This window comes from Actinoplanes oryzae (assembly GCF_030757795.1).
Taxonomy (GTDB): Bacteria; Actinomycetota; Actinomycetes; order Mycobacteriales; family Micromonosporaceae; genus Actinoplanes.
This window is the reverse complement of record NZ_JAUQWH010000001.1, coordinates 1-113,566: the sequence shown is the minus strand read 5'-3', so window position 1 is coordinate 113,566 and position 113,566 is coordinate 1. Positions and strand designations below refer to the sequence as shown.

General features: G+C 72.8%; 99 protein-coding genes and 3 pseudogenes (1 of these 102 cut by a window edge). 48 read left to right on the top strand and 54 right to left on the bottom strand.

From position 1 onward, the window contains the following. The 6 genes from ilvD to RBH18_RS00485 form a co-directional block, all read left to right on the top strand. A protein-coding gene (ilvD, locus tag RBH18_RS00510) for a dihydroxy-acid dehydratase (protein WP_306203782.1) crosses the window boundary here: on the top strand, positions 1-112 show its 3' portion. It extends 1,736 nt beyond the left edge of the window; only the last 112 of its 1,848 coding nucleotides appear in the window; its start codon lies off the left edge, out of view; the stop codon is at positions 110-112. Positions 113-492: 380 nt separating this feature from the next. Continuing rightward, on the top strand, positions 493-1,176 hold the full coding sequence (locus RBH18_RS00505; RefSeq protein ID WP_306203781.1) for a PadR family transcriptional regulator: 684 nt from the start codon (positions 493-495) through the stop codon (positions 1,174-1,176). 136 nt (positions 1,177-1,312) lie between these two features. Beyond that, positions 1,313-2,506, top strand: a complete 1,194-nt coding sequence (locus tag RBH18_RS00500) for an FAD-dependent monooxygenase (protein WP_306203780.1) — start codon at positions 1,313-1,315, stop codon at positions 2,504-2,506. Between the two features lie 163 nt (positions 2,507-2,669). Beyond that, positions 2,670-4,013 carry a methionine--tRNA ligase gene (locus RBH18_RS00495; protein WP_306203779.1) on the top strand — a complete coding sequence of 448 codons (1,344 nt, stop codon included), beginning with the start codon at positions 2,670-2,672 and terminating at the stop codon, positions 4,011-4,013. Between the two features lie 60 nt (positions 4,014-4,073). After that, positions 4,074-5,093: a LacI family DNA-binding transcriptional regulator gene (locus tag RBH18_RS00490; protein WP_306203777.1), complete on the top strand. Its 1,020-nt coding sequence runs from the start codon at positions 4,074-4,076 to the stop codon at positions 5,091-5,093. A gap of 403 nt (positions 5,094-5,496) precedes the next feature. Further along, positions 5,497-8,088, top strand: a complete 2,592-nt coding sequence (locus RBH18_RS00485; protein WP_306203776.1) for a putative bifunctional diguanylate cyclase/phosphodiesterase — start codon at positions 5,497-5,499, stop codon at positions 8,086-8,088. Positions 8,089-8,111: 23 nt separating this feature from the next. Here RBH18_RS00485 and RBH18_RS00480 read toward each other — a convergent pair whose 3' ends face one another. The 3 genes from RBH18_RS00480 to RBH18_RS00470 form a co-directional block, all read right to left on the bottom strand. Beyond that, positions 8,112-9,296 (bottom strand): MFS transporter, encoded by a 1,185-nt coding sequence (locus tag RBH18_RS00480; protein ID WP_306203775.1) that lies wholly within the window; start codon positions 9,294-9,296, stop codon positions 8,112-8,114. Positions 9,297-9,466: 170 nt separating this feature from the next. Next, a complete protein-coding gene (locus tag RBH18_RS00475) occupies positions 9,467-9,742 on the bottom strand; it encodes a MoaD/ThiS family protein (protein ID WP_306203774.1) in 276 nt (91 codons plus the stop codon). Then, positions 9,742-10,827 carry a WD40/YVTN/BNR-like repeat-containing protein gene (locus RBH18_RS00470; protein WP_306203773.1) on the bottom strand — a complete coding sequence of 362 codons (1,086 nt, stop codon included), beginning with the start codon at positions 10,825-10,827 and terminating at the stop codon, positions 9,742-9,744. The genes RBH18_RS00475 and RBH18_RS00470 overlap by 1 nt, the downstream gene beginning before the upstream one ends. Positions 10,828-10,887: 60 nt before the next feature. Here RBH18_RS00470 and RBH18_RS00465 point away from each other — a divergent pair, with 60 nt between their 5' ends. After that, a complete protein-coding gene (locus RBH18_RS00465; protein ID WP_306203772.1) occupies positions 10,888-11,271 on the top strand; it encodes a PH domain-containing protein in 384 nt (127 codons plus the stop codon). On the opposite strand, the gene RBH18_RS00460 is transcribed toward RBH18_RS00465, so the two are convergent. Beyond that, on the bottom strand, positions 11,246-12,166 hold the full coding sequence (locus tag RBH18_RS00460; protein WP_306203771.1) for a 2-hydroxyacid dehydrogenase: 921 nt from the start codon (positions 12,164-12,166) through the stop codon (positions 11,246-11,248). The genes RBH18_RS00465 and RBH18_RS00460 overlap by 26 nt on opposite strands. Positions 12,167-12,294: 128 nt before the next feature. On the opposite strand from RBH18_RS00460, the gene RBH18_RS00455 reads away from it, so the two are divergent. The 3 genes from RBH18_RS00455 to RBH18_RS00445 all read left to right on the top strand — a co-directional run bounded on the left by RBH18_RS00455 (position 12,295) and on the right by RBH18_RS00445 (position 15,448). Beyond that, on the top strand, positions 12,295-13,404 hold the full coding sequence (locus RBH18_RS00455; protein ID WP_306203863.1) for a PQQ-dependent sugar dehydrogenase: 1,110 nt from the start codon (positions 12,295-12,297) through the stop codon (positions 13,402-13,404). A 51-nt stretch (positions 13,405-13,455) separates the two neighbouring features. After that, positions 13,456-15,090: a metallophosphoesterase family protein gene (locus RBH18_RS00450; RefSeq protein ID WP_306203770.1), complete on the top strand. Its 1,635-nt coding sequence runs from the start codon at positions 13,456-13,458 to the stop codon at positions 15,088-15,090. Positions 15,091-15,313: 223 nt separating this feature from the next. Further along, positions 15,314-15,448, top strand: coding sequence for a hypothetical protein (locus RBH18_RS00445; protein WP_306203769.1), 135 nt, complete (start codon positions 15,314-15,316; stop codon positions 15,446-15,448). Positions 15,449-15,505: 57 nt separating this feature from the next. Here RBH18_RS00445 and gatB read toward each other — a convergent pair whose 3' ends face one another. From gatB to ligA, 5 genes are all read right to left on the bottom strand, one after another. Beyond that, on the bottom strand, positions 15,506-16,999 hold the full coding sequence (gene gatB / locus RBH18_RS00440) for an Asp-tRNA(Asn)/Glu-tRNA(Gln) amidotransferase subunit GatB (RefSeq protein WP_306203768.1): 1,494 nt from the start codon (positions 16,997-16,999) through the stop codon (positions 15,506-15,508). Between the two features lie 262 nt (positions 17,000-17,261). Next, the gene (gene gatA / locus RBH18_RS00435; protein ID WP_372338819.1) at positions 17,262-18,719 is read right to left on the bottom strand and encodes an Asp-tRNA(Asn)/Glu-tRNA(Gln) amidotransferase subunit GatA; all 1,458 of its coding nucleotides are present in this window, start codon (positions 18,717-18,719) and stop codon (positions 17,262-17,264) included. A gap of 23 nt (positions 18,720-18,742) precedes the next feature. Further along, the gene (gene gatC, locus RBH18_RS00430; protein ID WP_305782978.1) at positions 18,743-19,042 is read right to left on the bottom strand and encodes an Asp-tRNA(Asn)/Glu-tRNA(Gln) amidotransferase subunit GatC; all 300 of its coding nucleotides are present in this window, start codon (positions 19,040-19,042) and stop codon (positions 18,743-18,745) included. A 141-nt stretch (positions 19,043-19,183) separates the two neighbouring features. After that, positions 19,184-21,241: a putative bifunctional diguanylate cyclase/phosphodiesterase gene (locus RBH18_RS00425; protein WP_306203765.1), complete on the bottom strand. Its 2,058-nt coding sequence runs from the start codon at positions 21,239-21,241 to the stop codon at positions 19,184-19,186. Positions 21,242-21,547: 306 nt separating this feature from the next. Continuing rightward, complete coding sequence (gene ligA / locus RBH18_RS00420; RefSeq protein ID WP_306203862.1) at positions 21,548-23,746, bottom strand: NAD-dependent DNA ligase LigA; 2,199 nt, start codon at positions 23,744-23,746, stop codon at positions 21,548-21,550. 265 nt (positions 23,747-24,011) lie between these two features. Between ligA and RBH18_RS00415 the strand changes: the two genes are divergently transcribed. After that, positions 24,012-24,461, top strand: coding sequence for a type II toxin-antitoxin system PemK/MazF family toxin (locus tag RBH18_RS00415; protein WP_306203764.1), 450 nt, complete (start codon positions 24,012-24,014; stop codon positions 24,459-24,461). Here the strand turns inward: RBH18_RS00415 and RBH18_RS00410 are convergent. From RBH18_RS00410 to RBH18_RS00385, 6 genes and pseudogenes are all read right to left on the bottom strand, one after another. After that, positions 24,437-24,790: a VOC family protein gene (locus RBH18_RS00410; RefSeq protein ID WP_306203763.1), complete on the bottom strand. Its 354-nt coding sequence runs from the start codon at positions 24,788-24,790 to the stop codon at positions 24,437-24,439. The genes RBH18_RS00415 and RBH18_RS00410 overlap by 25 nt on opposite strands. Before the next feature lie 372 nt (positions 24,791-25,162). Then, positions 25,163-26,215 (bottom strand): uroporphyrinogen decarboxylase/cobalamine-independent methonine synthase family protein, encoded by a 1,053-nt coding sequence (locus tag RBH18_RS00405; RefSeq protein WP_306203762.1) that lies wholly within the window; start codon positions 26,213-26,215, stop codon positions 25,163-25,165. 380 nt (positions 26,216-26,595) lie between these two features. Then, positions 26,596-27,657, bottom strand: a pseudogene (gene mnmA, locus RBH18_RS00400) (tRNA 2-thiouridine(34) synthase MnmA); the annotation flags it as partial. Positions 27,658-27,858: 201 nt separating this feature from the next. Continuing rightward, the gene (locus RBH18_RS00395) at positions 27,859-29,037 is read right to left on the bottom strand and encodes a cysteine desulfurase family protein (RefSeq protein ID WP_306203861.1); all 1,179 of its coding nucleotides are present in this window, start codon (positions 29,035-29,037) and stop codon (positions 27,859-27,861) included. A gap of 245 nt (positions 29,038-29,282) precedes the next feature. Beyond that, a complete protein-coding gene (locus RBH18_RS00390) occupies positions 29,283-30,215 on the bottom strand; it encodes an electron transfer flavoprotein subunit alpha/FixB family protein (protein ID WP_306203761.1) in 933 nt (310 codons plus the stop codon). 14 nt (positions 30,216-30,229) lie between these two features. Beyond that, positions 30,230-31,009 (bottom strand): electron transfer flavoprotein subunit beta/FixA family protein, encoded by a 780-nt coding sequence (locus tag RBH18_RS00385; protein ID WP_306203760.1) that lies wholly within the window; start codon positions 31,007-31,009, stop codon positions 30,230-30,232. A gap of 340 nt (positions 31,010-31,349) precedes the next feature. Between RBH18_RS00385 and RBH18_RS00380 the strand changes: the two genes are divergently transcribed. From RBH18_RS00380 to RBH18_RS00370, 3 genes are read left to right on the top strand one after another with little or no spacing between them, the layout of a single operon-like run. Next, entirely contained in the window at positions 31,350-31,691 is a 342-nt protein-coding gene (locus RBH18_RS00380) for a YidH family protein (protein ID WP_306203860.1), read from the top strand. Next, on the top strand, positions 31,688-32,014 hold the full coding sequence (locus RBH18_RS00375) for a DUF202 domain-containing protein (RefSeq protein ID WP_306203759.1): 327 nt from the start codon (positions 31,688-31,690) through the stop codon (positions 32,012-32,014). The genes RBH18_RS00380 and RBH18_RS00375 overlap by 4 nt, the downstream gene beginning before the upstream one ends. Before the next feature lie 39 nt (positions 32,015-32,053). Continuing rightward, positions 32,054-32,392, top strand: a complete 339-nt coding sequence (locus RBH18_RS00370) for a PLDc N-terminal domain-containing protein (RefSeq protein WP_306203758.1) — start codon at positions 32,054-32,056, stop codon at positions 32,390-32,392. A 407-nt stretch (positions 32,393-32,799) separates the two neighbouring features. Here the strand turns inward: RBH18_RS00370 and RBH18_RS00365 are convergent, their stop codons facing one another. After that, a complete protein-coding gene (locus RBH18_RS00365; RefSeq protein ID WP_306203757.1) occupies positions 32,800-34,902 on the bottom strand; it encodes an Hsp70 family protein in 2,103 nt (700 codons plus the stop codon). A 658-nt stretch (positions 34,903-35,560) separates the two neighbouring features. Then, entirely contained in the window at positions 35,561-36,334 is a 774-nt protein-coding gene (locus RBH18_RS00360; protein WP_306203756.1) for an enoyl-CoA hydratase/isomerase family protein, read from the bottom strand. A gap of 87 nt (positions 36,335-36,421) precedes the next feature. Here RBH18_RS00360 and RBH18_RS00355 point away from each other — a divergent pair, with 87 nt between their 5' ends. From RBH18_RS00355 to RBH18_RS00340, 4 genes are all read left to right on the top strand, one after another. Further along, on the top strand, positions 36,422-36,886 hold the full coding sequence (locus RBH18_RS00355) for a DUF6232 family protein (protein WP_306203755.1): 465 nt from the start codon (positions 36,422-36,424) through the stop codon (positions 36,884-36,886). Beyond that, positions 36,883-37,251 carry a DoxX family protein gene (locus RBH18_RS00350; protein ID WP_306203753.1) on the top strand — a complete coding sequence of 123 codons (369 nt, stop codon included), beginning with the start codon at positions 36,883-36,885 and terminating at the stop codon, positions 37,249-37,251. Before RBH18_RS00355 ends, RBH18_RS00350 begins: the two co-directional genes overlap by 4 nt. Positions 37,252-37,438: 187 nt before the next feature. Then, positions 37,439-37,981 (top strand): PAS domain-containing protein, encoded by a 543-nt coding sequence (locus tag RBH18_RS00345; protein WP_306203752.1) that lies wholly within the window; start codon positions 37,439-37,441, stop codon positions 37,979-37,981. Beyond that, the gene (locus RBH18_RS00340) at positions 37,978-38,904 is read left to right on the top strand and encodes a methyl-accepting chemotaxis protein (RefSeq protein ID WP_306203751.1); all 927 of its coding nucleotides are present in this window, start codon (positions 37,978-37,980) and stop codon (positions 38,902-38,904) included. The genes RBH18_RS00345 and RBH18_RS00340 overlap by 4 nt, the downstream gene beginning before the upstream one ends. Here the strand turns inward: RBH18_RS00340 and RBH18_RS00335 are convergent. The 3 genes from RBH18_RS00335 to RBH18_RS00325 form a co-directional block, all read right to left on the bottom strand. Then, on the bottom strand, positions 38,901-39,803 hold the full coding sequence (locus RBH18_RS00335) for a ribokinase (protein ID WP_306203750.1): 903 nt from the start codon (positions 39,801-39,803) through the stop codon (positions 38,901-38,903). The two genes, RBH18_RS00340 and RBH18_RS00335, sit on opposite strands and share 4 nt — an antisense overlap. A gap of 1 nt (position 39,804) precedes the next feature. Then, positions 39,805-40,617, bottom strand: coding sequence for an ABC transporter ATP-binding protein (locus RBH18_RS00330; protein WP_306203749.1), 813 nt, complete (start codon positions 40,615-40,617; stop codon positions 39,805-39,807). A gap of 200 nt (positions 40,618-40,817) precedes the next feature. Beyond that, the gene (locus tag RBH18_RS00325) at positions 40,818-41,999 is read right to left on the bottom strand and encodes an ROK family transcriptional regulator (protein WP_306203748.1); all 1,182 of its coding nucleotides are present in this window, start codon (positions 41,997-41,999) and stop codon (positions 40,818-40,820) included. A gap of 118 nt (positions 42,000-42,117) precedes the next feature. Here RBH18_RS00325 and RBH18_RS00320 point away from each other — a divergent pair, with 118 nt between their 5' ends. The 5 genes from RBH18_RS00320 to RBH18_RS00300 all read left to right on the top strand — a co-directional run bounded on the left by RBH18_RS00320 (position 42,118) and on the right by RBH18_RS00300 (position 50,798). Then, positions 42,118-43,491, top strand: a complete 1,374-nt coding sequence (locus RBH18_RS00320) for a glycoside hydrolase family 3 N-terminal domain-containing protein (protein WP_306203747.1) — start codon at positions 42,118-42,120, stop codon at positions 43,489-43,491. A gap of 69 nt (positions 43,492-43,560) precedes the next feature. After that, positions 43,561-45,075 carry a GGDEF domain-containing protein gene (locus tag RBH18_RS00315; protein WP_306203746.1) on the top strand — a complete coding sequence of 505 codons (1,515 nt, stop codon included), beginning with the start codon at positions 43,561-43,563 and terminating at the stop codon, positions 45,073-45,075. A gap of 69 nt (positions 45,076-45,144) precedes the next feature. Then, positions 45,145-46,260 carry a sugar ABC transporter substrate-binding protein gene (locus RBH18_RS00310; protein ID WP_306203745.1) on the top strand — a complete coding sequence of 372 codons (1,116 nt, stop codon included), beginning with the start codon at positions 45,145-45,147 and terminating at the stop codon, positions 46,258-46,260. A gap of 72 nt (positions 46,261-46,332) precedes the next feature. Then, complete coding sequence (locus RBH18_RS00305; protein WP_306203744.1) at positions 46,333-49,080, top strand: putative bifunctional diguanylate cyclase/phosphodiesterase; 2,748 nt, start codon at positions 46,333-46,335, stop codon at positions 49,078-49,080. Positions 49,081-49,124: 44 nt separating this feature from the next. Further along, the gene (locus RBH18_RS00300) at positions 49,125-50,798 is read left to right on the top strand and encodes an acyl-CoA mutase large subunit family protein (RefSeq protein WP_306203743.1); all 1,674 of its coding nucleotides are present in this window, start codon (positions 49,125-49,127) and stop codon (positions 50,796-50,798) included. A gap of 377 nt (positions 50,799-51,175) precedes the next feature. Here RBH18_RS00300 and RBH18_RS00295 read toward each other — a convergent pair whose 3' ends face one another. Beyond that, entirely contained in the window at positions 51,176-53,353 is a 2,178-nt protein-coding gene (locus RBH18_RS00295) for a heavy metal translocating P-type ATPase (protein ID WP_306203742.1), read from the bottom strand. A 50-nt stretch (positions 53,354-53,403) separates the two neighbouring features. Here RBH18_RS00295 and RBH18_RS00290 point away from each other — a divergent pair, with 50 nt between their 5' ends. Beyond that, entirely contained in the window at positions 53,404-54,549 is a 1,146-nt protein-coding gene (locus RBH18_RS00290; RefSeq protein ID WP_306203741.1) for an MFS transporter, read from the top strand. On the opposite strand, the gene RBH18_RS00285 is transcribed toward RBH18_RS00290, so the two are convergent. After that, the gene (locus tag RBH18_RS00285; protein WP_306203739.1) at positions 54,476-55,108 is read right to left on the bottom strand and encodes a TetR/AcrR family transcriptional regulator C-terminal domain-containing protein; all 633 of its coding nucleotides are present in this window, start codon (positions 55,106-55,108) and stop codon (positions 54,476-54,478) included. The genes RBH18_RS00290 and RBH18_RS00285 overlap by 74 nt on opposite strands. A 52-nt stretch (positions 55,109-55,160) precedes the next feature. On the opposite strand from RBH18_RS00285, the gene RBH18_RS00280 reads away from it, so the two are divergent. Then, positions 55,161-55,949 (top strand): alpha/beta fold hydrolase, encoded by a 789-nt coding sequence (locus RBH18_RS00280; RefSeq protein WP_306203738.1) that lies wholly within the window; start codon positions 55,161-55,163, stop codon positions 55,947-55,949. On the opposite strand, the gene RBH18_RS00275 is transcribed toward RBH18_RS00280, so the two are convergent. Beyond that, the gene (locus tag RBH18_RS00275; RefSeq protein ID WP_306203737.1) at positions 55,927-60,858 is read right to left on the bottom strand and encodes an NAD-glutamate dehydrogenase; all 4,932 of its coding nucleotides are present in this window, start codon (positions 60,856-60,858) and stop codon (positions 55,927-55,929) included. The two genes, RBH18_RS00280 and RBH18_RS00275, sit on opposite strands and share 23 nt — an antisense overlap. Positions 60,859-61,070: 212 nt before the next feature. On the opposite strand from RBH18_RS00275, the gene RBH18_RS00270 reads away from it, so the two are divergent. Next, positions 61,071-63,002, top strand: coding sequence for a penicillin-binding transpeptidase domain-containing protein (locus tag RBH18_RS00270; RefSeq protein WP_306203736.1), 1,932 nt, complete (start codon positions 61,071-61,073; stop codon positions 63,000-63,002). Positions 63,003-63,671: 669 nt separating this feature from the next. Here the strand turns inward: RBH18_RS00270 and RBH18_RS00265 are convergent. The 4 genes and pseudogenes from RBH18_RS00265 to RBH18_RS00250 form a co-directional block, all read right to left on the bottom strand. Beyond that, positions 63,672-64,569 (bottom strand): annotated as a pseudogene (locus RBH18_RS00265) (arginase family protein); the annotation flags it as partial. 138 nt (positions 64,570-64,707) lie between these two features. Beyond that, positions 64,708-65,643 carry a tetratricopeptide repeat protein gene (locus tag RBH18_RS00260; protein ID WP_306203735.1) on the bottom strand — a complete coding sequence of 312 codons (936 nt, stop codon included), beginning with the start codon at positions 65,641-65,643 and terminating at the stop codon, positions 64,708-64,710. Positions 65,644-65,812: 169 nt separating this feature from the next. Beyond that, the gene (gene meaB / locus RBH18_RS00255) at positions 65,813-66,766 is read right to left on the bottom strand and encodes a methylmalonyl Co-A mutase-associated GTPase MeaB (RefSeq protein WP_306203734.1); all 954 of its coding nucleotides are present in this window, start codon (positions 66,764-66,766) and stop codon (positions 65,813-65,815) included. An 88-nt stretch (positions 66,767-66,854) separates the two neighbouring features. Further along, positions 66,855-68,036: an acetyl-CoA C-acetyltransferase gene (locus RBH18_RS00250; protein ID WP_306203733.1), complete on the bottom strand. Its 1,182-nt coding sequence runs from the start codon at positions 68,034-68,036 to the stop codon at positions 66,855-66,857. A 68-nt stretch (positions 68,037-68,104) separates the two neighbouring features. On the opposite strand from RBH18_RS00250, the gene mce reads away from it, so the two are divergent. The 4 genes from mce (at position 68,105) to RBH18_RS00230 (ending at position 73,623) form a co-directional block, all read left to right on the top strand. After that, complete coding sequence (mce, locus tag RBH18_RS00245) at positions 68,105-68,557, top strand: methylmalonyl-CoA epimerase (protein ID WP_306203732.1); 453 nt, start codon at positions 68,105-68,107, stop codon at positions 68,555-68,557. A 219-nt stretch (positions 68,558-68,776) separates the two neighbouring features. Continuing rightward, the gene (locus tag RBH18_RS00240; RefSeq protein WP_306203731.1) at positions 68,777-70,135 is read left to right on the top strand and encodes a DivIVA domain-containing protein; all 1,359 of its coding nucleotides are present in this window, start codon (positions 68,777-68,779) and stop codon (positions 70,133-70,135) included. 217 nt (positions 70,136-70,352) lie between these two features. Continuing rightward, positions 70,353-72,023 (top strand): coiled-coil domain-containing protein, encoded by a 1,671-nt coding sequence (locus RBH18_RS00235; RefSeq protein ID WP_306203730.1) that lies wholly within the window; start codon positions 70,353-70,355, stop codon positions 72,021-72,023. 349 nt (positions 72,024-72,372) lie between these two features. Next, positions 72,373-73,623, top strand: coding sequence for an AI-2E family transporter (locus RBH18_RS00230; protein WP_372338809.1), 1,251 nt, complete (start codon positions 72,373-72,375; stop codon positions 73,621-73,623). Between the two features lie 85 nt (positions 73,624-73,708). On the opposite strand, the gene RBH18_RS00225 is transcribed toward RBH18_RS00230, so the two are convergent. Continuing rightward, entirely contained in the window at positions 73,709-75,028 is a 1,320-nt protein-coding gene (locus RBH18_RS00225) for a hypothetical protein (protein WP_306203729.1), read from the bottom strand. 8 nt (positions 75,029-75,036) lie between these two features. Further along, on the bottom strand, positions 75,037-75,663 hold the full coding sequence (locus tag RBH18_RS00220; protein ID WP_306203728.1) for a DUF4126 domain-containing protein: 627 nt from the start codon (positions 75,661-75,663) through the stop codon (positions 75,037-75,039). Positions 75,664-75,722: 59 nt separating this feature from the next. Between RBH18_RS00220 and nucS the strand changes: the two genes are divergently transcribed. From nucS to RBH18_RS00190, 6 genes are all read left to right on the top strand, one after another. After that, on the top strand, positions 75,723-76,382 hold the full coding sequence (gene nucS, locus RBH18_RS00215) for an endonuclease NucS (RefSeq protein WP_306203727.1): 660 nt from the start codon (positions 75,723-75,725) through the stop codon (positions 76,380-76,382). 20 nt (positions 76,383-76,402) lie between these two features. Continuing rightward, on the top strand, positions 76,403-76,792 hold the full coding sequence (locus RBH18_RS00210) for a YbaB/EbfC family nucleoid-associated protein (protein WP_306203725.1): 390 nt from the start codon (positions 76,403-76,405) through the stop codon (positions 76,790-76,792). Positions 76,793-76,796: 4 nt separating this feature from the next. Continuing rightward, entirely contained in the window at positions 76,797-77,096 is a 300-nt protein-coding gene (locus RBH18_RS00205; RefSeq protein WP_306203723.1) for an ESX-1 secretion-associated protein, read from the top strand. Continuing rightward, on the top strand, positions 77,093-78,493 hold the full coding sequence (locus RBH18_RS00200) for a WXG100 family type VII secretion target (protein ID WP_306203722.1): 1,401 nt from the start codon (positions 77,093-77,095) through the stop codon (positions 78,491-78,493). The genes RBH18_RS00205 and RBH18_RS00200 overlap by 4 nt, the downstream gene beginning before the upstream one ends. Continuing rightward, on the top strand, positions 78,490-79,047 hold the full coding sequence (locus RBH18_RS00195; protein WP_306203721.1) for a hypothetical protein: 558 nt from the start codon (positions 78,490-78,492) through the stop codon (positions 79,045-79,047). The genes RBH18_RS00200 and RBH18_RS00195 overlap by 4 nt, the downstream gene beginning before the upstream one ends. Positions 79,048-79,176: 129 nt before the next feature. Beyond that, positions 79,177-79,317 carry a hypothetical protein gene (locus RBH18_RS00190; protein ID WP_306203720.1) on the top strand — a complete coding sequence of 47 codons (141 nt, stop codon included), beginning with the start codon at positions 79,177-79,179 and terminating at the stop codon, positions 79,315-79,317. 261 nt (positions 79,318-79,578) lie between these two features. On the opposite strand, the gene RBH18_RS00185 is transcribed toward RBH18_RS00190, so the two are convergent. Both RBH18_RS00185 and RBH18_RS00180 read right to left on the bottom strand, forming a co-directional pair. Further along, a complete protein-coding gene (locus tag RBH18_RS00185; RefSeq protein ID WP_306203719.1) occupies positions 79,579-80,376 on the bottom strand; it encodes an alpha/beta hydrolase in 798 nt (265 codons plus the stop codon). A 10-nt stretch (positions 80,377-80,386) separates the two neighbouring features. Continuing rightward, a complete protein-coding gene (locus tag RBH18_RS00180) occupies positions 80,387-80,641 on the bottom strand; it encodes a hypothetical protein (protein WP_306203858.1) in 255 nt (84 codons plus the stop codon). Between the two features lie 142 nt (positions 80,642-80,783). On the opposite strand from RBH18_RS00180, the gene RBH18_RS00175 reads away from it, so the two are divergent. Genes RBH18_RS00175 through RBH18_RS00165 form a run of 3 tightly spaced genes read left to right on the top strand, consistent with a single transcriptional unit; the run spans position 80,784 to position 84,415 of the window. Further along, on the top strand, positions 80,784-82,277 hold the full coding sequence (locus RBH18_RS00175) for an aldehyde dehydrogenase family protein (RefSeq protein WP_306203718.1): 1,494 nt from the start codon (positions 80,784-80,786) through the stop codon (positions 82,275-82,277). 24 nt (positions 82,278-82,301) lie between these two features. Beyond that, positions 82,302-82,925 carry an ABC transporter ATP-binding protein gene (locus RBH18_RS00170; protein ID WP_306203717.1) on the top strand — a complete coding sequence of 208 codons (624 nt, stop codon included), beginning with the start codon at positions 82,302-82,304 and terminating at the stop codon, positions 82,923-82,925. After that, positions 82,922-84,415, top strand: a complete 1,494-nt coding sequence (locus RBH18_RS00165; RefSeq protein ID WP_306203716.1) for a DUF6297 family protein — start codon at positions 82,922-82,924, stop codon at positions 84,413-84,415. The genes RBH18_RS00170 and RBH18_RS00165 overlap by 4 nt, the downstream gene beginning before the upstream one ends. A 26-nt stretch (positions 84,416-84,441) precedes the next feature. On the opposite strand, the gene RBH18_RS00160 is transcribed toward RBH18_RS00165, so the two are convergent. Together RBH18_RS00160 and RBH18_RS00155 are read right to left on the bottom strand one after the other, a co-directional pair. Then, the gene (locus RBH18_RS00160; RefSeq protein WP_306203715.1) at positions 84,442-85,140 is read right to left on the bottom strand and encodes a helix-turn-helix transcriptional regulator; all 699 of its coding nucleotides are present in this window, start codon (positions 85,138-85,140) and stop codon (positions 84,442-84,444) included. Next, positions 85,137-85,544, bottom strand: coding sequence for a nuclear transport factor 2 family protein (locus tag RBH18_RS00155; RefSeq protein ID WP_306203714.1), 408 nt, complete (start codon positions 85,542-85,544; stop codon positions 85,137-85,139). Before RBH18_RS00155 ends, RBH18_RS00160 begins: the two co-directional genes overlap by 4 nt. Positions 85,545-85,705: 161 nt before the next feature. Between RBH18_RS00155 and RBH18_RS00150 the strand changes: the two genes are divergently transcribed. Beyond that, on the top strand, positions 85,706-88,339 hold the full coding sequence (locus tag RBH18_RS00150) for an FtsK/SpoIIIE domain-containing protein (protein WP_306203713.1): 2,634 nt from the start codon (positions 85,706-85,708) through the stop codon (positions 88,337-88,339). After that, the gene (locus tag RBH18_RS00145; protein WP_306203712.1) at positions 88,326-89,063 is read left to right on the top strand and encodes a hypothetical protein; all 738 of its coding nucleotides are present in this window, start codon (positions 88,326-88,328) and stop codon (positions 89,061-89,063) included. The genes RBH18_RS00150 and RBH18_RS00145 overlap by 14 nt, the downstream gene beginning before the upstream one ends. Before the next feature lie 19 nt (positions 89,064-89,082). Here RBH18_RS00145 and RBH18_RS00140 read toward each other — a convergent pair whose 3' ends face one another. Next, positions 89,083-89,469 (bottom strand): VOC family protein, encoded by a 387-nt coding sequence (locus RBH18_RS00140; RefSeq protein WP_306203710.1) that lies wholly within the window; start codon positions 89,467-89,469, stop codon positions 89,083-89,085. Continuing rightward, the gene (locus RBH18_RS00135) at positions 89,466-90,044 is read right to left on the bottom strand and encodes a cob(I)yrinic acid a,c-diamide adenosyltransferase (RefSeq protein ID WP_306203709.1); all 579 of its coding nucleotides are present in this window, start codon (positions 90,042-90,044) and stop codon (positions 89,466-89,468) included. Before RBH18_RS00135 ends, RBH18_RS00140 begins: the two co-directional genes overlap by 4 nt. A 124-nt stretch (positions 90,045-90,168) precedes the next feature. Here RBH18_RS00135 and murA point away from each other — a divergent pair, with 124 nt between their 5' ends. After that, positions 90,169-91,455, top strand: coding sequence for a UDP-N-acetylglucosamine 1-carboxyvinyltransferase (murA, locus tag RBH18_RS00130; RefSeq protein ID WP_306203708.1), 1,287 nt, complete (start codon positions 90,169-90,171; stop codon positions 91,453-91,455). Here murA and RBH18_RS00125 read toward each other — a convergent pair. Then, positions 91,445-91,774 (bottom strand): hypothetical protein, encoded by a 330-nt coding sequence (locus tag RBH18_RS00125; RefSeq protein WP_306203707.1) that lies wholly within the window; start codon positions 91,772-91,774, stop codon positions 91,445-91,447. The genes murA and RBH18_RS00125 overlap by 11 nt on opposite strands. Positions 91,775-91,891: 117 nt before the next feature. Here RBH18_RS00125 and RBH18_RS00120 point away from each other — a divergent pair, with 117 nt between their 5' ends. The 3 genes from RBH18_RS00120 (at position 91,892) to RBH18_RS00110 (ending at position 94,273) form a co-directional block, all read left to right on the top strand. Beyond that, a complete protein-coding gene (locus tag RBH18_RS00120) occupies positions 91,892-92,743 on the top strand; it encodes a 3-hydroxyacyl-CoA dehydrogenase family protein (RefSeq protein WP_306203706.1) in 852 nt (283 codons plus the stop codon). A 298-nt stretch (positions 92,744-93,041) separates the two neighbouring features. Continuing rightward, entirely contained in the window at positions 93,042-93,920 is an 879-nt protein-coding gene (locus RBH18_RS00115; RefSeq protein WP_306203705.1) for an IS110 family transposase, read from the top strand. Beyond that, on the top strand, positions 93,917-94,273 hold the full coding sequence (locus RBH18_RS00110) for a transposase (protein ID WP_306203704.1): 357 nt from the start codon (positions 93,917-93,919) through the stop codon (positions 94,271-94,273). The genes RBH18_RS00115 and RBH18_RS00110 overlap by 4 nt, the downstream gene beginning before the upstream one ends. Before the next feature lie 216 nt (positions 94,274-94,489). On the opposite strand, the gene RBH18_RS00105 is transcribed toward RBH18_RS00110, so the two are convergent. The 14 genes from RBH18_RS00105 to RBH18_RS00040 all read right to left on the bottom strand — a co-directional run bounded on the left by RBH18_RS00105 (position 94,490) and on the right by RBH18_RS00040 (position 106,743). Further along, entirely contained in the window at positions 94,490-95,218 is a 729-nt protein-coding gene (locus tag RBH18_RS00105; protein WP_306203703.1) for a VOC family protein, read from the bottom strand. Between the two features lie 397 nt (positions 95,219-95,615). Then, positions 95,616-96,083: a DUF2550 domain-containing protein gene (locus tag RBH18_RS00100; RefSeq protein ID WP_306203857.1), complete on the bottom strand. Its 468-nt coding sequence runs from the start codon at positions 96,081-96,083 to the stop codon at positions 95,616-95,618. A gap of 7 nt (positions 96,084-96,090) precedes the next feature. Next, on the bottom strand, positions 96,091-96,372 hold the full coding sequence (locus RBH18_RS00095) for a F0F1 ATP synthase subunit epsilon (RefSeq protein ID WP_305789552.1): 282 nt from the start codon (positions 96,370-96,372) through the stop codon (positions 96,091-96,093). Between the two features lie 155 nt (positions 96,373-96,527). Next, positions 96,528-97,661 carry an LCP family protein gene (locus RBH18_RS00090; RefSeq protein ID WP_372338808.1) on the bottom strand — a complete coding sequence of 378 codons (1,134 nt, stop codon included), beginning with the start codon at positions 97,659-97,661 and terminating at the stop codon, positions 96,528-96,530. Positions 97,662-97,921: 260 nt separating this feature from the next. Continuing rightward, on the bottom strand, positions 97,922-99,364 hold the full coding sequence (gene atpD, locus RBH18_RS00085) for a F0F1 ATP synthase subunit beta (protein WP_372338807.1): 1,443 nt from the start codon (positions 99,362-99,364) through the stop codon (positions 97,922-97,924). After that, a complete protein-coding gene (locus RBH18_RS00080) occupies positions 99,364-100,293 on the bottom strand; it encodes a F0F1 ATP synthase subunit gamma (protein WP_306203701.1) in 930 nt (309 codons plus the stop codon). The genes atpD and RBH18_RS00080 overlap by 1 nt, the downstream gene beginning before the upstream one ends. A gap of 3 nt (positions 100,294-100,296) precedes the next feature. Then, on the bottom strand, positions 100,297-101,943 hold the full coding sequence (atpA, locus tag RBH18_RS00075) for a F0F1 ATP synthase subunit alpha (RefSeq protein ID WP_306203700.1): 1,647 nt from the start codon (positions 101,941-101,943) through the stop codon (positions 100,297-100,299). An 82-nt stretch (positions 101,944-102,025) separates the two neighbouring features. Continuing rightward, positions 102,026-102,847, bottom strand: coding sequence for a F0F1 ATP synthase subunit delta (locus RBH18_RS00070; protein ID WP_306203854.1), 822 nt, complete (start codon positions 102,845-102,847; stop codon positions 102,026-102,028). Next, entirely contained in the window at positions 102,844-103,389 is a 546-nt protein-coding gene (locus tag RBH18_RS00065) for a F0F1 ATP synthase subunit B (RefSeq protein WP_306203853.1), read from the bottom strand. The genes RBH18_RS00070 and RBH18_RS00065 overlap by 4 nt, the downstream gene beginning before the upstream one ends. A gap of 38 nt (positions 103,390-103,427) precedes the next feature. Then, positions 103,428-103,661 carry an ATP synthase F0 subunit C gene (locus RBH18_RS00060; RefSeq protein ID WP_305789548.1) on the bottom strand — a complete coding sequence of 78 codons (234 nt, stop codon included), beginning with the start codon at positions 103,659-103,661 and terminating at the stop codon, positions 103,428-103,430. A 73-nt stretch (positions 103,662-103,734) separates the two neighbouring features. After that, positions 103,735-104,523 carry a F0F1 ATP synthase subunit A gene (gene atpB / locus RBH18_RS00055; RefSeq protein ID WP_306203699.1) on the bottom strand — a complete coding sequence of 263 codons (789 nt, stop codon included), beginning with the start codon at positions 104,521-104,523 and terminating at the stop codon, positions 103,735-103,737. A 15-nt stretch (positions 104,524-104,538) separates the two neighbouring features. Beyond that, a complete protein-coding gene (locus tag RBH18_RS00050; RefSeq protein ID WP_306203851.1) occupies positions 104,539-104,772 on the bottom strand; it encodes an AtpZ/AtpI family protein in 234 nt (77 codons plus the stop codon). A 210-nt stretch (positions 104,773-104,982) separates the two neighbouring features. Continuing rightward, positions 104,983-105,450, bottom strand: coding sequence for a hypothetical protein (locus tag RBH18_RS00045; protein WP_306203697.1), 468 nt, complete (start codon positions 105,448-105,450; stop codon positions 104,983-104,985). A gap of 12 nt (positions 105,451-105,462) precedes the next feature. Next, a complete protein-coding gene (locus tag RBH18_RS00040; protein ID WP_306203696.1) occupies positions 105,463-106,743 on the bottom strand; it encodes a serine hydroxymethyltransferase in 1,281 nt (426 codons plus the stop codon). A 71-nt stretch (positions 106,744-106,814) separates the two neighbouring features. Here RBH18_RS00040 and RBH18_RS00035 point away from each other — a divergent pair, with 71 nt between their 5' ends. Then, a complete protein-coding gene (locus RBH18_RS00035) occupies positions 106,815-108,332 on the top strand; it encodes an SDR family oxidoreductase (RefSeq protein WP_306203695.1) in 1,518 nt (505 codons plus the stop codon). Here the strand turns inward: RBH18_RS00035 and RBH18_RS00030 are convergent. From RBH18_RS00030 to prmC, 4 genes are read right to left on the bottom strand one after another with little or no spacing between them, the layout of a single operon-like run. Continuing rightward, positions 108,256-109,185 carry an L-threonylcarbamoyladenylate synthase gene (locus RBH18_RS00030; protein WP_306203694.1) on the bottom strand — a complete coding sequence of 310 codons (930 nt, stop codon included), beginning with the start codon at positions 109,183-109,185 and terminating at the stop codon, positions 108,256-108,258. The genes RBH18_RS00035 and RBH18_RS00030 overlap by 77 nt on opposite strands. A 40-nt stretch (positions 109,186-109,225) precedes the next feature. Further along, the gene (locus tag RBH18_RS00025; protein WP_306203693.1) at positions 109,226-109,849 is read right to left on the bottom strand and encodes an arsenate reductase/protein-tyrosine-phosphatase family protein; all 624 of its coding nucleotides are present in this window, start codon (positions 109,847-109,849) and stop codon (positions 109,226-109,228) included. A gap of 1 nt (position 109,850) precedes the next feature. After that, positions 109,851-110,495, bottom strand: coding sequence for an L-threonylcarbamoyladenylate synthase (locus RBH18_RS00020; RefSeq protein WP_306203850.1), 645 nt, complete (start codon positions 110,493-110,495; stop codon positions 109,851-109,853). After that, on the bottom strand, positions 110,495-111,379 hold the full coding sequence (prmC, locus tag RBH18_RS00015; RefSeq protein ID WP_372338806.1) for a peptide chain release factor N(5)-glutamine methyltransferase: 885 nt from the start codon (positions 111,377-111,379) through the stop codon (positions 110,495-110,497). Before prmC ends, RBH18_RS00020 begins: the two co-directional genes overlap by 1 nt. Before the next feature lie 112 nt (positions 111,380-111,491). Between prmC and RBH18_RS00010 the strand changes: the two genes are divergently transcribed. Further along, the gene (locus tag RBH18_RS00010) at positions 111,492-112,997 is read left to right on the top strand and encodes a GGDEF domain-containing protein (RefSeq protein ID WP_306203692.1); all 1,506 of its coding nucleotides are present in this window, start codon (positions 111,492-111,494) and stop codon (positions 112,995-112,997) included. A 24-nt stretch (positions 112,998-113,021) separates the two neighbouring features. Beyond that, positions 113,022-113,566: pseudogene (locus RBH18_RS00005) on the top strand (hypothetical protein); the annotation flags it as partial.

Sequence of the window (113,566 nt, the reverse complement as noted above, 5' to 3'; positions counted from 1 at the left end):
GAAGCCGTACACGCCGGCCGACCGCGTCCGCCCGGTCTCGGCGGCGCTGCGGGCCTACGCGTCGATGGCGACGAGCGCGAGCGACGGCGCCTACCGGCGGGTGCCGGAGTAGGACTCGCCGCCGGGCGCGGGGCCACGACCGCCTTTTTCCGAAGGTACGGGTCCCGCGGCCGGACACAAGCAGACGAGGGGCCCCGCCGCGACGCCGAGGTGCGTGCGTGGCAGGGCCCCTCGCGCATGCGCCGGGCTGTTCCGCGGGGTCGCGCGCAGCAGCGTGATCGAGCGACGCCAAGCGCACGTGGCAACCAGCCGGGCGACGCCGCCGGTCAGACCCGGTTCTCGCCCCCGCTGGCGTAGCGGGTGGCGCCGAGAACGAAGCTGCTGTCGGCGGAGGCGAGGAAGACGACCGCAGCGGCGACCACTTCGCGTCTTTGACGAGACCGTGCGGCCGGCGCATACTCGTAGGCGAGTAATCGGGGGCGAGGAGTCGGCATGGCCAAGCGACGGCGGGTGGGGAATCTGACCGCCCTTGGCGTGCTGTCCGCCGTGGCTTTCCGGGACATGCATCCGTACGAGATGGCGGGCACCCTGCGCGGCTGGGGCAAGGAGCAGGACCTCCAGATCAAGTGGGGTTCCTTCTACACGGTCGTCCGCAACCTGGCGAAACACGGGCTGCTGGCCGAGGTGGGCAGCACGCGCGAGGGTCGGCGGCCGGAGCGGACCGTCTACCGGATCACCGACGAGGGGCGGGCCGAGCTCGTCGACTGGACCCGCGAGCTGCTGTCCGTCGCCGAGCGCGAGTTCCCGCGGTTCCGGGCCGGGCTGTCCGTGATGTCGCTGCTCGGGCCCGACGAGGTGGCGGCCCTGCTCCGGCAGCGGCTGAGCGGGGTCGAGGCGGCGCTGGCCACGGCCGAGTCGACGCTCGCGGAGTTCGGGGCGAGCCTGCCGCGGCTGTTCCTGATCGAGGAGGAGTACGACCGGGCGCTGCTCAGGGCGGAGGCCGCCTGGATGCGGGGGTTCCTCGGCGAGCTCGAGGCCGGCGACGAAGCGTGGATCGGGCAGTGGCGCCGCTTCCACGAGACCGGCGAGATGCCGCCCGAGCTCGCCCAGCTGGCCTGGCCGGCACAGCAGGCAACCCCGCCGACGACCGACGGGAGCTGGGGAAACACGGACTGAGATCGGTCCTGGCGAGGTGTTGCAGCACCCCGCCAGGACCTGGACCCACGAAACCGATGCCACGAGGACCCCGGCTCGCGAGCGGCAAGCCAAGAGTATCCGGGTCTCCCCGTGGCGATCACGCACAGGAGGAGACATGAGCGCAGCACGCACCGCTGCCGTGATCGGTGGCGGCATCGCCGGGCCCGCGGTGGCCCTGGCGCTGCACAAGGCCGGCATCGAGACGACCGTCTACGAGCAGCACCCCGTCCGCGACAAGGCCGCCGGCGGCACCATCGCGCTGGCACCCAACGGGGTGGCCGCCCTGCACCTGCTCGGGGCCGGGAGCGCCGTCGAGGCGGCCGGCCAGCGGCTCGACCGGCAGATCATGACCCTGGGCGGGGACCGGCGCATCGAGCTGCCCGGACTGCCCGGCGCCGGACCCTACCAGGCGATCAGCCGGGCCGAGGTGTCCCGGATCCTGCGCGAGCTGGCGATCGGGCACGGCGTCCGCTTCGAGTACGGCAAACGGCTCACCGCCGCCCGAGAGAACGAACGGTCCGTCACGGCCGTCTTCGGCGACGGATCCGAGGCGACGGCCGATGTGCTCATCGGGGCGGACGGCGTGCATTCGGTGGTGCGGGGGCTGATCGATCCCGGGGCGCCCGGGCCCGCGTACACGGGAATGCTCGCCTTCGAGGGATGGGCGCCGGTCGGCGTGGAGAGCGACGAGCGGACGATGGTCTTCGCCTTCGGGGAACGCGCGTACTACCTCTACTGGGCCACGCCGGGCGGCGGCACCGGCTACGGCATCAACCTGCCGCAGCCCACGCCGATGTCGCTCACCGAGGCGCGGCGGGTGCCGGTCGCCGAGTGGATGACGGTGCTGCGCGAGACGTACCGGAACGACGTCCCCGGCGGCGCCCTGATCGAGGGCACCGATCCCGCGACCCTGCAGGTGAACGGCGCGCTGCACATCATGCCGCCGGTGCCGCACTGGCATCGCGGCCGGATGGTGCTGGTCGGCGATGCCGTGCACGCGCCGTCGAACAGCTCGGGGCAGGGCGCGTCCCTGGCCGTGGAGAGCGCGATCCAGCTCGCCCGGTGCCTGCGGGACGCCGGCGATGTGCCGGGGGCCTTCCGGGCGTACGAGAAATTGCGCCGCAGGCGGGTCGAAGGCATCGCCGCCCAGGCCGCGCGGGTCAATCGGACCAAGGCGCCCGGGGCGGTCGGCAAGGCGCTCATGCCGGTGCTCATGCGGCTGCTGCTGAAGACCGCCATGAAGCCGGAGCGGACGATGGCCCCGGCACTGCGCTACCGGATCGACTGGGACGAAAGGGTGGCGGCGTAAACCGCTGGACCGCCGGCGTCCGGCGCGCCATGCTGCGTCGCATGAGAAGCCGGCACGCCGTCATGATGCGCCCCCTCGCGGGGCCGTCCGGCGTGCATTAGCCACGAGTCCCCGCCCACGCGGCGGGGACTCTCCGGCTCGTGGGCGGGCGTGAGGAGCAGTCATGTCCTTCTTCGTCAGCACCGCGATTCCGTACGTCAACGCGGCCCCGCATCTCGGCCACGCCCTCGAGCTCGTCCAGGCCGACGTGCTCGCCCGGCAACGCAGGGCCCGCGGGGAGAAAGTGCGCTTCCTGACCGGCACGGACGACAACGCGCTCAAGAATGTGACCGCCGCGCGCCTGGCCGGCGTACCCGTCGGGCAATTCGTCGCCGCGAACGGTGACCGGTTCGCGGCGCTGAGGGAACCGCTGGGGTTGTCCTTCGACGACTTCGTGCGGACGTCGGAGGAACGGCATCGCGCCGGGGTCGCCGCGTTGTGGCGGCGTTCCGCGGGGGATTTCTACCGGCGCTCGTACGAGGGGCGCTACTGCCTCGGATGCGAGCAGTTCAAGGACAGCTGCGACGAGCATGACGCGCCGTTGGAGACCGTGCGGGAGGAGAACTGGTTCTTCCGGCTGAGCCGCTACGAGCAGCGCGTTCTCGCCCTGCTGGACGCCGGCACGGTCCGGGTCGAGCCGGCGGCGCGGCGCAACGAGGTGCTGGCCTTCGTGCGGGCCGGGCTGGCCGACATCAGCGTCTCCCGGCCCGCGGCCCGCGCCGGCGGCTGGGGCATCCCGGTGCCCGGCGATCCCGGCCAGGTGATCTACGTCTGGTGGGACGCGCTGGCCAACTATCTGACCGCCGGCCCCGCGGCCTGGGCGGACGCCACCGAGCGGGTGCACGTGATCGGCAAGGGGATCGTGCGCTTCCACGCCGTGCACTGGCTCGCGCTGCTGCTCGCCGCCGGGGAGCCGCTGCCGACCACGATCCTGGTGCACGACTATCTGACCGTGGGCGGCGCGAAGCTGGCGAAGAGCGCGGGCAACGCCGTCGATCCGCTGGAGCTGGTCGCGGCGTACGGGACCGATGCCGTGCGCTGGTGGCTGCTGCGCGACGTGGCCCCGCTCGGCGGCACGGATTTCACGGTCGAGCGGCTGATCCACCGGCACGACACCGACCTGGCGCACGGCGTCGGGAACCTGGTGCATCGGACGGTGACGCTGGCGCACCGGTACGGGGTGCGCTGTTCCGCCGACTCTCGCGGGGGACCGATCGGGCACGACTTCCGGGGGCAGTGCCTGGCGGTCCTCGATCTCGTCGCGCGCGGCAACCAGCTCGTCGAGACCGAGCGGCCGTGGCACCTGCCCGAACCGCGCCGCAGCGAGGTCATCGGCGAGCTGCTGGGGCTCTGCCGGGCGATCGTCGGACAGCTGACGCCGCTGCTGCCGGCCGCGGCGGACCGGCTGCGCGCGCAGGTGACCTTCCAGCAGCCGCCGCGCCCGGTCTTCCCGAAGCTGCGGCCATGATCGGGGGGCTTCCCCGGCACGGTAGCGTGGAGTCTCCCCCACGCAGCTTCCGGAGCCGTCATGGTGAAACGCCCCACGATCGCGGACATCGCCCGGCGTGCCGGGGTGTCCAAGGGCGCCGTGTCCTACGCGCTCAACGGCCAGCCGGGCGTCTCCGAGGCGACCCGGCAGCGCATCGTGGCGATCGCCCGGGAGATCGGCTTCAATCCCAACAGTGCCGCGCGGGCGCTCTCCGGGGCGAGCGCGCGGGCCGTGGGGCTGACCCTGTGCCGGCCGGCGCGGATGCTCAGCCTCGAGCCGTTCTTCATGGGCCTGATCAGCGGGTTCGAGCAGGAGCTGGCGGCCCGGTCGTACGCGCTCATGCTGCAGGTCGTGCCAAGCCCCGAGACCGAGATCGAGGTCTACCGCCGGTGGTGGGGCGAGCGCCGCGTCGACGGGGTGTTCGTCACCGACCTGCGGGAGAACGACATCCGCATCCCGGTGCTGGACGAGCTGCAGCTGCCCGCGGTCGTCATCGGCGGCCCCGGCGACACCGGGCGGCTGCCGCAGGTGCGCTCCGACAACGCCGGGCCGATCCGCGACGCCGTGGCGCATCTGATCGGTCTCGGACACCGGCGCATCGCCCGGGTCGGCGGGCCGCCCGAGATGGTGCACACGCAGGCGCGGACCCTGGCGTTCGCCGAGGCGTGCGCGGCGCTCGGGCTGCCGGCGGCCGTCACGGTGCCGTCCGACTACACCGGGGAGGAGGGCACGCGGGCCACGCGCACGCTGCTCTCCGGCCCGGACCGGCCGACGGCGATCATCTACGACAACGACGTCATGGCGGTGGCGGGGCTGTCGGTCGCCCAGGAGATGGGGCTGTCCGTGCCCGCCGACCTGTCGATCGTGGCGTGGGACGACTCGCCGCTGTGCTCGTTGGTGCATCCGCCGCTGACGGCGCTGACGCGGGACGTGACCGCTTACGGGGCACATGCGGCGCGGCAGCTCCTCGCCGCTGTCGCCGGGGAGCCGGTCGTGGACGCGGAGGAGATCCCGGCGCACCTGACGCCCCGGCTGAGCACCGCGCCGCCCCGGCCCTGACGACCGCGGCCCCGCTCGCTCCGGTCCGGATCCGATCGGCCGGCTCCGGACCGGGCGCCGCCGCCCGATCGCCCCGGTCCTGATCCGATCGGCCGGCTCCGGACCGGGCGCCACCGTCCGATCGCCCCGGTCGTGATCCGATCGGCCGGCTCGGGGCCGGTGACCCACCGGGACAGCCCGGCGGGTGCGCGCGGGGCGGGACCACCCGCCCGGCCGGGCGGCCGCCACGGTCGCCCCGGGGTTGCTTCTGCGGCGGTGGGGATGCGTACTCGGAAAAGAGCGTCCTTACCAGACCGTCCGGCCGTGCCGGGGCCGACAGGCCACACGTAACCTGTCCGGGGGACGATCGTTACGCCTCGTGGACCGTCCCTGTCAGCCCCTGCCCCACAGAGGATTCGTCACCGTGGCCGTGCCGCCCCTCGCGCGCCCTGCTTTTCTCACTGTCCCGCTGATCAGTGCCCTGGTGCTGGCCGCCGGCATCGCCGGGCTCCTGCCCGGGCTCGTCGCCGTCGCCGCCGGAGCCGGGCTCACAGCCGTCTTCGCGGCTGCCGTGCTGTGGCGCACCGCCCTGGCCATCCACCGCGACACCGGGGTCTTCGCCGCCTGCCGCGGCGCGGGCTTCGTCGGATGCGGCGCGCTCGGCCTGGCCCTGACCTGCGGCGTCCTGCTCTGGTACCCGCCGGGTGTCGCCTTCTGGACCCCGGGCGGCATCGTGGTGTCCAGCACCCTCTTCGTCCTCGGCACGATGTTGCTGCCCGGGGCGGCCACCACGATCACGACCCGGCTGCGGCGGCTCTTCGACGGGCTGGGGCTGGGGGTGAGCATCGGCTTCGCGGCGTACCTGCTGACGCCGATGCCCGAGACCCCACACTCGGCGCTGGCCTGCACCTTCATCACCGCGACGGCGATCTCCATGGTGATCGTCATCGTGCTGCGGGCGCGGGTGCACCGGGCGGCGGCGCTGCGCTGCGGCGCCGGCGTCGTCATGGCGATGATCGCCATGTGCATCATCGCCAACCTGGTGCTGTCGCACATCGGGGGCTGGCTGCCGCCGTTCTTCGCGCTCTTCATCGTGGCGGGTCTCACCCTGAGCGCCGAGGGCGGCTCGCGCCACGGCGACCCGGGCCGGCCCAGGCCCACCGGCCCCGACCAGTACCTGTCGAGCTACCCACTGCTCGCCGTCCCGGCCGCGGTCGGCGTGGGCGCCGCCGCGTTCCACCTGCTCGCGGTCGGCCAGTTCGACCGGTTCGCGATGGTCCTGGGCCTGTCCATGGTGGCCCTGCTCACCATGCGCGAGCTGCTCGTGGTCAAGGACATCCGCAACTACACGCGGCGCCTGATGACCAAGGAGGCCCACTTCCGGTCGCTGGTCGCCGGCGCCACCGACCTGACGCTCGTCCTCGACGACCGGCTCACCATCAAATGGCAGTCGCCGGCGGCCGCGCGGCTGTTCGGGCTGGCCGACAGCGAGGTCGTCGGCCGGACGTTCCTGGAGTTGATCCACCCCGACGACGCGCCGGATGCGCGGGCGGGCATCGAGGCGCTGCTCGAGGGCGAGCACCACGACGGCCCGCCGGCGCTGCTCAACGCCCGGCTGCGCGACGGGTACGGGATCTGGCGCGACACCGAGTCCACGGTGGCCGACCAGCGCGGCGTGCCCGAGGTGGCCGCGCTGGTGGTGCATGTGCGCGACGTCGGTGAGCGGCGTCATCTGGAGCGGACGCTGCACCGGCTCTCGTACACCGACCAGCTCACCGGTCTGGCCAACCGGCGCGCGCTCATGCGCGACCTGCTGGAGTTCCGGCGGCGGGCCGGGCAGCAGGGCACCCTGCTCGTCATCGACCTGCACGGGCTCGCCGAGACCAACGACAGCCGCGGCCGTGAGATCGGCGACACGGTGCTGATCGAGGTGGGCCGCCGCATCAAGGGCCTGCTCGGCGCCGACGACGTCGCGGCCCGGCTCGGCGGCGACGAGTTCGCGGTGCTCACGGCGGACGGCGCGGTCCTCGCCTACGCCCTCGCCACGCGCATTGTCACCGCGCTGGTCGAGCCCTACCAGCTGCCGGGCGCCATCGTCCAGCTGCACACCAGCATCGGCCTCGCCGAGCTGGCCGGCGGCAAGGACTCCGACGAGGTGCTGCGCCACGCCGACCTGGCCCGCCAGCGCTCGCGCCAGCTGGGCACCGACCGCGTCGAGTGGTACGACACCGACGTCGAGATCCAGCTGCACCGCCGCATGGACCTCGAACGCGAGCTCCTCGGCGCGGCCGACCGCGGCGAGCTCGACCTGGTCTTCCAGCCCGTCACGAGCCTGCGCGACCGCCGCCCCGCCGGCGTCGAGGCCCTGCTCCGCTGGCGCCACCCCCGGCTCGGCACGATCCTGCCCGTCGAGCTGCTGCCCATCGCCCGCGCGGTCGGCTGCGCGGCCGAGCTCGACGAATGGGTCCTCGACGCGGCCTGCCGCCACCTCGCCAGCTGGTCCCCCGGCGATGCCTGGCTGTCGGTCAACGTCGCCCCGCGCGAGCTGCTCACCGCCCGTTTCCCCGAGCACGTCGCGGAGATCCTCGCCCGGCACGCCATCGCCCCGGAACGCCTGATCATCGAGGTGCAGGAGACCTGGGTCGCCGAGGACGTCCCGGCGATCGTGGCCGCGCTGGCCGCCCTGCGCAAGCTCGGCGTCCGCGCGGCGCTCGACGACTTCGGCGCGGGCAGCGCGTCCCTCGCCCACCTGCGGCGCCTCCCGGTCGACATGCTCAAACTCGACCAGGCGCTGGTCAACCAGCCGCCCCAGCAGGGCACGACGCCCGCGGTGATCGACGTCGTGGTCAGCCTCGGCCGGCGCCTCGGCCTCGAGATCGTCGCGAAGGGCCTCGAGACCGAGGAGCAGATCGAGCGCGCGGCGCGGGCGGGGTGCCACTTCGGGCAGGGGTTCGCGCTGGGCCGGCCCGCGCCCGCCGAACGCACCGAGGCCTTCCTGGAGCATCACCGGGGGTAGGTCCGGCGGCGTGACCACTTCGGTCAGCGGGCCGGAGTGGTGGCCAGCAGCATCGCCGAGAGGGCCGTGCAGGCGGCCGCGCCGGCGAAGACGAGACCCGGCCCCGCATGCGTCAGCGACCACCCGAAGACCGCCCCGGCCACGATCGGCACCACCGTCTCCGCGGCCGCGCCGATGCTGGTCAGCGCGCCCTGCACCGTGCCCTGCTCGCCGGCGCCCACGTGGCGGGAGAGCCACGACTGGGCCGCGGCGCCGCCGACCGAGCCGAGCACGGCCACGGCCTGAACGACGCAGAGCAGCCACGGCTCCGACGCGACCGCTGTGGCGCCGAGCGTGCCGGCGCTGATCAGGGTGCCCGCCACGGCGGCGCGCTTGGCACCGAGCCGGCGCACGATCGGGGCGGTCGCGCGGGCTTGGAAGATCGCGCCGGCGAGGGCGGTCGCGGCCATGAGCAGCCCGATGCGGGCGGTGTTCCAGCCGAAGCTGGTGGCCAGGAAGAACGTCCAGATCGACTGGTGCGTCATCCGGGCGACGTCGGCCCACAGGCGGGCATGGGCGAGCCGGCCGAGCAGCGGCCGGCGCAGGACGCCCAGGACGGCGGCGACCGGGTTCGCCGTGCGCAGGGTCAGCGGGGTCGTGCGGTCGCCGGGGCGGGACTCGGGCAGGACGAACCAGCCGAACGCCACGTTGGCCAGCGACAGCGCCGCCGCCGCGTAGAACGGCAGGCGGACGTCGACGGCGCCGAGCAGGCCGCCGATCGTGGGACCGGCGACGAAGCCCAGGGCGAAGGCGGACCCGATCAGCGCGTACGCCCGGGCGCGGGCGTCGTCCGCCGTGACGTCCGCGACGTACGCGTTGACCACCGTGGTCGTCCCGGCGCACGCCCCGGCGAGGGCGTGCACGACCAGCAGTGTCCACGGGCCGGTCGCGGTGGCGTGGGCCAGCCAGTCGACGCCGAGGCACGCCAGCGACGCGAGCAGGACGGGCCGCCGGCCGTAGCGGTCGGCCAGCCGCCCGAGCAGCGGGGCGACGGCGAACTGCAGCAGCCCGAAGGTCGAGCCGAGCAGCCCGGACCAGAGCACGGCCGCGGCGGGATCCGCGGTGACGGCCGTCATGAGGGCCGGCACGATCGGCACGATCAGGCCGAGCCCGAGCATGTCGACGAAGACGGTGACGAGCAGGAAGGAGAGGGCGGGTGCCCGGCGCATGGGTACTCCTGAGTCGGGAGAGGGCTGGGCCCCCTCGCGACTCACGACCGGCTGTCCTACCTGACCGACCGACCGCAGGCACGGAGGATCAGACTATGTGGCCTGTCAAATGGTTTTTATCGGACGGCTGCCGACGGTCTTCGGAGCATCCCGCTGAGCCGCGCCGCCGCTCAGCCGCCCGCGACCGACGGCAAGATCTGGATCTCCGCCCCCGCGCTCACCGCCGTCTCCTGTCCCCCGGTCCGCCGTGCGTCCTCCCCGTCGACGTAGACGTTCACATAGCGCCGGACCTCGCCCCTCTCGTCGCGCACCCGCCGCTCCAACTGCGGCCACCGCGCCCCGATCTCGTCCAGCACCGCACGCAGCGACCCCTCGGCCGCCACCGCGAGGCGTGACTCCCCGCCCGCCTCGGCGCGAAGCACCCCGGGCACCAGGACCGTCGGCATCAGACGGCCACTGCCCGCACGCAGAGCACGTCGGGCAGATGCGCGGCCACCGTGCTCCACGTCTCACCCTCGTCACGGCTCGCGAAGACCTCCCCCGCCCGGCTGCCGAAGTAGACGCCCGCGGGATCGGCGTTGTCGGTGCACATGGCGTCGCGGAGGACCACCGGGTAGTACGGGTCCTGCGGGAGCCCCGACTCCTGCGCCTGCCATGTGTCGCCCGCGTCGGTCGACCGGAAGACCCGGCACCGCAGGTCGACGGGCTCGCGCCGGCTGTCCGCGACGAGCGGGAAATTCCACAGCGTGCCGCCGCGGGCCGGGTGGGCGACGATCGGGAAGCCGAAGTCGGCGGGCAGCGTGTCCGCGATCGACTGCCAGCTGTCGCCGCCGTCGGTCGAGCGGTAGACGCCATGATGATTCTGCGCGTAGAAGCGGTCCGGATCCGTGGCGTCGCGGGCGACCTTGTGGACGCACTGGCCGAACTCGGGCCACGGATCGGGCAGGAAGTAGGCCTTGATGCCCTGGTTGGCCGGCGCCCAGGTCTCGCCGCCGTCCGTGGTGCGGTAGACCCCGCCGGCGGACATGGCGACGAGCAGCCGCAGCGGGTCGGTGGGGTGCGGCAGGATGGTGTGGATGGCCTGGCCGCCGAAGCCCGCGCCCCACTCCGGGCGGTGCGGGTGGTCCCACAGGGCGCGGATCAGCTCGAAGGAGAAGCCGCCGTCCGTCGACCGCCACAGCGCGGACGGCTGCGTGCCGGCATAGACGACGCCCGGCTGGTCGGGGCCGGCCGGCGCCAGCTGCCACACGCGCTCGACGGAGGCGTCGGCGTCGGCGGGGAAGGCGAGCGGGGCCTTGCCGGGCTCCTGCCAGGTCTTGCCGAGATCGTCCGTCACGGCGATGCTCGGCCCGAAATGGGAGCTGTCGAAGCCCGCGAGCACGCGGACGGTGGGCCCTCGGGTGTCGAACGCGACCGAGTAGACGCCGAGGCCCGCGTGGTGTGCCGGGCTGACCTCCCAGCTGCGCCGGTCGTTGGTGCTGGTGGCCAGGAAGAGGCCCTTCTGAGTGCCGATGGCGAGGTGAACTGTCATGCGGGCAGTATCCGCCGGGGGTACGACAGAACCGGGCGACGCGAGTGCGAGGATGGGAATGTGAGCAGGAAACCCGTCTTCCGCGTACGCCGGTCCGGCGCACTCGTCATCGCCGCCGTCATCGCGTTCGTGGGCGCCGTGCCCTTCGCCGGCGCCAGGTGGGAGCTCGCGCCGCTGCTGCTGATCCCCCTCGCCGTCGTCGTCTGGGCGTGGCGGGCCGGCACCGACGTGACGCCCGAGGGGCTGAAGGTGCGGGCGCTCTTCGGCAGCACCGAGGTGCCGTGGAGCCGCATCATCGAGCTGGCGCCGGACGCCAACGGCCGCATCCAGGCCCTGCTCAACGACGGCAACTCGCTGGAGCTGACCGCCGTGACCAAGGACAACCTTTCCGCCGTGCTGGCCGCCGGCGGGCAGGAGCTCAATAACCCTCCGTCACCTCATTGAGCAGGGGCTCCCCGGCCGCACAGCGCCGAATCTGGTCGCCCGCCAGCGCATAGGCCCGGGGCAGCAGGCCGGTGACGGTGCCGCCGATGTGCGGCGTGATCAGGACGTTCGGCAGCTGCCAGAGCGGGTGCCCCGGCGGCAGCGGCTCGGGGTCGGTGACGTCGAGCGCCGCGGAGATCCGGCCGGTCGCCAGCTCGGTGACCAGCGCCGCAGTGTCGGCAACCGGACCGCGGGCGGCGTTGATGAGCAGGGCGCCGTCCGGGAGCGCCGCCAGGAACGCCGCGTCGACCAGCCCCCGGGTCTGCTCGGTCAGGGGCACGAGCAGCACGACCACCTCGGCGTCGGGCAGCAGCCGGGGCAGCTCACCGACCCCGTGCACGCCCTGCTCCGGCCGGGCGGTGCGCGCCACGCGGGTGATGCTCACCCCGAACGGCGCCAGGTGCTCCTCGACCGCCCGCCCGATCGAGCCCGCGCCCACGATCAGCACCCGCTTGCCGGTCAGCTCCGGCGTCGCCCGCAGGGTCTCCCACTCGCCGCGCGCCTGCGCCCGGGCCAGCGCCGGGAACTGCCGCAACGAGCTGATCGCCGCGCCGACGACCCACTCGGCGACCGGCTTGTCGTGGACGCCACGCGCGTCGCAGAGGCGTACCCCCTCGGGCACTTGATCCACCCACGCGTCCGCGCCGGCGGACAGCAGCTGGACCACCCGCAGGCCGGTGAATTTGGGCAGCTGCTCGGCGGCCCGCGCGACCGACCCGAAGGGCGGCACCCAGAACTCGACGTCGGCGGGATCGGACGGCCAGCTCGTGGCGTCGCGGCAGACCTCCACCTCGACGCCGTCGGGCAGCTCTCCCAGCAGGCCGCGGCCCCGCTCGTGCGCGATCCAGACCTTCACCCGATGAACGGTAGTCCGCTCCGGCGCCCCCGTCCCGCGGGTGTGCCGGACGTCCCAGCGGGCGCGGCTACCCTGGTCTGGTGATTAAGGGACGCGTGTTCGGGACTCTCGTCGCCGTGCTCGGGCTGATGACCGCGTGCAGCTTCGGGCCGCCCGACCCGGACGTCGCCGGCGAGCCGCCGAACCTGCCCAAGCCCTCCGTCTCGGCCGGGGCGGGCGACAGCGGCAGCGACGAGGGCAGCCAGGAGGTCGCCGTCACGGTCCTCGCCAAGGGGCTGGAGATCCCGTGGGGCATCGCCTTCCTGCCCGACGGCACGGCCCTGGTCACCGAGCGCGACAGCGCCCGCATCCTCGAGGTCGGCCCGGAGTCGGACGCCGACGGGCTCGAGGTCGCCGAGGTCCAGCAGATCACCGGCGTCGCGACCGGCGGCGACAGCGGGTTGCTGGGCATCGCCGTGTCGCCGAAGTACGACACCGACCGGACCGTGTTCGTCTACTACACCACGGACAAGGACAACCGGGTCGCGAAACTCCAGCTCAAGGGGGAGCCCGAGCCGATCCTCACGGGCATCCCCCGCTCGCGCAACGACAACGGCGGCCAGCTGGCGTTCGGGCCGGACGGCTATCTCTACGTCACGACCGGCGACGCCACGAAGGGCACCCAGGCGCAGAACGCGAAGAGCCTCGGCGGCAAGATCCTGCGCATCACCACGGACGGCAAGCCCGCCCCCGGCAACCCGGTGAAGGACTCGCCGGTCTGGTCCTCCGGGCACCGCAACGTGCAGGGCATCGCATGGGACTCGGGCAAGCGGATGTACGCGAGCGAGTCCGACCAGCCCACGTCCGGCGAGCTGAACGTCATCCAGAAGGGCAAGAACTACGGCTGGGCGGCGGCGGACGGCAAGTCGGCCGATGCCAAGTTCACCAATCCGCTGGTCACGTGGCCGATCGCGGAGTCGTACTGCGCGGGGGTCGCCGTCCTCGACCGGATGATCGCGACCGCCTGCCTCGGCGGCAAGCGGCTGTGGGTCACGCAGGTCACCGGCACCGGGACGCTCATCGGGCAACCCCAGCAGCTGCTCGACGGCGAGTTCGGCCGGCTGCGCGCTCTGGTCGCCGCGCCCGACGGCTCGCTGTGGGCGACCACCTCCAACCAGGAGCCGGGCGGCACCCCCGAGGAGGAGGACGACCGCATCATCCGGCTGGTCTTCTCCAGTGGCGGCGCGGGCCGGAGTTAACCCGCGTAACAGTTTGGGGGTCGACGCCCAGGGGCACGGAAACGGCTGACCATGACTACGCACATCGCCAGGATCACCGCCGCGGCAGGCCGCGTGTGGCGCCATCGCTGGACCCACCGTCTCCGCATCTGGGCCGCCGTGCTCCTCGTCAGCCTCACCGGCGTGGTCGTCGGCACGATGCTGCTGGCCCACTCCGAGGTCGCGGTCGGGCCGTTCCGCGCCGACATGTCGGTCACCCCGTCCGTCCAGGGCGGCACCGAGATCGACATCCCGCCGCTCGGCTCCCTGCACCTGGACAGCCACGACGGCCCGATCCACCTCAAGGTCGACCTGGGCTCGCTCGACCAGGAGCGCACCGAGGCCCTCGTCGACGACCCCACCGCCATCAGTACGGTCGGCCAGTCCGCCGTCGACGACGTGACCCAGGGTGTGCTCAAGCTCGGCCTGCGCGCCCTCGGAGCGGCGATCGTGTGCGCGCTGCTGCTGTCCGCCCTGATCTTCCGCAACATCCGCCGGGTCGCGGCCGCGGGCGTCCTCGCCCTGATCGTCACCGGCGGCAGCCTCGGCCTGGCCGCGGGCACCATCCGCCCCAAGTCGATCAGCGAGCCACGCTACGAGGGCCTCCTGGTCAACGCGCCCGCCGTCGTCGGCGACGCGCGCCGCATCGCGGACAACTACGGACGGTACGCCGACCAGCTCGCCGAGCTCGTCAGCAACGTCAGCCGCATCTACACCACGGTCTCGTCGCTGCCTGTGCAGCCGGCCGGCAACACCACGCGCATCCTGCACATCTCCGACATGCACCTCAACCCCGCCTCGTGGGGCGTGATCAAGACCGTCGTCAAGCAGTGGGACATCGACGCGGTGATCGACACCGGCGACATGGTCGACTGGGGGACGAGCGCCGAGACCACGTACGTGAACAACATCGCGCAGGTCGGGGTGCCGTACATCTACGTCCGGGGCAACCACGACTCCACCGCGATCCAGGCCGCCGTGGCCCGCCAGAAGAACGCGAAGGTCCTGGACAACACCACCGTCACCATCGGCGGGCTGACCATCGCGGGCATCGGCGACCCCGAGTTCACTCCGGACAAGAGCGAAACCCCGCCCCCGGACAGCGCCGACGAGCTGATCGGCAACCCGCTGATCGCCGCGGGCGACCGCCTGGCCGCCACGATCCGCGGATCCCAGAGCAAGGTCGGCGTCGCCCTCGTGCACGACCCGGCCATGGCGCCGCCGCTGGCCGGCACGGTGCCGCTCGTGCTGGCCGGGCACAAGCACCACCGCGAGGTGAGCGAGCTGCCGGCCTGGAATCCCGCCCCGGCCGGCTCCGCGTCCTCCGCCCCGGTCGCCCCCTCCGCCCCGGCCGCCTCGACCGGCGCGGCCGATTCCTCCGCCGCCGCGGCCGAGCAGACGCTGCTCATGGTGCAGGGCTCGACGGGGGGCGCGGGGCTGCGCGGCCTCGAGGGCGAGGAGCCGACGCCGCTGGCGATGTCGGTGCTCTACTTCGACGAGCAGCAGGCCCTCAAGGCGTACGACGACATCACCCTGGGTGGCACCGGCGAGTCGAACGTCGAGGTCCAACGCAACGTGATCGGCATCAACGACCCCGAGCCGACGACCAACCCCTCCGTCAGCACCGGCGTCACCCCCGTGCAGCCCAGCCCCCAGCTCAGCCGATAGCCGTCGGCGCCCCGGTCCCCGGCCGGAACGACAGCGGCGCCCCGACATGGTGTCGGGGCGCCGGATGGCCGTCGTGATGCCCGGGAGCGGATCGAGCGCGGTCGGCGCCGCTCGCGGGCCAGGTCACGATCAGCCCACACCGTATCCGACGAGGCGCCCGGAGCTGGCACGGCTGCGCGAGGAGGCCCCTGCCTGACCCCACGCCCTGGACGAGCCGACGATCGTGGTGCCCGAGCCGGCCGGCCGGGAGCCGATGCTGTCCGAGCGGATCCTCGCCGCCCTGCCGACCACGGTCACGACCCGGCGCGGCCAGCGCCGATCGGGCCGGGCTCAGCTCGGACGAGCCAGGACCGGCTGAGCCCATGCCGTGATCCCGGCAAGGACGTCTCCGTGCTGCGCCGCATCGGCAACCGAGTCAGCTGAGACGGGCCAGGATCAGCTCGCGCACCGTCTTGGCGTCCGCCTGTCCGCGCGTGGTCTTCATGACCGCGCCGACCAGGGCGCCCGCCGCGGCCACCTTGCCGTCGCGGATCTTGGCGGCGATGTCGGGGTTGGCGGCGATGGCCTCGTCGACGGCCGTCTGGAGCGCCCCCGTGTCGGAGACGACCTCGAGCCCGCGGGCGCTCATGACCTGGGCCGGGTCGCCCTCGCCGGCCACGACGCCCTCGAGCACCTGGCGGGCCAGCTTGTCGTTGATCTTGCCCTCGTCGACCAGCGCCTGCAGCTGGGCGACCTGCGCCGGGGTGGCCCCGACGGCGGCCAGCTCGACGCCGGTCTCGTTCGCGCGGCGGGCGAGCTCGCCCATCCACCACTTGCGGGCACCGGCCGGGCTCGCCCCCGCGGCGATGGTCTCCTCGATCAGCTCGACGGCGCCGGCGTTGGCCACCGACTGCATGTCGACCTCGCTGATGCCCCACTCCTCGCGCAGGCGGGCACGCTTGACGCTCGGCTTCTCGGGGAGGGCGGCCTTGAGCTCGGCGACCCACGCCGGGTCGGGCGCGATCGGCACGAGGTCGGGCTCGGGGAAGTAGCGGTAGTCGGTCGCCGTCTCCTTGGAGCGCCCCGGGCGGGTGTCGCCCGTGTCCTCCTGGAAGTGGCGGGTCTCCTGCAGGATCGAGCCGCCGGCGTCGAGGATGCCCGACTGGCGGATGATCTCCGACCGGACCGCCCGCTCGACCGAGCGCAGCGAGTTGACGTTCTTGGCCTCGGTGCGGGTGCCCCACTCCTCGCCGGGCTTGTTGAGCGAGGTGTTGACGTCGCAGCGCAGCGAGCCCTGCTCCATCCGCACGTCGGAGACGTCGAGCGAGCGGATGATGTCCCGCAGCTCGGTCACGTAGGCCCGGGCGACCTCGGGGGCGCGCGCGCCGAGACCGGTCACCGGCTTGGTGACGATCTCGACCAGCGGGATGCCGGCCCGGTTGTAGTCGACCAGCGACTCGGTGGCCCCGTGGATGCGGCCGGTGGCGCCACCCACGTGCAGCGACTTGCCGGTGTCCTCCTCGAGGTGCACCCGCTCGATCTCGATGCGGAACGTCTCGCCGTCCACCTCGACGTCGACATAGCCGTCCACGCACAGCGGCTCGTCGTACTGCGAGGTCTGGAAGTTCTTCGGCATGTCCGGATAGAAGTAGTTCTTCCGGGCCATCCGGCACCAGGAGGCGATGTCGCAGTTGAGCGCGAGGCCGATGCGGATCGTGGCCTCGATGCCGGCCCGGTTGGCGACCGGCAGGGCACCGGGCAGGCCCAGGCACACCGGGCAGACCTGGGTGTTGGGCTCCGCGCCGAACTCGGTCGGGCACCCGCAGAACATCTTGGTGTTCGTGCCGAGCTCGACGTGCGTCTCCAGGCCGATCACCGGCTCGTAGCGGGCGATGGCGTCGTCGTAGGTGGGCAGCACGGTCGTACTCATGCGTGGACTCCTGGTGACTGCGAGATCCGACGGAACAAGCTTAGGGAGCGGGTCCGACAAGAATCCGCTCGATTTCGGACCTCCCGGGTGTGGCCTGCGCCGCACCTGGGCGATCAGCGACTGAGAGCGACCTCCCGGGCGAGCGCCCAGGAGATCAGCGGCGGGGCGACCTGCCGGGCGAAGACTGCTCCGCACCCGGAAGATCGGCTACTGAGGGCAACCTCCCGGGCGAGAACTGCGTCGCGCCCGGGAGGCCGGCGGCTCAGAGCTCCGGAGGGGTGAACGTGCCGACCGCCGACTCCAGCGCCGCGGCGACCCGGTACATCCGGTCGTCGGCCATCGTCGGGGCCATGACCTGCAGACCGACCGGCAGACCCTCGGACAGCCCGCAGGGCACCGAGATCGCCGGCCCGCCGTACAGGTTGGTCGGGATCGTGTAGAGGTCGGCCAGATACATCTGGTAGGGATCGGAGGTGCGCGACCCGAACGGGAACGCCACGAACGGCGTGGTCGGCGAGATCAGCACGTCGACCTGCTCGAACGCCTTGGTGAAGTCCCGGGTGATCAGCGTGCGCACCTTCTGCGCCTGACCGTAGTACGCGTCGTAGTAGCCGCTGGACAGCGCGTAGGTGCCCAGGATGATCCGGCGCTTGACCTCGGGGCCGAAGCCGGCCTCGCGGGTCAGCGACATGACCTCCTCGAGCGAGCGGTTGCCGTCGTCCCCGACCCGCAGGCCGTAGCGGACGCTGTCGAAGCGCGCCAGGTTGGACGACGCCTCGCTCGGGGCGATCAGGTAGTAGGCCGGCAGCGCGTACTCGAAGTGGGGGCAGGAGATCTCGACGACCTCGGCACCCAGCTTGACCAGCGCCTCGACCGACTCGCGGAAGGCCGCCGTGACGCCGGCCTCGGCGCCCTCGCCGCTGAACTCCTTGACCAGGCCGAGCTTGACCCCGGTCAGGTCACCCGTCGCGCCCCGGCGGGCGGCCGCCACGACGTCCGGCACCGGCTGCGGGATCGAGGTCGAGTCGCGCGGGTCGTGCCCGGCGATGGCCGCATGCAGCAGGGCCGCGTCCTCGACCGTCCGGGCGCACGGGCCGGGCGTGTCGAGCGACGACGAGAAGGCGATGAGCCCGTAGCGCGAGGTGCCGCCGTACGTCGGCTTGGCGCCGACCGTGCCCGTGACGGCGCCGGGCTGGCGGATCGAGCCGCCGGTGTCCGTGCCGATGGCGAGCGGGGCCTCGTAGGCGGCCAGCGACGCGGCGCTGCCACCGCCGGAACCGCCGGGGATGCGCCCGAGGTCCCACGGGTTGTTGGTCGGGCCGTAGGCCGAGTATTCGGTCGACGAGCCCATCGCGAACTCGTCCATGTTGGTCTTGCCCAGCGAGACCGTGCCGGCGGCGCGCAGCCGCTCGACGATGGTCGCGTCGTAGGGCGGCTTCCAGCCCTCGAGGATCTTCGACGCGGCGGTGGTCGGGACGCCGCGGGTGGCGATCACGTCCTTGACCGCGACGGGCACGCCGGCCAGCGGCCCGAGCTCCTCGCCCCGGCTCCGCTTGGCGTCGACCTCGGCGGCGGCGGCGAGCGCGCCCTCCCGATCGACGTGCAGGAAGGCGTGCACGCGCTCGTCGACGGCGGCGATGCGGTCGAGGTGCGCGGTGGCGACCTCGACGGCGGAAGCCTCGCCGGAGGCGATCAGTCCGGCGATCTGCACCGCCGTCATCTTGGTGACGTCACTCACGGCGGTCACTCCTCCTCGTCGAGGATGCGGGGCACCCGGAAGCGGCCCTCGGCGGCGTCGGGGGCGCCTGCCAGCACGTCCTCCTGCTTGAGGGACGGCTGCACGACATCGTCGCGGTAGACGTTCGTCAGCGGCACGGAGTGCGAGGTGGGCGGGATGTCGTCGGCGGCCACATCACCGATCCGGGCGACCGACTGCAGAATGACGTCGAGCTGGCCGGCGAACCTGTCCAGCTCCTCGTCGGTCACGGCGAGCCGCGACAGGCGCGCGAGATGCGCGACCTCTTCGCGGGAGATGGCGGCCATCGTGCCCCCTGGGTGCTCGGTGATGCGGACCTGGAAATTCTATTCAGCCCGGCGAGCGGTTTGTCGCGCGGCTCCCCTGGTCTGTGGATAACCCCGGGCCTGTGGATAACTCCGGGCGCGGCCCCGCGCCTCTGTGAGACTTCAGGTCGCCGCCAGCGCTCCGGGGTCCCGGCCGGGTCGCAGGGGGCGATACCGGGCCAGCCAGTCGTCGAAGTCCGCCGCGGGCATCGGCCGCGCGTGAAACCAGCCCTGCGCGGCATGACACCCATCGGCGGCCAGCAATCGCCAGGTCCGTTCGTCCTCGACCCCCTCGGCCACGACGCGCAGTCCGAGCGACGCGGCCAGGTCGATGACGGACCGCACGATCGCGGCATCCCCGTGATCGACGGCCATCCCCAGCACGAACGAACGATCGATCTTTACCTCGGAGATCGGCAGCCGCCGCAGATGCTGCAGAGAGGAGTAACCGGTGCCGAAATCGTCGAGCGAGATGGCCACCCCGAGCCGGTCCAGGCGGGTGATCGTGTCCAGCACCCGATGCGGGTCCGCCATGAGCGCACTCTCGGTGATCTCCAGTTGGAGCAGGTCGGCCGGGACGGCGTACGCCTGGAGCAGGTCGTGAATCTCCCCCGCGATGCCGGGCGTGTGCAGGTCCCGGACGCTCACGTTGACCGAGGCCCGCAGCGGCCGGCCGGCCGCGCGCCAGACGGCGAGCTGCTCGACGACCTCCCGCAGCACTCGCGCGGTGAGCATGCGCATCACCGGGGTCTGCTCGACGACCCGCAGCAGCTCCTCGGGGCCGACCATGCCGCGCTCCGGATGCCGCCAGCGCAACAGCGCCTCGACGCCGACCACCTCGCCGGTCGCGATGGCGATCTGCGGCTGGTAGAAGAGCATGACGCCGGTGTCGTCGCCGCGCAGCGCCTCCCGCAGGTCGGCGAGGAGCGCCAGATCGGGCGCGGGGTGATCGGCGTCCCGGGTCCAGACGGCCATCGGGGCGCCGCGGCGCTTCGCGTCGTACATCGCGGCCTCGGCCTGGCGGAGCAGGGTCTCCCCGTCCCCGCCGCGCTCGGGCCCGAGCGCGATCCCGATCGTCGCGCTGACCCCGACCGGCAGCCCGTCCAGCGCGAAGGGCGTCCCCAGCACGTCGGCCAGATGAGCGGCGATCCGGCGGGCGGTCGCGGGTCCGTCCACCCGCGTCGCCAGCACGGCGAACTCGTCACCCCCGAGCCGCACGACAAGATCATGCGACGGTACGGACTCGGCGAGCCGCCGCCCCGCCTCGACGAGCAGCCTGTCGCCGACGGCGTGGCCGAGCGCGTCGTTCACGGTGCGGAAACGGTCGAGATCGAGCAGCAGCAGGGCCATCTGCCAGCGCGGATCCACCAGCCCGGCGGAGGCCTGCAGCGCTCGCCTGTTCGGCAGGCCGGTCAGCTCATCGGTGCGCGCAGCACGCTCGAACTCCCCGGCCGAGCGAACCATCCGGTGCACCGCGTGCAGGGCCAGCAGGACCAGCGGGACCACCGCGATCCCGACCCGCGCGGCAGCGAGCACCACGGGACCGAGCAACAGCAGCGCCGCACTGGCGAAGAGCTCGGTACCCCAGCGTTGCGGGCGACGCGGGCGACGCGGGCGACGCGGGCGACGCGGGCGACGCTGCTCCACCAGGAGCTTGGCGGCGAGCACATCGACCATCCACCGTACGGTGAGCCAGACGCCGGCCGCGGCGACGGTGAGCAGCGCGTCCCTCCAGTCCGGCCCGGCGACGCCCCGCCAGCCCGCCAGTGCGGCCATCCACGCCGTGGCCCCGAGCGCGCACGCCTGCTGGAAGGCGAGGTAGAGCGCCCGGCGCGCGGAGTGCCGCATCCGGACCCCGGCCACGGCCAGCGCGGCGAGCTGCACGGCGACGGCCGGGACGTAGCCCCAGGCGAGCACGATGCCGAAGGTGAAGCAGATGGAGGGCAGGACCACCGAGCTGACGCGCCGGTTGGCGAGCACGTAGGGCCGGGTGTCCACGGCGAGCGCGAGGACGGCCATGACCCAGAAGGCGGGCGGGAGGGCGGCGAATACCCCGGGGAAAGCCGCCCAGAGGACCCCGTCGGCGACCACGGCGCATCCGACGGCGGCCACCATGCCGCGGCGGGCGGCTTGGGCACGCCGATCGTCCAGCATGGACCTGCGCAACTGTGCGGCGCCCATGCGACCTCCACGATGGCGTCGACCGACCGATCACCCCACCATAGATCGAGATACACAAAACCAGGCGAAACCGACTTGTCGTTATCGAAACGGCATATGCGTTCCCGCTGGACATCAAACAAAGATCACCCGTTGGGGTTCGCCGCCGACCGCGCTTCCGGGCGTCGCGACAGCCCTGCCAGGACGCCGCGACGCCGCCCGGGCACGAGGGAGCCGGCCGACTGCGCGCCAGGTTCCGAGCCGCGTGAGTGCGGGGGCAGAGGGCAGGCCGTGGCGCCTGCCCCGGCCTCCCTCACCTCGGGGTGGTCACTCGTCCTGCGGCTCGGACGCTTCGGGCTCCTGCTTCGCGGGCTTCTTCTCCTTCTTCGCGGGCTTCTCCTTCTCCGGCTCGGGCGCGATCTCCGCCACCGCACGGGCGGCGTCGGGGCCGTCGGCCAGCAGGACCGCGAAGCCCTCCTCGTCGAGGACCGGCACCCTCAGCTGGAGCGCCTTGTCGTACTTGCTGCCGGGGTTGTCGCCGACCACCACGAAGCCGGTCTTCTTGGAGACCGAGCCGCTCACCTTGCCGCCGCGGGAGGTGACGGCCTCGGTCGCGGCGTCGCGGGAGTGGGAGGCGAGGGTGCCGGTGACGACGACGGTCAGGCCCTCGAGCGGGCGGGGACCCTCGTCGGTGCGCTCGTCGGCCATCCGCACGCCGGCCTCGCGCCACTTGCGGACGATGTCGCGGTGCCAGTCGACCGCGAACCACTCACGCAGGCTGTCGGCGATCGTCGGGCCCACGCCCTCCACCTCGGAGAGCTCCTCGGCCGTCTCCTTGGCCACCGCCTCCTCGATCGCCTCCATGGCGCCGAACTGGCGGGCCAGCGCCTGCGCGGCGGTCGGGCCCACGTGCCGGATCGAGAGGGCGACGAGCACGCGCCAGAGTGGGCGGCCCTTGACCTCGTCGAGGTTCTCGAGGAGCTTGGTCGCGTTGCTGCCGAGGCTGCCGTCCTTGTTGACGAAGAAGGGCGAGCGGGCCAGGTCGTCGGCAGTGATCCCGAAGAGGTCGCCCTCGTCGGTGATGATGCCGGAGTCGAGCAGCGCCTGAGCCGCCTTGTAGCCCAGCACCTCGATGTCGAAGGCGCCCCGTCCGGCCAGGTGGAAGACCCGCTCCCGCAGCTGGGCCGGGCACGAGCGGGTGTTGGGGCACCGGATGTCGATGTCGCTCTCCTTGGCGGGAGCGAGCTTGGTTCCGCACGCGGGGCAGACCGTCGGCATGACGAACTGGCGGGCGTCGCCGGGACGCAGGTCGATCACCGGGCCGAGCACCTCGGGGATCACGTCGCCCGCCTTGCGGAGCACGACCGTGTCGCCGATCCAGACGCCCTTGCGCTCCACCTCGCGGGCGTTGTGCAGCGTGGCCAGCGCGACGGTGGACCCCGCCACGCGCACGGGCTCCAGCACCGCGAAGGGCGTCACGCGTCCGGTCCGGCCGACGTTGACGTCGATGTCCAGGAGCTTGGTGGTGACTTCCTCGGGCGGGTATTTGTAGGCGATGGCCCAGCGGGGCGCGCGGCTGGTCGAGCCGAGGCGGCCCTGGATGGCCACCGAGTCGACCTTGATCACCACGCCGTCGATCTCGTGCTCGACGTCGTGCCGGTGCTCGGCGTAATAGTCGATGTATTCGCGGACGCCGGCCATGTCCTGGACCCGCTGCCACCGCTCGCTGGTGGGCAGCCCCCACGCCTTCAGCGCCTCGTAGGCATGCGACTGCGAGTCGGGCGTGAACCCCTGGCGCGCGCCGATGCCGTGCACGACCATCCGCAGGCCACGAGTCGCGGTGATGCGGGGATCCTTCTGCCGGAGGCTGCCGGCGGCGGCGTTGCGCGGGTTGGCGAAGGGCGCCTTGCCCTGCTCGACCAGCGAGGCGTTGAGATCGGCGAAGGCGGACACCGGGAAGTAGATCTCCCCACGCACCTCCAGCAGATCGGGCGGGTTGTCGCCGCTCAGCCGCTCCGGGATCTCGCGGATCGTGCGCACGTTGGGCGTGACGTCCTCGCCGGTGCGCCCGTCGCCACGCGTCGCGCCGCGGACCAGGCGACCCTTCTCGTAGGTGAGGTTGATGGCCAGCCCGTCGACCTTGAGCTCACAGATGTAGTCCACCGGGCCGCCGGCGTCACGCTCGGTGCGCTCCGCCCAGGTGGCAAGCTCCGCGGCGTCGAAGACGTTGTCGAGGGACATCATCCGCTCGGCGTGCTCCACCGCGGTGAAGAGCGTGGAGAAGGTGCCGCCCACGTTCTGCGTCGGCGAGTCGGGGGTGCGCAGGGCCGGGAACTGCTGCTCCAGCGCCTCGAGCTCGCGCAGCAGCTTGTCGAAGTCGGCGTCCGGGATGGCCGGCGAGTCCAGCACGTAGTAGCGATATTGGTGACCACGCACCTCGTCGCTCAGCTCGGCATGCCGCCCCGCCGCCTCGGGCGTGGGCTCGGCCCCGGCGGCCGCGATCTGAGCGGCGCTCGGCTGCGCCACGGCGAGCTCGTCACCCGCGGGCGTCCCGGCATCAGCGGACTGCTCCGCGGGCGCCGGGACCTCCGTCTGAGCGGCGCTCGCCTCGGCAAGCTCGTCGCCCGCGGGCGTCTCGGCATCAACGGACTGCTTCTCAGGCACCGGGACCTCCGTGTTTCGTCTTCGAGAGGCACGTTAGTCGTCCCCTACGACAAAACCGCTGACCCGGCCCGGGAGCACGCCCGCGCCGAGGGATTTGTCGGGGCCGTGGTCGCGTACGGTATGGCAAATGGCGCAATGGCTGGCAGCGGGCCTGGTGGTCCTGGTCGTGGCGGGTGCAGCCGTGGTCTGGCGCCGGCGCCGGGCTGCCGAACGGCCCACCCGCGGCGACATCTGGTGGGCCGACGTACCCTTCGCCCGTGGCCGCGGCGCGAAACTGCGGCCGTGCCTGGTGCTGCTCAACAATCGCCACGGCGTCGTCGTGCTCAAGATCACCAGCCAGGACAAGAGCCACCGGCGCGACCACATGCGGATTCCGACGCGCCACTGGGACCGGCACGCCGCCCACGACTCGTACCTCAACCTCGGCGAGCCGATCCTGGTTCGGCACACCGCCTTCCAGCGACGGGCGGGCACGGCCGCCTGGACAGTACGCCGGCAGGTGCGCACGCGACGCGACCTCGCCGGATCACGGCTCCGCGAGCTGGCGCGCCGTCACCACACGAGGCAGAACGGGTGACCGACGGGGTCGGCGTACACCCGGAAGGTCTCGCCGCCCCCGTCCAGCCGCTTGCCGCCCGCCGCGAGCACCCGCTCCTCGGCCTGCTCGACGTCGGTGACCCGGACGTCCAGATGGAACTGCTGCGGCCGGTCGTGATCGGGCCACCGCGGAGGCAGCAGATCGGGCGCCTTCTGGAACGACAGGCTCGGAGCGTCCGAATCGGTGCGGATGGTGACCCAGCCGTCCTCGTCGTGGACGACATGCATGCCGAGCAGCTCGCCGTAGAAGCCGGCCAGCGCCCGCGGATCGGGGCAGTCGATGACGACGGTGTCAAGACGTCCAATCATGACTGCATGATGCCTGCCGGGGCGCCCCGGATCAGACGATTCGCCGGACTTACCCCGCAGGCATCACCCGGCGCGGCCGCTCCCCCGAAGCTGGGAGCGGACACCGGACGCGGCCGGTGCGTCACGGGCGGACGGCTGGCGGCGCGACAGGGGTCTGGTGCTCACCGGCGGGTTCCGCCAGCTCGAGCGCGGGCCAGAGGAACCGCCCGGGTTCGCGGGGCGCAGCCCCCGACAAAATCGCTCCGACCCACCGCGGCACACCCGCACCTCGACGGGCACCTCACCGACCGAGCGCCTCATCAGCACGTCGGCCGGGGAGGGCACCGGTCACCTCGTCGATCGAGCGCCCCACCGGCACGTCCGGCCGGAGTCTCAGACCTCGGAGAGACGGCGCCCCGCGTCGCGGCACGCCTTCAGGACTGCTCGCACGTAGGCCGGCGATGCCCCGGCGAGCCCGCAGGCCGGTGTGATCACAACCTGCTCGGGCAGCTGAGTCGCCGGGAAGCTGAGCTTGGTCCACAGTGCGCGGACACGCTCGGCGATCTGGGCGGACGTCGGAGCGCGGCCGGAGGACGGGAGGCGTGTGCCCGCCGCGCCGGCGAAGAGGCCGAGGCCGGCGTCGAGGGCTTCGCCCAGCGGGTCGAGGTCCTTGAGCAGCGTCAGGTCGAGGGCGACGGCGGTTGCTCCGGCGTCGCGGATCACCTGCAGCGGCACGGCGGGAGCACAGCTGTGCACGACCACGGGCACCCCGGCGGCCTCCACGACGCTGCGCAGGGCGGTCGCCGCGTCGGGGCCGTCGACGGCACGGTAGGCGCCGAGTCCGCTCTCGGTGGGCACCCGGCCGGCCAGCACCGACGGCAGGGACGGCTCGTCGAGCTGCAGGAGCACCGTGGCACGCGGGAGTCGCTTCCGCACGTCCTCGACGTGCCGGCGCAGCCCCTCGGCCAGGGACCCGGTCAGGTCGCGCACGGCACCGGGGTCGCGGAGCATCCGGCCGCCGATGGGCAGGTCGAGACTCGCCGCGAGGGTCCACGGGCCGGCCGCCTGAATCTTGATCGAGCCGGCGAAGCCCTCGCCCTGCTCGGTGAGCTGGTCGAGGTCGCGTTCGAGCAGGTCGGCCGTGCGGCGCAGGTCCTTGCCCGGGCGGGGCGCGACCTGCCAGCGGCCGGCATAGAGCTGGACCGGCAGCTCGACCAGGAACCCGGCGCTGCGGCCGATCATGTCGGCCCCGGGACCGCGCCCGGGCAGTTCGGCAAGGTGCGGCAGCTCGGGTAGCTCGCCGAAGACCAGCCGCTGGGCCTCCTCGATGTCGGCGCCCGGCAGCGAGCCGATGCCCGTCGCGGCACCGGACGGCCACGGGAAGCGCCCCGCGGCCGGGTCGTCGAGGATCAGCTCCTCCGGCTCGGCACCCGGCACGATGCTCATCGCACCGACCCGGCGACATCCGACGAGCTCACGGCCACCGACGACGAGGCAGCACCAGGAGACGCGACGGCGTCCGGCAGCGACGCGGTGCCCGCGAGCGACGCGGTGCCAGGGAGCGACGCGCTCTCAGGAGAGGTGACGGCTTCCGACGACGAGGCGGCGCTAGAAGATGCTGCAGCGCCCGGCGACGCGGCGGCGGGGGAAGACGCGGCAGCGCGCGGGGACATGGGGGCGTGGGAGGACGCGGCAACGCGCGGGGGCGCGGCAGCGGGGGAAGACGCGGCGGCGGGGGAAGACGCGGCGGCGGGGGAAGACGCGGCGGCGGGGGAAGACGCGGCGGCGGGGGAAGGAGCTGCGGCACTCGAGGGGGCTGCGGCGCCGGCGGTGATGGTCGCGGAGCCGAGGACGATGTCGCCGGCGGGGTCTCGGCGGTAGGCGACGATGGCCTGGCCGGCGGCCACTCCGCGGGCGGGGGTGCGGAGGTGGGCGGTGAGCTCGCCGTCGGTCAGGGTGACGACGGCCTGGACGACCTCGCCGTGCGCGCGCAGCTGGACGTCGCACTCGACCGGGGTGGTGGCGCCGTGCCAGATCGGGCGGGTGGCGGTCACCGTGTCGACGGCCAGGTCCTCGCGGGGGCCGACCGTGACGGTGTTGGTCTTCGGCGTGATCGAGAGGACGTAGCGGGGGCGACCGTCCGGCGCGGGGACGCGCAGGTCGAGGCCCTTGCGCTGGCCGATCGTGTACGCATAGGCGCCCGAGTGCTGCCCGAGGACCGCCCCGGTGCGGCCGTCGACGATGTCGCCCGGGCTCTCGCCGAGGCGGTCGGCCAGGAAGCCCCGGGTGTCGCCGTCGGCGATGAAGCAGATGTCATGCGAGTCGGGCTTGTCCGCGACGGCGAGCCCGCGGGCGGCCGCCTCCTCGCGGACCTGCTCCTTCGTCGAGTCGCCGAGCGGAAACATGGCCCGGTCGAGCTGGGCGCGGGTGAGCACGGCCAGCACGTAGGACTGGTCCTTGGCCAGGTCGACGCTGCGCCGCAGCAGGCCGTCGGCGCCGAGGCGGGCGTGGTGACCGGTGACGACGGCGTCGAAGCCCAGGGCGATCGCGCGGTCGAGGACGGCGGAGAACTTGATCTTCTCGTTGCAGCGCAGGCAGGGGTTGGGGGTGCGGCCGGCCGCATACTCGGCGACGAAGTCGTCCACGACGCTCTCGTGGAACTGCTCGGCCATGTCCCACACGTAGAACGGAATACCGATGACGTCGGCCGCGCGCCGGGCGTCGCGGGAGTCCTCGAGCGTGCAGCAACCGCGCGCCCCGGTCCGGAAGGTCTGAGGATTACGCGACAGCGCCAGGTGCACGCCGGTCACGTCATGGCCGGCCTCCCGGGCGCGCGCGGCGGCGACGGCGGAGTCGACCCCGCCCGACATAGCTGCTAGCACTCGCACGCGGCAAGCCTAGCCGCCGGCACTCCCGAACCCACACCGGCAGCATGGTGCCGTAAACCACGAAACCCGGCACAGCGCCGGCACCACGCCCCGCTACAAGGAAAGCCGCGACAAGGAGCCAGCCCTGCGCGAAGAAACGCAGGAAGGAGGAATGCGGGGAGAAGGGAACGCGGCGCGGAGGGGACGCGGGGACGGGGACGGTCAGGGGCGGGTTGTCTTCCAAGCCGACGCGCGGCGGGCTCGCTCGACCGCGGCGGGGAGCGCCGCCAGGAGGGCGTCGACGTCGGCGCTCGTCGACGTGTGGCCGAGGGTGAAGCGCAGCGACGAGCGGGCCCGGTCGTCGTCGGCGCCCATGGCCAGCAGCACGTGGGACGGCTGGGCGACGCCGGCGGAGCAGGCCGAGCCCGTCGAGCAGGCGATGCCCTGGGCGTCGAGGAGCAGCAGCAGCGCGTCGCCCTCGCAGCCCGGGAAGGAGAAGTGGGCGTTGCCGGGGAGCCGGTGCTCCGGGTCGCCGTTGCAGATCGCGTCGGGGATGGCCGCGCACACCCGGGCCACGAGGGCGTCGCGGAGGGCGGAGACCCTCGCCGCATACTCCAGCTGGGTCTTGGTCGCGGCCTCGACCGCCACGGCGAAGGCGACCACGCCGGGGGTGTCGAGGGTGCCGGAACGCACGTCGCGCTCTTGGCCGCCGCCGTGCAGCAGCGGGGTGGCGGGCACGTCGCGGCCCAGCAGGAGGGCGCCGACGCCGACCGGGCCGCCGAGCTTGTGACCGGTGACGGTGAGGGCCGCCGCGCCGCTCGCCGCGAAGTCGACCGGGATCTGGCCCACGGCCTGCACCGCGTCGGTGTGGAACGGGATGCCGGCGCGGGTCGCGAGGGTCGCGAGCTCGGCGATCGGCTGCACCGTGCCGACCTCGTTGTTGGCCCACTGGACGCTGATCACGCTGATCGTGTCGCCGTGCTCGGCGATGAGGCCGGCCAGGGATGCCGGATCGACCCGGCCGGTGGCGTCCACCGGAAGCCAGGAGATGTCGGCGGACTCGTGCGCGCCGAGCCAGTCGACCGAGTCGAGCACGGCGTGGTGCTCGACAGCGGAGGCGACGACGCGGTTGCGGCGGGGGTCGGCGTCGCGGCGGGCGTAGTGAATGCCCTTGGTCGCCAGGTTGTCGCTCTCGGTGCCGCCGCTGGTGAAGATCACCTCGGACGGGCGGGCGCCGAGCACCGCGGCGATCCGCTCTCGGGACTCCTCGACCAGGCGGCGGGCGCCGCGGCCGGCAGCGTGCAGCGACGAGGGATTGCCGATCTCCCGGGCCGCCGCGACATAAGCGTCGAGCGCCTCGGGGAGCATGGGCGTGGTCGCCGCGTGATCCAGGTAAACCATCGTCATGAAGCTTATGCCTTGATGCGTCAACCGACCGTGCCCGTCCGCCAGCCGGGAAAATCACACCCGGCCGCTGCCACGGCAAATGCCCCACCGGAGGGGCCGGGCCGTGCGGCAGATCACCCGGTCGCTGGCACAGCGAAAGGCCCAGCCGGAGGCCGGCCGTGCGGCAGATCACCCGGCCGCTGCCACGGCAAACGGCCCGGCCGAAGGGCCGGGCCGTGCGCCAGATCACCCGGCCGGAGTCACTTACGCTTGCGGATCTCCTCCGCCGCCTGCGGGACGATCTTGAACAGGTCGCCCACCACGCCGTAGTCGGCGAGCTCGAAGATGGGCGCCTCGGGGTCCTTGTTGACCGCGACGATCGTCTTCGAGGTCTGCATGCCCGCGCGGTGCTGGATCGCGCCGGAGATGCCGAGGGCCACGTAGAGCTGCGGGGAGACCGTCTTGCCGGTCTGACCCACCTGGAACTGGTGCGGGTAGTAGCCCGAGTCGACGGCCGCACGGGAGGCGCCGACCGCGCCGCCGAGCAGGTCGGCGACCTCTTCGACCAGCTTGAAGTTGTCCTCGCTGCCCACGCCGCGGCCGCCGGAGACGACGATCGAGGCCTCGGTCAGCTCCGGGCGGGAGCCCTTCTGCTCGGCGACGCGCTCGACCACGCGGGTCAGCTTGTCCGTCTCCGTGGCGGCCACGGTGAGCTGCTCCACCACCGGCGACTGCGCGGCGGGCGAGGGGGTCACCGAGTTGGGGCGGATGGTCACGATCGGCAGACCCTTGGTGACCTTGGACTTGACGATCGTGGCGCCCGCGAAGACGACCTGCGTGGCGGTGCCGTCCGCGGCCACCTCGACCGCATCGGTGAGCAGCCCGTTGTCCAGCTTGATCGCGAGGCGGGCGGCGATCTCCTTGCCCTCCTGCGAGGAGGCCAGCAGCACCGCGGCCGGCTGGACCTCCCGTACGAGGGAAGCGATCGCCGTGGCCTTGGGCGCGACGAGGTAGCCGTCGACCTCCTCGCCCTGCGCGTGGTAGATCTTCTGCGCGCCGTACTCACCGAGCTTGTCGGTCTCCGCCTCGCCGAACACCACCGCCGACACCTCGCCGAGGCCGCGGGCGATGGTCAGCATCTCGAGCGTGACCTTCTTGACGCCGGCCTCGACGACAACCAGAACTTCAGCCATGACCAGGCCCCTTCTCAGACGAACTTCTCGGTGGCGAGGAACTGGACCAGCTGCGCGCCGCCCTCGCCCTCGTCGACGACCTTGGTGCCGGCGCTGCGCGGCGGGCGCTGGGCGAACTCGAGCACGGCGCTCGTGGCGCCGGCCGTCCCGACCTCGTCGGCGGCGATGCCCAGGTCGCTCAGCGCCAGGGTCTGCACCGGCTTCTTCTTGGCCGCCATGATGCCCTTGAAGGACGGGTAGCGCGGCTCGTTGATCGTGTCCCAGACGCTCACCACGGCGGGGGTGGCGGCCGTGACGACCTCGTAGCCCTCGTCGGTCTGCCGCTCGGCGGTCAGCTGCGAGCCCTCCACGGTGAGCTTGCGGGCGCCGGTGAGGGCGGCGATGCCGAGACGCTCGGCGATCATGTGCGGCATGACCTGGACGCGGCCGTCGGTCGACTCCGCGCCGCAGAGGACCAGGTCGGCGTTGAGGGTGCCCAGCGCGGTGGCGAGCACCTTGGAGGTGGCGACGGCACACGAGCCGTGCAGGGCGTCGTCGGAGATGTGGACCGCCTTGTCCGGCCCCATCGACAGCGCCTTGCGGATCGAGTCGGTGGCGCCGGCGGGACCCATGGTCAGCACGGTCACCTCGCCGCCGTGCGCTTCCTTGATCTTCAGCGCTTCCTCGATGGCGTACTCGTCCATCTCGTTGATGACGTTGCTCGCCGAGCCACGCTCGACAGTGTTGTCGCTCGCGCTCAGGGTGCGCTCGGCACCGGAGTCGGGCACCTGCTTGACCAGTACGACGATGTTCATCGCGCTTCGACGACCCTCCTGTATATGGACGCACGCCTGCAGCCGGGTTCCGCGTTTCCACCCGATGTTACCCATGGGTAGCTTACGAGTCTCCGGCCACCGAGAGTGACTCACCTCACCCGCGACGACGGCGATTCCGCCGCGCCAGGGCGAGGATATGTCGCGAATTCTCCGGCTGATCCGGTTCTCCGTCGAGCGGGGACGGCCCGCTCCAGCCCCATACTCCCCCACCGCCCCGACGACGCGAGCCGGGGCCGCGTCCCCGCGGACCCCTTCTGCACCGGGAAGGTCAATAATCGTCAGCGTGCCGCTCACCTGGTTCGACCCGCACAGGACACCGATGGCCGGAGACAAGCCCGACTATCGGTTCTCGCTGGCCAACGAGCGGACGTTCCTCGCGTGGATCCGCACCGGACTGGCCCTGATCGCCGGCGGCCTGGCCTGCGCGCAGTTCCTCCCGCCGCTGCCCGTCGCCCACCTGCGCGAGATCATCGCCGTGGCGCTGCTGCTGCTCGGCGGCGTGGTGGCGGTGCGCGCGGTGGATCACTGGGCGCGGACCGAGCGGGCCATGCGGCTCGGGACGGACCTGCCGAGGTCGCGCTTCCCCGCGATCTTGGCGCTGATCGTGGCCGCGGGCGCGGTCCTGCTGACGGTGGCGGTGCTGATCAAGGCCGGGCAGTGAGCGATCCCACCGCGGCGGCGGACGAGCGGGACGCCGGAGTCTCGGCCGAGCGGACGGGCCTCGCCTGGCGCCGGACCGGGCTGTCGGCGAGCGTGGTGGCCGTGCTGATGCTGCGACACGCCTTCGAGCCCGGGGCAGGAAGCGCAATTTTCCTCATGGTGGCAGCGGCGCTGCTCGGATGGGCCATGCTGGTGGGCATCGCCTATCGGCGCGCCCGCGGGCTGCGGGCCTGGCCACCCCGGCCGGGACAACGCACCGTACGCGCGTACGCACTCGTCACCGTCGCTCTCGCAGCGACCGGGACGATGCTTGTCATGCTCTGATCGTCGCCGTTGCCCCCGGTGGCGCGTCATTATTGCCTCATGGTCCGGGTGTTCGTCTTCTTGGCTGCCGTGCAGCTCGTTGTTCTGGTGCTCGCGCTCATCGCCTCGTTGTCCGCCGACCGGGTGCGCTCGATGCCGCGGGTGCTCTGGGTTCTCGTGATCCTGCTCGTGCCGCTGCTGGGTCCGATCGCGTACTTCCTGTGGGGCCGCCCACTGCCGGCGCCGCGCGAGGGCACCCTGCGCCGGCCGGCTCCCCGCCCCCTCTCCCCCGACGACGACCCGGAGTTCCTCCGCTCGGTCGACACGGAGCAGTCCCGCCGCGACCGCGAGCTGCTCGCCCAGTGGGAGCGCGACCTGGAGGACCGCAACGACCCCTGACGACCAGCGCACCCACCGGCACCGGCACGCGACAAGGCACCGGCAAGCGGAAGCAAGGGCGCGGGGAGTACGAGACGCCGGCGAGCGCGAGCACAGGGCCCGGCCGATGCGCGCCTGAGCAGCCACGCCTTCAGCCACGCCGAGGACGACGACAGCCGTGACGCCTCCCACAGCGCCGAGACCTGGCCCATCACAGCGCCAGGGCCGGGCAGCGTGCCGCCAAGGCCGGCATCGTGAAGCCAGGGCCGGGGACCGTGCCGCCAAGGCCGGCATCGTGAAGCCAGAGCCGGGCACCGTGCCGCCAAGGCCGGGCCTTCTGGAGACGGGCCCGGCATCGTGGGGACGAGGCCGGACATCGTGGTGGGGACGAGGCCGGACATCGTGGCGACGGCCCGCCGTCGTGTGGGTCAGAGCAGGTCGCCGAGGTCTTCCAGCAGAGAAATGATGGCCGAGGCCGGGTCGACGCCCGAGGTGTAGCTGTAGGCGACCAGCAGGGCGAGGATCGGCGCGGCGATCAGGACCAGGACACTGAGCAGAATCTGGAAGGCGCGCAGCCCCCGGCCGGTCCGACGCTTGCCCGCCTGCGCCGGCGGCGCGGGGCGGGGCGTCCCGGGGGAGGACTGCCGCACACCGGCGGGCGGCCTGACGCCACCGGCCGAGGAGCGTACGGATCCGGTGGACGACCGGCCCGCGGCTGCAGCCGGCGCGTTGGTCGCCGGGGCGCCCGACCGGAAGCGGCGCGGAACGACGGTGCCGGACGCGGGCGACGCCGGGGCGCCGGGCACGCCGGGGTAGGAGGGGTCCGGGCGCGGGGGTGACGTCCGGCCGAGCAGCGCCGGGGACATGGGCGACGGCACGGTGGCATCGGGGTCGGGGACCCAGTCGTGTTCCGCGTCCGGCCACGGGTCCACCGCCGGCGGCACGCCTCCCCCGCCGTCGCCGTTGAGCAGGCCGCTCCGGGACTGCGGCACGGTCTCCATGTTGTCCACGGAAAGCCCGGTGGAGGAGCCCGCGGAAGGACCGCCGGACGAGCCCGCGGAAAGCCCGGCGGAGGAGCCCGCGGAAGGACCGCCGGACGAGCCCGCGGAAAGCCCGGCGGACGAGCCCGCGGAAAGCCCGGCGGACGAGCTCGCGGAATGGTCGCCGGACGAGCCCGCGGCGGCGAAGCCCGGCGAAGAAGGCGACGCAGCCGATGCACGAGCCGGCGCGGAAGGTGACGCGGCAGGTGCGGAAGGCGGCCCGGCAGGCGCGGAAGGCGGCCCGGCAGGCACGGAAGGCGGCGCGGCAGGCGTAGGAAGCGACGCAGCAGGCGCGTAAGGCGGCGCAGCGGGCGAGACGGACGCAGCGGCGGACGCGGCCGGCGGGTGGGGCACCAGCGGGAAGCGCATCTCCGACGTCGGCCCCGGCGCGGCGGGCTCGCTCGCCAGCAGCGCCGCGTCGGCGAGGATGCTGCCCTCGGCGACGACCAGCTCGGGCTGCTCGATCGCTACGGGCGGCTCGGCGAGGGCCCGGTGCAGCAGCGTCGCGACCAGGGGAATCCGGCTGGCGCCGCCGACCAGGAAGACCCCGGCGAGGCGGCCCTCCGGCAGGTCGGCCCAGCGCAGGAGGTCGCTGGTGACCTGGACGGTCTGGTCGAGGATCGGCCGCGCCAGCCGTTCCAGCTCGTCGCGGGTGACGTGGAGCTCGGTGTCGAGGATCGGGATCATGACGTCGGCGCTCTGGGTGCGCGAGAGGCGCTCCTTGGCGATGCGGGCGTCGTCCCAGAGCTGGCGCTGGGCCCGGCGGTCCTCGAGGGTGGCCGGCTCGGTGAGGCGCTGCCACACCCCGGCGTCGAGCGCGGCGATGCCCTCGCCCAGATGCTCGACCAGGGCGGCGTCGATGTCGAGGCCGCCGAGGTCGTCGCGGCCGTCGACGGCGAGGACCTCGAAGCCCTCCGCCGTACGCGCGACGACGCTCGCATCGAACGTGCCCGCCCCGAAGTCGTGGACGACCACCACCGATCCGATCGGGACGTCGCGGCCGAGCACGTCGGCGAAGTAGGTCGCGGCCGCCACCGGCTCGGCGACCAGGCGGACCCGTTCGAGCCCGGCGCGCGCGGCCGCCTCGGCGAGCAGGCCCCGGCGGGTCGAGCCCCAGGTGGCGGGGCAGGTGAGCGTGACGTCGGGGCGCACCGGGCCGACCGCGCGGTGCCACTCCTCGACCACGCGCACCAGGACGGCGGCGATGAGGTCGGCGACCTCGACCTCGCGGTCGCCGAGCAGCACGGTGCCGTCGTCGATGCGGCGTTTCGGGTTGGGCTCGAAGCGGGCGGGGTCGCGGCGGGCGCTGTGCACCGCGTCGCGGCCGACCGCGAGCATGCCGCTGGACTCGGCGTAGACGGCCGAGGGCAGCAGCGGCGAACCGTCCACGAGGATCGGGCGGGCCCGGCCGTCCGGCCAGCGGGCGACCGCGACCGTGTTGGACGTGCCGAAGTCGACGCCGAGCGCGTGCCGACCCTGGTCGATGGACATGACCGCCAGTCTAGGGGGTCCGTCGCACGCGTTGATCACCGCACGAAGCCGCCACGACGCTCAGCCGGCCCGCCGGCGCAGGCGTTCGTCGGGTCCGTGGGGACACCGCGGATCGAATCGGGCGGCGTTCTCCCAGCGGCATCGCTGCCCCTCGTCGGGGACGGAGGGCGGCGCGAGACCGGGAGCACTGGACGTCGGCGGCAACAACACAGGAATCGTGGGAGCGGGCGCGGACGAGGCGGGCGGGGAGAAGGGGGACGAAGGGGCAGCGGTACGGGACGAAGACGCAGGCGACGAGGGCAGCCGAGGCGAAATGTCCGAATCGACATCCCGCGGCAACGGTCGCTCCGAGCGTCGCACGGAAGCCCCCGGCGCCTCGTCACGCGCGACGGGTGACGACGGCGCCGGACGGGAGGGCAGCGCCACGGCAGGCTCCGCCATGCGCCCCACGGCCGGCCCACGATCGGACCCGCCCCCGAACGTCACGACCGCGATGACGGCCCCGAGCGCCGCCTGCCCGGCCAGCAGCCCCGCGGCGACGATCACGGTCCGGCGTACCGACGTCGCTTTCCGCCCGGGTCCGGTCACAGAGGGAGACTTTATGGCAACGGATCGATGGATGCGAGATCCCGGCATGCCACATCGGGACCGGGCCGGATCACCTCCCGGTGAAGCCCGGCTTCCGCTTCTCCACGAACGCGGTCGTGCCCTCGATCCGGTCGTCCGTCGCGAACAGCCCCGCGAACAGATGGCTCTCCAGCGCCAGCCCCGACGCCAGGTCCATGTTCAGGCCGCCGTCGATCGCCTGCTTGGCCGCCCGCAGGGCCAGCGCCGGCCCGGTGACGTACGGGCGGACCAGCTCGGCGGCCGTCGCGTACACCTCGGCGGCCGGCACCACGCGGTCGGCGAGACCGATCGCCAGGGCCTCCGCGGCGTCGACCATGCGGCCGGAGAAGACGAGGTCCTTGGCCCGGGCGGGGCCGACGAGGCGGGCCAGGCGCTGGGTGCCGCCCGCGCCCGGGATGAGGCCGAGCTTGATCTCGGGCTGGCCGAGCTTGGCGTCGTCGGCGACCACCCGCCAGTCGCAGGCGAGGGCGAGCTCGCAGCCGCCACCCAGCGCGTACCCGGTGACGGCGGCCACCACGGGCTTGGGGATCCGCGCGACCGCGTCGAAGGCACTGGACAGCGCGGCGGCCCGCACGGTCATCTCCTGGTACGTCAACCGCGTGAACTCGGTGATGTCGGCCCCCGCCGCGAAGACCTTCTCGCCGCCGAAGACGATGACCGCCCGTACGTCCGGATCGGCCGAAGCGTCCTGCGCAGCCTGGCGGAGCTCCTCCTGCACCTGGGTGTTCAGCGCGTTCATCGGCGGCCGCTCGAGGCGGATGACGCCGATCCCGTCCTTGCTCTCCAGCCGCACGAACTCGCCCATCGGCGAAACCTCCCGGGTCGCTCGGTCAACCCCGACAGACTAGGACTCGTACGCCCGGGTAAGTAACATCCAGAAGGGAGGAGGACGATGACCACGTACTACCGCGACCGGGACGTGCAGGTCACGTCGGCCGCCCTCCGCGTGCCGGGGCAGGAGTTCCGGCTGGCGGAGCTGACCCGCGTCTGGCACACCCGGGGCCGCCGCCAGTGGGGCACGGTCGCCGGCCGGGGCTTCCTCGGGCTGGCCATGGTGGCGCCGCTGGTGCTCGGGGCGCTCGCCCTCGCCGTGGCGCTGACCCTCGACCTGTCCACCACGACCACCGTCGCCGTGGGCGGGGGCGGTGTGCTGCTCGGCCTCGCCGCGATCCCCCTCTCCGACGTGCTGCTCGAGCACGTCGACCGCTCGTACGACCGGGGCAGTCACGACCTGGAGATCTGGGCCGACGTCCGGGGCACCCCGACGCTGCTGCTGCGCACCGCCAACCGGCAGCGCTTCGGTCAGATCTACCGCGCCCTGCACCGCGCCGTCGAGCAGGACTCCGTGAGCCGATGAGCCGGGACAGGGAAGCCCTCCTCATGGCGGCCGCGCTGACCGCCACCGGGGTGCTGCACTTCGCGTCGCCGCGCCCCTTCGACCGCATCGTCCCCCGCTCGCTGCCCGGCAGGCCGCGCACGTGGACCCATGTCAGCGGGGCCGCCGAGCTCGCCGTGGCCGCCGCCCTCGCCACGCCCGCCACCCGGCGCCTCGGCGGACTGGCCGCGGCGGGACTCTTCGCGGCGGTCTTCCCCGCGAACGTCAAGATGGCCGTCGACTGGCGCCACCAGAGCGCCGGGCGCCGGGCGATCGCCTACGGCCGGCTCCCGCTGCAGGTGCCCCTCGTCGTCTGGGCACTACGCATCGCCCGATCCGCGACATAAACAAGGTCGCCCGATCCGGACAAGGTCACCCGATCCGCGGCACAGGGTGGCAGAAGCGCGATCCGCGTCACAGAGCGGCAGGAGCGCGATGCGCGCCACAGCGGAGCAGGACGAGAAAAGTCAGACGCGAGGCATTTTCCGGGACTTCGCCCGCGAAACACGGCGGTTCGGCGACCATCAGAGCATCATGAAGGCCACCAAGGTTGCCCCGACCGGCGTCGAGCGGACATTCGGCGAGGACGAGCTCATCGTCACCAAGACCGATCCGCGCGGCGTCATCACGTACGCGAACGAGGTCTTCCTCCGCATCTCGGCGCTCACCGAGGACGAGGCGATCGGTCAGCCGCACAGCCTGATCCGGCATCCCGACATGCCCCGGGCCGTGTTCAAGCTGCTGTGGGACACGCTCAAGAACAAGCAGGAGCTTTTCGCGTACGTCGTCAATCTCGCCTCCGACGGCGCCCACTACTGGGTCCTGGCGCACGTCACTCCCTCGTTCGACCAGCACGGTCAGCTGGTCGGCTACCACTCGAGCCGGCGCAAGCCCGAGCCGGCGGCCGTGCACGCCGCCGCCGAGCTCTACGGCCGGCTGCGCGCGGAGGAGCGCCGCCACGACAGCTCGCCGGCCGCCCTCGACGCCGGCTGGGCCATGCTGCAGAACGTGCTCCGGGAGCGGGGCCTGACCTACGACGAGTTCGTGTGGGAACTGACGAACGGAACCGCCGCATGATCCGCCGCCAGTCCCCGGCCGACGCCGGCCGTGCCTCCGACGACGCCGTGCTGCGGCTGATCGCGGAGGTTTGCTGCAAGGCCGCCGCCGGCGACTTCGAGTCCCGGCTGCCGTCCATCGGGGAGTCCGAGGACGCGAAGGCCGCCCGGGCCGCCCTCAACCGCCTGCTCGACGTCACCGACGCGTTCGTCCGGGAGTCCGGGGCGGCGCTCGGGGCGGCCGCCGAGGAGCGCTTCCACCGCCGCTTCCTCACCCGCGGCATGCAGGGCGCCTTCCGGGACGCGGCGACGCGCATCTCGCAGTCGAGCGAGCAGATGGCGGCCTCGGCGGCGCGGGTCAGCGAGGCCGCCCAGTCCCGGCTGCGGCTGGCCGACGAGCTGGAGTCCGCCGTGCTGACGGTCTCCGAGCAGGTCGCGACGGCGGCGACGGAGATGGGCGCCTCGGCGAACGGGCTGGCGGACTTCGCGCGGGAGGCGGTGGGCAACGCCGAGCGGGGCCTGGACACGGTGACCTCGCTGCGCAACGCGTCGGACCAGATCCGGCACGCCGTGGACCTGATCAATCAGGTGGCGTCGCAGACCCGGCTGCTCGCGCTCAACGCGACGATCGAGGCGGCGCGGGCGGGCGAGATGGGCAAGGGCTTCGCCGTCGTGGCCGGCGAGGTCAAGACGCTCGCGAACGAGACCAGCGCGTCCAGCGAGGAGATCATGGGCCAGGTCAGCACGGTGCAGTCCGCCGCCGCCGACGCCGTCAACGTGCTCGACGCCGTCACGGGCAGCATCCGCGAGATGGCGAACCTGGTCAACGGCATCGCCGCGGCGGTCGACGGCGGCCACGACTCCGGCACGGCGGGCCTGAGCAACCTCGCCGAGGTCCTCCGCGCCGAGGTCCACCGCTTCGTGTCGATGGCGCGGCAGGCCTAGGCGGCGGCGCCCCGGGCGTAGACCGCGTCGATGTCGGCGCGGGCGGGGAGGGCGTTCGAGGCGCCCATCTTCGTGACGCAGGCGGCGCCGGCGGCGTTGGCCCAGCGCACGGCCTCGACCAGGTCGCGGCCCTCGCCCCACGCCACGGCGAGGGCGCCGGTGAAGGCGTCGCCCGCCGCGGTCGTGTCGACCACGTCGACTCCGAAGGCGGGGATCCGCTCGTCGCGGCCCTCGCGGTCCGCGTACCAGGAGCCGTTGCCGCTGAGGGTGAGGACCACGCGCGGGACCAGGGTGAGCAGCGCGGCCATGTCCGGATCGGCCGACCCGGTGATCGCCTCGGCCTCGCTCTCGTTGACCACCAGCAGGTCGACCACCTCGAGCAGTTCCGGCGGCAGCTCGCGGGCGGGCGCGGCGTTGAGGATCGTCAGCGTGCCGCCGGCGCGGGCGGCCCGGGCGGCGGCGGTCACCGTCTCCAGCGGGATCTCCTGCTGGCAGAGGAGCACGTCGCTCTCGGCGATCACGGTCTCCTCGGCGGCGCTGAGACCGGCGAAGGTGCTGTTGGCGCCGGGGCTGACCAGGATCGAGTTCTCCCCGCGGCGGTCCACCATGATCACGGCGACGCCGGACGAGCCGTAGCTGGTGCGGACGTTCTCGGTGTCCACGCCCGACGCGTTGAGGCGCGCCTTGATGGTCACGCCGAACGCGTCCGAGCCGATCGCGCCGAGGAACGTGCAGTCGCCCCCGGCCCGGGCGGCCGCGATGGCCTGGTTGGCGCCCTTGCCGCCCGGGGTCATGAGGAAGTCGTCGCCCAGGACCGTCTCGCCGGGCTGCGGCAGGCGCTCGGCCAGCCCGACGAGGTCCATGTTGGCGCTGCCGGCGACCACGATGCGCGGCGCCATGTCAGGCGGCCCGCGCGGTGTAGCGGTCGCCGGAGCGCTGCACCACGAGCGGCAGGCCGAAGGTCTTGGACAGGTTGTCGGCGGTGAGCGTCTCGCCGAGCAGGCCGGAGGCGACGACCGAGCCCTCGCGCAGCAGCAGCGCGTGGGTGAAGCCGGGCGGAATCTCCTCGACGTGATGGGTGACCAGCACCATGGCCGGGGCGTCCGGGTCCTCGGCCAGCTCGGTGAGGCGGGCCAGCAGATCCTCGCGGCCGCCCAGGTCGAGCCCGGCGGTCGGCTCGTCGAGCAGCATCAGCTCGGGGTCGGTCATCAGCGCCCGGGCGATCTGGGTGCGCTTGCGCTCGCCCTCGCTCAGCGTGCCGAACTCCCGGTCGAGCAGGTGGCCCATGCCCAGCTGGCTGAGCAGCGCGCGGGCGCGGGTCTCGTCCTGCGGGTCGTAGCTCTCGCGCCAGCGGCCCACCACCGACCAGGCGGCCGTGACGACGACGTCGAGCACCTTCTCGTCCGGCGGAACGCGGTCGGCGAGCCGGCCGGTGGTGATGCCGACCCGGGTGCGGAGCTCGTTGACGTCGGTCTTGCCGAGCCGCTCGCCCAGCACCCACGCGACGCCGCGGGTCGGGTGCAGCCGCGCCGACGCCAGGTTGAGCAGGGTCGTCTTGCCGGCCCCGTTGGGACCGAGGATCACCCACCGCTCGTCCAGCTCGACCTGCCAGCTCAGGTCGCGCACCAGGTGGTTGCCGGCGCGGACGATGCTGACGCGGTCGAACGAGATGACGGTGTCGTCGTCAGGGGGCGTGACAGCTGCTTCAGGCACGGGTCCATCCAATCACGCACCAGGCCGCGAACCGCACGCACGCCGCCGCCTCACACGGAAAGCGCCCGCCACCGCCCACCCGGAAGTACACGCGAAAAGCGCACGCCACCGCCCGCGCGGAAAGCGCCCGCCACCCCCGCGCAGCGGAAGCGCACGCCACCGCCCGCGCGGAGAGCGCCGCCGCGCGGCTGGGGACAGCGTCAGCCCGTCGTCGAGCCGAACACCTCGTCGCGCACGGCGTCCAGCGCGGACAGCAGCGCACCGTTGAGCACCGGCTCGGTCGCCATCTCGCTGATCACCACCTTCGGCGTCACGAGCGTGATCGACGCCACCTCAGCCTCGATCTTCTCCGCGAGCCGCGCGCCCCCGGCCTGCGACACCTCGCCCGCCAGCACCACGAGCGGCGGGTCGAGCACGACGCACGTGGCGCCCACCCCGAGCGCGAGCCGCCGGGCCAGCTCGTCCAGGTACGCCTCGCCGGCCTCCCCCGCCTCGACCGCGGCGCGCACGACGTCGGGGGACTCGGCGCCGCTGAAGCCGTACTCCTCGCCGAGGGTCTTGGCGGCGTCCGCCGCGACCAGGGTCTGGAAGGCGCCCTTCACGCCGCGCCCGGAGGCGTTGTGTGGCACCTCGGTGCCCGCCACCGGCAGATAGCCGATCTCGCCCGCCGCCCCGGTGGCGCCCTGGTGCAGCCGCCCGCCGATCACCGTGGCAAGGCCCACGCCGCGGTCGACCCAGATGAGCACGAAGTCGTCGACGTCCTTGCCCGCGCCGGCATGCTGCTCGGCGACCGCGGCCAGGTTGACGTCGTTGCCGAACACGACCGGGGTGCTCAGGTCCTTGCGCAGCTCGGCGAGGAGCCCGCGGTGCCAGTTGGGCAGGTCGAAGGCGAAGGAGATCTCGTTGGTCTCGGGGTCGACCAGGCCCGGCGTGCCGATGACCACCCGGCGCACGGCGTCGAGCGTGGTCCCGGCCGCGGTGGCCGCCTCGACCACCGCCGCGTGCACGGCCCGCACGGGGTCGGCCGTGCCGTCGACCGTCGACTGCTCGCTGCGGCCCACGACGGCCCCGGTGATGTCGGCACAGGCGGCGATCACCCGGTCGGGCAGGACCTCGACCCCGATCACGTACGCACTGCCGGGCGTCACCGCGTAGAGCTGCGCGTTGGGCCCGCGCCCGCCGGCCTGCTCGCCGACGCGCCGGACCAGGCCGCGCTCCTCGAGCCGCTCGACCAGCTGGGAGGCGGTCACCTTGCTCAGGCCGGTCAGCTCGCCGAGCTGGGCCCTGGTGAGCGGCCCCCGGGACAGGAGCAGCTCGAGCGCGGCCCGGTCGTTGAGCGCGCGCAACAGCCTGGGAGTACCCGGCAAGCGGGTCGCGGCCATGTTTCCGTCCCCTAGTATTCAGCGGCGTCGTACGCGCAGCGTAACGGTCGGCCCGGCGGACAGCTGACCCGCGTGTGCACGAAATCATGGCACTCCGAACGCCCGATGGGGAGACCGCATGAGCACCGACTCCGGCCTGCGCCGGCTGGCCCTCGGCACGGTGCTCGCCGCGTTTCCCGGCCCGGTGCTGCCCGGGGCGATCGCCGAGCTGCTGGGCGACGGTCTCGCCGGGGTCACCCTCTTCGCCTCCAACGTCGACGATCCGGCGCGACTGACGGCGGAGCTGCGGGCGGTCCGGCCGGACGTGCTCGTGGCGGCCGACGAGGAGGGCGGCGACGTGACGCGGCTCGCGCATCGGCGCGGGAGCCCGTACCCGGGAAATGCCGCTCTGGGCGCGGTGGACGACGGCGATCTCACCCGCGGGGTGTACGCCGCCCTCGGCGCGGACCTGGCCGCCGCCGGGATCAACCTGGGGCTCGCGCCGGTCGCGGACGTCAACACCACCGACGACAACCCGGTGATCGGCACCCGGTCGTTCGGGGCGGATCCGGCGCTGGTCGCGCGGCACACGGCGGCGGCGGTGGCCGGCCTGCAGTCGACCGGGGTGGCCGCCTGCGCGAAGCACTTCCCGGGTCACGGCGCCACGGTCACCGACTCGCACCTGGCCCTGCCCACCGTCGACGCGCCGCTCGAGCTGCTGCGCCGGCGGGACCTGCCGCCCTTCGCCGCGGCGGTCTCGGCCGGCGTCCGCGCGATCATGACCGCGCACGTGCGCGTCCCCGCCCTGACGGGCGACCACCCCGCGACCTTCAGCCGGGCCGTCTACGACCTGCTGCGCCACGAGTACGCCCACCGCGGCGCCATCCTCACCGACGCCCTCGAGATGCGCGCCCTCGCCACCTCCCCGGGCGAGTCGGCGGTCCTGTCCCTGGCCGCCGGCGCCGATCTCCTCTGCCTCGGCGCCCGGGTCGACCGTCCCCTCGTGGAGTCGGTGGTGGCCGAGATCGCCGCGGCGACCGCCGACGGCCGCCTGCCCCTGTCCCGCCTGGAGGAGGCCGCCGCCCGGACGGCCGCCCTGGCCGAACGCCCCGACATCGGGCTGGCCGCCGCCCGCCGCGCCCTGCGGGTGGAGGGCGACCCGGCGGGTTTCGCGAACGCCCTGATCGTCCGGGTGCACGCCGGCCGCACGATCGTCGAGGGCCGCGTCCCGTGGGGGCTGCGGGCCGAGCTGGAGATCACCGCGGCGGACTCCGCGGACTCGGTGCTGGCCACGGCCGCCGGACGGCCCGTCGTGCTCTGCGGGCGCCGGCTGCACCGGGACCCCGGGATCCGGGAGCTGATCGGGGCGCTGGCGGCCCGGCAGCCCGTCGCGGTGGTGGAGATGGGGTGGCCGTCCGGGTGGCGGCCGGCCGGGGCGCGCGCGTTCCTGATCACCTATGGCGCCGGGCCCGCCAATGCCCGGGCCGCGGCCGAGGCGCTGCACACACCCTGAGGACCTCATGCGCTCCCCCGCGCGGCCGATGGGACGCGCGTCAGCAGGCGCCGGAGGATCGGGGTGATCATGGAGCGGCCGACCCGCGCCGACCCGATCCTCGCCGCCCTGGTCGCCCTGCCGGCCGTCAGCGTGGCGGCGTTCGGCCTCGGCCACGCCTCCCCCGCCGCCCAGGTCGGCATGTTCTGGGTGCTCATGGCGACCGTGCAGAGCGCCGCCGTGCTGCTCTCGTGGCAGGTGGCCCGGCTGAGCGCGACGCGCCGGCCGGAGCGCCGCCTCTTCGAGTCCTTCGCCGCCACGGCCGGCCTGCTCGTGCTCGGCGATCTCGTGCAGCTCGGCGCCACCTTCCGCGACCCGCTCTCCAACGGCGCGATCAACGGCACCGGCGCGCAGCTGGTGCTGATCGTGGTCGCCATCGTGGTGCTGCTGCACGGGCTGTTGCGCTTCCCGCTCGGCTCGCCCGATCCCGCCGAGCGGCGGCGGCTGGGCATCGACTCGGCCACCGTCATGGCGGCGGCCACCACGGTCAGCCTGTACACGTTCACGCTGCCGGACGGCCCGCACTCGGTCGGCTGGGCCGTGACGCTCGCCGCCTCCCTGCTGGTCCAGCCCGGGCTCTTCCTCGTCGTGATCTTCGCGATGGTCAAGATGACGCTCGCCGGCCGGTCCCCGTTCAGCCGGGCGGCGGGCATCCTCTACGCCGCCTGCGCCCTGTTGCAGGGTGGCCTCCAGGCCGTCCCCTTCTCGGTCTATCTCGACCAGGACGTCATGCCGTGGCTCTACGGCCTGAACGTCGTGGGCAGCGGGCTCTTCGCCGTCGCCGCGCGGGTCCAGGCCCGGCACATCGCGACGCCGGCCCCGCGGGTACGCCCGGCGCGCCGCCCGTACAGCCTGCTGCCCTGGGGTGCGGTGGCCGTCGTGTGGGCGCTGACCGGCACGGTGCTGGCGCTCGACGGGCTGACCCCGCGCAGCTGGCTGGTGTGGGGCGGCACGACGGTCACGACGATCCTCGTGGTCGTCCGGCAGCGCGCCGCCTTCCGGCACATCGAGGAGCTGCTGCGCGAGCGCGACGAGCTCGCCGCCCGCCTGACCCACCTCGCCTATCACGACAGCCTCACCGGACTCGCCAACCGCGCCCTGTTCCTGCACCGGCTGGAGCAGGCGCTCGCGGCCGGGCCGGTGACCGTCTTCCATCTGGACCTGGACGCCTTCAAGCCGGTCAACGACGCCCACGGGCACGCCGCCGGGGACCGCCTGCTGGTCGAGGCCGGGATCCGGATGCGGGCCGCGGTGCGCGAGGGCGACCTGGTGGCCCGGCTGGGCGGGGACGAGTTCGCCGTCCTGGCTCCGCAGCTGCCCGCCGACCGGCGCGCGGCGCTGACGGACACCCTGACGGACGCGCTGCGGGGCACGGTCCGCATCGGCACGGCCGACGTGGCGCTGAGCGCGAGCGTCGGGCACGCCACGGGCGGCCCCGGCACCCACGGCCCCGACGGCCTGCTGCACGAGGCGGACCTGGCGATGTACGCCGTCAAGGACCGCCGCCGGGAGCGCTCCCGGGAACCCATCGACGCGAGCCGTTGAACTTTTGGGGCTGAGCTGCACGTACGCCTGGTAACGTGACCGCACTCCAGGCGAGAGGATGCGCTGAGGATGCGTACGAAGCTCTATGCCCTGACCGCCGCCGGCCTGCTCGCCGCCGCCGCGCTCCCCGCCTGCACCACCACCGGAGACGACAGCGGCGGCGGCTCCGCACCCCGGGCCGCGGCGGGCGCCCCCGGCACCGGCAAGGTCGGCGTGATCCTCCCGGACACCACCACCTCGCAGCGCTGGGGCAGCGACGACCCCAAGCTGCTCGAGGCGGCCTTCGACGCCGAGGACGTGCCCGTCGACATCCGCAACGCCCAGGGCGACAAGGAGCAGTTCGCCCGGATCGCCGACGAGATGATCGAGTCGGGCGCCCGGGTGCTCATGATCGCGAACCTCGACTCGGCGAGCGGCAGCGCCGTCCTCGAGCGGGCCCGGGCGGCCCGCGTGAAGACGATCGACTACGACCGGCTCACCCTCAACGGCGGCGCGGACTACTACGTCAGCTTCGACAACGAGGCCGTCGGCCGGCAGCAGGGCGAGGGGCTGGTCCGGTGCCTGCGCGAGCGCCGGGCCGCGGACCCGATGGTCGCCTATCTCAACGGCTCGAACACCGACAACAACGCCACCCTGTTCAAGAAGGGCTACAACGAGGTCATCCAGCCGCTGTTCGACCAGGGCCTCTTCCTGAAGGGCCCGGACCAGGACGTCGACGACTGGAAGGAGGAGGCCGCCGTGACGATCTTCCGCGAGATGTGGGTGCAGACCCGCGGGGAGATCGACGGCGTGCTCGCGGCCAACGACACGCTCGGCGCGGCGGCCATCGCCGAGCTCAAGAAGGCCCACCGCAACGGCGCCGTCCCCGTGACCGGCCAGGACGCCACCGTGCAGGGCCTGCAGAACGTCCTCTCCGGCGACCAGTGCATGACGGTCTACAAGCCGATCAAGCAGGAGGCGGACGCCGCGGCCAAGCTGGCGATCAGCCTCTACCAGGGCGTGACGGCCGCGGCGAAGGACCGGGTCAAGGACGTCGAGTCGGGCGCCTACGTCCCGTCCGTCCTGCTCCAGCCCCGGGCGATCTTCCGGGCCGATGTGGGTTCCGTCATCGCGGACGGCTTCGTGGAGCGCAGCGCCGTCTGCACGGGCCGCTTCGCGCCCCTGTGCGAGGCGAACGGCATCTGATTTCTCCGAAGGTCGGCGGCTTCCCCGCCGACTGATGCAGTGGTAGCCCCCCACTGCGTACGGGAGAAATGCATGCGACGCCGCCTCCGCCCCGCGATGTGGGTGGCGCTCGCCCTGGCGCAGGCCGGCTTCTTCCTCTTCCCCGCGTCCACGGCCACCGTCGCCGCCCTGCTGATCGTGCTCGCCACGACGGCCGGGGCCGTGCTGCACACCACGGCCGCGCTCCGCCGCCCCGGGTACGCCCGGCCGGTCTGGATCCTCACCGCCGCCGGGCTGGCGCTGTGGGCGGGGACGGAGCTCACGCTCGGCGTGACTGCCCTGCGTACGGGCACCGCGGCACCCCCCGCCACGCTGCCCGCCGTGCTGGAACTGACCGCCTTCGCGCTCGTGGTCGCGGGCCTGCTGACCGGCGCCGGCCTCCCCCGCGAGCTCGGCGCCCGCCTCCGGATGCTGCTGGACTGCCTCGTGGCCGCGTGCGCGCTGATGGGCGCCGCGTGGATGCTCTTCCTCGGGCCGCTGCGCGAGGTACGCGACCCCGCCTCGGCGCTCACCGACCTGACCTGCCCGGTGCTGGCCGCCGGCGTCCTGGCCGTCGCCCTGGTGCTGCGCAGCGGCCGGCCCCTCCGCCGTACCTCGGCCACCGACGTCGCCACGGCCGTCGCCCTCGCCTGCGTCACGCTGCTGATCCAGGCCGTCGCCGCCCTGCACGACGTCTCCTGGCTGGAGCCGGCCGTGTTCGGGGGCTACCTCGCCGCCGCGGTCGTGCTGGCCCTGGCGCCGCTCTCCCCGCCGCCCGCCGCGGACGAGCACACGTGGCAGCCGTCCGCGCGGCTCGGCGACGTGGTCCCGTACGGGCCGGTGGTGGTCTTCGTCGTCGCCGGCCTGATCTACATGGTCCAGGGCCGCCCGTTCGACGCGGAGACCGCGGTCGCCGTGGTGATCCTGGTCGGCGCCGTGTTCGGGCGGCAGTTCGTGGAGCTGCGCCTCAACACCGCGCTCAGCCGCAGCCTGGTCCGCGAGCGGGAGCGCTTCGCCCACGACGCCGCGCACGACGCGCTGACCGGGCTGGCCAACCGCGCCAAGCTCACCGCCGAGCTGGCCGAGGACCCGGTGGCCGCGCTGCTGCTGGTCGACCTCGACGGCTTCAAGGCGGTCAACGACACCTTCGGGCACGCGGCCGGCGACGAGCTGCTGGTCACCGTCGCGCAGCGGCTCAAGGCGGCGGCCGGGGACAAGGCGCTGCCCGCCCGGCTCGGCGGCGACGAGTTCGCCGTCCTCATGCGGCACGGCGACGTGGAGGACGCGCGCGCCCTGGCCCGCGGCATCCTCGACCGGCTGGCCGAGCCGGGTCTGCCCGCCGCCGTGGGCGCCAGCATCGGCATCGCCGCGACGGTCTCGGCGGACGACCGGGACCAGCTGCTGCACGAGGCCGACATGGCCATGTACGAGGCGAAAAACAACGGCAAGGGCACCTTCCGGGTGTACGACCGGGAGCTCGCCGCCCAGGCCGAGGCCCGCCGCCGGTTGCAGGCCGAGCTGGCCGTGGCGCTCGCCGAGCATCAGCTGTTCGTGGCCTACCAGCCCGTCGTCGACCTGGGCAGCGGCGCCTCGCACGCGGCCGAGGTCCTGGTGCGCTGGCAGCACCCGGTCCGCGGCCCGATCGCCCCGGACGACTTCCTGCCCGCCGCCGAGGACGCCGGCCTGCTCGTCGAGATCGACCGCTGGGTGCTGGGCGCCGCCGCGGAGCAGCTCGCCGCGTGGCGCAAGGAGGACCCGACGTTCACGGTCGCGGTGAACCTGTCGGTGGCGTACCTGGTCTCGGGCCGGGTCGTCGAGGACGTGCGCGCGGCGCTCGCGGAGCACGACCTGCCCGGTGAGGCCCTGACCGTCGAGGTCACCGAGTCGTCGCTGATCGCCGACCTGGACGCCGCGGCCCACACGCTGCGCGAGATCCGGGCCCTCGGCGTGCGGATCTCGCTGGACGACTTCGGCGTGGGCTACTCGTCGCTGACCTACCTGCGGAAGCTGCCGGTGGACACGGTCAAGATCGACCGGTCGTTCGTCCGCGAGCTGGCCTGGGACACCAAGGCCAAGGTGCTCTTCAAGGCGGTGCTCGACCTGGTGCACGCGCTGGGCCTGACCTGCGTGGCCGAGGGCATCGAGGAGCCGCGGCAGCTCGGGCAGCTGCTGGCCATGGGCTGCGCCCGCGGGCAGGGCTACCTCTTCTCGCCGCCGATCACCGCCGACCTGGTGCCGATCGGCGGCCAGCGGCCCCGCGCCCGGACCGCGCCGGCGCAGGCCGGCGCGGGGGTCATCAGCGCCGCCGGTACGCCCACCGGGGTCCTGGCCGGCGCGAAGGCCCCGACCGGGGTGGCCGCGTTCGCCGCGATGCCGGTGAAGTCGGGGGCCACGATCGCGACGGACCTGATGCCGGCGCCGGACTTCACGCCGGCCGTGACGAAGCTGATCACCGAAGAGAAGCCCGCCGTCGCGGCGCCCGTCACCGCCTTCCCCCCGCCCGCCGCCGCGCCGCCCGCCTCCGCGCCGCCCGCCGCCGACCCTGCCGCGCCCGCTGCCGGCCCTGCCCAGGACGAGCCCGGAACGAGTGACTCGGGGGAGGACGTCGCAGCGACCGAGCCCGTGGCGGACGCCGAGCCGGAAACCGTGACGGAGGTCGCGGCCGAGCCCTCGGCTGCCGCACGGCCCGCGCAAGAGGAGAGCGCGCGAGACGAGACCGCGCAGGACAACGCGCGGGACGGGGCCGTGCAGGACAACGCGCGGGACGAGGCCGCGCAGGAACAGGCCGCCACCGCCGCCTGACTCGCGCCTTAAGGATCGTTCAGTTCTGCCCTACGATGGGCGGCATGGACGCAGCCGACATCGCCGCCGGCCGGGAGCGCTGGCAACGGCGCTACGACAGTGCGCGCAAGCGGGACGCCGACTTCACCACCCTCTCCGGCACGCCGGTCGATCCCGTCTACGGGCCGGCCCCGGGCGACACCGTGGCCGGGTTCGAGCGGATCGGCTGGCCGGGCGAGTTCCCGTACACCCGGGGTCTCTATCCCACCGGCTATCGCGGACGCACCTGGACCATCCGCCAGTTCGCGGGGTTCGGCAACGCCCGGCAGACCAACGAGCGCTACAAGATGATCCTGGCGGCCGGCGGCGGCGGGCTGAGCGTGGCCTTCGACATGCCGACGCTCATGGGCCGCGACTCGGACGACCCGCAGTCGCTCGGCGAGGTCGGCCACTGCGGCGTGGCGATCGACTCGGCGGCCGACATGGACGTGCTCTTCGCGGGCATCCCGCTGCAGGACGTCACGACCAGCATGACGATCTCGGGCCCCGCGGTGCCGGTCTTCTGCATGTACCTGGTGGCGGCCGAGCGGCAGGGCGCCGACCTGAGCAAGCTCGACGGCACGCTGCAGACCGACATCTTCAAGGAGTACATCGCGCAGAAGGAGTGGCTCTTCACCCCCGAGCCGCACCTGCGCCTGATCGGCGACCTGATGGAGTGGTGCGCCCGCGAGATCCCGCGCTACAAGCCGCTGTCGGTGTCGGGCTACCACATCCGCGAGGCCGGCTCGACCGCCGCGCAGGAGCTGGCGTACACGCTGGCCGACGGCTTCGGCTACGTCGAGCTGGGCCTGTCCCGGGGGCTCGACGTCAACACGTTCGCGCCCGGCCTGAGCTTCTTCTTCGACGCCCATGTCGACTTCTTCGAGGAGATCGCCAAGTTCCGCGCCGCCCGCCGCATCTGGGCCCGGCACCTGCGCGACGACTACGGCGCCACCAGCGAGAAGGCGCTGTGGCTCAAGTTCCACACGCAGACCGCCGGGGTGTCGCTGACCGCTCAGCAGCCGGTCAACAACGTCGTCCGTACGGCGGTCGAAGCTCTCGCCGCGGTGCTCGGCGGCACGAACTCGCTGCACACCAACGCGCTGGACGAGACGCTCGCGCTGCCCACCGACGAGTCGGCCGAGATCGCCCTGCGGACGCAGCAGGTGCTCATGGAGGAGACCGGCGTGACCAATGTCGCCGATCCGCTCGGCGGCGCCTGGTACGTCGAGGCGCTCACCGACCGCATCGAGGCCGAGGCGGAGGAGATCTTCGCGCGCATCCGGGATCTCGGCGAGGACGGCACGATCACGTCGGGCATCCTGCGCGGCATCGAGGACGGCTGGTTCACCGCGAACATCGCCGAGGCGGCCTTCGCCTACCAGCAGGCGCTGGAGAAGAACGAGAAGCGGATCGTCGGCGTCAACGCGCACACCGGCACGGTCGCCAAGGACCTGGAGATCCTGCGCGTCTCGCACGAGGTCGAGGTCGAGCAGAACCGAGCGCTGGGCGCCCGCCGCGCCGCCCGGGACGAGGAGCGGGTCGAGCGGGCGCTGGCCCGGCTGATCGAGGCGGCTCGCACGAAGGAGAACATGATCCCGCCGATGCTCGAGGCGGCCCGCGCCGAGGCGACGCTCGGCGAGATCTGCGGCGCCCTCAAGCAGGAGTGGGGCATCTACCGGGAACCGGCCCGCTTCTGACGCTGCGTGATCAAGCTGTCAGCTACTCTCCGTGGCCAATAGCCGCCCGAATTGTCCGGTGCGGTCCGATGATCAACCGCCTGTCCCGCTCGGCTGCCCACGTTCTTCCGGCCGAACGGACAATTCCCGCACGGACCGCTTCCCTCGTCGGGTGATCATCACGTAGCGTCATGTCCGCAGGTGGATCTGGGGATACCGCCGGGCGCCTCGGGCTTCGGGACCAGTCCGAGCGCGGCCGGCGGTGCAGATGGCGGGCCGGGCGCTCCGGCGGATTCGGGAGCATCCGCCGGACTTGAGCGTCCGGCCCGCACTGCTGAGTTTCTGGCCTCCGCTTCGGCGGGCGCGGCGCCCCTGAAGACGATGACGTGGCTACCACCTCATCGCCGGGCGCCGCGCGACTCTGGTTGCGTCCGGCGGAAAGTGCGGAGGCGCAGGCTGTTGCCGACGACGAAGATCGAGCTCAGGGCCATGGCGGCACCGGCGATCATCGGGTTGAGCAGCCCCGCGGCGGCCAGCGGCAGGCCGGCCACGTTGTAGGCGAACGCCCAGAACAGGTTGCCGTGGATGATCTGCACCGTGCGGCGCGACAGGCGGACCGCGTCGACGGCGGCCCACAGGTCGTTGCGCATCAAGGTCAGGTCGGACGCCTCGACGGCCACGTCGGTGCCCGCGCCCATGGCCACGCCCAGGTCGGCCTGGGCCAGGGCGGCAGCGTCGTTCACGCCGTCGCCGACCATCGCGACCCGGCGGCCGCGGGCCTGGAGCCGCTTGACCGTCTCGACCTTGCCCTCGGGCAGCACGCCGGCCTCGACCTCGGTGATGCCGACCGCCGCGGCGACCTCCGACGCCACGGCCGGTGCGTCGCCGGTGACCAGCACCGGCTGCAGCCCGAGGCGGCGCATGTGGGCGACGGCGGGGGCGCTCGACGGGCGTACCGTGTCGGCCAGGGCCAGGCGCCCGCGCGGGGTGCCGTCGACGCGCACCTCGACCCAGGTGAAAGCACCTTCGCCCGCGCCCCGCGCGACCTCGACCAGGGCGCCCTCCACCGTGCCGCGCACGCCGACGCCGGCCGTGGCCCGGAAGTCCATGACCGGCGGCAGCTCGCCGGCGGCCCGCGCGGCCGCGGTGATCGCCCGGCCCAGCGGATGCTCCGAGGGCGCCTCTACCGCTCCCGCCAGCCGCAGCAACTCCCCCGCCGCCGTCTCGCCGCCGGACGGGCCCGCGGCCACTCCGACCGGCACGATCTCCCGCACCGCCATCTCGCCCGTCGTCACGGTGCCCGTCTTGTCCAGCAGCACGGTGTCGATGCGGCGCACCTGCTCCAGCGCCTCCACACCCCGGATCAGGATGCCCAGCTGCGCGCCCCGCCCGGTCCCCACCAGCAGCGCCGTCGGCGTGGCGAGCCCGAGCGCGCACGGGCACGCAATGATCAGTACGGCCACCGCCGCCGTGAACGCCTCGGCGTTGCCCGCGCCCGTGCCGAGCCAGTAGCCCAGCGTCGCCACGGCCAGCGTCAGCACCACCGGGACGAAGACGGCCGAGACCCGGTCGGCGAGCCGTTGCACCCCGGCCTTGCCCGCCTGCGCCTCCTCGACCAGCCGGGCCATCTGCGCCAGCCGGGTCTCGGCGCCGACCCGGGTGGCGCGGACGACGAGGCTGCCCCCGGCGTTGACCGTGCCGCCGGTGACGGCGTCACCCACGGTCACCTCGACGGGCACGGACTCGCCGGTGATCAGGCTCTGGTCGACGGCCGAGGCGCCCTCGACCACGGTGCCGTCGGTCGCCACCTGCTCACCCGGGCGTACGAGGAACTCGTCACCGGCCGTGAGGCGGTCCACCGGGATCTCGACGCCGCCGCGCAGGGTCACCGTCTTGGCGCCCAGCTCCAGCAGCGAACGGAGCGCGTCGCCGGCGCGGCGCTTGGCGCGGGCCTCCGCGTACCGGCCGGCCAGCAGGAAGGTGGTCACCCCGGCCGCGGCCTCGAGATAGATCGCGTCGCCGTCGCCGCCCGCGCGCAGCGAGAACGGGTGGGTCATGCCGGGCATGCCGGCGTCGCCGAGGAACAGCGTCCACAGCGACCACACGAACGCCGCCAGCGTGCCCACCGAGACGAGCGTGTCCATGGTGGCGGCGCCGTGCCGGGCGTTGACGAGCGCGGACCGGTGGAACGGCCACCCGCCGTAGACGACGACGGGCGCGGCGAGGACGAGCGACAGCCACTGCCAGTAGTCGAACTGCCAGGCGGGGACCATGGCCAGCACGATCACCGGCGCACTCAGCACGGCGGAGACGAGCAGTCGCGTACGCAAAGGGTCCGCAGTCGATCTCTCGGCAGGCGGCTCGGCAGCGGGCTCCGCGGCGGTGTAGCCCGTCTTCTCCACGACGGCGATCAGCGCGGCGGCGTCGATGCCCGGCGGGACCGTGGCGTGCGCCTTCTCGGTGGCGTAGTTGACCGTCGCCGTCACGCCCGCGAGCCGGTTCAGCTTCTTCTCGATCCGGTTGGCGCACGCCGCGCAGGTCATGCCGCCGATCTCGAGCTCGATCCGCTGCGTCATGCCCCCAGCTTATACCCCTAGGGGGTACCAGGCCCGTAGGGTGACCCGTCATGCACGCCCTTCGTCACGCCCGGATCGCCACCTCCGTGATCTTCGCCGTCCACGGCGCGGTGACCGGCACCTTCGCCGCCCGCGTGCCGTGGATCGCCGACCATGTGGGGGTGGGCGCGGGCGGGCTCGGGATCGCGCTGCTCATGCCGGGCGTCGGGGCACTGCTGGCCATGCCGCTCTCCGGCCGCCTGGCGCACCGCTTCGACCTGCGGGCGCTGACCCGCGTGCTCATCCTGCTCTGGTGCGCGGCCCTGGCCCTGCCCGCTCTTCCCACCGACGTGTACGCCCTCTGCGCCATCCTGATCGGCTACGGCGCCACCGCCGGCCTCGCCGACGTGGCCATGAACGCGGAAGCCGTCCTGATCGAGGAGCGGTACGGCCGCTCGGTGATGTCCGGCTTCCACGGCTACTGGAGCGTGGGCGGCCTGGCGGGGTCGGCGGTCGCGGCCACGGCGACGGGACTCGACGCCCGCATCCACTTCGCGCTCACCGCCGCGGTCCTCGCCGTGGTCGCGCTGACCGCGAGCTTCTGGTTGCTCCGGCACCGGCCCGAGCCCACGCTCGAGGAGCCGCCCGCCTTCGCGCTGCCGTCCCGGGCGGTGCTGCCGATCGGGCTCGTCGCCCTGTGCGCGGTCTTCGCCGAGGGTTCCGGCCTGGACTGGTCGGCCGTCTACGTGCGGGACGTGGTCGGCGGCTCGGCGGACGTCGCCGCGCTGACCGTGTCGGTCTTCTCGATCAGCATGGCCGTGGCCCGCTTCGCCGGCGACCGGGTGATCCAACGCCTCGGTCCGGTCCGCACGGTGCGGGTGGCGGGCGTGTGCGCGGCGGCCGGCGCGGTCACCGTGGTGCTGGCGGGGCACGTGGCGGCCGCGCTCGCCGGTTTTGGTCTGCTCGGCGCCGGCATCGCGGTGGTCGTCCCGCTGGTCTTCGTGACCGCCGGCCGGATCGGCGACCACCCCGGCCGCAGCCTGGCCGGCGTCGCCGGCATCGCCTACGGCAGCGGGCTCGTGGCGCCCGGCATCCTCGGCGGCATCGCGCACCTGACCTCGCTGACCACGTCGTTCATCGTGGTCACGGCGCTGACGGTGGTGATGGGGCTGGGCTCGCGGGTGCTGCGGACAGCTGAGCCCGCGTCCCCGCGATGAGCACCTCGAGCCCGTGCTCGAAGAGGTCGTCGCCGTGGAAACCGCCGTCCCGCACGGCCGCGGCCAGCGTGGGCAGGCCGCTCAGATCCGGCACCGTGTCCGGCACGACGGCCGCCTGCTCCTGCAGCACGTGCCCGGTGATGTAGTGGCTCAGGGCGGCGATCGTCCACAACGCCAGCCGCGGCGTGAAGCCCGCCTCGACCATCGCCGCCAGCTCCCGCTCGAACTCGCCGACCGCGCTGCCGCCCCGCGCGGACGCCGACACCACCCGGGCGCCGTCGCGACTCGCCAGCAGCGACCCGCGATAGGCCCGGGCGCGCCGGCGCAGCCACTCCTCCCAGGGCTCGCCGGGCACGGGTGGTCCCATCCCGGCGCGCTGGATGATCTCGTCCGCCATGCCGTCGAGCAGATCCTGCTTCGTGCGAAAGTGCCAGTAGAGCGCCGGTGACTGCACGTCCAGCTCCGCCGCCAGCTTCCGGACGGTGAGCCCCTCGAGGCCGGTGTCGTCGAGCAGTCGCAGCGCCGCGCGCACGATCACGTCGCGGCTCAATCCCTTCACGGGCTCACCTTAGCAGTGCTAAATTGTCCTTAGCGCTGCTAAGGAGGACACGATGCGTGTGACGGCGATCGACGGGTCGGTGGCGGAGGCCGTGGACGAGGGGCTCGGCTTCCCGCTGCTGGTCATCCACGGCGGGATGGGCGACCCCTCGGCCTGGCAGCGGGTCACCGACCGGCTGCGGCACCGGTTCCGGACCGTGCGGCTGCACCGGCGGCAATACCGGCTGGATCTCCCCCGGCCGGTCACCATGGCGGAGGAGGTGGAGCACGTCTCGGCCGTCGCCGGCGAGCTGGGCCGCCCGCCCGTGCTGATCGGGCACTCGTCCGGCGCCGTGCTGGCCCTGGAGACGCTGGCCGCCGATCCGCGGGGCTACGCGGGCGCCGTGCTCTACGAGCCGCCGGTCGTCATCGGGCCACCGCTGGGCGGCGCCGCGCAGGTCGCCGCGCGGGCAGCGCTGGAGCGCGGCAAGCCCGGGCAGGCGATGACCATCTTCGCGCGGGACATCGTCAAGGCGCCCGCCCTCCAGGCTGCGGCAATGGGCTGGATCCTCGGCCGCAGCCGCTTCCGCGACCGGGTGGTGCGCCAGCTCGACGACAACGACGCGATCGACGCCCTGGGCGTGCGGCTGCCGATCTACGCCAAGCTGGACCTGCCGATCCTGCTCATCGGCGGCGACAGGAGCCCCGCGCATCTCGGTGCCCGGCTCGACGCCCTGGAGCGGGCCCTGCCGCGCACCACACGACTGGTGCTGCACGGACAGGGCCACAACGCCGAGCTGCGGGCGCCGGGGCGCCTGGCGGCCGCGATCGAGCGCTTCGTCAGCCCGCTGACGACGTCTTGACCAGGGTGCGGATCTGGCGGAGCAGGACGGACAGCGCCGCCAGGTCCGCCGGCGACTCGGCGACGTCGCCCATCGCGTTGCCGGCGCGGGCCAGCGACGCCGCGTTGACCTGCTCCCACTCCGCCACCTTGTCCTCGGGCGAGGCGTCCGGCGAGGCCGTCTGCAGCACCTCCGCCGTCAGCCCGGCCAGCGCCGAGTAGAGGTCGTAGCGCAGCGCCATCCGGGCCAGCGTCTGCCAGCGGTCGCCGCGCGGCAGCCGCGAGATGTGCGACAGCAGCACGTCGATCTGGAAGCGCTCGGAGAGGACGAAGTAGACGTCGGCCACGTCGCGCACGTCCCGGCCGGTCGCCTTGGCCGTCTCCAGAATGTCGAGCATGCCGAAGCCGTAGACGACGCGGGCGACGCCCTGGGCCAGCTCCTCCGGCATGCCGTTGCCGACGAGCATCTCGGCGTGGGCCGTGAGCGAGCGCCGCTCGGCGCCGATGACGACCTCGGGCAGCCGCTCCAGCAGGGAGCCGACGCCGGGGCGCAGCCGCTCGATCTCGCCGGCCACGTCCAGCGGGGAGCGCCGGTTGCCGGCCAGCCAGCGGACCGCCCGGTCGAGCAGCCGCCGGGTCTCCAGATAGACCAGCGTCTGCGCGAAGGTCGGCACCTTGTTGTCCAGCCGCTCGGCCGCCGCCCACAGATCCCGCAGGCCGTAGACCTCGCGGACGACGACATAGGCCCGGATCACGTCCGCCGCCGACGCGCCGCTCTCCTCCATCGCGCGGAAGACGAACGACGTGCCGCCCCGGTTGACCACCTCGTTGACCAGGCTGGTCGAGATGATCTCGCGGCGCAGCCGGTGGCCTGCCATCCGCGCGGCGAAGCGCTCCCGCAGCGGCGTCGGGAAGTAGCGCGCGAGGACGCCGTGGGTCCACTCCTCGTCGACGATCGGATCGGCCAGGACCTGCCGCTCCAGCGAGATCTTCACGTACGCCAGGAGCACCGCGAACTCCGGCGTGGACAGCCCCTCGCCGTTCTCGTAGCGGGCGGCCAGCTCCTTGTCGCTGGGCAGGGCCTCGAGCTCGCGGTTGAGCTGGCCGGACTGCTCCAGCGCCAGCAGCATGCGGCGGTGCACGGGCAGCAGGGAGTGGGCCTGCTGGCGGGCGTTGCCGAGCGCCGTGGCCTGCTCGTAGTTGTCCCGCAGCACCAGCGCGCCGACCTCGTCGGTCATCGCCGCGAGCAGCTCGTCGCGCTCGGGGAGGGTCAGCTCCCCGTCGGTGACCGCGCCGCCGAGCAGGATCTTGATGTTGACCTCGTGGTCGGAGCAGTCGACCCCGGCCGCGTTGTCGATGAAGTCGGTGAAGATCCGGCCGCCCGAGCGGGCGAACTCGATCCGGCCGCGCTGGGTGAGCCCCAGGTTGCCGCCCTCCCCGACCACCTTGACCCGCAGGTCGGCGCCGTTGACCCGGATCGCGTCGTTGGCCTTGTCGCCGACCTCGGCGTGCGTCTCGGTGGTCGCCTTGACGTAGGTGCCGATGCCGCCGTTCCACAGCAGGTCGACCGGGGCGGCGAGGATGGCCCGCATCAGCTCGCCCGGGCTGACCGCCGTCGCGTCGCCGAGCTCCAGCGCGGCCCGCACCTGCGGGGACACCGGGATCGACTTGGCCGACCGCGGATAGACGCCGCCGCCCTCGCTGATGACGGCCGGGTCGTAGTCGGCCCACGACGAGCGGGGCAGGTCGAACACGCGGCGGCGTTCCGCCCACGAGGCGGCCGGGTCCGGATCCGGGTCCAGGAAAATGTGCCGGTGGTCGAACGCGGCGACCAGCTTGATGTGCTCGGAGAGCAGCATGCCGTTGCCGAACACGTCGCCGGACATGTCGCCGACGCCGACCACCGTGAAGTCCTGCGTCTGCGTGTCCGTGCCGAGGTCGCGGAAGTGCTTCTTGACCGACTCCCACGCGCCGCGGGCGGTGATGCCCATCTTCTTGTGGTCGTAGCCCGCCGACCCGCCGGAGGCGAACGCGTCGCCCATCCAGAAGTCGCGGCCGACCGAGATCTCGTTGGCCGTGTCTGAGAACGTCGCGGTGCCCTTGTCGGCGGCCACCACCAGATAGGGGTCGTCGCCGTCGTGGCGCACCACGTCCACCGGCGGCACGATCTTGCCGCTGTGGATGTTGTCGGTGACGTCGAGCAGCGCGCCGATGAAGAGCTTGTAGCAGGCCACGGCCTCGTCGCGGTCGCCCGGCCGCTGCTTGAGCACGAAGCCGCCCTTGGCGCCGACCGGCACGATCACGGCATTCTTGACCATCTGCGCCTTGACCAGGCCGAGCACCTCGGTGCGGAAGTCCTCGCGCCGGTCCGACCAGCGCAGCCCGCCCCGGGCCACGGCGCCGAAGCGCAGGTGGACGCCCTCGAAGCGCGGCGAGTAGACGAAGATCTCGAACTTCGGGCGGGGCTGCGGCAGGTCGGGGATCGCCGTCGGGTCCAGCTTGAAGGCCACGTACGACTTGGGCCGCCCGTCCGCACCGCGCTGGAAGAAGCTCGTGCGCAACGTAGCCTGCATCAGCCGCAGGTACGACCGGAGGATCCTGTCCTGGTCGAGGCTCTCCACGCCGTCGAGCAGCTCGGTGATCCGCTCGACCAGGTCCTCGGCACGCCGGATGCGCTCCCCCTCGCCGACCTCCAGCCGCGGCGAGAAGCGCGTCTCGAAGAGCCGGACGAGCAGGCGGGTGATCTCCGGGTACGCGACGAAGGTCGACTCCACGTAGCGCTGCGAGAACACGTTGCCGGTCTGCCGCTGGTACTTCGCGTAGGCGCGCAGCACCACCACTTGCCGCCAGGTGAGCCCCGCCCGCAGGACCAGCTCGTTGAAGCCGTCCACCTCGGTCTCGTTCTGCCACGCGGCGGCGAAGGCGTTCTCGACCTGGGGGCGTACCTCGGAAAGCTCGTGATGCGACGACGGCGGCTGCAGGCCGAAGTCGTAGAGATAGACCGTCCCGTCGGCCCGCCGCACCTCGTAGGGCCGCTCGTCGACCACCTCGACGCCGAGCGAGTGCAGGACGGGCAGCACGGCCGAGAGCATCATCGGCTCGCCGTAGCGGAAGACCTTGAACCGCACGTCGCTGTCGTCCGGCTCGGCGCAGCCGTCCCGGTCGAGCCGCCGCTTGCGGTAGAGGTGCATCTCCAGCTGGCCGGACTCCTCGAGCAGCTCCAGCTTGGCGATGTCGAGCACGGCCTCGTACGGCGTATGGCCGTCCTTGTAGCTGTCGGGGAACGCCGCCGTGTAGCGCTGGAACAGCTCCTTGGCCGGCTCCTCGCCCACCTTGCGCTCCAGCACCAGCGAGAAGTCGTCGTCCCACATCCGGGTCGCGTCGGCGAGCCGCTCGGCCAGCACGTTGGGGTCGACGCCGCCGGGCGGGTCGGCCGGGTCGGTGCGCACGATGAAGTGCACCCGGGCCAGCATCCGCTCGGTCACCCGGGTCGTGTAGTCGACGCCGACGCCGTTCAGCTCGCGCAGCAGGATCTCCTGCATGGCCTGCCGGTTGCCGGTGGTGAACCGGTCCCGCGGCAGATAGATCAGGCACGAGATGAACCGGCCGTAGCCGTCGCGGCGCAGGAAGAGGCGCAGCTGGCGGCGGCCGGCCATGCGCAGCACGCCGATCACGGCCTCGTACAGGTCATCGGTCTTGATCTGGAAGAGCTCGTCGCGCGGATAGGTCTCCAGGATCTGCAGCAGGTCCTTGCCGGAGTGCCCGCGCGGGGACAGGCCCGAGCGGTCCAGCACCTCCATCACCTTGCGGCGCACGACCGGCAGCTCGCGCACGCTCGTGCGATAGGCCGAGCTGGAGAAGAGCCCGAGGAAGCGCCGCTCGCCGCACACCTCGCCCTGGTCGTTGAAGACCTTGACGCCGATGTAGTCCAGATAGGCCGAGCGGTGCACCGTGGCCCGCGAGTTCGCCTTGGTGATCACCAGCAGCCGCTTCTCCAGCGCCCGCTGGTGGGCCTCGGGGGCCATCGACGACAGCTTGCGCGCGGTGCTCTGGTCACCCCGCAAAATGCCCAGACCACTTCCGGGTACGGCCGACAGCAGATCGCCGTCCAGGTGGTACTCGCGGTAGCCGAGGAACGTGAAGTGGTCGTGCGCGAGCCACTTGAGCAGCTCGACCGAGTCCGTGACGTCCTTGTCCGGCACCGGGAGCTTGGACTCCGTGCCCCGCGCGGTGGCCAGCTCGTCGGCGATGACCAGGGCCCGCTGGCGCATCCGGGGCCAGTCGTCGACGGCGTCGCGGACGTCGGTCAGCACCCGGCGCAGCTCGTTGTGCAGCTGCTCGCGGGCCTCCTCGGTGCGGACGGGATCGATCTCGACCCGGATCCAGCTCTCCACGAGGTCGCCCTCGATCGCGTCGTCGGGCTCGACGTTGGCCTCGACCTGCGCCAGCGCGCCCAGCGGCTCGCGGCGCACGACGATGAGCGGGTGCACGAGCAGGTGCACCTGGAGCTGGTGGGCGGTGAGCAGCGCGGTGGTCGAGTCGACGAGGAACGGCATGTCGTCGGTCACGATCGAGATGACGGTGTGCGGCTGGTCCTCGCACGGCGCGCTGATGTCGAGCTTCAGCTCGCCGGGGAGCCGGGCGGCGGCCAGCTCACGGTGCTCGCGGGCGGCGGAGAACATCTCCTCCGGCGTGTAGCCGACGAGCTCCTCGTCCGGGGCGAACCGCCAGAACCGGTCGACCAGCGTGGCCGTGGCGTGGTCCTCGCCGGCCCGGGCCACGGCCTGCGCCACCAGGCGCTCGGCGTTGGGCAGCGGCTCGTCGAGATCCTCCTCGGACGCACCCAGCCGGCCCGTCAGGGCGAGACCGGGACCGGGGCCGAAGTCCAGCTCCGGATCGCTTTCGTGAGCTGCCTCGTCGGTTGCGGGCATGGCAGACGGCTCCCCTCACCCACGACACTGTGGGTTCGACGTGTCGGCCCTCAGCCTAGTTCCCCCCTCCGACAGCGCGGGCGGACGGGAGGTGTGCGGAGAAGATCCGGCCACGGTTTGCTTCCACTCCGGTAGCACGGGACCTCGTGACGAGACACCAGGCGCTACCGTTCCGTACGGTTTCTCTGCCGTACCCGGAAAGGGGCAGCTCGATGCACCGCAGCGGAAAGGTCCGCCGACCCCTCGCGGCCGTTACAGGCCTGCTCCTGGCCGGGGCCGGGCTCGTGGCGTGCTCCGGCGGCGACAAACCGGAGGACACCGTCGAGGCCTTCCTCGCCGGGTGGCAGGGCGGCGACCTGAGCAAGATCGGATTCGTCACCGCGGCCGGCAGCCGGATCGCCGCCGCCGACGTGCAGGCCGAGCTCAAGGCGCTCACCGGCGACCTCACGAAGTCGTCGCTCAAGGTCAGTCCCGCGGGGGACGCGTCGTCGACGGGTGACGACGACGCCACCGAGCCGATCAAGCTGGACTGGACGCTGCCCGGCGGCGTGCCGTGGTCGTACCAGAGCACCGTGCGCCTCACCAAGCGCAACACCGACGGCTGGCGGGTCGTCTGGGACCCGACCGTGCTGCACGAGAAGCTGACCGCCGGCGACCGGATGGAACTGCGGCGCACGACCGCCGACCGGGCCGACGTGCTCGGGCCCGACGGGCAGCCGCTGGTCACCGCCCGCGGGGTCACGACCATCGGCATCGAGCCGCAGGCCGTCGAGGACCAGGGCAAGCTGGTCAAGGACGTGGCCGCCGCGCTCAAGACGATCAAGGTGGACCTCGACCAGCCGGACCTCACGACCCGGCTGCGCAACGCCGACCCGGGCGCGTTCGTCGACGTGATCACGCTGCGCAACGCGGATTACGCCAAGATCAAGCCCAAGGTGTACGACCTCAAGGGCACTCGGTTCCGCCAGGAGAAGCGGGAGCTGGCGCCGAGCCGCGTCTTCGCCCGGGCGGTGCTCGGCACGGCGGACCCGGCGACCCGGGAGGACATCGACGCCCACCCCGACCAGATCGCGCAGGGCGACCAGGTGGGCCACGGCGGCCTGCAGGAGAAGTACGACACCCAGCTGCGCGGCACCGCGGGTCTCAACGTGGTCATCGCCCGCAAGACGCCGGACGACCAGGTCGAGGACGACGCGGCCCTGTTCACCTCCGCGCCCGTGGCCGGCAAGCCGATCAAGCTGACGCTCGACGAGAAGACCCAGACGGCCGCCGACGCCGCAGTCGTCCCCGAGAAGCACCCGAGCGCGCTGGTGGCCATCCGGATCAGCGACTCCTCGGTGCTCGCCGTCACGAACGGCCCCGACGGCGCCGCCGTGAACACCGCCATGACCGGCCAGGTGCCGCCCGGCTCCACGTTCAAGATGGTCACCGCGCTCGGCCTGCTCGACAAGGGCGCCGTGACGCTGGACGCCAAGGTGAACTGCCCGAAGACCGCCAAGGTCGGCAGCCAGGAGTTCGGCAACTCGCACGACATGGCGCTCGGCCCGGTGCCGTTCCGCACCGACTTCGCCAAGTCGTGCAACACCGCCTTCGTCGGCCTGTCGTCGAAGCTGGGCGCCGACGGGCTGCGCGCCGCGGCCACCGAGGTCGGCCTGGGCGGCACATGGGACCTCGGCGTGGCATCCTTCAGCGGCAAGCTGTCGCCGGCCGACTCGCCCCAGGAGCTGGCCGCCGCCTCCTTCGGCCAGGGCGCGACGGCGATGAGCCCGCTCGCCATGGCCGCCGCGACCGCCGCCGTGGCCCGCGGGCAGTTCAAGCAGCCCAAGCTCGTGCTCGACCCGGCGCCCGCCGCGCCCGCCGCCGACGGGCCCGCGCTGAAGGACAGCTCGGTGCAGCCGCTGCGCACGATGATGCGCGAGGTGGTGACGAAGGGCACGGGCACCAAGCTCAAGTCCGTCCCCGGCGGCCCGGTCTCCGGCAAGACCGGGACGGCCGAGTTCAAGACCGGCTCCGAGGACACGCACTCGTGGTTCGTCGGCTGGCAGGGTGACGTCGCCTTCGCCGTCATGGTGCAGAATGGCGGGGCGGGCTCGGAGGCCGCCGTCCCGATCGCGCAGCGCTTCCTCACCGCGCTGGCCAAGTGACTCAGGTCAGCATCCCCGGGGTGACCGTCAGGCCCGCATCCCGGGGCGACCGTCAGGTCAGCGCTCGGTTTGACCGTCAGGTCAGCGCCTCGGGGTTGATCTCGAAGGCGGGTCGCTGGGCGGGCAGGGAGAACTCCTCTGTCCGCCGCGGGCGCAGCATGCCCGGCATCGTCGCCGGCAGCGGCTCCGAGTCGAGCAGCGGCAGCGAGCCGAGGGGGCGCAGCTCGTGCTCGTCCTCCGGCTCGGGCTCCTCCTGCGGGGCCGCCGGCTCCTTCCACGCGGCCTCGGGCTCCTCGTCCGGGGCCTCCGGCTCTTTCCGCGCGGCCTCGGGCTCCTCCTCGGGGGCCTCCGGCTCCTTCCACGCAGCCTCGGGCTCCTCCTCCGGATCGGGCTCCTCCGGATCGGGCTCTTCTTCCGCTTCCGGAGCGGGCTGTTCTGCCGCGGCCGCCGGCTCCGGCTCGGGCTCTTCGTAAGCGGCCGCCGGCTCCGGCTCTTGGTGCGCGGCCGCCGGCTCCGGCTCCGGCTCTTCGAGCGGCTCCGGCTGCGGGGCGGGCTCCTCCTCGGCGTCCTCCGGCTTTTCCTGCGCGGCGAGCAGGCCCGGCGCCTCCGGGGCGAGCAGGTCCGCGCGCGCCGCCACGAGGTCGGGGCGCAGGTCGACCGCGTGCGCCGACTGCAGGCCCGCCACGAGCGCGGCGGTGATCTCCTCGGCGTACACGCCGTCGGGGTCGTAGTCGGGGTCGAAGACGGTGATCTCCACGCCCAGGCAGTGCGGCGAGCCGACCAGCCCGGACAGCAGGATCTCCAGCTCCGGGAAGGCGATGCCGCCCGGCTCCGGCGCGTCCACCGCGGGCAGCACGGCCGGGTCCAGGACGTCCACGTCGAGGTGGACCCAGTAGCCGGCGCAGTCCAGCAGCTGCTCCTGCGCCCACTGCGCGCTGCGCGCGGCACCCTCGGCCCGCAGCGCCGGGACCGGGCGGGTGACGATGCCGGCCGCCTGCAGGTCCAGTCTGTACTCGTCCTGGGCGCGGATGCCCATGACGACCACGTCGATGTCGCGGTAGTAGGGGCGGCGGCCCTCGATCGCCGTCAGGTTGGCCTGGCCCCGGCCGGTGACGAGCGCCAGGTCCTCGCCCGCGGCCGCGCCGACGTAGGACGCGTTGCCCGGGTGCCGGAAGTCGGAGTGTCCGTCCACGAAGACCAGCCCGACGCGGCCGCCGACCGCCTCGCCCAGCCTGTTCATGGCCAGCGCCGAGCCGAGGACGATCGAGCAGTCCCCGCCCAGCACGACCGGGAACTCCCCCCGGTCGATGATCGCCCCGATCCGGTCGGCCAGCCGGCGCGAGTAGACGCCGATCTCGCGGGCGTGCGCGACGCCGTCGCCGGGGCGCCAGTCGCCGGGGTCGTACCGGGGCGGGGTCAGGCACCCGGCGTCGCGGGCGTCGAGGCGGCGCAGCAGGCCGGCGTCGCGCAGGGCGCCGGGCGCCTTGGCGACGCCCGGGACCGAGGTGGCGGTGGGCGGGCGCAGGCCGAGGTTGGACGGTGCGTCGAGTACGGCTATCCGGCGCATGGAGCCCCCGTAACGAAGAAGATCACCTCGTGGACCACGGCGACCCGGCGCGAGTTTCGGCGATGACCAGTCTTTTGAGCTGCGGCTATCTGGTCAATACCCCGGCCCGGCGGCCTCAGCGGTCCACGAGGTACCTCTCTAGAAGAGTGCGCGGGCGAGGGCGCGGCGCGCGCTCGCCACGGCCGGATCGTCCGGCCCGGCGACGGTGAACAGGGACAGCAGGTGCTTGCGGACGGCGTCGCGCTCGTCCCCCGAGGTGCGCTTGACCAGGGCGACCAGCCGCTCGTAGGCCTCCGGGGCCTGTCCGCTGAGGACCTCGATGTCGGCGGCGAGCTGCTGGGCCGCGACGTCCGCCGGGTCGGCGTCGGCCTTGGCCAGCGCGGTCGTCGGGTCGACGCCGGTGATCCGCCGGTAGAGCTCCACCTGGGCCAGCCCCGACTCGGCGGCGTGGTCCTGCGGCGACTCGGCGAGGATCTTCTTGTACGCGGCCTCGGCCTCGTCCAGGTCCCCGGTCATCAGCGCGTCGTCGGCCGCGTCGAGCCGCGGGTCCTCGGCCGCCGCGACCTCCACGCCGCCGGCCTTGAGCACCGCGTCGACGTAGCGGCGGACCTCCGCCTCGGGCAGCACGCCGGTGAAGCCCTCGACGAGCTGGCCGCCCACGATCGCCACGACCATCGGGATGCCCTGCACGCGCAGCGCCTGGGCCAGCCGCGGATTGGCGTCCACGTCGACCTTGCCCAGGATCCAGCTGCCGCCGCCCTCGGCGGCCAGCTTCTCCAGCACCGGGGAGAGCTGCTTGCAGGGCTCGCACCACTCGGCCCAGAAATCGAGGATGACGGGGGTGCTCAGCGAGAGCTGCAGCACCGTCGTCTGGAAATTCTCTTCGGTCACGTCGATGATCGAGGCACCGGCGGCCGGGGCGCCCGGGAAGCCCGCGGGCCCGGCACCGGCCGGGGCAGCGCCACCCGCGGCGCTCGCGGGGGCGGGCTGCGCGGGCTTGCTCGCCGGGCGCAGGGCACCGAGGTCGACCGCGCCGCGGGTGAAGATCGACGGAGTGGTCCGTGGGTCGCTCATGGTTACCTAGTCTCGCACGCTGAACCCCCGGTCCGCCGCGCCGCCGGGCAGGCGATATCGGACGTCACAACGGCTCCCGCCGAGCGGGGCGAAGTGCACCTTTTGGACCGGCTGACCGTCCCCGGGATCCGCCCCCGAGCGCGTCCGGCCGTGACCGCGGTGCTGCCGGCTACGGGCGCAGCTCGGCGACGAGGGTGTCCGCGGCCGTGTACGGGTCGAGCTCCCCGGCGGCGACCTGCGACGCGAGCTTGCCGAGACCCGTACCGTCGTGCAGGTTGCCCAGCCGGGCGCGCAGCGTGCCCAGCGCGATCGCCTCGACCTCGACGGCGGCCCGCCGCTCATGCGCGGCCCGCAGCCGGTCGCCGGTGCTCAGCCAGGCACGATGCTTCGCGATCGCCGCGGCCACGTCGCCGATGCCCTCACCCTTGACCGCCGTCGCCCGCACGACCTGCGGCCGCCAGTCGCCGGGGGCCCGCTCCCCGAGGCCGAGCATGCCCTGGATGTCGCGGTAGGTCGCGTCCGCGCCCGGGCGGTCCGCCTTGTTGACCACGAAGACGTCGGCGATCTCCAGGATGCCCGCCTTGACGGCCTGGATTGCGTCGCCCATCCCCGGCGCGAGCAGAACCAGCGTGGTGTCGGCCAGGGTCGCGATCTCCACCTCGGCCTGCCCGACGCCGACCGTCTCGACCAGGATCACGTCACAGCCGGCGCCCTCCAGCACGCGCACCGCCTGCGGGGTGGCGGCGGCCAGCCCGCCGAGCTGACCCCGGCTGGACATGGACCGGATGTAGACGCCGGGATCGGTGGTGTGCTCCTGCATGCGGATCCGGTCGCCGAGGATCGCTCCCCCGGTGAACGGGCTGGACGGGTCGACCGCCAGCACGCCGACCCGGTGACCTTCGGCACGCAGGGCACGCACCAGCTCGTTGGTGGTGGTGGACTTGCCCACGCCGGGCGAGCCCGTGAGGCCGACCACCTGGGCGCGGCCGGCATAGGGCGCCAGGGCCGCGGCGACCTCGCGCAGCCGCGGGTCGCCGTCCTCCACCATGCTGATCAGCCGGGCGACGGACCGGGCTTCCCCGTTCCGCGCGCCGGCCACCAGCGCGGGCACGTCCTTCCTCATGCGGGCACTGTCTCACCCGAGCCGGGCGCCCGCCCACTCACGCCGGCACCTTGATGATCAGCCCCGCCCGAGCCGGGCGCCCGCTCGCTCACGCGGGCACCTTGATGATCAGCGCGTCGCCCTGGCCGCCGCCGCCGCACAGGGCTGCCGCGCCCGTGCCGCCGCCCCGGCGCTTCAGCTCCAGCGCGAGGGTGAGCACGAGCCGGGCTCCCGACATGCCGATCGGGTGGCCCAGGGCGATGGCGCCGCCGTTGACGTTGACGATGTCCTCGGACACCTTCAGCTCGCGCATGGAGTGGATGACCACCTGGGCGAAGGCCTCGTTCATCTCGATCAGGTCGAGGTCGCCGACGGCGAGGCCGGCCTTGGTGAGCGCGTGCTGGATCGCGTGGGCCGGCTGGGCCTGCAGCGAGCTGTCCGGGCCCGCGACGTTGCCGTGGGCGCCGACCTCGGCGAGCCAGGTCAGCCCCAGCTCCTCGGCCTTGGCCCTGCTCATCACCACGACCGCGGCGGCCCCGTCGGAGATCGGCGAGGCGCTGCCGGCCGTGATCGTCCCATCCTTGGCGAACGCCGGGCGCAGCTTCGCCAGGGAATCGGCGGTGGCATCCGGGCGTACGCCCTCGTCGGTGTCGATGAGCGGGTCGCTGTCGCGCTGCCCGGCCCGCAGCGGGGCGATCTCCTCGGCGAAGCGCCCCTCGGCCTGCGCGGCGGCGGCCCGCTGGTGACTCAGCGCGGCGAAGGCGTCCTGCTCGGCGCGGGAGATGCCGAGGCCCTTGCCGGACTGCTCGGTCGACTCGCCCATCGAGATGCCCAGCCACGGGTCCATGAGGCCGTCGTACGCGGTGTGGTCGCGGACCAGGATGTCGCCGTACTTCTTGCCCTGGCGCTGGCCCAGCATCAGGTGCGGGGCGTTGGTCATCGACTCCATGCCGCCGGCCACCACGATGTCGAACTCGCCGGCGCGGATCAGCTGGTCGGCGAGCGCGATGGCGTCCAGGCCGGACAGGCACACCTTGTTCACCGTGAGGGCCGGCACGCGCATCGGGATGCCCGCGGCGACGGCTGCCTGCCGCGCGGTGATCTGACCGGTGCCCGCCTGGAGCACCTGGCCCATGATCACGTACTCCACCTGCTCCGGGCGCACCCCGCCGCGCTCCAGGGCCGCGGCGATGGCGTGGCCACCGAGCGCGGTGGCGGGCACGTTCTTGAGGTTGCCGAGGAGGCGGCCCATCGGGGTACGAGCGCCGCTCACGATCACCGAACTGGTCACGGGGTCTCCGCTTCACATTCGCCGGAAGGATCTGCCGGAACAACTTTCACAATGTCACACTCGCGGGCATGAACTCCCTACCGGATGTCGGCGTCATCCGTATCGATCACGTCGGCGTCGCCGTGCCCGACCTGGACGAGGCCATCGCGTTCTACGAGAACACGTTCGGGCTGCGGTGCGCACACCAGGAGGTCAACGAGGAGCAGGGCGTCCGGGAGGCCATGCTCACCGCCGGCGACGACGGCGCCCGGATCCAGCTGCTCGCCCCGCTGCGCCCCGACTCCACGATCGCCGGCTTCCTCGACCGGAAGGGGCCGGGTCTGCAGCAGCTCGCCTACACGGTGCGGGACGTCGAGGCGGCGAGCGCGGCACTGCGGGCCCGTGGTCTCCGTCTCCTCTATGACGAGCCGCGGCGGGGCACCGCGGGATCACGGATCAATTTCGTGCACCCGAAGGACGCGGGCGGCGTACTCGTGGAATTGGTCGAGCCCTTTTGTCAACCTGCGGGTGAAACATCCTGACGCGGCGGCCGGGGGCTGGCAGGATCGGGAGGCGCCTTCCCGTGCTTGATCGGCACGGGTGGTAGCGGTGCCGCAACACGCTGTTCGGGGTGCGTGGCGGACGCCCCCCGAACGGACGGGACGGGGCCGCGGCGAGCGCGTCGAAGGTGATCTTCGCCCGGAATACTCCGGCCCGCACAGTCTTGCGTAGCCCCCTGGGGGGTCTGCCAATATGGCGCAATGCCCCAGCAGCAGGATGCCAATCTCGCCTTCTTCGAAACCGCGAATTCGCAGCACGACTTCACCGTTGTCCTGCGTGGATACGACCGCGGGCAGGTGGACGCCCACCTCGGCCGGCTGATCGCCGCCCTCAACCAGTCCGAGCAGGCCCGCGGCGAGGCCGAGCAGCGCATGAACGACGCGCAGCGCCGGTTGCGGCAGGCCGAGCAGCGGCTCAACGCGCTCGAGCAGAAGCTCGCCGACAGCAACAAGCTGCTGGAGGAGAACAACAGACCGACTCTGTCCGGGCTGGGCACCCGGGTGGAGCAGATCCTGCGGCTGGCCGAGGAGCAGGCGAACGACCACCGCAGCGAGGCCAAGCGGGAGTCCGAGGGCATCCTCTCCGCGGCGCGGCTCGAGGCACGCGAGATCACGGACAAGGCGCGCGCCGAGGCGGCCGCCATGAAGGCGTCGGCCGAGCGCGATGCGGGGCAGGTCCGGACACACGCCGAGCGCGAGGCCGCGGAGGCGCGGGTGCAGGCCCGGCGGGAGGCCGACACCCTGCGCTCCGACGCCGACCGCGAGACCAAGCAGCTGCGCACGGTCACCGCGCACGAGGTCGCCGAGCTCAAGTCGACCGTCGAGCGCGAGGTGGCCTCGCTGCGCGCGACCGCCGAGCGGGAGATCACCCAGCTGCGCGCCAAGGCCTCCCGCGAGGCCGAGGAGAAGCGCGCCGAGGCGACCAAGCTGCTCACCGACGCCCGTGACAAGCGCGACAAGGACCTCCAGTCGCTGGCCCTCGAGGTCGCCGAGCGCCGCGAGAAGTCCGAGCGCGAGGACGCCGAGCGGCACGCCGCCCAGGTGAGCGCCTCCCAGCGGATGGTGGCCGAGGCCGAGGAGCGCGCCCGCGCCGCCGAGGACCGCGCCAAGGAGATCGAGCAGCGCGCGGAGAACAGGCGCCTCGAGGCCGAGCGGCACTCGGTCGAGACGGTGGAGAAGGCCCGCGCCCTCGCGGAGAAGACGGTCACCGAGGCGCGCAGCGAGTCGCAGCGCCTGCTGAGCGAGGCCCGCACCGAGGCCGAGCTGACCACGCAGGCCGCCAAGCGCGAGGTCGAGGACCTCACCCGGCAGAAGGACGCCGTCACCAACCAGCTCGGCCAGATGCTCTCCGGCCTCTCCGGCCTGGTGCCCACGGTCGGCGCCGCGAAGGCCGCCGAGGCGGTCGCCCAGGCGCAGGCCCAGGCTCAGCCGGCCCCGGCTCAGGCCGCTCCGGCGCAGGCCACGGCCGCTCAGCCGGCCGAGGCTCCCGCCCAGCGGGACGCCGCCGCGGCCGGCGGCACCACCGCTGAGCAGCCCGAGGTGGCCGCCAAGAGCAGCTGAGTCATTCGCCACTCGGTCCCCGGTTGCGCCACCCCGGCGGGTGCGCAACGGTTAGAGGACCGGGCCGGCTGTGCGAGATCGTTGTGCGGGCCGTACCGGAGCTCCTCCCGGTACGGCCTGTCTGCTTCCACGCGTAGCCTGAGCGCCGGACAAGTGGCGTGGCCGGCCGGTGTGTAACGACACGTCACGGGACGTCGCGTATGTGAGGATGGACAGCATGTCGCACGGCGGGGAAATCTTCGGACTCGGTGGAGAGACGCCACCGGAGCCCAGCTTCGAGACCGCCCTGCGGGGTTACGAGAAGAAACAGGTCGAGCGCTATGTCGCCCGCGCCGAGCAGGAGATCGCGACGCTGATCAGCGAGCGCGACGGGGCCCAGCTGCAGAATCAGGCCATGATGGGCCAGCTCGACCGGCTGCAGCAGGAGCTGGCGCAGGTCCGCCGCAACCCCGCCATCGGCGCCGAGGTCTCCTTCCGCCACCTCGGGCCCAAGGTCGAGGAGATCCTCGCCAAGGCCGAGGAAGTCGCCGCGGACATCAAGAATTCCGCCACCGACGACATCGCCGCCCGCCTCGCCGAGGCCGAGCGCATCCGCGCCGAGGCCGAGGCCCACGCCCACGACGGCATCCGCGACTTCGAGATCGCCCTCGCCGCCCGCCGCGCCGAGGAGGAGAAGGCCGACGCCGCCCGCCGCGCCGCCGCCGAGAAGGCGCTCGCCGCCAGCCGGCAGGCCGCCGAGCAGGTGCGCGCCGAGGCCGACGCGACGCTCACCCGGGCCCGCGCCGAGGCCCAGCAGCTGACCGAGCGCACCGCCCAGGAGACCCAGCGGCTGCGCGCCGAGGCCGACGGCTACGCCAAGTCCACCCGGGTCCAGGCCGACCAGGAGATCAAGGGCCTGCGCGACAAGGCGCAGCAGGAGATCACCCAGCAGCGCGCCGCCGCCGACCGCGAGCACACCCAGCTCAAGGACACCGTCGAGCGCGAGATCGCCCAGCGCCGCAAGGGGGCCGCCGAGGAGCTCGAGCAGCTCCGCACCGGCGTCGAGAAGCAGTGCGCCGACCTGCGCAGCGAGGCCGACAAGTACGCGGAGGAGATCCTGCGCAAGTCGGACGAGCAGGCCACCGCGGTCCGCAAGGAGATAGCCGCCCAGCAGGACAAGATCGCCGGCGCCGCCCGCGACCTCGAGGTCGCCCAGGCCAAGGTCGCCGAGGCGGAGCAGAAGGCCGCCGAGGCCGGCAGCCGCGCCCAGGCCGCCGAGCAGGAGGCCCAGCAGGTCCAGGCCCGGCTCGCCGAGGTCAAGCGCGAGCTCGAGGCCGAGCTCAAGCGGGTCGAGGAGGCCAAGCGGGCCGGCCAGGCCGCCGAGCGCCACGCCGCCGACGTCCGCCGCCAGGTCCAGAAGGAAGCCAAGCGCGTCGCCGAACTGGCCGCCGCCGCCGTCCTCGCCGCCGCCGCATCCCCGGACGACGACGACATGGACTCCACGCCGCCCGCACCGGGCGCGGCACCCGCCACGCCGGCTGCCGTCGTCGCCCCGGCTGCCGTCGCTGCCTCGGCCGCGGGCTCGGCGCCGGTCACCCCGGCCGGCTCCGCGTCGGTCGGATCGGCATCGGTCCCGGCCGGCGCTTCGGTCGGTGGCTCTCCGGCCGGCGGGTCCCCGGTGGGCGGCTCCTCGGTGAGCGGATCCTCGGTGGGCGGGTCCTCCGCTGGCGTTGCCTCCGGTTCGGAGGCGCCGACGGCCACGGGCACGGCGACCGTCGCGCCGCAGACCGCGTCGCCGATCACCTCCCTCGACAAGAACACCGACAAGGAGGGGGCGCCGTCCAAGGTGACCGCTTCCGCCAAGGTGACGGCCCGGCCCGCGAGCCGCGTGGGCGCCGACGCCGAGTAAGCCGACGCCGAAATCAGCGCTCAGGGCCGGCCGGTTCCGGCAGCGCTGGTCCGCTGTCTTCGCGCAGCCCCGGTCTTCACGGACCGGGGCTGCTGCCTTTCCGAGTGGCTTTCGGCGGCACCCGGCGGCGGATGCACGGCAACACCGCGATGGCGGAGTGCACGGCAACAGCGCAGTGGCGAGCGCCCGGCACCACCACGGCGGCGGGCGGTCTGCGGTGGCCGGCGGCTGTCCGGGGGCGGGCGGCTTTCGGTTGCGCCGGGTGGCCCGGGTGGCGGCGGGCCGATAGATTCCCGCCGGGAACGTCGGCTGCCGGACGGTGGCCTGCCCGCTGCCACGGAGGTGTCCGGTGACCGCCGATCAGCCCAGGTCAGGCGCGACGCCCGATGCGAGCGCTTCCGACGAGCCCCCGGTGCCGGCGCCACGCCCCGCGGACGAGCCTTCGAGGCCCGCGCCACCCCCCGCGGACGAGCCTTCGAGGCCCGCGCCACGCTCCGCGGACGAGGCGCCGGCGGCGGCGTCCGAGCCGGGCGGGGAGGCCGTCGTGACGGGACAATTCGGACGGCCGGGACCGCCGCTGAGCCGGCGGAACCCGTTTCTCATCGGGCTGACCGGCGGGCTCGGGGTGATCGTCGCGTACGTCATCTTTCTGGGGATCCGGAACGCCGCGTCGATCCTGGTGCTGATCTTCGTCGCGCTGTTCCTGGCGATCGGGCTCAACCCCGCGGTGCTGCGCCTGCAGAAGTGGCACTTCCCACGCTGGCTGGCCGTCACGGTGGTGGCCCTGACCGTGGTGGCCCTGCTGGGCGGCGGCATCGTCGCGCTCATCCCGCCGGTGATCACCCAGACCGGTCAGCTCGTCGAGAACGTCCCGGGCTTCATCGAGAGCCTGCAGCGCAACGAGACCGTGAACGACCTGGTCCAACGCTACGACCTGCTGACCAAGGTGCAGAACGCCATCAACGCGGGCACCGTCACGAACGCGCTCGGCGGCGTGGTCGGCGGCGCGCGGCTGCTCTTCGGGACGATCTTCAACGTCCTGACCGTGCTGGTGCTCACGATCTATTTCATGGCGTCGTTCGAGCGCATGAAGTCGGCCGCGTACGCCATGGTGCCCGCCTCCCGCCGCACCCGCGTCCGGCTGCTCACCGACGAGATCCTCACCAAGGTCGGCGCGTACATGGTCGGCGCGCTCGCCATCGCCGTCTTCGCCGGGCTGTCGACCTGGGTCTTCGCCGTGATCGTCGGCCTCGCCTACCCCTTCGCCCTGGCCGTCGTCGTCGCCGTCTGCGACCTGATCCCGCAGATCGGCGCGACGCTCGGCGCCGTGATCGTCAGCCTGATCGCCCTGGCCGACTCGATCACGACCGGCATCGCGAGCATCGTGTTCTTCCTCATCTACCAGCAGATCGAGAACTACCTGATCTATCCGAACGTCATGCGCCGCTCGGTCAAGGTCAGCGACGTCGCGGCGATCACGGCCGCGCTGCTGGGCGTGGGCCTCTTCGGCGTACTCGGCGCCTTGGTCGCGATCCCGCTGGTTGCGGCCGTGCAGCTCATCGTGCGCGAGGTCGTGAACCCGAGCATGGAACACAAGTAGGGCGGAAGCTCCGCAGCGGCCGTGTGCGCGGTCCAGGTCACGCGGGCGCTTCACAAACGTGCGGTGCGCGGCCGTGCGAGCCGGCTCAGCGGGCGGTCGTGCGGTCGGCTTCGGGGAGCTCCTGCCAGAGGCGGGCGGCGATGCGGGCGGCGCCCTCGGCACTCCAGCGGCGCACCATCGGGCGCGGGACGTAGCGGCGGAACCAGTCGAGGGCGCGGCGGGCGTCGCGGTCCAGGGTGTCGGGGACGGGCCCGCGATCGTACGGCCGCAGCCCCCGCACCTGGCAGTAGAACACCGTGTTGTAGTGCCGCCACTCCCCCGTCGTGGCCGGCGCCCCGCCCGGTCGCAGCCGCTCGACCTCCTCGCCGAGCACCGCCCGCAGCTCGCTGACCCGGGCCAGGGGCTGTCCCGCCGCCCCGGGACCACGGGCGTGCAGCCGGCGCTCGACCATCGGCAGGTCCACGAGCGGGTTCCGCAGCAGCCGTCCCGTGTGGCCGTAGTCACGCAGCGCCCGGCGCACCAGCCGATGGAACTCGCCCTCGTCCACAGTCGCCAGCCGATGCCGTTCCCCGCGGCGGGGCAGCGAGTCGGCGGCCAGGAAGAGCGACTCCCGGTCCCGGCGGAGGCGGTCGGCGGACAGGAACGCGAGCCGGTCGAAGCCCGTCCGCACCAGGCCCGCCGCGCCGGCCACGCTCATGACCACGGCGACGAGCAGAAACTGCAACACCGTGACGATCGCCTGGTACGGGGTGGCGAGCAGCGTGAGGGCGACCGGCCCCGCCACCAACAGGACGGCGGCCACCGCGGCGACCAGGGAGCGGCGCAGGTCCGGCACGAGACGTTCCCCCGCGGCCGCGGCGTCCGCCACGGCGACCAGGAAACCGAGCAGCAGCTGGTCGAGCCCGATCGTCGCCACGAGCAGCACCGAGGAGTCGCTGTCGGGGCGGGCGAGGAAGGTGGCGAGCGCGAGGGCGTACAGGATCGAGGCGCCGGTGAGGGCGACCGGCAGGAGCGGGGGACGTACCTGATCGCGATGGCGCAACAGCAGCACCAGGCCGCCCGCCAGCGGCGCGAGGGCGATCAGCTTGCCGGCGCCGGGCAACAGGACGGTGAGGAGCAGGAACACCGGGACGGCGAGGTGCCAGCCCACGTTGACCGGCCGCCGCTCGGCGCTCCCCAGCGGCAGCAGCGCGGCGGTCACCCCGGACCAGAGCAGCGCCGGGGCGCAGAGCAGCACCGCGGTCGCCGCCGACTCCGGGGCCATGGTCCAGGACACGACCCCGGCGGCGTACGCCATCAGGGCCGCCGCCGCCCGCAGCAGCACCGCCCGCGTGGGATCGCGCCCGATCAGGTACGCCCCCAGCCACCAGCAGACGGCGAAGACGGGAACGGCGACCGCGGGCACGCTCCGAGTCAACCAAACTGATGGGTCGTCCCGACACCCGCCGCCGCCCGGCGTTCCCGCTTGCGCCGCGAACGCCGCCTGAAGACCCACACCGCCGCCAGCACGAGCACGATCAACCCCACCAGCACGAGTACGGGCAACATGATCGCGAGCACCGACAGCACGACGCTGCTGAAGTCCTCCGCGGTGCTCGCCACCGGGGCACCGACGCCGCCCGTCGTGGCGTTCACCACCGGCCGGGACGCCGCTTTCACCCCGTGCACGCAGAGCGCGATGAGGATGCCCGCCGCGACCGGCACCCACTGGTGCGACCCGAAGAACGATCCGGGATCCTGCACGGTCACCGTCTGGGAGGACGATCCGGCGCCGAAGACGATGCCGCCGGCCGTCGGGCGTACGACGGTCTGCACCAGGTCGTTGACGTGATCCACCACGGGCACCTTGTCGGCCACGACCTCGACGGCCAGCAGCACGGCGAAGATGCCGATGACCCAGCCGTTCGCGAGCCACTGGGAGCCGGTGGGCAGGTCGATCAGGTCGGTGTAACGGGCCAGCAGGCCCATCGTGAGCAGCGGGATGTAGGCATTCAGCCCGGCCGACGCGGCCAGGCCCGTTCCGGTGAGCGCTTCGAGCACGATCCCAGGATCGCACTGCCGCGCACGTCCCGCCTGTCCGCGTTGGTTACTCTCGTCCGGTGCGTCTGGTCATCGCGAAATGCTCCGTGGACTATGTCGGCCGGCTCTCCGCCCACTTGCCCCCGGCCACCCGGCTGCTCATGGTCAAGGCGGACGGGTCGGTGTCCATCCATGCCGACGACCGTGCCTACAAGCCGCTCAACTGGATGAGCCCGCCCTGCAAGCTGCAGGAGGCCCCGGGCGTCTGGAAGGTGGTCAACAAGGCCGGCGAGGAGCTGCGCATCACCCTGGAGGAGATCTTCCAGGACACCTCGTACGACCTGGGCGTCGACCCGGGCCTCGTCAAGGACGGCGTGGAAGCCCACCTCCAGGAGCTGCTCGCCGCCCGCCCGGAGACCTTCGGCGAGGGCCACACCCTGGTCCGCCGCGAGTTCATGACCGCCATCGGCCCGGTCGACCTGCTCCTCAAGGACGCCCGGGGCGCCTCGGTCGCCGTCGAGGTCAAGCGCCGCGGCGAGATCGACGGCGTCGAGCAGCTGACCCGTTACCTCGAGCTGATGAACCGCGACCCGCTCCTTGCCCCCGTCCAGGGAGTCTTCGCCGCCCAGGAGATCAAGCCGCAGGCCCGCGTCCTGGCCGCCGACCGCGGCATCCGCTGCGTCGTCGTCGACTACGACAAGCTCCGCGGCATGGGCAAGGACGAGCTGACCCTCTTCTGATCTTGTGCAAGGGTGGGTCGATGAGCGATGTCGATGCGGCCGAGGAATGGCTGGACTCGTGGGTGGCCCGGGTGGATGCGAGCGCGGTCCGCGCGGTCGAGCTGTCCCGCCGCGTCGCCGCGCTGACCGGTTCGGCGCGCAGCGATGACGGCCTGCTGAGGGTCGGTGTCGGCTCGGCCGGGCAGTTGGAGCGCCTCGACATCGACGACCGGGCGACCGAGCGCCGGACCGGCACCGAGCTGAGCCGCGAGATCATGACACTGGTCCGCCGGGCGCAGGCCGACCTGGCGGCGCAGGTGGCGGACCAGGTCGGACGCACGGTCGGCGCCGACACCGAGACCGGACGCGCGGTCGTGAACTCATACGCCACGCGATTCCCGGCCGAGCGCGGCGGCCCCGATGAGCGGTGACGCCATGGAGCTGCCCTCGGACGCCGTCCTCGGCCACGCGCGGAGCGTCGACCGCATCGCCGACGACGTGCAGCAGGCCCGGGCGGCAGTGCGCGAGGTGAGCATGGGCACCCAGGCCTACGGGCAGCTGTGCCAGTTTCTGCCTGCCCTGCTCAGCCCGCTCTTCTCGCTGGCGGCCGGCAGCCTCCACGACACCGAGGACGCCCTGCGGGAGACATCGCTGAAGCTGCGCGCCGTCGCCCGCGAGACCACGCAAACCGACGACGCCGCCGCCGCGCACACGATCACCTCGACGTACGGATGAGCACCAACCCGCTGATCGCGCAGAGTCACGACTCGACGACCTGGTACACCGGGCTGGGCCTGGTCGAAGACGCCGCCGACATCACCAGCGGCATCCGCGACAACAGCTGGGTCGACGGCACGCTGGGCGGCGTCGGCGGCTCCCTGGACATGCTCTCGCTGGCTGTCGACCCCCTCGGCACCCTGGTCTCCTGGGGCGTCTCCTGGCTGATGGAGCACGTCCAGCCGCTCAAGGAAGCCCTCGACTGGCTGGCCGGCAACGCCGACGAGGTCGCCGCACACGCAGCCACCTGGTCCAACGTCGCCGCCTTCACCGCACAGGCCCGCCAGCAGTACGCCGACCGCCTCGCCGCCGAGGTCTCCGGCTGGTTCGGCGCGTCGGGCGACGCGTACCGTGCGCATGCCGCCCTGCACATGCAGGTCCTCGATGGTCTCGCCAAGGCCGCCGAAGGCATCTCGTACGCCGTCGAAGGCGCCGGCCTGCTGGTCGGCCTGGTCCGCGGCATCGTCCGCGACCTGATCGCCGAGTTCGTCGGCACCCTCGCCGCCCGGCTCCCACAGTGGCTGGCCGAAGAAGGCCTCACCCTCGGCCTCGCCACTCCGGTCGTCATCGGCCAGGTCGCCACCCTGGTCGCCAAGTGGGCCGACCGCATCCAGCACTTCGTGCGCGCTCTGCTCAACAGCCTCCGCCGGCTGGCGCCCAAGCTCGACCAACTCTCCGACATCTTCGCCAAACTGAGCAAGCGCAACCACGACCTCGCCCGAGCCGACCCGGCCACGCCCACCGCCGGCCCTGCCGCCCCGAGCGAGTTCCGTGCCGATTTCCCGCGCGGCTCCGACTTCGTGGATCCCTATGACGAGGGCTTCACCGACCGCGCCGCCGACGCCTACCGTCGCATCCGGGTCAGCCCGGAGGACACACCCCTGGCGGCTGCGAACACCGGCATAGACCCCCGCATCATCGAAGGCATGCGGCAGAACCTGTTTGTCGAGCAGCACGACGTCGCCTTCGGCCCAGATCAGGTGGTCAGGGGATACTTCACACCGAACGACCGCATAGCCGCACTGTGGGACGGCGCGACGCGGGGCACCCTTGAACCGGACGACGTTGCGGCGTTCCGCATGCTCGCCGCGCACGAGTATGTCGAGAGCAAGCTGATGGAGGCCGGAATCCCCTACAAGTCGTCTCACCCCGATGCCTACGACGAAGACGGCATCTGGCTCATCAGCCGTGAGCATCCCAGCGCACACGGGCTCGCACCCCGGGAGGGAAATCCCTCGGCACCACTGGCGCATTGGGCCGGCTACGGCATCGACGGCACCGGGATACGGCTGGCCGACGACCTGTCGAACCTCGATTATGTCGTGGCGGCAGCTCTGCGAGGATTGGAACGATGACACCTGAGGAATCCGTTGCGGCGACGGCGGCGCGGCTGACCGCTCTCGACTGGCAGCAGCTGGACTATCGCAGTTGGTCCAAGGGCAAGCTGATGGTCGAATACTTGAGACGCGCCGCTCAGTGGTCGCGCGCCTACGGATGCGACACCCCGGTCCCTTTCTATGACATCGCCGCATGTGTGAATCCCGGCGTCCGCGCCGATCAACACCTGATCGACGAAGTGTTGGCCCAGGTGCGTAAGGGTGGCTGGCACGTCAAGCAGGTGACGCCCTGGATCCTGCATTGGGCGGCTCTGCGTCCCACCCTCGGCGACAAGTTGCCCCATGGCCTCGAGGACCCCTTCGAGCCGCTGCTTCAGATGTTCGAGCGCGGCGGTGGTTTCCAGACCGAGCACGGCTTCATCGAGATCGACAACGTCTCGGTGCCGATGCGCGGCTGGCTCAGCCGGGCCGAACGACCGCCGACCGCGGGTCTTGACCACACTTCGCTGGACGAGATCGACAGGGCCTCCTCGCTCAAGTACTTCGGCTATGTCATGGGGCCCGGCGACTGAGCAAACGACCGCTGCCGAACCCGGCGGCGCCGGACCATCGCGCGGACTTCGCCGCGAGCAGAAGGCCTCAACGCCGAGGGTCGGCTTACGGTTGCCGGGCCGGCGGATCACGGGGAATGCAGGCTGGTGATGACCGTCGTTCGCATGGCCACCTGGCGGGACCGGGCCGACGAGCCGCCGATGCCCGGCTTGGCCCGGGAGCCCCTGGACGAGATCGACCGGGAGGGTTCGCTCGCGCAGTTCGGCCGCGTCCTCGGGCCCGACGACTGACAGACCACGCCGATCGGGACGAGGCCGATCGGGCGGCGTCTCTCCAGCGTTTCGACCATGTCACGGGTCCGGCGGCTGCTGTCGGAAGCTCCGAGGTCACGGCGAACGCAGACCGGTGACCAGCGTTGCCGCGCCCGCGGTGGCGAGGACCGCGATTCCCGCGAAGACCGGCCGCAGGAGGCTGCCCACCGCAAGGCCGGCGCCGTTCGTTGCTGTGAGCAGCCCGAGCAGCCCGGCGTCGCCGTCGTGGCTACAGCGCCGTCAGTCGCCGGGCTGGGGGACGGGGGTGTCGGCGAAGGCGGCGACCGTGCGGTCGGCGTACGCGTTCATGTCGCCGAAGGTCATCTCGCCGTCCCATTCCTGGGGCAGCGGCGTGGCGACGCCCGGGGCGACCCGGCTGACGATTTCGTCGAGGATGCGCTCGGAGTGGCCGACCCACAGGTGCTTGCCGCCCGGGATGCCGACCACCTCGGCGTGCGGGATCGCGGCGAAGCGCTCCTCCGCCTCGGCCGGGCGCAGATAGTCGTCGAACTCCGGGATGAGGGCGGTCAGCGGCTTGCCGTCCGTGGCCCAGGCCGACAGGTGGGCGGGCTGGGAGAAGCGGAGGGGCGGCGACAGCAGGATCGCACCCTGGACGGCGGGGTCGAGGCCGTGCATCAGGGTCAGGTCGGTGCCGAAGGACCAGCCGAGGAGCCAGATGTTCGGGAGGTCGGCGAACTCGGCGTACTCGATGGCGGCGGCCACGTCGAACTTCTCGTCGGCGCCGGCGGAGAAGGTGCCGGTGCTGGTGCCTCGGACGCTGGAGGTGCCGCGGGTGTTGAAGCGGAGGACCGCGACGCCGGCGAGGGCGGGGAGGCGCCAGGCCGCCTTGCGGAAGACGTGGCTGTCCATCATGCCGCCGTGGGTGGGCAGCGGGTGGAGGCACACCAGGGTGGCCACCGGGTCGCGGCCGAGCGGGCGGGCCAGCTCGCCGACCAGGGTCTGGCCGTCGGCGGTGTGCAGGTCGATGTCCTCGCGGTGCGCGGGGAGGACGGAGTTCGCGCGGATGCGTTGAGCCACGCCCTAATACTCACCCATAGCGCGGCGCGTTGCGGGAGCGCTCCACCGCGGGGCCGCGCCGGTCGCGGGCGCGCCAGCAGCCGGTGTGCCAGTGGCGGCGGTCGGTCTCGTCGCCGCGCTCGTCGGCCGGCCACGCCACGATGTGCGCCACGCCGGGGCGGATCTCCTGCATGCACCCCGGGCACCTGTACGTCTTCACGGCCGCCCCGCCGAAGATCGACCGCACCATCCACTCGCCGTCCTGGTACTGCTGGACGCCGCCGATGCCCCGCCGGACGCGGTCGTCGGCGAGATCGGCCGGAGGCTCGGACGACTGACCGCGCGTCTTGGGGCGGTTCCGGCGAGGGCTCACGAATCAAGCGTACGTGTGCGGCGCGGCACGGCTAATGCGACATAGACTCACGTTCATGACGGACACCCGTACGCCCGGTATGCCCGTGTTCGAGGGCGGTTTCCTGCTCTCCACCAGCCCCGCGACCGGCGCCGAGGCCGGCCGGGTGCCCGTCGCCGACGAGGCCGCCGTGGCAACAGCCGTCCGCAACGGCGCAGACGCCCAGCAGTGGTGGGCGGCGCTCGGCTTCGACGGTCGCCGCACCAGGTTGCTGCGCTGGCGCGCCCTGCTGGCCGAGCGCCTCGACGAGCTGGCGGAGCTCAGCCGAGCCGAGACCGGCAAGCCCCTGGCCGATGCGATCGTCGAGATCGTGGCCGCGATCGAGCACCTCGACTGGGGTGCCCGCAACGCCCGCCGGGTGCTCGGGCCCCGCAAGGTCAGGTCGCGGCTGCTGGTGGCCGAGCACGCCGCGCATCTCGAATACCTGCCGTTCGGCGTGGTCGGCGTCATCAGCCCGTGGAACTATCCGGTGCTCGTGCCGATGGGCCCGATCAGCGGCGCGCTGGCGGCCGGCAACGCCGTGGTGTTCAAGCCGAGCGAGTACACGCCGGTGATCGGCCAGTGGCTCGCCGACACGTTCGCCGAGGTGGTGCCCGAGCAGCCGGTGCTGCAGGCCGTGCACGGCGACGCCGCCACGGGCGCCGCGCTGTGCCGGGCCGGGGTGGGCAAGCTCGCGTTCACCGGGTCCACGGCGACGGCGAAGAAGATCATGGCGACGTGCGCCGAGACGCTGACGCCGGTGGTGCTGGAGGCCGGCGGCAAGGACGCGCTGATCGTGGACGCCGACGCGGACATCGAGGCGGCGGCCGAGGCGGCGGTGTGGGGCTCGATGACCAACGCCGGGCAGACCTGCATCGGCATCGAGCGGGCGTACGTGGTCGCGCCGGTCTTCGACGCCTTCGTCGGCGCGGTGACGGAGAAGGCCGGGCGGCTGCGGGTCGGCGAGGAGATCGGGCCGATGACGATGCCCGCACAGCTCGACGTGGTGCGCCGGCACATCGAGGACGCCCTGGCCAGTGGCGGCGAGGCGGTGGTGGGCGGGGCCGGCGCCGTGCGGGCGCCGAGCGTCGCTCCGACCGTACTCGTCAATGTGCCGGACCACTCCGCCGCCGTGCGCGAGGAGACCTTCGGGCCCACGCTCACCATCACGAAGGTCGCGGACGCGGACGAGGCCCTGACCAAGGTCAACAGCGGCCCGTACGGCCTCGGCGGCGCCGTCTTCGGCAAACGCCACGCGATCCGGATCGCCCGGCGCATGCGCGCGGGCATGGTGTCGGTCAACTCGACGCTCGGCTTCGTCGGCATGGCCACGCTCCCGTTCGGCGGGCTCGGCGACTCGGGCTTCGGGCGCGTGCACGGGGAGGACGGCCTGCGCGAGTTCTCCGTACCCAAGGCGGTCACCGTGCGGCGCGGGCCCTCCGCGCTGCCGGCGATGACCTTCGAGCGCACCCCCGCTCAGGTGCGGCGCATCGTCAAGGTGGTCAAGCTCCTGTACGCGCGCCGCCCGTGATCAGCCTTGCTAAGTTCTGAAGCCGTGGAAGCGATCGCGGTCCGTGACCTGGCAGTGAGCTACGGCTCCACCGCCGTCATCACGGGGCTGGACCTGACCGTGCCCGCCGGCACGGGCGTCTGCATCACGGGTGAGAACGGCATCGGCAAGTCCACCCTGCTGCGCTGCGTCGCCGGCCTGCAGCGCCCGGACGAGGGCGAGATCGAGGTCTTCGGCGGCCCGCCCGGCGCGACCCCCGAGTTCTGGCGGGCCGTGTCGACCACCGTGGAGCCGCCGACCTGGTACCCGGGACTGACCGTCCGCGAGCACGCCGAGCTGGTCTGCCGCGCCCACGGGGTGCACGCCGACGACGCCGGGGCGGACGAGGCCCTCGAGCGCCTCGGCATCGCGGCGCAGGCCGACGCCGTCCCGGCGTCCATGTCGTCCGGCCAGAAGCAGCGCCTCACGCTCGCCCTCGCCTTCCTGCGCCCGAGCCGGCTGCTGATCCTCGACGAGCCGGAGCAGCGCCTCGACCCCGAGGGCCGGGAGACGGTCGCCGCCCTCATCGCCGAATACCTCGCGGACGGCGGCAGCCTCCTCATGGCCAGTCACGACGACGCCTTCACCGCGGCCTCCGGAGCCTCGGGCGTGAGCATGGCCGCGCGGTGACCACGCTGGTCAGCGCGGGCGAGGTACGCCGCTGGATCGGCCGCACCCAGCGCGCGCACTCCAGCCGCGGGGAGATCGCCGGCAACTGGTACTTCGCCGTCCTCTTCGTCGCGATCGTCGGCGGCATGCTCCACAAGCAGCTCGCCGTCGTCTTCTGGCCGGATCACCCCAACGCCTCGCGCCTGGCCGGCGTCTCCCTGATCCTGACCATGCTCGGCGGTCTCTTCCTGGGGCTGCGCCGCTTCGGCCCGCTGGCGATCAGCCGTCCCGCCGCGTCGTGGCTGCTCACCGCCCCGATGAGCCGCCGCGCGCTGTTACTGCCCGGCCTCGGCTCGGCCCTCGCGGTGGCCGCCCTGACCGGGGCGCTGGCCGCGCTCGCCGTCGAGGGTCACGTCCTGGCCCGCCCGCTTGTCGAACAAGCGGTGCTGCTGCCGCTGGTGGGCGCCCTCGCCGCCGCGACGCTGCTGTTCGTCGCCCTTGCCGCGCAGGCGGACCGCTGGTGGTCGCCGTGGTGCGACCGCCTCGCCGCGCTGGTCCTGGCCGCGGGCCTGGCCGGCCTGGTCGCCGACTCGGCCGTCGCCGCGCCCCTCGCGCCGCCCGGGTGGCCCCGGCCCGGGTGGGTGGTCACGGCCGCGGGTGCGCTCGCGGTGATCGTCCTGGCCGGCTTCCTGATCGCGGTACGCAACCTCGCCCGCACCCCCAACGACCGCATCCTCGAATCGGCGCGCACCGCGGGCACCCTGTGGGACTCCGCGTACGCGGTCGAGCCCTCCTTCGTCTCCGACATGGTCGAACGCCGCTACTGGGCCCGCCGCCACCTGCGCTCCCGCCGCCTGAGCAGCCGCGTCCCCGTACTCGTGGCCCAGGATCTCCGCATGCTCCGCCGCCGCCCGGTCCGCCTGCTCTGGCTCGCGGGCGGCGCCGCCCTCCCCGCCCTGGTCACCACCGCCCCGCGCCTGGTGCTGGCCGCCGCCGTCCTGCTCGGCGGCCTCTTCGCGGGCAGCGTCACCACCGCCACCCTGCGCACCGACACCGGCAACCCGTTCATGCTCCGCATGCTGGGCCTCGATTCCCGCACGGCGATCCTGCAGCGCGCCGCGGTCCCGGTCGCCCTCGCCACCTGCTGGTACGCCCTCAGCCTCGGCCTTCTCCAGCTCCTCGGCGACCTCCCGCCGGGCCCCTGGTGGCTCCTCGGCGTGGCCGTCGGCCCGGTCGGCGGCGTCGCGGCGGTCCGCAAGGCCCGCGCCGGCTTCGTCGACAACGGCTCGCTGCCCTTCGACACCCCGATGGGCTCGGTCTCCACCGGCCCGCTGGTCGCCGCGCTGGCCGGCGTCGACATGCTCCTCCTCGGCGTCCCCGCCCTGGTCCTGATCGCCCAGAACCAGCCCCTCACCTGGACCGCGATCCTCGTCCAAGCCGTCCTCACCGCCGCGGGCTGCCGCCTCTACCTGACCGCCACCACCGCCCAGGACCGAGTCGAGCTCGCCTGAGTTCCGTCGTCGCCGGCTGAGGCAGGTCAGCTGAGGCGCCGCGCCGGCCACCGCGCGAGGTCCGCTTCGAGGAGCGCCGGGTCGCGCGCCGGCGGGATCTCGTCGAGGATCTCGAGGCGGGTGATGCGCTCGATCCGGAAGCCGCGGATCGCGTCTCGGAGCCGGCACCAGCCCGTGAGCAGCCAGGAGCCGTCCGCGCGGAGCAGTCCCATCGTCTCGACGTCGCGGACCGTGCCGGTGGCGCCGTCTTCCCCCAGGTAGGCGAGCCGCACCACGCGCCGGGCGGCGATCACGTCGGCGAGCATGCCGAGCGGCACCGCGTCGTCCGCCGGGGCGACGGCGTCGATGACCCGCATCGCGCCGAGCGTCTCCTGCACCGGCACGCGATGCTCCTCCGCCATGACGGCGGCGATCTTGGCGCGGGCGCGGCGGGCGGCTCCCTGGTACGGCGAGGAATCGAGGAGGGCGAGCCCGGCAAGCACGGCCAGCGACTCGGTGGCGGACAGGTTCAGCGGGGGCAGCGAGTACTCCCGGAGGATCGAGTAGCCGCCCGCCGCCCCGTGATCGGCGTAGATGGGGACCCCGGCAATCTGGAGCGAGCTGATGTCGCGTTCGATGGTGCGTGCGGACACCCCGAACTCGCCGGCGAGCCGAGCGGCGGACCAGGGCCGGCGTGCCCCGCGGAGCAGGTCGACCAGGGCGTACTGGCGCTCGGCTCGCTTCACGCCTCGAGTCTGGCAGAGGCGGGCGTCCGCATGCTCCGCTGCCCGCCGACGGACCAGACCCGCCGGATCCGGCCGTCCCCGGCGAAGTCGAACACGTCGACGCCGCCCGCGCGGTGGCCGTCCGCGTCGACGTCCCACAGCAACCGGCCGTGCTCGCCGTCGATGGCATCGGCGACCCGCGTGAAGACGACGCCCGGGTTCTGCCCGTGCCACCAGCCGAGATACTTCGCGAAGTCCTCGGCGGTGCGGATGTCGTCCGCGGGGGTCGACCCGTCGCGTTCGGTGACGGCGAAGTGGATCCGGAAGTCGTCGGCGCAGATCTGCCGCGCGAGGTCGCCGTCGGTGTTCCACATCGTCAGCCACAGGTCGAGCGCGTGCCGGGCGGTGGAGATTGTCTCGATCATGCCGCCACTCTCGGCCGCCGCCGCGACACCGGTATGTCGGTGTTCCCAGGGACACCGACGGGTTACCGGGCCGTATCGCGGATCGGCGACACGCGCCGGTTAATCGCCTCGAATAGCCCAAACTGGCTAATATCTCCCAATCTGGACTCCCGGGGGGACAAGTGCCTAGCCACCGCAACGCGCTGGTAGCCGTGGTCCGGCAGGAGCTGGCCGAGGCGCGCGGCACCGCGCGGGCCGTGCTCGCCGCCGCCGAGTCGGCCCGTGGTGAGGCGCAGCGCAGGAAGCGGCTGATCCGGGAGGCCTACTCGACCTGCCTGGCCCAGCTCGCCGAGGCGCGGGAAGCGGCCCGGCAGGACATTCTGCGCCGTACGCAGTCCGAGGCCGCCACGCTGACCCGCAACGTCGAGTCGATCGCGGCGCTGTCGGCGCCCGGTGCGGCCGGGACGTCGTGGCGCTACTGGACGCCGACCGAGCCGGAGCGGGTCGGGCGGCCGGGGCTGCTGCGGATCGGCACCGTCGCGTACGAGGCCGGCGAGGAGCGCACCAAGCTGCCCGCGCTGGTGCCGTTCCTCGACCACGCGCACGTCAACGTCACGGGCGATCAGCAGGACGCCGACGGGGTGATCTCCGGGTTGCTGCTGCGGGCGCTCGGCACGACCCGGCCCGGGGACGTCAGACTCAGCGTGTACGACCCGGAGCGCCTCGGGGGCACCCTCGCCGGCTTCGCGCCGCTCACCACGAGCAAGCTGCTCACGTTCGTGTCGCCGGGCGGGCTCAGCGCGACCCTGGACGAGCTGGTCGAGCACATCTGCCGGGTCAACGAGACCGTACTGGCCGGCGAGTACTCGTCGCTGGCCGAGCTGACCGCCGCCACGCCCGGCCCGCGGCCCGAGCCCTGGCGGGTGCTGGTGCTGCTGCTGGACAAGGCGGAGCTCAAGGAGCGCGAGCAGCTCGAACGGATCGCCCGCACCGGCGTGGCGTGCGGGGTGCACCTGGTCGTCCGGGGGCTGGAGCTGCCGCCGCATCCGACGGTCGAGCGGATCGTCGCCGCGGACGGCAGGGCAACGTGCGACATCACGGGCGAGATGACCGTACGGCTGGATGATCCGCCCCCGCCGGAGAAGATCGCCGCCTTCTGCCGGACCACCGCCGAGCGGCTGCGCGAGGGTCCGCCGCCGGCGCGGTTCACGGATCTCGAGCCCGAGACGCTGTGGTCCCAGTCGTCGGCGGCCGGGCTGCTCGCGCCGATCGGGGACAGCACGGACGGGTCGCTGGTGCCGGTGCCGCTCGGCGACGACCCGCCGCACGCGCTGATCGGCGGCCCGTCGGGCTCGGGCAAGACCAACCTGATCTACGCGTGGATCGCCTCGCTCGCGGCCCGCTACGGCCCGGACGAGCTCGCGCTCTACCTGCTGGACTTCAAGGAGGGGGTGTCGTTCGCGCGGTTCACTCCCGGTCCGCGCGACCCCAGCTGGCTTCCCCAGGTACGCCTGGCCGGCATCAACGTGAACGGCGACCGCGAGTTCGGGCTCGCCCTCCTGCGGCACCTGGGCGAGGAACTGCGCACGCGCGCCCAGGCCGCCAAGCGCGCCGAGGCGTCGAAGCTGGCCGAGCTGCGGGCCGAGGACCCCACCGGGCACTGGCCGCGGATCGTGGCGATCATCGACGAGTTCCAGGTGCTGCTCGGCGGCCGGGACGCGGTCGCCGACGAGGCCGTCGCCCTGCTCGAGGACCTGGCCCGGCGCGGCCGCTCGCAGGGCATCCACCTGGTGCTCGCCAGCCAGGACATCTCCGGCATCGAGGCGCTGTGGGGCCGCTCCGGCCTCGTCGAACAGTTCACGCTCCGCATCGCCCTGCCCAAGGCCCGCCGCATCCTGGCCGAGACGAACCTGGCCGCCGCCGTGATCCCCCGCTTCCACGCGGTCGTCAACGCCGACTCGGGGGTGGCGGGCGCCAACCGGATCGTGCGCCTGCCGGATGCCGGTGACCGCGCGGCCTGGCGAACCTTGCAGCGCAAGTTGTGGCTCCAGCGGCCGATCGAGTGCGAGCCACCGCGGCTGTTCGACGGTGACGCCGTGCCGCGGCTGCCGGACGCCTACCGGCCGGCCGGGCCCGTGCCCGCCCACGACCCGGCGCAGGTCGGCTCGTCGCCCGGCGCGGTGCTCGGCGAGCGCATCGACGTGGCCGCCCGGCCCGCCCGGCTGCGGCTGGGCCGGATGCCGGGGCGCAACCTCGCGGTCCTGGGCACGCGCACCGACGAGGCCTGCGACATCCTGGCCGCCGCCGCGCTGTCCCTGGCCGCGCAGGGGCCCGCCCGGTTCAGCGTGGCCTGTCTCGACCCGGGCGCCGAGCACGCCGCGGCCCGGCTGGTGGCCGAGCTGCCGCACGCCGACTGGTACGGGCACAGCGAGCTGGCCGAGCTCTTCGCCGCCACGGTGCCCGACGGGATCCCCCACTACGTGCTCGGATACGCGCTGGATGCCGCGGGGGCCGCGTACCGGGAAGGGTTGAAGGCCCTGCTGACCGACGGCCCGGAGCAGCGCACCCACGTCCTCGGCTGGTGGCGCTCGGTGGGGCGGCTCCGCGACAGCCTCGGCGGCATCGGCGCCCGGCTCGACACGATCGGCGCCTGGGTCGCCCTCGACGTGCACGGCGCCGAGCTGAGCCCGCTCTCCCCGCAGCCCGGCGGCCCGGTCTGGTACCCGCGTCGGCGCCGCGCCCTGTTCTTCGACCGCTCGGTGCACCGCAACCCCGAAGTGATCATCCCGTACGAGGTGAACAGTGACCACACGTGATCGCGACTACCAGCTGATGATGTCCGCGCTCGCCGACGTGGCGCGCCGCCGCGACGCCGAGCTGGGCAACGCCGACCAGGCCTACCAGGCCAACGCCGCCCAGGCCGCCGGCGAGCTGGCCCGGGCCGAGGGCGACGCCGCGGCCGCCGACCGCTGGGCCGGTGCCGCCGCCGCGCAGGTGCTCGACGTCGACCGCGAGGCGGCCCGCCTCTGGGACCAGCTGCGCCGCGCGCCGGGCATGCGGGTCCGCGCGCTGGGCGAGGTGCCCGAGCCGATCGCCGCGGAGCTGCTGCCGCAGATGGCCCTGGAACGCTCGCCGGGTTCCGGGGCGCTCGCCCCGGCCCCGCGCCAGTCGGCTCGCACCCTGCTCGCGCGGGCCGCGGAGCGGATCGACATCACGGTACGCCCGGTCGAGCGCCGTTCCCTCCCCCGCTGGGCCCTGCCGCTGCTGCCCCTGCTCGGAGCCCTCGTCGCCGGCTTCACCGGGCTCTTCGCCGCGGGTCTCGTCACGGTCGGCGACTCGTCGCTGCCGGGCAACGCGATCATCCGCGGGCTCGGCTGGCTGGGCTTCCTCGTGGCGCCGTCCGCGGGCGTCCCGGTGGCGGCCCTCTTCGCCCACCGTCGCCTGCACTCCCGCCTCGACATCGGCGGCATCGGCCTGACCCTGCTCGGCGGCATGCTGGCCGCGACGGTGCTCTCGGTGACCTTCGCGGCATCCCGCTGAGCCGCGCCCCGGCCACCGGTCAGTCCGCGGCGACCAGCTCGGCCTCGAAACCCCACGCGTCCTCGAGGTAAGCCGCATAGTGCTGCGTCCCGCCCGCGTGCGGGTGCCGGTCGGCGAACATCAACGACCACCCGTTCGACGCCGCCGCCGCGGTCAGCCGATCGACCTCGGCGCGGCTCGCGACGGTGAACGCCAGATGGTTGAGCCCCGGGGCCAGCCGGTCATGCGTCCCGGAGGAGAGCGCCGGCGACTGCTCCAGCACCACATAGACGGAGCCGTCGCGCCACGAGCGGCCCCGCTCCCACTCCTGGAACGGCTCCCAGCCGAGCTCGGCGAACAGCCACCCCCAGGACCGGACCGCCCCCGCCAGGTCGGGCACCCAGAGCTCGACGTGGTGCAGGCTCACGACGCCGTGCCGCCCGGGACCCACTTGACGTCGCCGTGCGTGCCGTTGGCCGTGCGCGACAGGATGAACAGCAGGTCGGAGAGGCGGTTGAGATATTTGGCCGGCAGGATCGGCGTCCGGTCCGGGTCGGCCTCGACCAGCGCCCAGGCCGAGCGCTCGGCGCGGCGGGCCACGGTGCGGGCGACGTGCAGCAGCGCCGCGCCCGGGGTGCCGCCGGGCAGGACGAAGGAGTCGAGCTTCGGCAGCTCGGCGTTGTACTCGTCGCACCAGCCCTCGAGGCGGGTGACGTAGCTCTCCCTGATCCGCAGCGGCGGGTACTCCGGGTCCTCGGCCAGCGGGTTGCACAGGTCGGCGCCGACGTCGAAGAGATCGTTCTGCACGGCGCTGAGCACGCTGCGCACGTCGGGGGCCAAGGCGCCGAGGGCCAGGGCGACGCCGAGGGCCGCGTTGCACTCGTCGACGTCGGCGTAGGCGCTGATGCGGGGGTCGGTCTTCGGCGCGACCTCGTTGTTGCCCAGCCTGGTGGCGCCGCCGTCGCCGGTGCGGGTGTAGATGCGGGTCAGATGCACGGCCATGGCCCCACCCTACGGAGACCGGCGCGCCCGGGCCACGTCCGGGAGATCACCCTGCCGGGCACGGAAGACAAAGACGTGGGAACCGCCCCCTCCCTCCGAGAGCCACGGGAGCGCGCCCCATACGATGGCCGACGTGGATGTGATCAGGGTCAAGGGTGGCGCGCGTCTTTCCGGCGACGTGTCGGTGGGCGGCGCGAAGAACTCCGCGCTGAAGCTGATGGCGGTCGCGCTGCTCGCCGAGGGGCGCAGCGTCGTGGCGAACGTGCCCCGGATCACCGACATCGCCATCATGGGCGAGGTGCTCCGGCGGCTGGGCTGCGAGGTCACCTTCGCGGGCGACGAGGCGGTCATCGACGTGCCCGCCGAGCCCGGCAGCGAGGCCGACTACGACCTGGTGCGCCGGCTGCGGGCGTCGATCTGCGTGCTCGGGCCGCTGCTCGCGCGCCGGGGTTACGTCCGGGTGGCCCTGCCCGGCGGCGACATGATCGGCTCGCGCGGCCTCGACATGCACGTGTCCGGCCTGGCCCGGCTCGGGGCGAGCATCTCCAACGAGCACGGCTTCGTGATCGCGTCGGCACCCGGCGGCCTGCGGGGCAGCAAGATCTGGCTGGACTTCCCGAGCGTGGGCGCCACCGAGAACATCCTGATGGCCGCCGTCCTCGCCCGCGGCGTCACGGAGATCGACAACGCGGCGCGCGAGCCGGAGATCGTCGACATCTGCCAGATGCTCACGGACATGGGCGCCAAGATCGACGGCGCCGGCACGTCCACGCTCACCATCGAGGGCGTCGACTCGCTGCGGCCCGTGCACCACGCCACGGTCGGCGACCGGATCGTCGGCGGCACCTGGGCGTACGCGACGGCGATGACCCGCGGCGACGTGACGGTCCACGGCGTGCGCCCGGAGTACCTCGAGATCGCGCTCGACAAGCTCGTGTCGGCCGGCGCCGTGGTGGAGCCGGGCGACAACCTCTTCCGGGTCCGCATGGACGACCGCCCGAAGGCCGTCGACATCGTCACGCTGCCCTACCCCGGCTTCGCCACGGACCTCCTGCCGATGGCGATCGGCCTCGCCGCGGTCAGCAAGGGCACCTCGCTGATCACCGAGAACATCTTCGACGGCCGGTTCATGTTCGTGAACGAGATGGTCCGGCTCGGCGCCGACATCCGCACCGACGGCCACCACGCCGTCACCAACGGCCGCGAGCGGCTCTCCGGGGCCCCCGTGCGGGCCACCGACATCCGCGCCGGGGCGGGCCTGGTGATCGCCGGCCTGTGCGCCGAGGGCGTCACCGAGGTCGGCGAGGTGCACCACATCGACCGCGGCTACCCGGACTTCGTGTCGGACCTGGCCAAGCTCGGCGTCGACGTGGAGCGCACCGACGTGCCGGAGCCGACCTTCAACTTCTAGAGAGCAGGCGGGTCGCCTCCTCGGCCTCCTCCGGGAAGACCAGCACGAGGAAGCGGCCGTCGGAGCGGACGGCCGTCGTCGAGCGGATGCCGGCCCGGGCCAGCAGGTCGCGCAGCTCGTCGGCCTGGTCCGGGTCGTCGGTCAGCGCGGCGGGGCAGAGCAGGCCGTAGTCCTCGCTGTGGAAGATGGCCAGACCGGCCCACGGATCCGCGGGCGCCCGGCCGACCGTCTGCCAGCGCCAGAGGATGGCCCCGAGGAAGCCGGTCAGCGCGACGGCGAGGAACGGCCCGAGGAGATACCAGCCGTCGTCAGGTGGCATGGCGTCAGTGTCGCACCGGACGCGAGCCGGATTCAGATCTTCGCCGAAGAAAGCAACTGAGCCTTCGTTCAGTAAGGTGAGTGCGGACACACGTACTGAGCGAAGGAGTGGCGCACAATGGCTGGTCGGCTCGCGGTCATCGGCTCGGGGCTCATGGGATCGGGCATCGCCCAGGTGGCGGCCCAGGCGGGATGGACGGTCACCATGCGGGACCTGGACCAGCCCTCGCTGGACCGGGGCACCGCGGCGATCCGCAGCTCGCTGGCGCGCTTCGTGACCAAGGAGCGGATCACCCAGGAGGAGGCGGACGCCGCCCTCGCCCGGGTCACCACGACCACCGAGCTCGACGCGGCCGCGGACGCCGACGTCGTGGTCGAGGCCATCTTCGAGAAGCTCGAGGCCAAGCACGAGGTCTTCCGCGCACTGGACAAGATCTGCAAGCCCGGCGCGATCCTCGGCACCAACACGTCGGCCATCCCGATCACCCAGATCGCTGCGGTCACCGAGCGCCCCGAGTCGGTCGTGGGCATCCACTTCTTCTCGCCGGTGCCGATGATGAAGCTGGTCGAGCTGGTCCGCGGCTACCAGACGTCCGACGAGACCCTGGCCACCGCCCGTTCCTTCGCCGAGGAGCTCGGCAAGACCTGCGTCGAGGTCAAGCGCGACGTGGCCGGCTTCGTCTCCAACCGGCTCTTCTCGGCCCTGCTGGTCGAGGCGATCAGCCTGGTCGAGTCCGGCGTCGTCAGCGCCGCCGACCTCGACACGGTCATGAAGCTGGGCTTCGGCCACGCCATGGGCCCCCTCGCCACGATCGACCTCACCGGCCTCGACGTGATGCTCAACGCCGCCGGCAACATCCACCGCGACACCGGCGACCCCAAGTTCTTCCCGCCCGAGCTGCTCCAGCGCATGGTCACGGCCGGCGACCTGGGCCGCAAGACGGGAAAGGGCTTCTACACCTACGAATAAAGACCATTTTGTCGCACCTGGTTGCATGGTGCTGACCGTCGCTCATTGGTGGACCCTTGTTGTTGCCCGGCCCGTCAGGGCCGGGTGGCATCTGGGCCGTCGGGTCACCGCCCACCGTTGCTGCCCCCTGTGTGAGGGCTTGCGGGAGTGTTAGCGGGGCCTGGCGGTCCGGGGCATCCCGACTGGCGACAGGGCTACTGCGCCGTTGAGCGCCCGTCAATGAGCGTCCGGCAGTGATGCCCCGGGACCTGGGTGCTTGTCCAGCTGATACGAGCAGCGAGGTCAAGCAGCTTTGAGTGTGCAACACGAGCCGGGGCCGGCGCGAATGTTCGCGGGTGTCGACTGGGCGCAGAACAATCACGTCGTGTGTGTGATCGACGACGAGGGTGAGGTCGTCGAGCGAGTCACGCTCGGCCATGACAAGGCTGGTATCACCCGGCTGATCACGCTGCTGTCCGATCATCGGGTGGCCGGGACGGGCATCGAACGCGGCGACGGGCCGCTGGTGACTGCCCTGCTGGCGGCCGGTGTGACGGTGTTCGTGATCGCGCCGTCACAGGTCAAGAACCTGCGGGGCCGGTACGGGTCGGCGGGTAACAAGGACGACCGGTTCGATGCGTTCGTGCTGGCCGATGTGGTCCGCACCGATCGGCGGCGGCTGGTCCCGCTGGTTGCTGACCGGCAGGACACACAAACCCTGCGGGCGTTGGTGCGGGCCCGCCAAGACCTGCTCGGGCATCGGCTGGCGATCGCCAACCAGCTGCGGGCGCATCTGCTGAGCGTGACGCCGGGCCTGGTAGGGCTGTTCGCGGAGCTCGACGCGCTGGTGTCACGGGCGTTCATCGCCGAGTTCGGTACTCAGGACGCCGTGGACGCACTGTCCGAGGCCGTGTTGACACCGTGGCTGAAAGCCCGCCACTACCACGTCAGAACCGCCGCGGCGCTGCTCGAACGACTCCGTGCGGCCGCGCCTGGTGTCCCGGGGGCCGGCCGGGCAGGCCTTGGCCGGGGTCACGCAGGTATACCTGACCGCGCTGAACACCGTCATCCAGCAGATCGACGCTGTCGAAGATCAGATCGCCGCTGCCCTGGCCGAACACCCCGACGCGGCGATCTTCACCTCGCTACCACGGGCCGGGACCCTCCGCGCGGCCTGGCTACTGGCCGAGATCGGTGACTGCCGGGGCCGGTTTGCCCACCGCGGCATCGCTGGCCGGGCTGGCCGGGGTCACCCCCTCGACCCGGCAATCAGGTAACACCCGCATCGTCGCGTTCCGCTGGGCCGTCGATAAACACCTGCGCAACGCCGTCTGCAACTTCGCCGGCGACAGCCGCCTGTCCAACCCCTGGGCCGCCGACCTCTACCGGCAAGCCCGCGCCCGCGGCAAAAAACACAACCACGCCGTCCGCATCCTGGCCCGCGCCTGGCTCACCGTGATCTGGAAATGCTGGACCACCAACACCCCCTACAACCCCGCCGAACACCGCGCCCTGCAAAACCTCCTCACCCCACCCCAGCCAACCGGTTGACACAGGGCACTCCCGCCGAGGCCGGCACCGGCGGGCCGAGGAGCTGGCGCTCCAGAGCAGCCCGCCGCAGCCTTCATTCTGCGTGAGTGGTTGCGCCTCGCCTCGGCCTTCGAGCGCCGCACCCTTGCCGACCCCGCGGCCACCCCGCACCTTCCGTGGTGGCGCCGCCGGGCCTGATCCCCCACGCGGCGGAGCAGGCCCGCCGATGTTCCCGGCTCAGCGCAGCGCCGCTGCGAGGTCGGCAGCGATCTCGAAGGTCGGTGCCGCCCTCGCGGTCTCGTCCGCGTCCAGCGCAATGGTCCCGAGGCGGGCCAGCATCGCCGTCGCGGTTCCCCGGTCGCCGAGTGTCAACGCCAGCTCGGCGCGGTACACCACCACCTCGGCAAGGGTGACGGGGTCGTCGCCGGCCCGTGGACGCGCCAGCGCGCTGTCGAGGATGCGGGCCGCCTGGCCGGCGTCGCCCTTGGAGTCGGCCAGAACGACGGCGTTCGCCAGCGTCGTGGCGAGCCGTCCGGCGGGTGCGGATGCTGCTGCGGGCCTCGCCGATTCGGGCCTCGTGTCCTGGAAGACCCGGATCCAGTTGCCGCCCGGGTCGACGATGCTGAATCCACCCACCCCCTCGGCGTTCCTGCGCGCCCGGGGCCGGGTCATCCGCGGGATTCCGGACACCAGGACCTTGCCGTACGCGGCCCGCATGCCGGCGGCGAAAGCCCGGTGCAGTGCCGCGATGTCCGAAGTGAGCACGAGACAGGAGCCGTAGGACTGCCCGGGGTCGAACCCGGGAAGCTCGAAGAACTGCAGGTGCAGGTCCTCGCGTCGCAGTCCCGCGCACGGATTGGGTCGGCGCTGGACGTACGTGGTGCTGAAGCCGAGCACCCCGTAGAAGGTGACGATGTCGTCGATCGACGCGCAGGGCAGCAGGGGCACGATCATCTCGTTGGCCATAGCTCAGTCCTAGGCGTCAGGACCCGTCCCGCGCCCATGGAAACAGCCGATCATCGCCGGCTACCGCCCGATCGGCCGAGGCGACCGCAGCCGGCGTGCGGCTGACGCGGGCCCAGGAACCTCGTCGCCTCGCACCAAAGGATTTCCCGTCGGCAGGCGCGGCCGGCGCCGGAACGCCGAACTCGTCGCGCGAAGGAGATCGCGAGCGGCGACAACTCAGGAGTCGACAGCTGACGGCGGGCGGCGACAACTCAGGAGTCGACAGCTGACGGCGGGCCGGTCGCACGGTTCGAGGTGACCGGCCCGGGCATCGGCACAAGCGCGGCCCGCCAGCCGGCAACACGCGACGCGGTCAGTTCTCGGCGGCGCGGTCAGTTCTCGGCGGCGCGCGGCGCGGTCAGTTCTCGGCGGGGCGCGGCGTGATCGTCGGGCGCGGGAGCATGCTGCCCGGCTGGCGGGGCGGGCCCGCCTCGAGCCAGGAGAGGAAGCCGGTGACGGTGGATTCGGCCATCGCGATCTCGATGGGGTCGCCGTGCTGGCGGCAGAGGAGGACGACCCAGTGGCCCGGCATGCTGAGGCGCTCGGGGCCTTCGGGGAGGCGGCGGCTCTCGACGGCCAGGATCTGGCGGTTGAGGACGCGCTTGGGGCGGACGCCGAAGCTGAACATGCGGTAGAAGCGGAGCTCGTCGCCCACGAAGCGGCCCACGCCGGTGGACCAGCCGCGGCCCGGGACCACCGTGGTGACCCGGACCTGCAAGCGGATGGCGCCGCTGCCGCGCATCAGCAGGCGGCTGCGGAAGTAGAGCAGGAAGAGGACGACAAGCAGCGCGGCGATGCAGATTCCGAGGATCTCCAGAACCCGCATCGTCACGTCAGTGCGCGTCGGGGGTGGCGGGGGTCGCGCTCTCGGCGAGGACCGTCACGCCGTTGGCGTCGATGGAGAGGAAGCCACCGGTGACGTCGTAGGTGAGCTGCTCACCGCCGCTCAGCTTGACGCGGACCTGAGAGGGCTCCTTGAGCAGGCCCAGGAGCGGCGAGTGGCCGGGCAGGACACCGAGCTCACCCTCGGTGGTGCGCGCGACGACCATCTCGGCGTCACCCGACCAGATCCGCTCCTCGACGGCGACGACCTGGACGTGCAGCTGGTTGGCCACGCTCTCTCCTTGTCAGCCCGGTGCGGGGGGCTCCGCAACCGTGGCCCAATTCTAAACGGCGCCGTGACACGCCGACGTGCCGGGTGACTGTGTTCACGGACTCGTCGGCCGCCGGCCGGCCCGAGGGCCCCGGCGCTGCGGCCGCCGCGGGCCCGCTAGGTGGCCTGGAGGAACTCGGGGTGGTCCAGCAGGAACGTGGTGACGGTGTCCTTCTGGACGGCCTCGAAGAAGTCGTCCGCCGAGTCCGCCAGCCCCTCGCCGAGGTAGTCGTCGCCGTTGAAGACCGAGCCGCCGGGCAGCTTGATGGTGGCCATGGCGGCCGGGTCGAGGGTGTGCAGGGCCAGCGCCCAGTCGACGATGTCGTGGCCGGCGCCGTCGAAGATGACCGCGTCGCCCGCCGCGCGCAGGATCGAGTCGAGCTTGACCGGGTTGCTCACCACGCCCTTGCTCAGCGCCTGCTCGGCGATGGCGCGGATGAACTGCTGCTGGTGGCGCTGCCGGTCGTAGTCGCTGTTGGGCAGGCCGTAGCGCTGCCGGACGTAGTCCAGGGCCTCCCACGCCTCGAGGTGGTAGGTGCCCTTCTTGTACGTCTTCTGCGGCCCGATGTAGGGGTGCTCGCAGCTGTTGTCGGCGCACTCGGGACGACGCGGGCGGGGCTTGCCGCTGGGCTGGAGGTGCTCCGACTTCACGACCTGGTCGATCGTCATCGTGACGCCGCCCATGGCCTCGACGATCTTCTTGAAGCCGTTGAAGTTGATGATGGCGCCGGCGTCGAACTCCTTGATGCCGGTGAGCTGGCTGACCGTCTTGGCGAGCAGCTCGAAGCCCTGCGTGACGTCGTGCTTGCCGTTGCCGACGCTGCTGCCCAGCGACATGGCGGCGTTGATCTTCGAGCGGCCGCCCCGGAAGCCGGTCTTCTCGAACGGCGGGATGTCGACCAGCAGGTCACGCGGGATCGAGAAGAGCTGCGCATCCTCCATCGACTTCGTGACGTGCACGATGATGATCGAGTCGGAGAGCGGCGGCTGGTCGTCGGAGCGCGGGTCGATGCCGACGAGCAGCAGGTTGAGCGGGCCCTTGATCTCGCTGACCTTCTTGGTCGTGGCGCCCGCCGCCGTGCCGCCGAGCAGGTCGGTGGTCTCGACCGCCCCCGCGTAACGGGCCATGAGCGCCTGACCGCCCACCAGGGCGCCGCCGCTGATCACCATGAGCACACAGCCGAAGACCGCGCACAGCCGCGCCCACAGGGGCGTCCGTCGCCAGGACTTCGTCTTGCCGCTTGTCGCCACTCGCTCCCCAACCGTCGACACCGGGATCCCCCGCGACCAAAGCGTCCATGGTGACGGAGACCGTCTGCGGGCTGCGCCAACATTAGCCGAAACATCGAAGAACTCTTCGCGTCCGGGCACCCGCGATACTCGTGATTAAACGGACAAAACACCGCGCGGACACGGGATGGCGCGGAGCGCGACGGGGCCCGTACCGACCGCACAAAGAAACGAGCCGCCCCGACCGGAGTCGGAGCGGCTCGTCACGGCACTGACCTGCGTCAGCCCTTCATGAGCTCGTGCGCGTTGCGCTCGAGGTCCTCGAGGCCACCGCACATGAAGAACGCCTGCTCGGGGAAGTGGTCGTACTCACCCTCGGCGATCTTCTTGAACGCCTCGATGGTCTCCTTCAGCGGGACCGTCGAGCCGGCGACACCGGTGAACTGCTCGGCGGCGTACGTGTTCTGCGAGAGGAAGCGCTCGATGCGGCGAGCCCGCTGCACCGTGACCTTGTCCTCCTCGGAGAGCTCGTCCATGCCGAGGATGGCGATGATGTCCTGCAGGTCCTTGTACTTCTGGAGGATCCGCTGGACCTCGCGGGCGACCGCGTAGTGCTCGGTGCCCACGTACTCGGGCGCCAGGATCCGCGAGCTGGAGGCCAGCGGGTCCACGGCGGGGTAGATGCCCTTGTCGGAGATCGACCGCTCGAGGTTGGTCGTCGCGTCCAGGTGGGCGAACGTGGTGGCCGGCGCCGGGTCGGTGTAGTCGTCGGCGGGCACGTAGATCGCCTGGAGCGAGGTGATGGCCTTGCCCCGGACGGAGGTGATGCGCTCCTGCAGCTGGCCCATCTCGTCGGCCAGGGTGGGCTGGTAACCCACGGCCGACGGCATGCGGCCGAGCAGCGTCGACACCTCGGAACCGGCCTGGGTGAACCGGAAGATGTTGTCGATGAAGAGCAGCACCTCCTGGTTCTGGACGTCCCGGAAGTACTCCGCCATGGTCAGGGCGGTCAGGGCGACGCGCAGGCGGGTGCCCGGCGGCTCGTCCATCTGGCCGAAGACCAGGGCGGTCTTGTCGAGCACGCCACCCTCGTCCATCTCGAGGATGAGGTCGTTGCCCTCGCGGGTGCGCTCACCCACGCCGGCGAACACCGACGTACCACCGAAGTTGCGGGCCACCCGGATGATCATCTCCTGGATGAGCACCGTCTTGCCCACGCCCGCGCCGCCGAACAGGCCGATCTTGCCACCGCGCACGTACGGCGCGAGCAGGTCGATCACCTTGATGCCGGTCTCCAGCATCTCGGTCTTCGGCTCGAGGTCCGCGAAGGCCGGGGCCTTGCGGTGGATCGGCCAGCGCTCCTGGATGTCCAGCGTCGAGGCGTCGGCGTTGAGCACGTCGCCCAGGGCGTTGAACACGTGGCCCTTGGTCACGTCGCCGACGGGCACCGAGATCGGCGCGCCGGTGTCGCTGACCTCGGCGCCCCGGACGAGGCCGTCGGTCGGCTGCATCGAGATGGCGCGGACCACGTTGTCGCCGAGGTGCTGGGCGACCTCGAGGGTCAGCGTCTTGGTGCCCTCGGAGAGGGTCACCTCGACGTGCAGCGCGTTGTAGATGTCGGGCATGGCGTCCCGGGGGAACTCCGCGTCGACGACCGGGCCGATGACCCGGACGACGCGGCCGGTGCCGGTCTCCGTCTTGGTGGGCTCAGCTACAGCAGTCATCACACATCACTTCCCGCTGCGGACAGCGCCTCGACGCCGCCGACGATTTCACTGATTTCCTGGGTGATCGCAGCCTGCCGCGCGGAGTTCATCTCGCGCGTGTACCGCTTGAGCAGGTCGTCCGCGTTGTCCGACGCGCTCTTCATCGCCCGGCGCCGCGACGCCGACTCGCTCGCCGCCGAGTCGAGCAACGCCGCGTAGATCCGGGTGTTGAGGTACTTCGGCAGGAGCGCGTCGAGCAACTCCTCGGCCTCCGGCTCGAACTCGTACGCCGCCCGCAGCCCCGGCTCGCGCTCCTTCTCCTCGACCTGCATCGGCGCCAGGAAACGCGCCTGCGGGCTCTGGGTCATGAGCGACTTGAACTGGGTGCTGACGATGTGCAGCTCGTCCACGCCCTGAATGCCGTCCGGGCCGTAGCTGTTGTCGGTGTCGTCCGCGCCGGCGACGAACGCCTCCAGCAGGGACTCGCCGATCTTGCGCGCGTCCTCGAACGTCGGGCGCTCGGAGAAGCCCGTCCAGCTGGCCGCCACCGGCCGGTTGCGGAACCGGTAGTAACCGAGTCCCTTCCGGCCGACGATGTACAGCGCCACGTCCTTGCCGTCCTCGCGCAGCCGCGCCAGCAGCTGCTCGGCGGTGCGGATGGCGTTGGCGTTGTAGGCGCCGGCCAGGCCCCGGTCGCTGGTGATCAGCAGGACACCCGCCCGCCGCACCCGCTCACGCGGCTGCAGCAGGGGGTTGTCCACCGACGCGTTGGACGCGAGCGCGGTCAGCACCTGCGTGATCGCCTCCGCGTACGGCTTGGAGGCGGTGACCCGCTCCTGCGCCTTGGCGATGCGGCTGGTGGCGACGAGCTCCTGAGCCTTGGCGATCTTCTTGGTCGACCGGACGGTGCGGATGCGCCGCCGGAGGGCCTGTACCTGACCGGCCATGGATCAGCGCTCGTCCGAGTTGGACCGGACCTCGCGGGTCACGGTCTCGCGGGGCTGGTCGCCCTCGAGCGGCTCGGCCGGGGCCTCGTTGAGGCCGCCGCCGGTCGCACCCGACTTGAACTGGCCCTTGAACTCCTGGACGGCCTTCTGCAGCAGGTCGACCGTCTCGTCGGAGAGCTTGCCACCGGCGGAGATGGTCGCGAAGGCGTCGCTGCGGTTGCGCTTGAACCAGTCGAGGAACTCGCCCTCGAAGCGCCGCACGTCGCCGACCTCGATGTCGTCGAGCTGGCCGGTGGTGCCGGCCCAGATGACGACGATCTGCTCGCCCGAGCTCAGCGGCGAGTACTGCGGCTGCTTGAGCAGCTCGACCAGGCGGACGCCCTTCTCCAGCTGGGCGCGCGACGCCCGGTCCAGGTCGGAGGCGAAGGCCGAGAAGGCCTCCAGCTCACGGAACTGGGCGAGGTCGAGGCGCAGGCGGCCGGAGACCTGGCGCATGCCGCCGACCTGCGCCGAACCGCCGACGCGCGACACCGAGGTGCCGACGTTGATGGCCGGGCGCACACCCGAGGCGAACAGGTCGCCCTCGAGGAAGATCTGGCCGTCGGTGATCGAGATGACGTTGGTCGGGATGTAGGCCGAGATGTCGCCGGCCTTGGTCTCGATGATCGGCAGGCCGGTCATCGAGCCGCCACCCAGCTCGTCGGAGAGCTTGGCGCAGCGCTCCAGCAGGCGGCTGTGCAGGTAGAAGACGTCACCCGGGTACGCCTCACGGCCCGGCGGGCGGCGCAGCAGCAGCGACACGGCGCGGTAGGCCTCGGCCTGCTTCGTCAGGTCGTCGAAGACGATCAGGACGTGCTTGCCCGCGTACATCCAGTGCTGACCGATCGAGGAACCGGTGTACGGCGCGATGTACTTGAAGCCGGCCGGGTCGGACGCCGGGGAGGCCACGATGGTCGTGTACTCCAGCGCGCCCTGCTCCTCGAGCGTGCCGCGGATGCTGGCGATGGTGGAGGCCTTCTGGCCGATCGCCACGTAGATGCAGCGCACCTGCTTGTCCGGGTCGCCGGACTCCCAGTTCGCCTTCTGGTTGATGATGGTGTCCAGCGCGACCGTCGACTTGCCGGTCTTGCGGTCACCGATGATCAGCTGGCGCTGGCCGCGGCCGATGGGGGTCATGGCGTCGATCGCCTTGATGCCCGTCTGCAGCGGCTGCTTCACCGGCTGGCGCGCCATGACGTTGGGCGCCTGCAGCTCGAGCTCGCGGAAGCCCTCGCTGGCGATCTCGCCCCGGTCGTCGAGCGGGTTGCCCAGCGCGTCGACCACGCGGCCCAGGTAGGCGTCGCCGACCGGCACGGAGAGGACGCGGCCGGTCCGCTTGACCTGCTGGCCCTCCTCGATGCCGGTGAACTCGCCCAGGATCACGACGCCGATGTCGCGGACGTCGAGGTTCAGGGCGACACCGAGGGTGCCGTTCTCGAATTCGAGGAGCTCGTTCGCCTGGGTCGAGGGCAGGCCCTCGACGTGCGCGATCCCGTCGCCCGCATCGGAGACGATGCCGACCTCCTCACGGGAGACCTCGGGCGTGTAGGACGAGACGTAGCGCTCTAGCGCCCCCCGGATCTCGTCCGAGGAGATGGTCAGCTCGGCCATCCTCTGCCTTCTCTAGTCGGCTCGGGGCGGTCGCCGCGCCCGAGGGCTTTCGGTGGCGTCGCCGCCGCCGAGGGGAAATGTCTTATTTGGCGAACGCCTGCCGGGCCGCGTTGAGCCGCCGCAGGATCGTGCCGTCGTAGAGATCGGAGCCGACCCGGACGCTGACGCCACCGATGATGGCGGGGTCCACATCGACCTTGAGCGAGACCTGCCGGCCGTAGATCTCGGCCAGCTTGGCGGCGAGCCGCTGCTCCTCGGCGTCGTCGAGGAGCTTGGCGACCGTCACATAGGCGACCTCGCGGTCACGCTTGGCGGCGGTCAGCTCCACGAGCTTGGTGAGCGAGCCGTCGAAGCCCCGGCCGCCGAAGCCCTCGAGCGCAATCTTGACGAGCTGGACCGTGGCGGCCGTCGACTTGCCCTTGAGCAGGTCCTCCACCAGCTTAGCGCGGCGGTCCGCCGGAGCCGACGGGTCACTGAGCGTGATCGCCAGCTGCGGGCTGCCCGACACGACCTGTCCGAAGCGGAACAGCTCGTCCTCGAGCTCGGCCAGCTTGCCGTCGCGGTCCGCCGCGGCCAGCACCGTGTCCACGCCCAGCCGCTCGGTGGCGTCCAGCAGCTCGCCCGGCGCCGAGAACCGGCCCGAGACGAGCGTGGCCACGGCGTCCACCGTGATCACGCTGAGCTTGCCGGAGACCAGCGACCGGAAGAGCCCGGACCGCTGCTCGCCGGAGCGGGAGGAGTCGGTCAGCGCGCGCCGCAGCCGCGGCTCGCCGCGCAGCAGCCGGGCCACCGCCAGGATTTCGTCGGCGATGGTGGCGAGCTGCGCGGCCGTGACCGTCCGCGTGTCCGCGGTCAGCTTCTCCGCGGCTGCGGCGTAGGACTCCCGGTTGACGGTCGCCATCAGCGCCCGCCCGTGCCGGCGCCGAGCTCGTTGATGAACCGGTCCACGGTGCCCCGGTTGCGGGCCTCGTCGGCGAGGGACTCCCCGACGATCTTCGACGCCAGGTCCACCGCGAGCGTGCCGACCTCGGAGCGCAGCTCCCGGACGATGCTCTCGCGCTGGGTCGCGAGCTGCTCGCGACCGGCGTTGATGATGCGGTCCGACTCCTCGCGGGCCTTGGCCAGGACGTCCTGACGGATGCCCTCGGCGTCGGCGCGCGCCTCGTCCCGGATGCGGGCGGCCTCGGTGCGAGCCTCGGCCAGCTGCGCGCGGTACTGCTCGAGCAGCTCGTTGGCCTCGGCCTGAGCGGCCTCGGCCCGCTTGATCCCGCCCTCGATCGCGTCCACGCGAGCGCGGAACGTCTTCTCCATCTGCGGGAAGACGAACTTCATGAGCACGAAGCACAGCAGCGCGAACGCCACGGTGCCGACCACGATCTCCTGCCAGATCGGGATGATCGGGTTGTGCGTGCTCTCTTCGCCGGCCTCAGCGGCCAGCAGGGTCAGAGAGTTGAGCATGAGCACCTCCTAGCGAGGGAAGGGCTTTAGAGGTTGCCCTGCCAGATGAAGCCGAAGGCGATGCCCAGCAGCGCGAGCGCCTCGATGACGGCGAAGCCGATCCAGACGTACGGGAGGGTCAGGCGCGACGACTCGGGCTGACGGGCGGTCGACTGGATGTAGGCCGAGAAGACCAGGCCCACGCCGATGCCGGGGCCGATCGCGGCAAGGCCGTAACCGATGGCGGCGGTGCTGCCCTCAACGGCGGCGACGATGTCCATTACAGATTCCTCCTGAGATCTCGCGTGAGGTTCACGCGGGACGACAACGGGTGTTACCAGACAGCTCGGGAACTCAGTGCTCGTCGGCGAGCGCGCCCTGGACGTAGCTCGCGGTCAGTACCGTGAACACGTACGCCTGCAGGCAGATGACCAGGAACTCGAGGAAGGTCAGCGCGATCGTCATGACCCACGAGACGACCGACACCGGGGCCAGCCAGGCGTTCGCGTTGATCATCGCGAAGCCGCCGAGCGTGAACACCAGCAGCAGCATGTGGCCGGCGAACATGTTGGCGAACAGACGCACGGCGAGCGAGAAGGGCCGCACCAGGAAGTTCGAGAAGAACTCGATCGGGATCAGCAGCGGCAGGATGAACCACGGCGCCGGCGGGATCAGGGCGTTCTTGAAGTACTTGAAGAAGCCGTGGTGCCGGATGCCGACCGCGATGAACATGACGTAGCTGATGACCGCGAGGATCGCCGGGAACGCGATGTGCGAGTTCGGCGAGATCTGGATCAGCGGCACGATGCCGAAGAAGTTGTTGACCAGGACGAACGCGAACAGCGTCGTCAGGTAGGGCGCGAAGGCGACGCCACGCGGCCCGATCATCTCGACCGCGATGTTGTTGCGCACGAAGCCGTACGCGCTCTCCGCCAGCCACTGCTTCTTGGTCGGAACCAGCTGCGGCTTCCGGTAGGAGACGAGGAAGAAGATGATGATGATCGCCGCGGCCACCCAGACCAGCGCGGTGACCTTGGTGAACCAGTAGGAGTCGTGCGCGTTCCACGGCAGGATGCTGGGCAGGTAGAAGTCCTCGACGCTGGGCGGGAACTCCGCTGCGAGGACCGTCGACGAACCAGTCACCGTAGCCCTTTCCTGTCAGGCGCCGAGCCGGCGCACGATGAGGTAGACGCCACCGGCCATACCGAGGACGGCGCCGATGCCGGCGAAGATGCCCCTGGTACCAACCCAGTGGTCGACCAGCCAGCCGATCCCGCCCCAGACCAACATGCCCGAAATGAGGTAGGCGACTGCCGTCATCCCCATGCCCGTGTCGGGCGGAGCTGGATCGTCGTCACCGTGGGAATCGTGGGGAGGTTTCTGACCGGCCATGACGGCAAGAAAGATATCAGTCGGAAACACGAAGCTAAGCGGGACCCCCCGCACAACCGCAGTTGTCCAGGCGTCAGGGGTCTCGCAACTGAAGAGACACCGTACTCCCCCTCCGCATTAACCGGACACCATTGCCGGGTTGCCGTCACCGTTTCGGGGACGAACCCGCACGAACGGTGCGCTGACCAGGGGGAACACCGGTGGTCAAGATCACTGTCGGCGCGTCGTGCGCGCCACCCACCAGATCTGCACGGCGGTCCATCCCGTCACGCCCGCCACGACTCCCAGGCCGAGCGAGGTCCGACCGGCCCACTCCGAGGAGACCACAAAAGCCAGGATGACGCCGAGCAACGAGTACTTCACCACGTAAGTGACCATCCCCAGCGGCATCAGGAGCGCCGGGCGGACGGTGTCGGCCCACGCCAGCACGAGCGTCGACATCGTGTAGCTGACCGTCACGATCAGGACGCCCGCGGCGGCGCCCAGCGCGGCGTCCGGCCCCGACACGAGGAAGCCCACCGAGGCGGCGCACATGAGCAGCGCGAACGAGAAGGCGCTCAGCAGCGGGAGGTGCTCGACCTTCCAGCGCGGGTCGGCCGGCAGCGGCGGCAGCTCCGGCAGCGGACCGTCGTCTTCCTCGCGCAGAAACTCAGGGGGAACCTCACTCGCGCTGCTCACAGCGTGCCTTTCCTAGGGGCTACCGAGCGTACCCGCCAGGGCCCCGGCGCCCGCGCCCGCGTACGCGGGATAGCGCCGCACCAACTCCGACACCGCGGCGGCGACCGGCTCCCCGCGCACCGCGGCGGCGATCAGCCCGGCGATCTCGCGCATCTCCCCCTCGCGCATCCCCTGCGTCGTCACCGCGGGCGTCCCGACCCGGATCCCCGACGCGACGGCGGGCGGCTCCGGGTCGTACGGGACGGCGTTCTTGGTGACCTCGATCCCGGCCCGCGCGCACCGCTGCTCGGCCTCCCGCCCGCTCATGCCGAGGTCGCGCAGGTCGGCGAGGACGAGGTGGGTGTCGGTCCCGCCGGTCACGGGGCGCAGGCCCTCGGCGGCGAGCCCGGCCGCGAGCGCCTGGCTGTTGCGGACGACCTGGTGGGCGTACCCCTGGAAGCCGGGGGTCGAGGCCTCCAGCAGGGCCACCGCCTTGGCCGCGACGACGTGCATCATCGGGCCGCCCTGGGTGAAGGGGAAGACCGCCTTGTCGATCCGCGCGGCCAGCTCGGCGCGGCACAGGATCAGGCCGCCCCGCGGCCCGCGCAAGGTCTTGTGGGTGGTCATGGTCACCACGTCCGCGTACGCCACCGGCGACGGCACCGCGCGCCCGGCGACCAGCCCGGCGAAGTGCGCCGCGTCCACCATCAGGTACGCGCCCACCTCGTCGGCCACGTCCCGGAACGCCTGGTAGTCGATGAGCCGCGGGTACGCCGTCGCCCCGCACAGGATCAGGCTCGGCCGGTGCGCGAGAGCGAGGTCACGCACCTCGTCGTAGTCGATCAGCTCGGTGTCGGGCCGCACCCGGTAGCCGACGGTCGGGAACCACTTGCCGGAGAAGTTGGCCTTGCTGCCGTGCGTCAGGTGGCCCCCGTGCGGCAGGTCCATGGCCAGGACGGTGTCGCCGGGCTGCACGAGCGCGGCGTAGGCGGCCATGTTCGCCGCCGAGCCGGAGTGCGGCTGCACGTTGACGTGGGCGGCCCCGAACACCTCCTGCGCCCGCCGGATCGCCAGTTCCTCGGCACGGTCGACCCACGAGCACCCGCCGTAGTAGCGCGCGCCCGGATAGCCCTCGGCGTACTTGTTGGTGAGCGTCGACCCGAGCGCGGCGAGCACGGCCGGCGACGTGAAGTTCTCGCTGGCGATCAGCTGGAGGGCGGCGTTCTGCCGGTCCCGCTCGCCCAGCACCACCTCGGCGATCTCCGGATCCTCGCGGCGCAGCGCGGCGAAGTCCGGACCCCAGACCGTGTCCATCGCACTCCCTCAAGCCGGCGTTGCCGCTGGTGAGAAGCATATGTCCCGGGCACACGGGCACAGTGGGAGTTATGCGAATCCTCGTCACCGGCGCCACGGGCTACATCGGTGGCCGCCTCGTCCCTCGCCTGCTCGCGGCCGGTCACGAGGTGCGCGCCCTGTCCCGCAGCGCGGCGCGGCTCCGGGACGTCCCGTGGGCGAAGCAGGTGGAGATCGTCGAGGGCGATCTGACCGACGCCGAGTCGCTGCGCCCCGCGTTGAGCGGCGTGGACGCCGCCTACTTCCTGGTCCACTCGCTGGGGATGCGCGACTTCGAGCGCCGGGACCGCGAGGCGGCCGGCAACTTCGCCCGCATCGCCCGCGAGGAGAAGGTCGGACGGATCGTCTACCTCGGCGGCCCGGAGGTGCCCGAGCGCAAGAAGCCGTCCGCCCACCTGCGCTCCCGCGCCGAGGTCGGCCGCATTCTGCTCGGCAGCGGAGTGCCGACCGTCGTGCTGCGCGCCCCGGTGATCATCGGCTCGGGCTCGGCGTCGTTCGAGATGCTGCGCCACCTGACCGAGCGGCTGCCGATCATGGTCACCCCGCGGTGGGTACGCAACCGCATCCAGCCCATCGCCGTCCGCGACGTGCTCCGCTACCTCGTCGCCGCGGCCGGGCTGCCGCCGGAGGTCAACCGCGGCTTCGACATCGGCGGGCCGGACGTGCTGACCTACGCCGAGATGATGCAGCGGTACGCCCGCGTGGCCGGCCTCCGCCGCCGCGTCATCGTCCCGCTCCGCCCGCTGAGCCCGTGGCTCTCGGCGCACTGGGTCGGCGCGATCACCCCGGTGCCCAACAGCATCGCGCGCCCGCTCGTGGGCAGCCTGATCCACGAGGCCGTGGCGCACGAGCACGACATCGCCGAGTACGTGCCCGGCGAGCACCCGGTCGGCTTCGACGAGTCGGTCCGGCTGGCCCTCGCCAAGATCCGCGACGCCGACGTGGAGACCCGCTGGTCCAACGCCTCGGGCCGGGACGCGGACGCCGAGCCGCTGCCGAGCGACCCGGGCTGGTCCGGCGGCACGATCTACAAGGACGAGCGCTGCATCGAGGTGGACGCCCCGGTGGCCGCGCTGTGGCGGGTCATCGAGGGGGTCGGCGGGGAGAACGGCTGGTACTCGTTCCCGCTCGCCTGGTCGGTCCGGGGCTGGCTGGACCGCCTGGTGGGCGGCGTCGGGCTGCGCCGCGGCCGGCGCGACCGGGACCACCTCTACGTCGGCGAGGCGCTCGACTGGTGGCGGGTCGAGGAGATCCAGCCGGGCGAGCTGCTGCGGTTGCGCGCGGAGATGAAGGTCCCGGGCCGCGCCTGGCTCGACATGTACGCCGAACCGGGGCCGGACGGCACGAGCGTCTACCGCCAGCGGGCGCTCTTCGTGCCCCGCGGCCTGGGCGGGCACGCCTACTGGGCGAGTGTCGTGCCCTTCCACGCGTTCATCTTCAAGGGCATGGCCCGCAACATCGCCCGGCAGGCCGCTAGGAAGCCGCCGCCCGGGACAGCCGATCCCGGACGGCGAGCCACTCCTCCGTCTCCGGCGGCGCCTGCACGATGATCGTGGCGACCCCGCGATCGTCCAGCCGGTGCAGCGCGGCGTAGAGATCGGCGGCATACTCCCGGGGATCGGAGCTGAGCACCTCCGCCCCCGGGAGGTCGACGTAGGTCAGCGCCCCGGCGCCATCCGGAATTTCTGAAATGTCGGATGCGAGCACCAGCCGCGCACGCGGCGCGTAGTGCCGCTTGCTCATCCCGGGTGAAGGCCGGGCCGACCCGTCGGCCACCTCGTCGGGCAGCGCCAGCTTGCCCGTTATATCGCGAATGTCCCGCAGCGGCAGGGCGCCCGGCCGCAGCAGCCGCGGCACCGGGCCGGTGAGGTCCACCACGGTCGACTCGATGCCCCACGACGCCGGTCCTCCGTCCAGCACGAGCGGCACATCCGGCAGGCTGCGCATGACGTGCTCGGCCGTCGTCGGCGAGATGCTCTCCGACTTGTTCGCGCTCGGAGCGGCCAGCGGGATCCCGGCGGTTGTCAGGAGACCCAGCGCCACCTCATGGGCGGGGATCCGGATGGCGATCGTGCCACCGGTTTTTGCGCCGACCTCGGGCAAATGCCCGGCCCTGCGGACCACGAGCGTCAGCGGTCCGGGCCAGAAGCGCGCGGCGAGCTCGTCGGCCACGGCGGGCCAGGAGGCGGCAAGCGATCGGGCGGCGGCGACGTCGGCGACGTGCACGATGAGCGGGTTCCACGAGGGACGGTTCTTCAGGCGGTAGATCTCCGCCACGGCGGCGGCGGAGAAGGCGTCGGCACCCAGGCCGTACACGGTCTCGGTGGGGAAGGCGACCACCGAGCCGGCGCGCAGCAGCTCGGCAGCCCGGCGCAGCCCGTCGGCGTCGGGAAGAACGATCACGGCAGCCTGCCGGCTCGCCGACGGTGGAAAGGACGGACGATCACGCGGACCTCGGCGCTCCCGGCAGCAGCGCGTCGACCACGGCGTAGACCGACTCGTCGATGTCGTCCGCGACGCGCTGGAAGGTCTGGTCGCCGCGTCCCCACGGGTCGTCGAGATCGTCGCCGGGGGTGGGCTCGTCGTCGCCACGCTGCTGGTCCGCGGCGGCGACCACCGCGGCCGCCCGGACGCCGAAGGTCCGCTCGTCGAGCCCGGCCGGCGGCAGCGCCGACGCGTCGAGCTCGCGCAGCAGCCGCGCGAAGTGGGTCAGCACGAACGTGCGGCCGGTGGCGTCCGGCACGAGCGAGTGCACGTAGTCGGCCTGGTCGGCGGTGGCCGTGAGGACCAGATCGGCCTCGGCCAGCTGGGCGCCGGTGAGCTTGCGGGCGGCGAAGCCGTCGGGGCTGCCCCCGCGCAGCCGGATCTGCCGGGCCGCGGGCGGGTTCATCTCCTCGCCCTCGTGCCAGCCGCCCGTGCCGGCGCTGCGGCTGACCAGCAGCTCGCCGATCCGGGCGTCGGGGGCCAGCTTGGCGAGGCGCTGCTCCGCCGCGAGCACGAGGAGCCGCTCCGCCATGGGCGAGCGGCAGATGTTGCCCATGCACACGTGCAGCACGGTGAACGCCATGTCAGGACCCCGCGGCCACGATGTCCGGCACGACGTCGCGCAGCTTCTCCAGCGGGATCGCCCCGGCGCGCAGCAGCTGCGGCACGTCGCCGGTCACGTCGACGATCGTGCTGGGCGCCGGGTCGTGCGCCTCGCCGGCCTCCAGGTAGATGCGGACCGCATACTCCAGCTGGTCGCGCGCCTCCTCGGCGGTGCGCGGCGCGGGCTGCCCGGCCTTGTTGGCCGACGTCACGGCCATCGGGCCGACCTCGCGCAGCACCTCGAGCGCGACCGGGTGCAGCGGCATCCGCACGGCCACCTGCCCGCCGGTCTCGCCCAGGTCCCACTGCAGGCTCGGCGAGTGCTCGACGTAGATGGTCAGGGCGCCGGGCCAGAACGCGTCGGCCAGCTCCCGAGCCGCCTTGGGCAGCGAGTAGACCAGGCCGTCGAGGGTGTGGCGGGAGCCGACGAGCACCGGCGGCGGCACCCGGCGGTCGACGCCGCGGGCCGTCTGCAGCGCGGAGACGGCGTGCGCGGTGAAGGCGTCGGCACCCACGCCGTAGACGGTGTCGGTCGGCATGACGACGAGCTCGCCGCTCTTGACCGCCTCGACGGCTGCGGCCACGCCGCGATCGCGCTCTGCCACGGACCGGCAGTCGTAGAGCATCACGAGATGCAGTCTGCCACGGCAGTCGCGAATCGAGGGCGGCCGGTCAGGTCGAGATGCGCGGTCACCTCGGTGAAGCGCCCGTCCGCCCGCAGCAGGTCCGGGACGGCGGAACCGTGCACGTCGTCGTGCTCGATGCCCACCACGCCGCCCGGGCGCAGCAGCGCGGCGGCGAGCCGGATCACCGGCCGGATCACGCCCAGGCCGTCGGCACCCCCGAACACCGCTTCCGCCGGGTCGTGGTCGGCCACTTCCGGAGGTACGGGCGTCCCGTCCGGCACGTACGGCGGGTTGCACAGCACCACGTCCACCCGGCCGCGCAGCCCCGCAAGCAGGCCGGGGTCCGTGACGTCGCCGGGCTCCACGCGTACGGACGGGAACGTCGCGGCATTGCGCCGCAGGAAGCCCAGCGCGTCCGCCGACCGTTCCACCGCGACGACCAGCCCGGGCTCCGCCTCGTCCGCCACCGACAGCGCGATCGCCCCGCTGCCGCTGCACAGGTCGACGACCGTCGCGCCGGGGGCGGTGTGCTCGATGCCCCAGCCGGCCAGCAGCTCGGTCTCGGGCCGCGGCACGAACACCCCGTCGCCGACCGCCAGTTCCCGATGCCGGAACGCGGCCGTGCCGAGCAGGTGCTGCAGCGGGACGCGTTCCGCCCGCCGCGCGACGAGCTCCCGCAGCCGGCTCGCCTCGTCCGCCCGCACGGCGTCGATCAGCATGAGCCGCCCCCGGCCGACGCCCAGCACGTGGGCGGCGAGGAGCTCGGCGTCCACTCTCGGGGACGCGACCCCCGCGGCGGCGAGTTCCTTCGCCGCCGCGACCAGCACGGGGGCGAGCCGCGTGCGGTCGGCGGGATCCGAGGGGTGTTCATGCGCGTCTGTCACGGCATAATCATGGAACGCCGTCTCGCGGCGGCGGCCTGCCGGGTCGTCGTGGTGGGCCGGGGGTGCGGTGACCCGCGTCGGCAGGAGGGGCCTGAATGGCCGTGGCGGTCTCATGACCTGGTTGGACCAGCTTCCCGACAGCGTCGACGACCTGCGCCGGGCCGGCGAGCTCCAGCAGGGCGGCCGCTCGGCGGAGGCGCTGCCCATCCTCGACAAGGTCCTCGAGGCCACCACCGACCCGCTCACCCGGGCCTACGCGCTCGTCCAGCGGTTCGGCGCGCTCATCAACCTGGGCCGCGTCGCGGAGTTCGCGTCCGCCATGACGCTGGCGTCCAACGCCGTGCACGAGACCATGGACCCCTACCTGCGGGGTCAGATGCACGCGTTCGCCGCGCTCGGCGCCCACCTGCAGAGCGCGCTCGACCGCGGCGTCACGCACCTGGTCCAGGCGTCGCGGGCGCTGGCGGCGGTGCCCGACGGCGACACCGAGACCGCGTGGGGCTGGCACGACCTGGCCATGGCGTACTCGTACCTGGGCTTTCACGGGCACGCGCTGACCGCCATCGAGCAGGCCCGCCAGGTCGGCGCCGCGGCCGGGATGACGCCGGAGCTCTTCGCCGCGCCCGGCATCCGGCTGCGCAACGCGGTCGCCCTCGACCACCAGGGCGACACCGACGGCTGCCTGCGGGTGCTGCGCGACATCGACGCCGAGCTGACCCGGTACGTCGCGACGGGCGCCGACTCGCGCCTGCGGCCCAGCACGTTCCCCGTCTTCGGCTACGCCCTCGCGCGGCGGGCGGCCCTGGGCGAGAGCACGGACACCGACGTCTTCCCGCTGCTCAACGCGGGCGGCGACAGCGTGCGCTCGCGCGACCTGCGGCACCTGGGCAGCGTCTGCCTCGACATCGCGGCCGGCCGGCCCCAGCGGGCGCTGCGCAAGCTGGACGCCGTGCCGGTGTCGCCGGAGATCCTCGGCCCGGCCGAGCCCGCCCGGCTGCGCAGCATCTGCTACGCGGTGGCGGGCGAGCACGAGGCCGCCCACGCCGCCGACCGGTACGCCTTCCGCCTCGCCGCCCAGCGCATCGACCGCCTGCGCGAGGGCTATCTCGACGGGGTGGCCGCCCGCCTGGACGCGCAGGAGACCCACCGCGATCCGGGGCGCTACGGCGACGAGACGCTCACCGACCCGCTCACCGGCCTGCCCAACCGCCGCCAGCTCGAGCGCTACGTGTCCGCGATGCTGGCCCGCGGCGAGCGCGCCGCCATCGGGGTGTGCGACCTGATCGGCTTCACCGCGGTCAACGCCCGCCACGGCCGGCACTGCGGAGACCTGGTGCTGCAGCGCATCGCCGGCGTGCTGAACAGGGTGATGCGCCGCGGCGACTTCGTGGCCCGCTTCGCCGGCGACGAGTTCGTGGTGGTGCTGCCCGGCGCCGGGCCGACCCAGGCCCTCGAGGTGTCCCGCCGGATCAGCGCCGCGGCCGCCGGGGAGAACTGGCAGGTGCTCGTGCCCGGCACCCCGATCGGGCTCGCGGCCGGCTGGGCCGAGGTGGGTCCCGATCAGCGCAATCTGAGCGTGGCGCTGGCCGCGGCCGCCGCCAACCGGACCCCGGCCTGACCGGAACGGTCCTAAGCTCTCGCCGTGGCGGTCATCGAGCTGGGACTGATCACCGGCGACGACGAGGAGGAGCCTCCGCCGCGCCGGCGCACCGGCCTGCCGCGCGGCGAGCTGCGGACGATCCTGGCGGCCCTGGTCGCACTCGGCTGCCTGCTCGGGGTCACCGCCTCGATCCCGCCGGGCGGGGAGCCGATCCGCACGCTCTGGAGCATCCCCTACCGCAACGACGGCAACACCTTCCTGCTCTCCGGCGACACGGTCCTCGTGCTGCTGTCCGACACCGAGCTGACGGCCTACGACCTCCGGTCGGGCACCCCCCGCTGGACCCTGCGCGCGCCGGACGGCGGGCTGTGGCCGGCCGTCGTGACCCCGGACCTGCTGCTGGTCTCCTGGTCGGTCCCCGACCAGAGCGCGACCTCGCTGATCAACGAGACCAGCGCGGTCGATCCGGCCACGGGCCGCACGCTGTGGCGCCGGCCCGGCCAGAATTCCGGCCTCGTCGCCGGCCACGTCCTGCTGACCGACTGGTCCGACGAGATCGGCGGGGCGCGCGGCTTCCGGATGGTGCG

Excerpts from the sequence above, each read along its gene's own strand:
- RBH18_RS00505 (WP_306203781.1), top strand. The coding sequence starts at position 493 with ATGGCCAAGCGACGGCGGGTGGGGAATCTGACCGCCCTTGGCGTGCTG.
- RBH18_RS00500 (WP_306203780.1), top strand. The coding sequence starts at position 1,313 with ATGAGCGCAGCACGCACCGCTGCCGTGATCGGTGGCGGCATCGCCGGG.
- RBH18_RS00495 (WP_306203779.1), top strand. The coding sequence starts at position 2,670 with ATGTCCTTCTTCGTCAGCACCGCGATTCCGTACGTCAACGCGGCCCCG.
- RBH18_RS00490 (WP_306203777.1), top strand. The coding sequence starts at position 4,074 with ATGGTGAAACGCCCCACGATCGCGGACATCGCCCGGCGTGCCGGGGTG.
- RBH18_RS00480 (WP_306203775.1), bottom strand. The coding sequence starts at position 9,296 with ATGCGCCGGGCACCCGCCCTCTCCTTCCTGCTCGTCACCGTCTTCGTC.
- RBH18_RS00475 (WP_306203774.1), bottom strand. The coding sequence starts at position 9,742 with ATGCCGACGGTCCTGGTGCCCGGGGTGCTTCGCGCCGAGGCGGGCGGG.
- RBH18_RS00470 (WP_306203773.1), bottom strand. The coding sequence starts at position 10,827 with ATGACAGTTCACCTCGCCATCGGCACTCAGAAGGGCCTCTTCCTGGCC.
- RBH18_RS00455 (WP_306203863.1), top strand. The coding sequence starts at position 12,295 with ATGACCGCGTGCAGCTTCGGGCCGCCCGACCCGGACGTCGCCGGCGAG.
- RBH18_RS00450 (WP_306203770.1), top strand. The coding sequence starts at position 13,456 with ATGACTACGCACATCGCCAGGATCACCGCCGCGGCAGGCCGCGTGTGG.
- gatB (WP_306203768.1), bottom strand. The coding sequence starts at position 16,999 with ATGAGTACGACCGTGCTGCCCACCTACGACGACGCCATCGCCCGCTAC.
- gatA (WP_372338819.1), bottom strand. The coding sequence starts at position 18,719 with ATGACGGCGGTGCAGATCGCCGGACTGATCGCCTCCGGCGAGGCTTCC.
- gatC (WP_305782978.1), bottom strand. The coding sequence starts at position 19,042 with ATGGCCGCCATCTCCCGCGAAGAGGTCGCGCATCTCGCGCGCCTGTCG.
- RBH18_RS00425 (WP_306203765.1), bottom strand. The coding sequence starts at position 21,241 with ATGGGCGCCGCACAGTTGCGCAGGTCCATGCTGGACGATCGGCGTGCC.
- RBH18_RS00415 (WP_306203764.1), top strand. The coding sequence starts at position 24,012 with ATGGCGCAATGGCTGGCAGCGGGCCTGGTGGTCCTGGTCGTGGCGGGT.
- RBH18_RS00410 (WP_306203763.1), bottom strand. The coding sequence starts at position 24,790 with ATGATTGGACGTCTTGACACCGTCGTCATCGACTGCCCCGATCCGCGG.
- RBH18_RS00405 (WP_306203762.1), bottom strand. The coding sequence starts at position 26,215 with ATGAGCATCGTGCCGGGTGCCGAGCCGGAGGAGCTGATCCTCGACGAC.
- RBH18_RS00395 (WP_306203861.1), bottom strand. The coding sequence starts at position 29,037 with ATGGTTTACCTGGATCACGCGGCGACCACGCCCATGCTCCCCGAGGCG.
- RBH18_RS00390 (WP_306203761.1), bottom strand. The coding sequence starts at position 30,215 with ATGGCTGAAGTTCTGGTTGTCGTCGAGGCCGGCGTCAAGAAGGTCACG.
- RBH18_RS00385 (WP_306203760.1), bottom strand. The coding sequence starts at position 31,009 with ATGAACATCGTCGTACTGGTCAAGCAGGTGCCCGACTCCGGTGCCGAG.
- RBH18_RS00380 (WP_306203860.1), top strand. The coding sequence starts at position 31,350 with ATGGCCGGAGACAAGCCCGACTATCGGTTCTCGCTGGCCAACGAGCGG.
- RBH18_RS00370 (WP_306203758.1), top strand. The coding sequence starts at position 32,054 with ATGGTCCGGGTGTTCGTCTTCTTGGCTGCCGTGCAGCTCGTTGTTCTG.
- RBH18_RS00365 (WP_306203757.1), bottom strand. The coding sequence starts at position 34,902 with ATGTCCATCGACCAGGGTCGGCACGCGCTCGGCGTCGACTTCGGCACG.
- RBH18_RS00360 (WP_306203756.1), bottom strand. The coding sequence starts at position 36,334 with ATGGGCGAGTTCGTGCGGCTGGAGAGCAAGGACGGGATCGGCGTCATC.
- RBH18_RS00355 (WP_306203755.1), top strand. The coding sequence starts at position 36,422 with ATGACCACGTACTACCGCGACCGGGACGTGCAGGTCACGTCGGCCGCC.
- RBH18_RS00350 (WP_306203753.1), top strand. The coding sequence starts at position 36,883 with ATGAGCCGGGACAGGGAAGCCCTCCTCATGGCGGCCGCGCTGACCGCC.
- RBH18_RS00345 (WP_306203752.1), top strand. The coding sequence starts at position 37,439 with ATGAAGGCCACCAAGGTTGCCCCGACCGGCGTCGAGCGGACATTCGGC.
- RBH18_RS00340 (WP_306203751.1), top strand. The coding sequence starts at position 37,978 with ATGATCCGCCGCCAGTCCCCGGCCGACGCCGGCCGTGCCTCCGACGAC.
- RBH18_RS00335 (WP_306203750.1), bottom strand. The coding sequence starts at position 39,803 with ATGGCGCCGCGCATCGTGGTCGCCGGCAGCGCCAACATGGACCTCGTC.
- RBH18_RS00325 (WP_306203748.1), bottom strand. The coding sequence starts at position 41,999 with ATGGCCGCGACCCGCTTGCCGGGTACTCCCAGGCTGTTGCGCGCGCTC.
- RBH18_RS00320 (WP_306203747.1), top strand. The coding sequence starts at position 42,118 with ATGAGCACCGACTCCGGCCTGCGCCGGCTGGCCCTCGGCACGGTGCTC.
- RBH18_RS00315 (WP_306203746.1), top strand. The coding sequence starts at position 43,561 with ATGGAGCGGCCGACCCGCGCCGACCCGATCCTCGCCGCCCTGGTCGCC.
- RBH18_RS00310 (WP_306203745.1), top strand. The coding sequence starts at position 45,145 with ATGCGTACGAAGCTCTATGCCCTGACCGCCGCCGGCCTGCTCGCCGCC.
- RBH18_RS00305 (WP_306203744.1), top strand. The coding sequence starts at position 46,333 with ATGCGACGCCGCCTCCGCCCCGCGATGTGGGTGGCGCTCGCCCTGGCG.
- RBH18_RS00300 (WP_306203743.1), top strand. The coding sequence starts at position 49,125 with ATGGACGCAGCCGACATCGCCGCCGGCCGGGAGCGCTGGCAACGGCGC.
- RBH18_RS00295 (WP_306203742.1), bottom strand. The coding sequence starts at position 53,353 with ATGACGCAGCGGATCGAGCTCGAGATCGGCGGCATGACCTGCGCGGCG.
- RBH18_RS00290 (WP_306203741.1), top strand. The coding sequence starts at position 53,404 with ATGCACGCCCTTCGTCACGCCCGGATCGCCACCTCCGTGATCTTCGCC.
- RBH18_RS00280 (WP_306203738.1), top strand. The coding sequence starts at position 55,161 with ATGCGTGTGACGGCGATCGACGGGTCGGTGGCGGAGGCCGTGGACGAG.
- RBH18_RS00275 (WP_306203737.1), bottom strand. The coding sequence starts at position 60,858 with ATGCCCGCAACCGACGAGGCAGCTCACGAAAGCGATCCGGAGCTGGAC.
- RBH18_RS00270 (WP_306203736.1), top strand. The coding sequence starts at position 61,071 with ATGCACCGCAGCGGAAAGGTCCGCCGACCCCTCGCGGCCGTTACAGGC.
- RBH18_RS00260 (WP_306203735.1), bottom strand. The coding sequence starts at position 65,643 with ATGAGCGACCCACGGACCACTCCGTCGATCTTCACCCGCGGCGCGGTC.
- meaB (WP_306203734.1), bottom strand. The coding sequence starts at position 66,766 with ATGAGGAAGGACGTGCCCGCGCTGGTGGCCGGCGCGCGGAACGGGGAA.
- mce (WP_306203732.1), top strand. The coding sequence starts at position 68,105 with ATGAACTCCCTACCGGATGTCGGCGTCATCCGTATCGATCACGTCGGC.
- RBH18_RS00240 (WP_306203731.1), top strand. The coding sequence starts at position 68,777 with ATGCCCCAGCAGCAGGATGCCAATCTCGCCTTCTTCGAAACCGCGAAT.
- RBH18_RS00235 (WP_306203730.1), top strand. The coding sequence starts at position 70,353 with ATGTCGCACGGCGGGGAAATCTTCGGACTCGGTGGAGAGACGCCACCG.
- RBH18_RS00210 (WP_306203725.1), top strand. The coding sequence starts at position 76,403 with ATGAGCGATGTCGATGCGGCCGAGGAATGGCTGGACTCGTGGGTGGCC.
- RBH18_RS00205 (WP_306203723.1), top strand. The coding sequence starts at position 76,797 with ATGGAGCTGCCCTCGGACGCCGTCCTCGGCCACGCGCGGAGCGTCGAC.
- RBH18_RS00200 (WP_306203722.1), top strand. The coding sequence starts at position 77,093 with ATGAGCACCAACCCGCTGATCGCGCAGAGTCACGACTCGACGACCTGG.
- RBH18_RS00195 (WP_306203721.1), top strand. The coding sequence starts at position 78,490 with ATGACACCTGAGGAATCCGTTGCGGCGACGGCGGCGCGGCTGACCGCT.
- RBH18_RS00190 (WP_306203720.1), top strand. The coding sequence starts at position 79,177 with ATGACCGTCGTTCGCATGGCCACCTGGCGGGACCGGGCCGACGAGCCG.
- RBH18_RS00175 (WP_306203718.1), top strand. The coding sequence starts at position 80,784 with ATGACGGACACCCGTACGCCCGGTATGCCCGTGTTCGAGGGCGGTTTC.
- RBH18_RS00155 (WP_306203714.1), bottom strand. The coding sequence starts at position 85,544 with ATGATCGAGACAATCTCCACCGCCCGGCACGCGCTCGACCTGTGGCTG.
- RBH18_RS00135 (WP_306203709.1), bottom strand. The coding sequence starts at position 90,044 with ATGGCCGTGCATCTGACCCGCATCTACACCCGCACCGGCGACGGCGGC.
- murA (WP_306203708.1), top strand. The coding sequence starts at position 90,169 with ATGGCCGACGTGGATGTGATCAGGGTCAAGGGTGGCGCGCGTCTTTCC.
- RBH18_RS00125 (WP_306203707.1), bottom strand. The coding sequence starts at position 91,774 with ATGCCACCTGACGACGGCTGGTATCTCCTCGGGCCGTTCCTCGCCGTC.
- RBH18_RS00120 (WP_306203706.1), top strand. The coding sequence starts at position 91,892 with ATGGCTGGTCGGCTCGCGGTCATCGGCTCGGGGCTCATGGGATCGGGC.
- RBH18_RS00105 (WP_306203703.1), bottom strand. The coding sequence starts at position 95,218 with ATGGCCAACGAGATGATCGTGCCCCTGCTGCCCTGCGCGTCGATCGAC.
- RBH18_RS00100 (WP_306203857.1), bottom strand. The coding sequence starts at position 96,083 with ATGCGGGTTCTGGAGATCCTCGGAATCTGCATCGCCGCGCTGCTTGTC.
- atpD (WP_372338807.1), bottom strand. The coding sequence starts at position 99,364 with ATGACTGCTGTAGCTGAGCCCACCAAGACGGAGACCGGCACCGGCCGC.
- RBH18_RS00080 (WP_306203701.1), bottom strand. The coding sequence starts at position 100,293 with ATGGCCGGTCAGGTACAGGCCCTCCGGCGGCGCATCCGCACCGTCCGG.
- atpA (WP_306203700.1), bottom strand. The coding sequence starts at position 101,943 with ATGGCCGAGCTGACCATCTCCTCGGACGAGATCCGGGGGGCGCTAGAG.
- RBH18_RS00060 (WP_305789548.1), bottom strand. The coding sequence starts at position 103,661 with ATGGACATCGTCGCCGCCGTTGAGGGCAGCACCGCCGCCATCGGTTAC.
- RBH18_RS00050 (WP_306203851.1), bottom strand. The coding sequence starts at position 104,772 with ATGGCCGGTCAGAAACCTCCCCACGATTCCCACGGTGACGACGATCCA.
- RBH18_RS00040 (WP_306203696.1), bottom strand. The coding sequence starts at position 106,743 with ATGGACACGGTCTGGGGTCCGGACTTCGCCGCGCTGCGCCGCGAGGAT.
- RBH18_RS00035 (WP_306203695.1), top strand. The coding sequence starts at position 106,815 with ATGCGAATCCTCGTCACCGGCGCCACGGGCTACATCGGTGGCCGCCTC.
- RBH18_RS00025 (WP_306203693.1), bottom strand. The coding sequence starts at position 109,849 with ATGGCGTTCACCGTGCTGCACGTGTGCATGGGCAACATCTGCCGCTCG.
- RBH18_RS00020 (WP_306203850.1), bottom strand. The coding sequence starts at position 110,495 with ATGCTCTACGACTGCCGGTCCGTGGCAGAGCGCGATCGCGGCGTGGCC.
- RBH18_RS00010 (WP_306203692.1), top strand. The coding sequence starts at position 111,492 with ATGACCTGGTTGGACCAGCTTCCCGACAGCGTCGACGACCTGCGCCGG.